The following is a 115,343-nucleotide window of genomic DNA, read 5'->3' on the forward strand; positions in this document are numbered from 1 at the left end:
CCGACCTGAACATCCACGCCACCACCGCCTACGGCGACATCACCGCCCGCAGCCTCTGAAAGAGCGGGCGATGCGCTCCGGCCCCGTCGGCCGCCCGCTGGGGGGTGGTCGACCGGGAACCGCCGCCGGGCAAGACCGTGCGGGCCGAGGTGGACGTACCCGGATGGCCCGGGATCGGGAGAAGGGCTCAGGCCTGGACGCTCACCGCAGTGCCGAAGCGACCAGCCCCCCGATCTCCTCCTCCGTCACCGCGCCCCCGTTCACCAGCCGGTCGAAGACCAGGCCGTCCACGCAGGTGAGGAGGGTGAGCGTTCGCTCCTCCGCGTCCCGCACCCCTTCCCGGGACAGGAACTCGACCACCGTCCGGCGGCCCGCGTTCTCGCGGGGGACGAGGATCTCCCGCAGCTCCGCGTGGTGCACGCTCTCGATCGCGCACGCGTACCGGGCGAGGGTGCGGCGCCGCCCCTCTCCGGTGAGCCGCCCCGAGCAGAAGGCCGCGAGACCGGCCGTCAGTTCCTCCGCGTCACGCGGTACGGGGGTCGCCTCGCCGATCGCCTGGAGTTCCGCCTGGTCCAGCGCCACCAGCCGCCGGACCAGGGCGGTCAACAGGGCCTGCCGGGTGCGGAAGTACGCCGAGGTGGTGCCGGAGGGCAGGCCGGCCGTCCGGTCCACCGCGCGGTGGGTCAGCCCCCGCATCCCCGACTCGGAGAGGACGTCGATGGCGGCGTCGGCGAGGACGGTACGGCGATCAGGGCGTTCATCGAGCACCCTCCCTTTCTACACCTGTAGAGGGCGTGAGTACTCTTCTTCTACAACTGTAGAAAGGGAGTGGTACGGCATGGGCAACACCGCGGTCGTCGTGGGCGGCGGAATCGGCGGTCTGGCCGCGGCCCTCGGGCTGCGCCTGGTCGGCTGGGAGGTCACCGTCCTCGAACGCGCCCCCGCCTTCGCCGACGTGGGCGCGGGCATCTCCCTGCACGCCAACGGCGTACGGGCGTTGGAGGCACTCGGCGTCGGCGAGGCGATACGGGCCGCCGCCCGCCCCCTCTACACCGGCGGCAACCGCACCCCCGACGGCCGCTGGCTGGCCCGGATGGACGGCGCGGCCCTGGAACGCCGGCTCGGCACCCCCGTCGTCGGCATCCTCCGCGCCGACCTGCACCGCGTCCTGCGCGAGGCGCTGCCCGCCGAGACGGTGAAGACGGGGGTGGAGGTGACCGAGGTGGGCGGCGCGGGTGACGCGGATCTGGTCGTCGTGGCGGACGGGGTCAACAGCCGGCTGCGCGCCGGGCTGTTCCCCGCTCACCCCGGCCCCGTCTACAGCGGCTCGACGGTCCTGCGGGCCATCACCGCACACCCTCTCCCCGACCTGCGCTCCGACCTCGAACTGACCTGGGGTCCGGGCGCCGAGTTCGGGCACATCGTCTTCGCCGACGGACGGGCCGAGTGGCACGCGGTGATCGGCTCACCGCCGGGCGTCCGCCACGCCGACCCCCTCACCGCGATGCGCCGGCACTTCCGCGGCTGGCACGACACTGTCACCACACTTCTGGACGCGACCCGCCCGGAGGACGTCCTCCACCACGACATCCACGAACTGGTCACCCCGCTCCCCACGTTCACCGTCGGCCGGGTCGCGATCCTCGGCGACGCCGCCCACGCGATGACCCCGAACCTCGGACAGGGCGCCTCCCAGGCGCTGGAGGACGCCGCCGTCCTCGCCTCCTGCCTCGCCACCGAACCCACCGTCGAGTCGGCCCTGCTTCGCTACGACGCGGTACGCCGCCCGCGCTGCCGGTCCGTCGCCCGTGCCGCCCGCCAGGCCGGCCGGATGGGTCACCGGCTCACGCATCCCGCCGCCATCGCCCTCCGCAACACGGCCCTCCGCCTGGCCCCCTCCGAGGCGACCCTGCGCGCTGTCCTCCGGCACGCCGACTGGACGCCACCGCAACTGCGGTGACGCCCGGTCAGGTGGGTGCCGGGAGCGGGGTCAGCTGGTCTCGACGCCGAGCGTCAGCGTCCCCGCGTACCCCGCCGACGTCGAGCTGCCCAGCGCCGTCAGGGTGAGCAGCCCGGAGGCGGCGCCCCCGTCGTCGTAGATCGAGTCCTGGGCCAGCGTCGTACGCGGGACCGTGTTGGTCGAGTACGGCGAGATCGCCGCGACCCTGGTTGTGATCGTCTCGTTGAAGAAGAGCTGTCCGGTGTGGATTTCCTGGCCACCGGTGAAGGAGCCGTCCGAGGTCAGGGTGACGTTCGTGTGGACCTTGATGTGGATGTGGATGCAGCGGCCCCGGTACCAGCCGGGGTAGATGGACGTGATCGACGCGACCCCGCTGGAGTTCGTCAGCACCCCGCCGCGCAGGAAGGTGCCGTTGTCGGGTTCGTTGTGGCCGTTGTTGCCGACGAAGCCGGAGTACTCGCCGAGGGCGTCGGCGTGCCAGAGCTCGACCAGGGCGTTGGAGAGGGGCGCGCAGGTGTCGTCGACGACGGTGAGGGTCAACTTCAGCGGGATGCCGGCCTTGCCCTCGCTGATGTCGGAGCGGACGTACTGTCCGTCGAGGTAGTAGGGGCCTTCGGTCATCTCCTTCGTGAGCGTGCAGACGGCCGCGGCGGCCACGGGGGCGGTGGCCGGGGCCTCGGTGGTGGGGGCGTCGGTCGCCGCGGCGGCGCCCACGGCCAGGGTGGCGGCGGTGGCGCCGGTGGCGACCAGAACGGTACGGCGTCCGATACGTGCGTCTGAGGTGTCTGTCATGGACACGGCACCGTAGGAACGGTTCCTGTCGAGGAGCTGTCAGTTCGGCAAAGTGGCGAACCGTCAAGTACAAGGCAGGCCGAGAAACGGAACGCCCGAGGTTCCACCAGACGATCCTGGTGGAACCCCGGGCGCTTGAACCGTTACGGACGGATCAGACGGCTTCGTCGCTGATGCACTCGGACGCGCTCACTACGACCGCCTTCGAGGCCGGAAGACGACATGCGGCAGAGAGGTGTCCACCTCTGCGTAGTCGTCCGCCCTCTTACCAGCGTTCGGGTTGTAGCTCTGCCAGAAGTCCCGGCCTCGGCCACTGCCCTCCCCGGCTCCGGTCCCTCGCGGGAGGGAGTTCTTCACCTTGCCACGCTGCCTCGACGGGCCGTCCAGGATGTAGTCCCAGTCGGATTCAGGACCGAATCCCTTCGGGTTCTCCGCAGTTCGACGGCCCCTCGCCCGGCTGCCGACCACGATGATCGGGTAGCCGAGTCGGTCCGCGGCGTTCTGAATGCGCTGGGCGTCGTGCGGGGCCATGCCGGCCTGGGACGGCGTCCGCTCGCCGCAGTTGTGGACGAGTACCGGCGTGGTCCCTACGACCACGTAGTACGTGTGGACGTCGGTGACGGTCAGGTTGTGGACCGTCGCCTTCGCCGTCCACGCCTCGACCGAACCGATCTGGAGCCAGGTGCCCGAGAGCGTCTGGACCCACTGGCCCTGCTTCAGCTCACCGGCGTCGACCCATTCCCGCAGGGACGGCACCCAGAAGGGGTGACCGGCCGTCGCGGTCACGGTCGTGACCTGGGCCTTGCCGGAGGAGCCGTCGTGGATCCGCAGTGTGATCCGGACGAGGTCCTTGCTCCCCTTGCCCTTGATCGTCGCCGCTGCCGTCTGGACGGAGGTCTTCCCCGTCTTCGGGTCCGTGGCGATGACCTTGTCGCCGGCCTTGACCTTCTCGATCGGCTTGGTCGACCTGTCGGCCATCAGCACCTTCGTACCGGGTACGAAGCTGTTGGCGCCGCCGACAGTCGCCTCGCAACCCACTGTCTGGACCTCTTCCTTGGCGGTCTCCTTCGCCTCTTCGCGTACTTCCTTCGCGACCTTCTTCACCGCACGCTTGACCTGCGACGGCTTCGGACGCGGCTTGGGCTGGGAACGGGGCTTGGCGCGCGGCTTCGGACGTGCCGCCGCCTTGCGGGCCGCCGCACGACGTGCCGCCGCCCTCTTCGCCGCGGCGCGTGCCGCGCGGGCACGGGCCTGGGCCGCAGCCCTCCTGGCCGCCGCCCGCTTGGCCGCCGCACGGGCCGCTGCCCGCTTGGCCGCCGCTCGCTTGGCCGCCGCGGCCTTGCGGGCCGCCTCCCGGCGGGCCCTCGCCGCCGCGCGCTTCGCGGCCTCGATCGCCCGCTTGCGGGCCAGGGCCGCCGCCCGACGGGCCGCCGCCTGCGCCGCCTTGCGAGCCGCGATGATCGCCGCCCGACGGGCCGCCGCGCGGATCGCCGCCTGGATGGCGATACGGGCCGCGATACCGATCAGCACCGGGAAGAACGTCCCGGACGGGTCGGAGAAGGTGGCCGGTGCGTTGTTGCTGTAGGCGTACGCGTTCATCGTGGCCGGCTGGCTGTAGTCGACCATCGGGTCGACCTGCAGGAACCGACCGGTCGCCGGGTCGTAGTCACGGGCACCCAGTCGGGTCAGGCCCGTGTCCTTGTCGACCGTGCCGCCGACGAAGCCGCGCTCTCCGGGCCAGGCGGTGGGCTGTGAACCCCGCGCCTCGCCGAACGGCATCGACTTGCGCCGAGTGACGCCCATCGCCGGGTCCACCAGATCCACGACCGTCTGGGACGTGCCATGGTGGTCGGCCAGCATCATCTGACGGACGCCGCCGGTCGCACGGACCGTCGTCGAGCCGTCGGGGTGCGGGTAGAAGCGTTCCGCCTTCGCGCTGGTGTTGGCCGCGTTGACGGTCAGCTCCGCCTCGCCGAGGTAGAGCGTGCGGCTGCCGTCCGGTCCCGTGCGGATGAGGCGTTCGCCGTCCGCGCCGTACAGGTACGACGTGGTCTTGGTACCGCCGCCCTCGACCGGCTCGGTCACCTTGCGCAGCTGGCCCTCGACGTCGTACTCGAGCGTCTGGTTGGTGCCGCCGTGCTGGCGTCCGGTGGTGTTGCCGGCCTTGTCGTAGGAGAAGGTGTTGAGGCGCTCGCCCTGCGGGCCGACCGACTTGATCTCGGCCAGCGCGTTCGGGCCGCCCACGCCCTCCTTTCCGTACACGTAGGAGCGGGTGACGTCCTTCGTGGTGTCGCCCGTCGGGTCGTGCTCGACGAGCTGCTTGCGGTTGCCGGCGTCGTCGTACTGGTACGACTGCCAGTACGCGTCCGGACCGCCGACCGTGTCCTTGGAGGGCGCCGCCGTGCAGTCGTCCGCCGCCTTCGAGGTCCAGGCCGAGGTCATCTGCCTGAGCTGGTCGTAGACGAAGCACTGCGTGTCGGTCTTGCCCGCGTCGGGCGCCGCGCTGCCGGGCACGTCGGTGATCTTGGTGACGTTGCCGGCCTCGTCGTACCCGTACCGCGTCTCGCTGATGCGGCCCGGGTTGACCGAGCGGTCGAAGGTGGCCGTCTGCAGACGACGCGTGAACTCGTCGTAGACGTAAGAGCCGTAGACCTTCTTGCCCGCCGGACCCGCGTCCGTGCGCAGGATCTCGCCGAACGCCGAGTACTCGACGTCCGCGAGGTACGTGGACGCGCCGCCGATGAAGATCGGCAGGTCGTCGGAGTTGTACCGGAAGACGACCTTCTCGGTCACCAGACCACCCAGGCCAGGAACCTCGGCCCAGGCGAGGTTGCCGGTCGGCGTGTACTCGTACTTGTACTCGTACGTGCCGGCCAGGCCCGTCTCCTCGGCGGGGATCACCGTCTTCGTCGACTTCACCCGGTAGGCGTTGTCGTACGCGGTGATCTCGTCCCGGTACTCAAGGCCGTTCTCGTAGCGGATCTGCGCCGTGGGCAGGCCCTTGCCGAGCGCGTCGTACGTCCACTCCACTCGCTTCGGGCCGGTTTCGCTGCCCTCGCGCAGGGTGGTCGGACGGCCGCCCGCGTCGTAGGTGGTGAACAGGGACCGCTTCATCGGGTCGACGGTCTCGACCACGTTGTCCGCGTTGTCGTACCGCATCTCGGTACGGCCGCCGTCGGGCTCCGTGATGGCCGTCTGACGGCCCCGCTTGTCGTACTCGAACGTCGTGACGGCGCCGCCGGGAGCGGTCACCTTCCACAGGTTGTCGAGGTCGTCGTACTCGTAGCGGGTGTCCCGCCACTTCGTACGCTCGGTGTTGGTGTACTCGCGGATCCGCTCGACGCGGCCCTCGGCGTCCTCGAAGGTCGCCGTGACCGTGTCGCCCTTCGGCGGGATCGTCGTGGAGACGTCCCCGTCGCGGACGGTCGTCGTGCGCATCTTCTCGGTGCCGCGGTAGTACGTGATCTCCGCGGTGGGCTGGCCCAGGCCGTCGAACGTGGTGCGGTTCTGGGACGGGACGTCCTGGTCACCGACCGGGAGCAGCTTCGCCTCGGGCTCGTCGACGTTGTAGTAGCCGTCGTTCTCCTTCCACTTGCGTCCGACGCTGTCGTAGAAGGTGTCGTTGACGATCCGGCCCGCGCCGACCGCCTCGTCCTGCGTCTGCCGCTCGCGCAGCAGGCCGTCGAGGATCTCGTACGACACGGCGTACTGGCCGTTGTCCTTCAGCGTCCGCGACGTGACGATCGTCGGGCCGTCGCGGCGGATGGTGTAGTCGTACGTGGCCGTCGGGGTCTGGGACGGGTCGCGGTCGATCTCCCAGACCTTCAGGAGCCGGCCCAGCGGGTCGTACTCCATGGTCGCCGACTTGCCGTTGGCGTCGGTCTCCTTCTTCGGCAGACCGCGGACGTCGTCGAACTCCGTGGTCTCCGTGTGACCCAGCGGGTCGTGCGAGACCTGCTTGGTCGGCCGCGCGACGGTGGTCGGCGTGTACTCCATCCACGTCTTGCGGTTGTCCGCGTCCCAGGTCGCGACCTCGCGGCCGTGGATGTCGTACTCGGTCTTGTCGATGGTGACGTAGCCGTCGCCCTTGGCGTTGAGCTCCTGGACCTCGGTGGGCAGACCCTTGGTGGGGGCCGCGCCGAAGGCCAGGTTGTCGTAGAACGTACGGGTGTCCTCGACGACCTCGCCGCCGGTGCTGCCACAGGCGCCGAGTGTCGTCTTCTCGCGGGACTCCAGCTCGATCAGGTGCGCACCGGTGTTGCGGGCGTAACTGACCGTGGAGCAGCGGAGTTTCCCGCCGGGCGTCTTCTCCTCGACCTGGTACGGCAGGCCGTAGCTGTCGTACTTGGTGGTCTCGGTGGAGGTGCGCCAGGTCTCGCCCTTGACCCGCTCGCGGGTGCGGACGGTCTCCGGACGGGTCATCCACGCCTCGAGCGCCGTGGTGCCGGCACGCGTGCGCGTGGCCGTCTTCACCGCCCAGGGGGTGGTGACGGTCGCCGAGTCGATGGCTCCGCCGTCGGACTCGTAGGTGATCTGCTCCAGGAGCTGGCCCTGGTACTGGGGCAGGTCCTGGTGGTCCGTGTTGTCACTGGTGGTGACGGTCGAGGACCGGGTGCCGGAGGGCAGCTTGTCGCCGTGCAGGCCGCGGAAGTAGCGGTGCTCGGTGAGCTGCTTGACGTCGTCGCCCGCGCCCTGGCGGGTGCGGACGCGCTCGTAGCCGCGGAACTGCGACCAGGTGCGGTGCTTGTTCTCGGTGAACTCGCTGTCGTCGTACGCCCACGCGGCGCCGCCGAGGAACTCGTAGCTCGTCACCTTGGCGGGGCTGTCGGTGACCAGGTCCTCCTCGCGGACCTGGGTGACGACGTACTTGTGGAACCAGTCCTTCACCGGGTTGAGGGCGCCCTTGGGCGTCCAGTACTGCGGGAAGCAGCGCATGGTGTTGGACTCCGGCGACGCCGGCATCCGCTTCGGCTCCAGGGCCTGGCAGTCCTTCGGCGAGTAGGTGATGCCGATACGGCCGCCGGTCTCGGTGTCGATGGCGTGGACACGCAGACGCGAGAAGGGCGGCAGGCCCTCCACCTTGTCGACGCGGTTGTCCATCTGGATGCCGGAGAAGGTGACCTTCGGCATGTCCGCGGTGCCGCCCGCGCCATGACCGGTGCGAGCGATCGATTCCAGCCACAGGGCAGGCGAGGTGCCGTCACCGGTGGGCGGGTAGGACTGCTCCAGCGTCCAGGAGTCGACCGGCTTCAACGCGGTGCCGACCAGCACACTGGTGCTGATCTTCGTCAGGCGCTTGGTCGACCAGAACGTCGGAGAGAACTTGTCGGTGCACTTGGCACCGGAGGCGCACTCCTGGTCCAGCGGAGTGTCCGGCCAGAACTTCGCGTTGGCCGTGGTCCGCTTGGACTCGGCACAGTCGAACGTCGAGCTCGGGATACAGCGCTCGGCACTGGCGGTGAAGGCGACCCGGCCGGCCGGCAGGACGCCGAACAGCTTGTCGGAGCGCAGACCGTAGTCGATGCGGGACAGCTGGGCGTTGCGGTCGTACTTGGCCTGCTGGTCGGCCTTCATGTTCTGGCCGTAGAAGTTGGTGTACTTCGTCCACCACAGGGTCATGGCGTCACCCAGCGGGTCGACCACGTAGTCCAGGTTCCAGCGGTAGGCCTGGGCGCAGTCGGAGTCCATGAACGCGGTGGCGTGACACGGCTCGGTCGGGTGGTTGCCGAACACCGGCACCGTCAGCGCCGAGTTGGTGACCGTACCGTCCGGGGCGCCCGGCAGCTTGTTCAGACCGAAGTGGTACTGCGTGCCGTCCGTGGTCGTCAGGACCCAGTACTCGCCGGTCTTCGTGCCGTTGGCGGCGCCGGACTTGCGCTCCAGACGGGAGCCGTCGTCGTCGGCGGGACGCCACTCCTCGGTGCCGTCCTTCTTGACGAGCTCGGTGGTGTTGCCGCCCAGCGACATCACGACCTGGTCGGAGCCCCAGCACAGGTCACCGCTGTCGCCGGTGTTGTTGGCCTTGAGCTCGTTGCCCTTGTCGTCCTTGATGGCCGCCTTGTCGTCCGAGCAGGAACGGTACTTCCGCTCGATGAAGCCGGGCTCGTAGTCCCAGCCCTCGGCGATCCAGGAGGACTGCGCGTTGGTGGACGCCGTACGGCCGTCCACCGCCTGCGAGGAGTACGACAGCTCGACCTCGGGCTGCGGACCGCCGGGCACCTCGGGCGCCTCGATCGGGTACGTCCACGAGAAACCGCCGGACGACGAGCCCGCCATCCAGGAACCGGACGGCGACAGCGAGGTCGCCTCGTGACTTCCGCCCGGCCCGGAGGCCTCGGCCGCCGCGGCGAACACGGTGGGCGCGGCGGCCAGGTCGGCGGTGCCGGTGACGGTCTTCGCGGCCGGGTCGTTGGCGCCCGGCAGGGCGGTACGGGTACGGCAGCGCTCCAGCTCGGGCGTGGTCAGCGCACAGGCCGGAAGCCGGTAGAGCCGGAGCCGGGAGCCCCAGTCACCGCCGTAGGTGTCCTTGAACGACGCGTAGTCCAACTCCAGTTCGACGGAGCCGGACGCGGCGGGGGCCAGCCCGTTCTTGGCGGGCGCGGCGGTGAACAGGACGCCCTGCACGCCGGCCTTGCGGGCGGCGGCGTCGTCCCTGACCTGGACCTGGACGGCGGTGCCGGCGTCGGCGGCCGCGCGCTTCGGGGACAGGCCGCGGGTACGCAGACCCTTCTTGGTGGTCGTGGTCGTGCTGGTGGTCTGACGGGCCTTCACCATGCCGGTCTGCACGGTGGTGGTCTGGCCCTGGGTGCCCGGGAGTCCCGGGGTGGCGCCGGTGGTCAGCGGCGCCTTCTTGGGCAGCTTGTCACGGCTGTCGGTCACCAGCGTCGTGAACGTACTCGCCGAGACCTTGCCGGCTGCGGGCTTGAAGGTGCCCTCGGCGTCGTCGCGGGTCTTCGCGCGCTTCTTCTCGAAGTCGCGACCGGGAACGGATCGGTCGCGTTTCACGTCTGAGATCCGGGTGCTTCCATCGGCGGCGCTCGCGTCGTCGGGTATCAGCCCGACGAACAGGATGAGCCCCACGAACAGGGAGACGGATCTGTGCCAGTGGCCGAAATAGCGTAGCTGTCTTATCAGTTGGTCCACTAAAGGACCTCCCCCTTAACTCACTCTCTGTGATCACTCTGTGTGATCGAGTGTTGAACGGTCAGACAGTAAGCGTTGTCGATCACCCTGACAAGCAAAGCCAGGGCAATGCGACAATCCCCACTTTGACTATGCGTTAGTAAAGATATCCCCTTGTTGGCATGTACTGTTCGGCCTCGCGGCCCATGTGAAAGGGCTCGCAGCGGGCCCTCGCGCAGGGCCCGCACGGCAACGACTCCGGGGGGATTCGCCCATGCCAGAAACATCCCGAAGACAGCGCCCGACCAGGCGCTCGGCGCGGGCCGCGCTCGTCGCGATGCTCGCCGGCGGGACGCTCGGGCTGACACCGCTCACCACCACGGCCGTCGCGGCCGACACCGACTCGACCACGGTGGCCGCGAACGCCGAGGAGCGCGCACTCCAGGAGGCCGCCAAGAGCGGCAAGCCCGTGGAGGTGGTGTCCGCCCGTACCGAGACCAGCGAGACGCACGCCCTGCCCAACGGCAACCTGCGCCAGACCCAGCACACCATGCCTGTCCGCGTGAAGCGGGAGGGCACCTGGACCCCGGTGGACACCACGCTCACCGAGGCCGCCGGCCGGATCTCGCCCAAGGCGACGCCCGGCCGCGTCACGTTCTCCGCCGGTGGCGACACCCGTCTGGTGACGCTCGCCGACCAGGGCGGCGAAGTGGCCCTGACCTGGCCGACCAAGCTGCCCGAGCCCGTCCTGGACGGGGCCACCGCCACCTACCGGGAGGTCTTCCCGGGCGTGGACCTGGCCGTGAAGGCCAGTCTGGACGGTTTCAGCCAGGCGCTGATCGTGAAGACACCCGAGGCGGCCGACCGTCCGGAGCTGAAGGAAGTCGGCTTCGGTCTGCACACCAAGGGCCTCGACGTCGAGAAGGACCCCGAGAACGGCACCCTGCGCGCGGTGAACGCGGCGGGCCAGACCGTGTTCGCGTCCTCCACGGCCCGGATGTGGGACTCGTCGGGGACGACGGAGGAGGAGGCGGCCCAGGCGGCCGGGGCGTCGACCGCCTCGGCCACCAGGACGGCTGCGGCCCCGAAGACGGCGGCCTCTGCGAAGACGGCGGCCTCGGCGAAGACGCCGCGCACGGCCTCCGTCAGCACCGTTCAGGCCACGACGGTCACCGGGACGGCCGCCGCCGGGACCGACCCCTCCCCGCTCACCCCCGGCACCCAGAGCAGCAGGGTCGGCGTCGAAGTGACCGACACCCAGCTGACCCTGACACCGGATCAGAAGCTGCTGCAGTCGCCGGACACCGAGTTCCCCGTCTACATCGACCCGCGGATGACCGGTACCCGCGAGGCCTGGACGATCGCCTACAAGCCGCACCCGAAGGACAGCTACTGGAACGGCACCGGCTGGGACGGCGGCACCACCAGTGAGGCGCGCGTCGGCTACGAGAACTCCACGGGCGGCACGGCCCGCTCCTTCTTCCGCGTGGGCTCGAAGTTCCTCGCGGGCGTGAAGGTGATCGACGCGCAGTTCCAGATCACCGAGACGCACTCGTGGTCCTGCACGCCCAAGCCGGTGGAGCTGTGGCTGACCGGCCCCATCACCAAGAACACCACCTGGGCCGCGCAGCCCTCCTGGTCGACCCGCCAGGACAGTCGCAACTACGCCCACGGCAACGAGGACTTCGGCTGCGCGAACGCTGCGGTCGACTTCGACGCCAAGGACGCGGCGATCAAGGCGGCGGACAAGAAGTGGGCGAACATCACCTTCGGTCTGAAGGCTCCGGACAGTGCCGAGGACAACAAGGACGAGTACAGCTGGAAGAAGTTCAAGCCGGACGCCAAGCTGATCGTCGAGTTCAACCGCCGGGCGAAGGCGCCCTGGGCGCTGGACACCATCCCCAGCACCAAGACCGGCACCAACCAGTGCGGGAACGGCTCCTCCTACGTCACTGTCGGTAACACCGACGTCAAGCTGACCGCGCAGGTGTGGGACCCGGACGGCGGTGACGTCAACGTCCAGTTCCATCTGTGGGCGACCGGCAAGCACGACACCTCGCCCGGGATCATCTTCGACAAGCGCTACAAGGTCACGGTCAAGTCGAGCGACTCCAAGGGCGCCCAGGCACGCGTGACCGTCCCCAAGGAGCTGCTCGCCAAGCACGTGAACGCCAGCAACGGGCAGTTCTCCTGGAAGGCGCAGGCCGAGGACGTCAACACGGAGTCCTTCGCCTCCGACTGGACACCGACGCTGGGCGCGCCCGGCTGCCGCTTCGGCTTCGACCCGAAGGCGCCGACCGTGATGCCGACCGTCGACTCCAAGGACGACCTGTACCCGGAGACGACGCCGGACATCGAGCCGGTCGAGGGCGCGTTGGCCCGCACCAAGGGCGTGTTCGAGTTCGGCGCCAACGGCGAGACGGGCGCGACCGAGTACCTGTACGGCCTGGACCGCACACCGCCGAGCAGCCCGGCCAAGCCCACCACCAAGGGCGGCCCGGCCACGGCGGAGGTCACCCCGCTGACCCCGGGACCGCACACGCTGTACGTGCGGATCGTGGACGCGGGCGGTAACCCCGGCCCGATCTACCCGTACCGCTTCTACGTGAAGAGCCCGGGTGTGACGGACAAGCCCGGTGACGTCAACGGCGACGGCATGCCCGACTTCTTCGCCGTCGACGGCACGGACAACCTGCGCCTCTACGGCGGCACGGGCGCCGGCAAGGTCGCGACGATGATCCCGCTCTCCTCGGGCGGCGGCTGGAACGGCTCCCTGCTGACCCACCGCGGCGACTGGACCGAGGACTTCTACGAGGACCTGGTGGCCCACCGCGGCGGCAAGCTGTGGCTGTACCCGAACGACGGTCTGGGCGAGTTCACCGAGGACACCAAGCAGGAGGTGTACTTCTTCCCGGACCCGGAGACGGAGACGGCGCTCGACCCCTCGACGATCAAGCAGATCGTCTCGGTCGGCGACATCACCCCGGACAGCGAGTCGACCCACCCCGATTTCGTCGCGGTCATCGGCGACCAGCTGTGGTTCCTGCCGGGTTACACGTACGGCACGATCGACGCGGGCTACCTCATCGGCAACTCGGGCTGGGGCAAGATGCAGCTCGCCTCGCCCGGTGACGTGGACGGCGACGGCTTCACCGACCTGATCGCCCGCAACACCGCGAACGGCGAGGTGTACCTGTACCACGGCCGCAGCCCCGGTGACGCGGACGGCGACGGCGTCTCCGACGGCGGCACCGACCCGGCCTCGCTGGGCCTTCCGGCCAACCGCACGACGTACGCCACCGGTTGGACCACGACGGCCCGTCCGCTGTTCACCGCCTCCGGCGACACCGACGGCGACGGCGTCTCGGACCTGTGGACGACGACGCCGAACACCTCGGCGGGCCTGGAGTTCGTCCCCGGACGCAAGACCGGCCTGGTGGGCACGCCCGTGGTCGTGGGCGGCCCCGGCTGGCAGGCGATCAAACTGATCTCCTGAGCCTTTCGCCGGGAGACCGGTTCTCCCGGTACTGCCGACCGGCGCCGGGGTCAGGATCTGACCTGATCCCGGCGCCGGTCGACGCAAGGGCACAACAGGCCGTGCCGCCCGATCGGGCATGCGCGGCGGTCGAGTCCAGTTCGAGGGATGGCTATGAGATCGTTCTCCGTCCAAGGGCGTGAGTTCATGGCCCTGATCATCCTGAGCGACCACAACGACTACGAGTCGATGGAAGTCGTCGAGATGATCGACGGCAAGCGGGGTGACCTCCTGCTGGAGTTCCGCATGGACGACAGCTCGGCCCGGCTGAGCCACATCCGCCCGGAGATCGACATTCCTCTGCTCAGGGCTTCCCTGGACGTGTTCCGGGAGGAGTTCGTGGACCCGAGGAAAGCGAGTGGCGCGCCGTGCCCGCCCTGGTGACAGGGTCTGACACGGAGCGCTGACAGCCCCTTGCGGGCGAAGTGAGACGACGGCTCCCCTGGAGGTTTCTCCGGGGGCGTGACCTGGCGCAAGTAAGAGGCGAAACCCCCGGCCGACAGCCAGTCGGCCGGGGGCTTCGCCGTTTCTCGAAGAGTTTCGAGTGACTGCGCGGACCATTGACGCGCACAGGGGTTCGACTCTACGGTCCCGTCCGACGACGCGACTGCTGTTCGGTACACCGAACAGTGAACCCCCGCTGAAGGAGCGTCCGCATGAGCCGCACCCCCCGCCCCTCCCGCAGGGCCACCCTGCTGGCCCTCCCGGCCGCGGTGTTACTCGCCCTGACCCCCACCACCGCCTCCGCCTACCCCAACCCCGGCACGGTCACCGGATCCACGGTCGTCCACGACCCGACGATGATCCGCACCTCCGCCGGCCGCTATCTGCTGTACGCCACCGGAGGCGGGCTGTCCCACCGCACCTCCACCGACCGCATCGCCTTCAGCGCGGGCGGCGACGCCTTCTCGACCAGGCCCAGCTGGTGGTCGTCGTACGGGACGACCGAGGCCTGGGCGCCGGACATCTCGTACCAGGGCGGCAAGTACCTGATGTACTACGCCGTCTCGACCTTCGGCTCGAACAAGTCGGCCATCGGGCTGGCCGGTTCGACGACGGGCCTGCCGGGCTCCTGGACCGACTACGGCACCGTCTACACCTCCACCACCTCCAGCGACTACAACGCCATCGACCCCAACCTCTTCGTGGACGACGACGGCAAGTGGTGGCTGTCGTTCGGGAGTTGGTGGACGGGCCTGAAGATGATCCAGATCAATCCGTCCACCGGCAAGCAGCTCTCCTCCAACACCACCCGTTACTCCCTCGCCTCCCGCCCCACCGGCACCAAGGCCGTGGAAGCCCCCTTCATCGTCAAGCGCAACGGCTACTACTACCTCTTCGCCTCCTACGACACCTGCTGCGCCGGCACCAGCTCCACCTACAAGGTCAAGGTCGGCCGCGCCACCAGCGTCACCGGCCCGTACCACGACAAGAACGGCGTCGCGCTGACGAACAACGGCGGGACACCGGTGCTGGAGTCGCACGGGCGGTACATCGGCCCCGGCGGCCAGTCGATCATGAAGGACGTCGACGGCGACCTGATCGTCTACCACTACTACGACGGCAACGACAACGGCACCCCCAAACTCGGCATCAACCTCTTGAACTGGAGCAGCGGATGGCCCGTCGCCTACTGACCCTGCTGGCCGCGCTACTGCTCGCCCTCTCCCTCGGGCAGCCCTCCGCGAGCGCGGCCTCCTTCTCCAACCCGGTCAAGGTGCAGAAGGGCGCCGACCCCTGGATCTCGTACCACAACGGCAACTACTACCTGGTGACCACGAGCTGGACCGACGTCATCACCATCCGTAAGTCGGCGACCCTCGCCGGCCTCGCCACTGCGCCGAACGTACAGGTGTGGAAGGGCGACGCCGCCTCCCGCTGCTGCAACATCTGGGCCCCCGAACTGCACTTCCTCAACGGCCGCTGGTACCTGTACTACGTCGCCGGGCAGAACGTCTCCGACTACGTCCCGACCCAGCGCACCCACGTTCTGGAGAGCGCGGGCTCGGACCCGCTGGGGCCGTACACCTACAAGAACCAGCTCAACTCCGCCTGGATGCTGGACCCGACGGTGGCCACCATCAACGGTCAGCTGTACCTCTTCGGCAGCGCGAGCAACGGAACCCAGAACCTGGTCGCGGCCCGTATGTCGAACCCCTACACCCTGGCCACCGGCTTCTCCACCGTCTCGACACCCACCTACGACTGGGAGCGCAACGGCACGGTCAACGAAGGGCCGGAGATCCTCCAGCGGGGCGGGCGGACCTTCCTCATCTACTCCGCGAGCGGCTGCTGGACCCCCGACTACAAGCTCGGCCAGCTCACCCTCACGGGCAGCGACCCGCTCTCCGCGTCCTCCTGGACGAAGAAGTCCACCCCGGTCTTCCAGCGCAACGACGCGAACGGCGTCTACGGGCCCGGCCACAACGGCTTCTTCACGTCCCCCGACGGCACCGAGAACTGGATCGTCTACCACGCCAACGACGCGGCGTCGGACGGCTGCGACAACGGACGCACCACCCGCGCCCAGAAGTTCACCTGGAACTCCGACGGCACCCCGAACCTCGGCACCCCGGTCCGCCTGGGCGCAAGCCAGACCGGCCCCTCCGGAGAACCGTCCGCCGCCTCCACGACCTACACCCTCACCAACCGCAACAGCGGCAAGTGCCTGGACGTGGCCGGGAGTTCCACGGCCGACGGCGCCAACGTCCAGCAGTACACCTGCAACGGCGGCAACAACCAGCGCTGGCGCATCGAGGACCAGGGCGACGACACCAGCCGCCTGGTGAACGTGGCCACCGGCAAGGTCCTCGACACCGCCGACTGCTCCACCGCCGACGGCGCCGACCTGCGTCAGTGGACCTGGCTGAACAACACCTGCCAACGCTTCCGCTTCATCGCCACCGACAACAACTACGTCCGCATCGTCAACCAGTCCACCGGCAAGGTCGCCGACGTGGCGAACTGCTCGACAGCGGACGCGGCGGACGTACGCCAGTGGACGTGGCTGAACAACGCGTGCCAGCAGTGGAGGCTGAATCCGGTGTGAGCGACAGGTGGGCAGGAGGTCTGGGGGCGGCAGCCCCAGGGCGACGGCCACTTCTTGGCCGACCGAGTCGGGTGGTGGGTGGGCGTAGGCCGCGGGTCTGGGGGCGGAGCCCCCGGCGAGGCCCGCGCCGGCGCACCCACCCGCATCCCGCGGAGCGATCAGCCGACCTGCCCCATCCCCGCCGCGTTCGGCCAGCTCTGGGCATTCGGCCAGCCGGTCGCCGCCGCGGGGGAGAGGCCGTTGGTGCCGCGGACCTGCGCGGCGGTGAGCCCCCCTCTGGCCGGGACGCCGGGCGGGGTCGGGGGGGATACCGGTGCAGGGGCTGGTGCCGGAGCCGGCACCGGAGGCATCTGCGCGGCCGCGGGTGCCATCGCGGGCGCCATCGCGGCTGCCGGCGCCGGTGCCATCTGGGGAGTCGGCGCCGGCACGGGAGCCATCGCGGCGGCAGCCGCCGGGGCGGGCGCGGGCACCGACTGGGGGAAGATCTGGGCGGCCGCCGGCAGCGGCGTACCCGCCCCGCCGGTCTGGGCCACCGCGGGCATGGGCATGCCGGGGGCGGCCGCCGGAGCGGCTGCCTGGCCCGGCATCCCGGCGCCGACGGCCTGAGCGGCAAGGCCTTGCATGCCGGCGCCGTTGGTGGCACCCACCAGCCGGTCCACTGCCGCCGTACCCGAGCTGTAGCTGGTCCCAGTGCCCAGCTCGGGCACGGCGGCTCCCCTCCTGGTCCCGTAGAGCACCTGTTCCAGGCCGGACACCAGGCGACGCACGTCCACCTGGGGGCGCACCACGAGCCTCAGGAAGCGGCTGGAGGAGCCGATCTTGTTGCCGCACTCGCGGACCAGGATGCGGTGCTCGGTGAGCAGGCGGTCCCGGACCACGGTGCCCTCGGCGCCCACGGGGAGGCGCACGAAGAGGAAGTTCCCCTGCGAGGGGTAGACAGTCAGGCCGGGCAGCGCGGAGAGCTGGCTGGCCATCTCCAGCCGGTCCCGCCGCACCTGCATCAGGCTCTGCGCGTACTCGGGCCCGTGCTCCTTCAGCATGAACACCACGTGCTCGGCGAAGGAGTTGAGGTTCCACTTGGGCAGCATCGAGCGGACCCGCCCGGCCAGCGACGGGTTCGCCACCAGGTAGCCGAAGCGGATGCCGTGCAGACCGAAGTTCTTGCCGAGGCTGCGCAGCACGATGACGTTGGGCCGCAGCATCGCCTCCTGCACCACGCTCGGCTCGGCCTCCGCGTCCGCGAACTCCAGGAACGACTCGTCGATGACGACGAGGTCCAGGTCGGCCATCGCGTCCATGAACTGCGTGATCGCGTGCTTGTGCAGGAACCCGCCGTCGGGGTTGTTCGGGTTGCAGATGACGGCGACCCGGGTGCCGCGCGCCCGGATGAACTCGGCGTACTGCGCGAGGTCCAGGGCGAAGCCGCTGGACTCCTGCAGCGGGAACATGTCGACCCGCTTGCCGGTCTCCATCGGCTGGTCGGTCCAGCGGCCGAAGGTGGGGACGGGGACGGCGAGGGACTCGCGGACCAGCAGATGGTCGATCCAGGTGATGAGCTCGGTGGACCCGTTGCCCATCGCCACCGCCTGCGGCGGCAGCTGGAGCAGGTTGCACAGCTCGGCCGTGATCGTGTCGGCGCTGCTCGGGTAGTACGTGATGATGTCGCGCAGCCGGTTCGACATCTCGTCGAACATCTGCGGGGTGGGGAAGTACGGATTGCAGGGGATACAGAAGTCCACCGGACCGATTCCCTCGCCGCCCTCGCGCGTCAGCGCCGCCATCGACGGGCTGTGCGCCGCGGTGCTGCGGAACAACGAGGTGACGTTGTCGGCCATGGAACCTCCGTATGGGGCGGGCCCGCTGGGGACGACCGGGCCCGTCGTCATTGGGTGGCCCGCGCGGGGGAGCGCGGGCCACTCCTACATACGGAGGCTTGGGTGGCGCTGTTCAACCGCTGAGGAATCGGTAAGAACTTGTGCGTCACCTGTGAAGGTGCGTCAGCTGGCGAACGAGTGCACCGTCGTCGTCCGGTACACCTGCCCCGGCCGCAGCACCGTCGACGGGAACGACGGCCTGTTCGGCGAGTCCGGGAAGTGCTGCGTCTCCAGGCAGAGGCCGTCGCCCTGGCGGTAGAGGGTCCCGCCCGTACCGACGAGCGTGCCGTCGAGGAAGTTCCCGGAGTAGAACTGCAGACCGGGCTCGGTGGTGGAGATCGTCATGGCGCGGCCGGAGGACGGGTCGCGCAGGGTCGCGACGGCCACCGGCTCGGCGGTGACGCCCTTGTCGAGGACCCAGTTGTGGTCGAAGCCCTTGGCGTACAGCAGCTGCTGGTGGGCGACGCGGATGTCCTCGCCGACGGTCTTGGTCCGGCGGAAGTCGAAGGGGGTTCCGGCGACCGCCGCCGGCTCGCCGGTGGGGATCAGCCCCGAGTCGACGGGCGTGTAGCGGGAGGCGGCGATCTCCAGCTCGTGGTCGTAGATCGTGCCGCTGCTCTCGCCGGCGAGGTTCCAGTACACGTGGCTGGTGAGGTTGACGACGGTGGCCTGGTCGGTGGTCGCCTCGTAGTCGATGCGCCAGTCGCCGTGCCCGGTGAGGGTGTAGGCGACCTTCACCTCGAGCGTGCCCGGGTAGCCCATCTCCCCGTCGACGCTCGTGCAGTACAGGTACAGGCCGACGTCGGAGCCCTCGGTGAACGGCTCGACGTCCCAGACCCGCTTGTCGAAGCCGTCGGCACCGCCGTGCAGACTGTTCACGCCGTCGTTGACGCCGACCTGGTAGGCCTTGCCGTCGAGGGTGAACCGGCCCTTGCCGATGCGGTTGCCGTAGCGGCCGATCAGCGCGCCGAAGTACGGGCTCTGGGCGACGTAGTCCTCGATGGTGTCGAAGCCGAGGGAGACGTTCGCGTAGCGGCCGCTCCGGTCGGGGATCTCCAGGGACTGGACGATGCCGCCGTAGTCGAGGACCTTCAGGCGCGTGCCGCCGTTGGCCAGGGACCAGCTGTGGATCTCGGTGCCGTCGGCGAGCTTGCCGAAGAGCTTCTTCACCGGTGTCCTGCCTCCCGGGGCAAGGGTGGGGCCCCGCCGGTTTCTCCGACGGGGCCCGTTTGCTGACTCACGAACCGGACTTGCGCTTGTTCCAGACGTCGAATCCGACCGCCGCCAGCAGGGCGAGGCCCTTGATGACCTGCTGCCAGTCGGTTCCGACGCTCAGAAGGTTCATGCCGTTGTTCAGCACGCCGAGGACGAGACCGCCGATGATCGCGCCGAGGACGGTACCGACACCGCCGCTCATGGACGCGCCACCGATGAACGCCGATGCGATCGCCTCGAGTTCGTAGTTCAGGCCCGCCTTCGGCGAGGCCGCGTTCAGACGGGCGGCGACCACCAGACCCGCCAGGGCCGCGAGCACACCCATGTTCAGGAAGACGTAGAAGGTGACCTTCTTGTCCTTGACACCGGACAGCTTCGCCGCCGGCAGGTTGCCGCCGATCGCGTAGATGTGACGGCCGAAGATGGAGTTGCGCATGACGTAGCCGTAGCCGACCACCAGCAGGCCGAGGATGATCAGGACGATCGGCGCACCCTTGTAGCTGGCGAGCAGCAGGGTGACGGTGAGCAGCGCCGAGACGATCGCGACGAGCTTGAGCAGGAAGATGTTGGTCGGCAGCACATCCAGCGAGAACTCCTGCTGGCGCTTGCGGTCCCGGACCTCCTGGAGGACCACGAAGACGATCAGGACGATGCCGAGGAGCAGCGTGAGGTTGTGGTAGTTGGTCTCCGGGCCGGTCTCCGGCAGGAAGCCGTTGCCGATCTTCTGCAGCCCCTCCGGGAAGGGACCGAGGGTCTGGCCCTCCAGCAGGATCTCCGTGACACCACGGAAGGTCAGCATGCCGGCCAGGGTGACGATGAACGACGGTATGCCGAGATACGCGATGAAGAACCCTTGGACCGCGCCCGCCACGGCGCCCACCAGCAGGCAGAGCACCACGGCGACCGGCCACGAGACATCGTTCTGCACGGTCAGTACGGCCGCGAAGGCGCCGACGAACGCGGTCAGTGAGCCGACCGACAGGTCGATGTGGCCCGCGATGATGACCAGCATCATGCCGATCGCGAGGATCAGGATGTAGCTGTTCTGCAGCACCAGGTTGGACACGTTGCGCGGCAGCAGCAGGTCACCGTCGGTCCACACGGCGAACAGCGCCACGATCAGGCCCAGGGCGATCAGCATGCCGTACTGCCGCATGTTGCGGCGCATGCCGTCCAGGATCAGCTGCAGCAGGTTCCCGCCCGCCGCGCCCCCGCTCTTGCCGGGCGGCGCGGGGGCCGGGCTCTTGGCGGTCACTTCCGTGCTCATCGGGTTACCTCTTTGTCCTTCGTCATCTGACGCATCAGCGATTCCTGCGTGGCCTCGGCACGCGGGAACTCACCCGTCAACCGCCCTGCGGCCATCGTGTAGATGCGGTCGCACATGCCGAGCAGCTCCGGCAGCTCGGAGGAGATGAAGACGACCGCTTTGCCCTCAGCGGCCAGCTTGTCGATGACCGTGTAGATCTCGTACTTGGCGCCGACGTCGATGCCGCGCGTGGGTTCGTCCAGGATCAGCACGTCCGGACCCGCGAAGATCCACTTGCTGAGGACGACCTTCTGCTGGTTGCCGCCGGACAGCTTGCCCACCGGTTCGAAGACGGTCGGCGCCTTGATGTTCATGGACTTGCGGTAGCGCTCGGCGACCTGCCGCTCCTCGTGCTCGTCGACCACACCGCGCTTGGCGACCTTGCCCAGGGCGGTCAGCGAGATGTTCCGGTTGATGGTGTCGATGAGGTTGAGGCCGTAGTGCTTGCGGTCCTCGGTGACGTACGCGATGCCGTGCCCGATCGCCTCCGCGACGGTCTTGGTACGGATCTCCTTGCCGTCCTTGAGGACCGTGCCGCCCGCGTGCCGGCCGTACGTCCGCCCGAAGACGCTCATCGCGAGCTCGGTGCGGCCGGCGCCCATCAGGCCCGCGATACCGACGATCTCCCCACGGCGCACGTTGATCGACACGTCGTCGACCACCTTGCGCTGCTGGTCGATCGGGTGGTGCACGGTCCAGTTGCGGATCTCCAGGGCCGGGGCCGCGTCCACCTCCGCGTCGTGCGGGGTGCGCTCGGGGAAGCGGTGGTCGAGGTCACGGCCCACCATGCCGGAGATGATCCGGTCCTCGGTGGTCTCCGGCGCCTTCACGTCGAGGGTCTCGATGGACCGCCCGTCGCGGATGATCGTCACCGAGTCGGCGACCCGGCGGATCTCGTTCAGCTTGTGGGAGATGATGATCGAGGTGATGCCCTGGTTCTTCAACTCCAGGATGAGATCGAGGAGTTTGCCGCTGTCCTCGTCGTTCAGAGCTGCGGTCGGCTCGTCGAGGATGAGCAGCTTCACCTTCTTCGACAGCGCCTTCGCGATCTCCACGAGCTGCTGCTTGCCCACGCCGATGTCGGCGACGCGGGTCTCCGGGTGGTCGTCGAGACCGACCCGGCGCAGCAGCTCGGTGGCGTGCCGCAGGGTGTCGTTCCAGTTGATGATCCCGCGCGAGGCGTGCTCGTTGCCGAGGAAGATGTTCTCCGCGAGGGACAGGAACGGCACCAGCGCCAGCTCCTGGTGGATGATGACGATGCCGTGCTGCTCGCTCGCCCGGATGTCCTTGAACTCGCAGACCTCTCCCTCGAAGAGGATGTCGCCCTCGTAGGTGCCGTGCGGATGGACGCCGGAGAGCACCTTCATCAAGGTCGACTTTCCGGCGCCGTTCTCACCGCAGATGGCGTGGACCTCGCCCTGGCGGACGGTCAGTGAGACGTCCGACAGCGCTTTGACACCGGGAAAGGTCTTGACGATCGAGCGCATTTCCAGGACGGGTCCCGCCATGGTCGTGCCTTCCAATCCGTAAGGGTCGACGCTTACTTGAGCTGGTCCGCGGTGTAGTAGCCGCCCTTGACGAGGACCTCGTCGTAGTTGGTCTTGTCGACGCTGACCGGCTCCAGCAGGTAGGCGGGGACGACCTTCGAGCCGTTGTCGTAGGTCTTGGTGTCGTTGACCTCGGGCTTCTTGTCGTTCAGCGCCGCGTCGACCATGTTCGAGGCGACCTTGGCCAGTTCACGCAGGTCCTTGTAGACCGTCTGCGTCTGCTGGCCGGCGATGATCGACTTCACCGAGGCCAGCTCGGCGTCCTGGCCGGTGATGACCGGCAGCGGCTTGCTGCCGGAGCCGTAGCCGTCGGACTTCAGCGCCGACAGGATGCCGATGGAGATGCCGTCGTACGGCGAGAGCACCGCGTCGACCTTGGCGCTCTTGTACGACTTGGTGAGGATGTCGTCCATACGGCGCTGGGCGGTGGCGCCGTCCCAGCGCAGGGTGACGACCTGGTTCATGTTGGTCTGGCCGGACCGGACGACGAGCTTCTTGCTGTCGATGTACGGCTGGAGCACGCTCATCGCGCCGTTGAAGAAGTACTTGGTGTTGTTGTCGTCGTTGGAGCCGGCGAACAGCTCGATGTTGAAGGGGCCCTTGCCGCTCTTCAGGCCGAGCTTGTCGACGATGTAGTTCGCCTGGAGCTGGCCGACCTTCTCGTTGTCGAAGGAGGCGTAGTAGTCGACGTTCGGGCTGTTGAGGATCAGGCGGTCGTAGGAGATGACCGGGATGTTCGCGTCCTTGGCCTGCTGGAGCACGTTGTCCAGGGACTTGTTGTCGATCGCCGCGATGATCAGCGCCTTGACGCCCTGGGCGATCAGGTTCTCGATCTGCGAGACCTGCTGGTCGGGCTTGTCCTCGCCGTAGACCAGCTTGGTCTTGTAGCCCTTGGCCTCGAGGTCCTTGACGACGTTGTTGCCGTCGGAGATCCAGCGCTCGGAGGACTTGGTGGGCATCGCGATGCCGATGGTCCCGCCCTTGCTGTCGCCCTTGCTCTCCTCGCTGCCGCCCTCGCCGCTCTGGCCACAGGCGGACAGGGTCAGAGCGAGGGAGGCGGCTCCGGCTATGGCGGCGAGTGCGGCTCTGCGGTTGCGCATGGTCATCATCCTTGATGTGTGTGCAGGGATCGGTCTCGCGGTGCGAAGACGCTCCCGGAGGTCAGGCCGGGAAGACCGAGAGGAAGAAGATGTGTGGGATTGTGCGCGGCTGTGTCGTCTTCTGTGAAGCGAGGTTTCCGGAACGTTATGACCCGACGTCGAACCTGTTCAGTTCGCCGGGCAGCCGGGAACCGAGCGGAGCCATGTCGCCGTCCGCTCCGTGCCGCGCGAGCAGGTCCAGGGCGAGCCGTCCGCGCCGCACCCGCTCCTTGGCGGTGGACAGCGTCAGGTCGCGCATGTGGTGGCCGTAGGGGTAGATCCCGGGGGCCTTGGACAGGCCGAACTTCAGGTAGAGCGGGGCGCCGCGCCGGATCAGCTCGGCGACCTCGTACATCCGGATGTACCCGCCGAGATCGTCGGGGGCCTCGATGTACATGTCCATGGGCGTGCCGGACACCCGGCGGATCTCGGTGAGGTGGTCGAGCGTCAGGTCGCTGGGCACGTTGATCGAGTCGGCGCCCAGCCGCTCGTAGACCGCGTAGGCGGCCGGGTTGACGGGCCCGATCAGCGCCGAGACCTTGAACGTGGTGTCGGCCGGGAGGATGCCGGCCGCACGCGCCCGGTGCAGCGTCCACAGCACGCCCTCGTCGGCCACGAGAAGGCACTTCACGCCCAGCTCCGTGGCGCGGACGGCGTCCTCCACGCATCCGGCCACCGCGTCGTGGCCGCGCGCTCTCAGGCCCCCGCCGCGCGAGTCGGTACGGGTCGAGCCGCCGATGTCCCAGGTGCCGCGGGGCCCCGTGAACAGGCACAGCTCGATGTCACGCTCGTTGGTGGCCTCGACCATCTCGGTGATCTCGGCGTCGGTCAGCATCCACACACCGCTGCCCTGGCTGATCCGGTGGATCGGCACATCGAGTCGCGAGGCTTCCTTCAGGACGACGGCCAGCGCTTCGGGACCCTCGCACGAGGGGATCTCGGTGCGCCAGCGGCCGCCACCCGGGAAGGTGTGGGGGGAGGTGTCGGCGGGGTCGAGGGCGGGCGCGCCCAGTCCGAGCGCGGTGAGCGCCTGCTCACCGGGGCGACGGGCGGCCGTGGCGGAAGCGTCGGTCGTCACAAGCTGTCCTTTGGGTTCGATATTTCGGACGAGATTCGAGGATCAAGGCGCGGAGGGCTTGGGTGTACGCCGGCGCGGGGGCCGTCAGGTCGCCCCCGCGCCGGCGTACGTCTAGGGGCGGAGCAGCACCTTGCCCACCTTCGGATCGCCGGAGCCCACCAGTTCGATCGCCTCGGAGAACTCGGCGAGCGGCAGCTCGTGCGTGACCAGCGGCAGCGGATCGAGCAACCCGGCCCCGAACACCCGCACCGTGTGCGACCAGGCGTCCGGCGGCGCCCCGAAGACGGTGTGCACCTCCAGCTGCCGCACGACCAGGTCCGTGGGGTCGAGCCCGTCGGCGCCCGGCGCCGGGATGCCCGTCAGCACCAGCCGTCCGCCGCGCCTCAGCAGGGAGGCGGCGGTCTGTGCCGCGGACGCCGACCCGGCGGTCTCGATCACGACGTCGAAGTCGTCGGGCAGCTCCTGGTCCCGGGTACGGAAGTCGGTGGCCCCGAACTGCCGGGAAAGCGCCTCCCGGTCGTTGCGCGTGCCCACGACGAGCAGCTCGGCCGGCGAGCCCGCCTTGAGGAACTGCACGGCGAACATGCCCAGCGTCCCGGTGCCCACCACGGCCACCTTCTCGCCCGGCAGGGCGCGGGCCTTGATCGCGGCGGCCGCGATACAGGCGGCGGGCTCCAGGAGGGCCGCCGCCGTGAGGTCGGCGTCCTCCGGCAGCACGTGCAGCAGCCGGGCCGGCAGGGTCAGGGTCGCGGCCATCGCACCCGGCTGGGTGAACCCGGTCTCCTCGTACCCGTCCGTGCACAGCGTCGTCTCGCCCGCGTGGCAGCGGTCGCAGACCTGGCAGTTGCGGAAGCCCTCACCGACGACCTTGCGGCCGGCCAGGGACTGCGGCACCCCGGCGCCCACGGCCTCGACCGTCCCGGACCACTCGTGGCCGGGGGTGAGGGGGTAGCGGACGTATCCCTCGGGCCGGTTGCCCTGGTACACCTCGCGGTCGCTGCCGCAGATGCCCACCGCGTGGACGCGTACCAGCGCCTCACCGGGGCCGGGCTCGCGAGGTGTGTGCTCGGTGAGGCGGTGCTCGCCGGGCGCCTCGATGACGACGGCGGTGCTCACTTCTGCGTGCCTTTCGGCTTGCGCTGCTCCCAGCCCTCGGCCCACAGGTCGAAGCGGGCCTGCTGCTGCGGGAACTCGGCGGCGGCGTCGACATCGAGCTCGACCCCGAGTCCGGGCGCGTCGGAGAGGTGGAAGTACCCGTCGACGACCTGCGGCGCCCCCTTGATCACCTTCTTGATGTCCGCGTCCGCGAAGTCGTTGAAGTGCTCGAGGATCTTGAAGTTCGGGGCGGTGAACCCGACCTGGAGGGAGGCGGCGGTGAGGACGGGCCCGCCCACGTTGTGCGGCGCGACCAGCATGTAGTGCGTCTCGGCGGTCGCGGCCAGCTTCCTGGTCTCCCAGATTCCACCGATGTGGCCGACGTCCGGCTGGATGATGTCCACGGCCTGGCTCTCGAAGAGCTCGCGGAACTCGATCCGGTCGTGGATGCGCTCACCGGTGGCGACGGGCATGTCGACCTTGGCGGCGACCTTCTCCAGCGCCTTGAGGTTCTCCGGCGGGACCGGCTCCTCCAGCCAGGCGGGCTTGAAGGGCGCGAGCTCCTTGGCCAGCCGGACGGCGGTGGCGGGGGAGAAGCGGCCGTGCATCTCCAGCATCAGCTCGGCGTCCGGCCCGATGGCGTCGCGCACGGCCTCGATCAGGGAGACGGCGTACAGGGTCTGCTCGTGGTCCAGCTCGAAGTGCCCGGTGCCGAAGGGGTCGATCTTGAGCGCCTTGTACCCGCGCTCCATGACTCCCTGGGCGGCCTTGTGGTACGCCTCCGGGGTCCGCTCGGTGGTGTACCAGCCGTTGGCGTACGCCTTGACCTTGTCGGTGACCTTGCCGCCGAGCAGCTGCCAGACGGGCACCCCGAGGGCCTTGCCCTTGATGTCCCAGCAGGCCATCTCGACGACGGCGATGCCGGACATCACGATCTCGCCGGCCCGCCCGTAGTCGCCGTACTTCATGCGGCGCACGAGGTCCTCGACAGCGAACGGGTCCGACCCGAGAATGTGGTTTGCCTCGGCTTCTCTCAGATAGCCGATCAGCGCGTCGGTGTGGCCCAGCATGCGGGTCTCGCCGACACCCGTGATGCCCTCGTCGGTGTGCACCAGGACGTAGGTCAGGTTGCGCCACGGCGTCCCGACCACGTGCGTGCTGATTCCGGTGATGCGCACGGAAGTAACCCTTCGGCTGTTCGAGATTTCGTCACATGTTCGAAATGCTGGGCAGACAGTAAGTACCGCGTGAGCGGGGTGTCAATGGGTCGAACGAGTAACGGTTTCGACAGTTTCGACGCCCTTTTCGAGAGCCGGGACGTAGCCGGTGTGTGACAGGTCACGCGAGCAGCCGCGCTGGTATGGCCGGTTTCCCACACAACTTTCACAGGCGGACCTGGGAACGTGACACTCCGGGAACTTAGTCTTCCCGCGTCATGGACTACTGCCACCCGTGCCGACGGCACCTCAACGGCGCCCTGGCCTGCCCGGGGTGCGGCACGCCCGTCGAACAGCTACGCGCGTATCCGCAGGCCGCGTACGAGCCGGAGCCGTACACGCCGGAGCCGTACTCGCCGGGGCCGTACGAGCAGGACGCGTCGGTGCGGGAGGCGCCCGGCGACTCGGATCAGCGCGATGAGCGCGACGATCGCGACGATCGCGAAGTCGAGAGCGGCGAGCCGCAGGGGCGCGCCGCGCGCCGCCGGGAGCAGGGCCGGGCCGGCCGGCGGGACCCCGCCCGCACGGCTGGCGCTTCCGAGGCGAGTCGCCGCGATCGCAAGGCCGCGGTCCACCGCCGGCGCCGCAAGCGTACGGTGCTGATCACCGTCGGCTTCGTCCTGGCGGCGGGCGGCCTCAGCCTGGCCGAACTCGGCATCGACGCACCGGGTTTCTCCTCCTCCCGGAACCCGGCGGCGGCCGGGGGTGAGTCGTCCGAGGTCGACGGTTCGACGGCGGAGCCGAGCGCGTCCGCACAGCCCCTGGACGACAGGGCGGACGCCGGTGGGGCCAAGAGCTCGCCCTCCCCCGACGCCTCCGCCTCCCCCTCCGCCTCCCCGTCGCCGTCGGAGTCCCCGGACGACGAGGACGACGCCACGCAGACCCCGGACAAGGAAGCCCAGTCAACCCTCCCCGGCTCCTCGGGGTCGACCCCCGGCTCGACGGCCCCGCCGGACTCCGGCTCCACTCCGACCGCCGACCCGACGGCGTCGGACGCGCCCCCGAAACCGTCGCCGTCCGAAACGTGCACGCGCTTCTTGTGGTGGTGCTCGTAGGGCTCAGGCCGGGGATGGACCGCTCTTCGTCCGCGCCGTGCGCGTCCCTGATGTGAGCCGTTGCGCGGAAGGCGGCCGGGCGCACAGTCCTGTCCAAGTGCGGCCTGCCGGAGACCCCGGCTGCCGCTAACTTCCCTGGGAGCGGCTCGAGTTGGGCACGTTCCGGCCGCTTCGCCCGACGGCGGGTCGCGGCCGGTCGGCGCGGGGCGCCTCGAACCGCCGGGGAAAGCGACGTCGTACCAGGTGGATCGGCCTTTTGGCGGGGTCCGGCTCCCGGGCGGGAGGTCCCGCCGCGGACGGCCGCGTTCCCGCCCCGCGCACCGGGCGCGTTATTCAACCGTGACGACCTTCCGCTGCAGCCCTCTTGACCGCCATGAATTGTTAGCGCTCACAATGACCTCCGCATTCACCACTCGGCGTCCAGCGTCGGCCAAGGAGGTATGAGCGTCGTGTCGACAGTGCTCCAACCCGCCTGCCCTGCCGGCGCCCTGGGGCCTTGCGGAATCCCGGCGTGAAGCCGGCGGCGGGGGATCATCCGCCCACATCACAGGCCTTATCGGCAGACGACCGCCAAGGAGGTGCGGCCGTGACACACTCGCGCTTTCGGCCGCCCACCATGGCTGACGTGGCCCGCGTGGCCGGCGTGTCCCACCAGACCGTGTCCCGTGTGCTGGGGGACCACCCCAATGTCCGGGACGAGACACGGGCCAGGGTGCTGCGCGCGATCGAGGAGATGGGCTACCGCCGCAACTCCTCCGCCCGGGCACTGGCGACCCGGCGCACCCGGACCCTGGGGGTGGTCGCCTCCGACACCACCCTCTACGGACCGGCCAGTACCCTGTTCGCGCTCGAGGAGGCGGCGCGTGCCGAGGGGTATCTCGTCTCGACGGTCAGTCTGCGCGAACTGACCGTGGAGACGCTGTCCGAGGCCCTGGACCACCTCAGTGAGGGCGGGGTGGAAGGAGTGGTCGCCATCGCCCCGCAGCGGTCGGCGGTGGACGCTCTGGCCGGACTCCGCCATCCGTTCCCGGTGGTGATCGTGGGCAGCGGGCCGGGTGTGGACATCCCCAGCGTCAGTGTGGACCAGCACCTCGGAGCGCGGCTGGCCACCGGGCATCTGCTGGCCGCCGGCCACCGCAAGGTCTGGCACCTCGCCGGGCCCGAGGACTGGCAGGAGGCGGCCGACCGGGCCGCCGGCTGGCGGGCGACCCTCGAAGCGGCGGGTGTCGAGCCGCCCATGCTCCTGCGTGGGGACTGGAGTCCGCTGTCGGGCTACCGCGCCGGCCAGGAACTGGCCGGCTGGGTGGGCCGGGGGCTGACCGCCGTCTTCGTCGCCAACGACCAGATGGCACTGGGGGTGTTGCGGGCCCTGCGGGAAGCGGGGGTCCGAACTCCCCAGGACGTCGCGGTGGTCGGCTTCGACGACATCCCGGAGTCGGAGTTCTTCGCTCCTCCTCTCACCACCGTCCGGCAGGACTTCTCGACGGTGGGCAAGCAGGGGATCGCGCTCCTCCTGGAGCTGATCGAGGGCCGGCCACCCGCCACCACGCCCCGGATCGCGATCGAACCCCAACTCGTCGTCCGGGCCAGTACTTTCCCGTACGCCGCCCAACCGGAGGGCGTACCCCTCTGACAGACCGACCAGCCGCACGAGCCCCTCAGTGCGGCCGATATACCGAACAATGATCGACAGGCTGGACGCAGTGCGGCCGGTCCCATCGAGTGCCACAGGTCCATCCCGGGCCGGCTCTTCAAAGGAGAAGAACATGCTCAACAGAAGGAACTTCCTCACTGCGGCGGTCGGCGTGGCGGCCGCGGGCGGCCTGGCGGCCTGCGCCAAGAAGGACGACAGCGCCTCCGCCTCCTCCTCCGACGGAGGCGGCAGCAAGACGATCACGCTCGGCTTCTCCCAGGTCGGCTCGGAGAGCGGCTGGCGCACCGCCAACACCGACTCGGTGAAGTCGGCCGCCAAGGAGGCGGGTTACACCCTCAAGTTCTCCGACGCCCAGCAGAAGCAGGAGAACCAGATCTCCGCGATCCGCAGCTTCATCGCCCAGAAGGTGGACGTCATCGCCTTCTCGCCGGTGGTCGTCACCGGCTGGGACGCGGTGCTCAAGGAGGCCAAGGCCAAGAAGATCCCGGTGGTCCTCACCGACCGCTCCGTGGAGACCTCCGACGACTCCCTGTTCGTGACCCTGGTCGGCTCCGACTTCACGGACGAGGGCCGGCGCGCCGCCAAGATCCTGGAGAAGGTCCTGGAGAAGGCCGGCCACAAGGGTGCCGTGAAGATCGCCCAGCTGGAGGGCACCACCGGTGCCGCCCCGGCGATCGAGCGTGCCAAGGGCTTCAAGGAGGTCATGGACGCGGAGCACAAGGACGACTGGAAGATCGTCGTCAGCCAGACCGGTGACTTCACCCGTGCCGGCGGCAAGCAGGTCATGGCGGCCTTCCTGCAGTCCAACCCGGACATCAACGTCCTCTTCGCGCACAACGACGACATGGCCATCGGCGCCATCCAGTCCATCGAGGCGGCCGGCAAGAAGCCCGGCAAGGACATCCTCATCGTCTCGATCGACGGCGTGAAGGACGGCTTCGTCGCCATGTCCGAGGGCAAGATCAACGCCATCGTCGAGTGCAACCCGCTGCTCGGCCCCCAGCTGATGGACGTCGTGAAGAAGGTTCACGCCGGCGAGACGCTCGAGCGCTGGATCAAGACCGAGGAGAGCGACTTCATGCAGGACCAGGCCGCCGCCGCCCTCCCGAACCGCAAGTACTGACCGACCGCACCCACCGGCAGGGAGCCTCCGGCCGGCCGAGCCATCGGCCCCGGGGCTCCCTGCGGGCCTGAACCAATCCCATGAGGAGCGCTGCCATGGCAGAGCCGCGGCCCGTCCTGGAGATGACGGGCATAGTCAAGGAGTTTCCGGGGGTACGGGCTCTGTCGGACGTCGACTTCCGGCTTTTCCCCGGCGAGATCCACGCCCTGATGGGCGAGAACGGTGCCGGGAAGTCCACCCTCATCAAGGTGCTGACGGGGGTCTACTCCCTGGACGGCGGCACCATCACCCTCGACGGCAGGTCCGTACGGTTCGGCAGCCCGCTGCAGGCGCAGCACGCCGGCATCAGCACGGTCTACCAGGAGGTCAACCTCTGCCCCAACCTGTCGGTGGCGGAGAACATCTTCATCGGGCGCGAACCGACCCGCATGGGCCGCATCCAGTGGAAGCGGATGCGCAAGGAGGCGGCGGAGCTGGTGGACCGGCTCGGCCTCGACATCGACGTCACCGCGCCCCTGTCCTCGTACCCGCTGGCCGTGCAGCAGCTGGTCGCGATCGTGCGGTCGGTGGGCACCGGCGACAGCGACGGCGAGGGATCGGGCACCAAGGTGCTGGTCCTGGACGAGCCGACGTCCAGCCTCGACCGCGACGAGGTCCAGGAGCTGTTCCGCCTGATGCGGCGGCTGAAGGACGAGGGCGTGGCGATCCTGTTCGTCTCGCACTTCCTCGACCAGATCTACGAGATCTGCGACCGGATGACCGTCCTGCGCAACGGCACTCTCGTCGGTGAGCACATGGTCGGCGACCTCGACCAGGTCGGGCTGATCCAGCTGATGATCGGCAAGGCCCTGGACCAGCTGGAGGAGCTCCACGACCACCAGCTGCACTCGGACGTCGGCGAGACGCTGGTCAAGGCCGAGGGACTGGGCCGGACCGGCGGCATCGCCCCCTTCGACCTGGAGATCAAGAAGGGCGAGGTGCTCGGACTCGCCGGTCTGCTCGGCTCGGGCCGTACCGAGCTGGCCCGGCTGCTGTTCGGCGCCGACCAGCCGGACAGCGGCAAGGCGACCATCGGCGGCAAGCAGGTCTCGTTGAGCGCCCCGAACGACGCCATCGGCGCCGGCGTCGCGTTCTGCTCGGAGAACCGCAAGACCGAAGGCCTGGTCCCCGACCTGACGGTGCGGGAGAACATCATCCTCGCCCTCCAGGCGGCCCGCGGCTGGACCCGGCCCATCCCGGTCTCCCAGCGCGACGAACTCGTCGCCAAGTACATCAAGGCGCTGGACATCCGCCCCGCCAACCCGGAGGCCCGCGTCGGCCAGCTCAGCGGCGGCAACCAGCAGAAGGTGCTCCTCGCCCGCTGGCTGATCACCCAGCCGAAGCTGCTGATCCTGGACGAGCCGACGCGCGGCATCGACGTCGGCGCCAAGGCGGAGATCCAGAAACTCGTGGTCTCCCTCTCCGAGGACGGCATGTCCGTGCTGTACATCGCGGCCGAGCTGGAGGAGGTACTCCGGCTCAGCCACACCATCGGAGTGCTGCGCGACCGCCGGCTGGTGGCGCAGATCACCAACGGGCCGGAGATCACCACCAGCCGGATCATGGAGACCATCGCGAGCGGAGAGCACCAGTGAGCACCCCCTCAGTGACCACACCGTCCCGATGGCGAGCACTGACGCACCACCACCTGTTCTGGCCGGTCGCGGTCCTGGTCGTCCTGCTGCTCGTCAACGTCCCCTTCACGCCCGACTTCTTCTCGATCAAGATGACGGACGGCCACCTCTACGGCAGCCTCGTCTCGATCGTGCTGTTCGGCTCGCCCCTCATCCTGGTGGCGGTCGGCATGACCCTGGTCATCGCCACCGGCGGCATCGACCTCTCCGTCGGCGCCGTGGTCGCCATCACCGGAGCCCTGGCCTGTTCGTACATCAGCGACCAGGCCGACCAGAGCGCCCTGTCCGGGGTGCTGCTCGCCATGGGCCTCGGCCTGCTGGCCGCGGTCGTCTGCGGTCTGTGGAACGGCTTCCTGGTCGCCAGGATGGGCATCCAGCCGATCATCGCCACGCTGATCATCATGGTCGCCGGACGCGGAGTCGCCCAGCTGATCACCGACGGCCAGATCATCACCATCAACAGCGAGCCGTACAAGCTGATCGGCGGCGGCTACTGGCTGACCCTGCCCTTCTCCATCTTCGTGGTGGCCGCGGTCGTGGCCGTCACCGTGGTGCTGACCCGCCGCACGGCGCTCGGCCTGCTGGTCGAGTCGGTCGGCGGCAACGCCGAGGCCAGCCGACTGGTCGGCATCCGGTCCATGCGCATCAAGATCATGGTCTACATGTTCTGCGCGCTGTGCGCGGGCATCGCGGGCCTGATGATCAGCTCCAACACCTCGGCCGCGGACGGCAACAACGCCGGCCTGTGGATCGAACTCGACGCGATCCTCGCCGTGGTGATCGGCGGCACCTCACTCCTGGGCGGCCGGTTCTCCATCGGCGGCACGGTGGTCGGTGCCCTCGTCATCCAGACCCTGACCACCACGATCTACACCATCGGCGTGCCGACCCAGACCAACCTGGTCTTCAAGGCCGCCGTCGTCATCGTCGTCTGCCTGCTGCAGTCCCCGAAGTTCCGCGCCAAGGTCTTCGGTGCCAAGTTCGGCGCCGGGTCCGGCACGAAGGGAAGCGCCAAGCCGGCCACGGCTCCGGCGGACACCGCCCCCGCGACCGAGGCCGCTCCCAAGATGGAGGTGTCGTGATGAGCGCGACCACCCAAAGCCCCACGGCCCCGGACAGCCGTACCCCGTCCAAGGCCGCGCGTCTGCTCGGTGACCGGCGCCTGCCCGTCGCGGCGACGGCCCTGCTCTTCCTCGTGATGTACGGCGTGGGCCTGGGCCGCTACCAGTACTACGGCTTCGCCGAACCGCAGGTCTTCCTGAACCTGTTCATCGACAACGGCTATCTGCTGGTCGCCGCCGTCGGCGTCACCTTCGTCATCCTGTCCGGCGGTATCGACCTGTCCGTCGGCTCGGTGATCGGCTTCACGACGATGTTCACGGCCTGGCTGGTGGAACGCCAGGGACTGCCGATCGTGGTCGTCATCCCCATGGCGCTGGCCGTGGGCGCCTTCGGCGGCTTCCTGATGGGCTATGTGATCCACAACTTCGAGATCCAGCCCTTCATCGTGACCCTCGCCGGCCTCTTCCTCTTCCGCGGCCTGTGCCTGGTCATCAGCAAGGAGTCGATCTCCATCGGCGACTCCTCGGTGAGCAGCATGGCCCAGGCGCAGGTGCCGCTGGGGGTGGGATTCCTGTCGATCGGCGCGATCGTCGCGCTGGTCGTCCTCGCCCTGGCGTTCTACGTCCTGCACTACACCCGCTTCGGGCGCCGGGTGTACGCCATCGGCGGCAACGAGCAGTCGGCCCTGCTGATGGGTCTCCCGCAGGGCGGCACGAAGATCGCCGTGTACACGGTGAGCGGGTTCTGCTCGGCGCTGGCCGGACTGCTCTTCACCCTGTACATCCAGTCCGGTGATCCGCTGCACGCGACCGGTATGGAACTGGACGCGATCGCCGCGGTCGTCATCGGCGGCACGCTGCTGACGGGCGGCTCCGGGTATGTGCTGGGAACCCTGTTCGGTGTGCTGGTGCTGGGCCTGATCAAGAGCATCATCCAGTTCGAGGGCACGCTCAGCTCCTGGTGGACGAAGATCGCCACCGGTGTGCTGCTGTGCGCGTTCATCCTGATCCAGCGCTTCATGACGACCCGCAAGAAGACCTGAGCCGACGGGGACGTTCCTGTCCGAAGTGGTCCGGCGCACGTACATCCCGTGCGCCGGACCACTGGTCGCTGCACTGGTTCACGCAGGAGGGGCTCTCGGGGGCGGGTGAGGAAGCGCGTGAACGACGCTGGTACCGTGCCGCGGCCGATCGAAGAGATCACGGGGGAGGGCGGTTGCCGTGCGGAAGGTGACATGTCACCAGGTCGATGAGGGACGGATCGAGCAGGCGCTGCAGAGCATCTGGGTGCGGACAGTCCACCGCTGGCACCCTCTGCGCCACGACAGTCTGCACCTGAGGGGCCTGCGGGAACTTCGCGACGAACTCCTCGACCACGTAGCCGCCCGCACCCTGGACGACCCCCTGCACGGCATGCACCCTCCGCTCACGGTGCTGATCACCGCGGCGGAGTGCGCGCTGGGGGAGCTGAGCCTCGGCGCGTTCCCCGACGGCGACTTCGAGATCCCGCTGCCCCTCATCGACGAGACGCTCAGCAGCGAAAGCGTCTCCTTCGACGAATCCCAGGACCCGGCACACCGGGCGGCCACGGCCCGGACCTGGCTGGACGCGTTCGCCCTGAGCGTCATCAGCGGCGTGATCTGGGAGCGGAGCCGTGTGATCGGCCCCCTGCTCCAGGTCGACTACGCGCCCGCGATCCGTAACGGAGTGCCCTACTCGCGGTATGAGTCGACGTCGGATCCGGCCGACCTCGCCGAGATGGACGCGCTGTGCGACTACCTGAACGTCATGACCGGACCCCGGCCCGGCGCGGTACCCGGCCCCGTCCCCCTGCGCAAGCCCGAGCCCGAGGAGCGTGAGCGGGCGGCGCGACGACTGGACGAGGCCGGTGCGTCGACGCCGGACCAGCGACTGCTGCGCGTCCTGCTCGACGACGACCAGGAGTCCTTCGAGGAGGCCCTGGCTGACCGTCTCGCCGAGCACCGCGAAAACGCGGGACCCGACGCCCACCCCAGGAGCCTGCTGCCCCTGGGCCCCCTCACCCTCGCCGCCCTGGCCTCCCTGGCACACGGTTGGCAGCCGGGCGTCCGCTCGCGGTATCTGCCGGAGGCGGTGCTGCGGGTGCCGCAGCAGTACGCGGCTCCCGACGTCTGAGAGTCAGCGCACCTCGGCACCCGCCTCGACACCGATCTGGCGAATCTGTTCACAGCTCAGGCGTGCGAGCTCCACGATCAGTTCGGCCACGTCGGGCCCTGCCGAGTGCTGCCGTCGGAGCCTCTCGCCCAGCAGGACATCGGTTTCGCCGACAGGGCCGGCCAGGGCGGTCAGGTCGCCCACAGGGATGCCCAGCACCACCGCGAAGTCGGCCAGCAGGTCACGGGTCAGCTCCACCCTGCCGTGCCCCACCCCACCGATCGTGGCAGCGCTCACGTACAGGCCCGACACCAGGCACAGCACCCTGGCGGAGCCCGTCCAGTCCAGGTTCCGGTTGGCCAGCATGTGAAGGAGCGCGGCTCCGAAGCCGGGCCGGTACTGCTCATGCGGTCGTGGAGCCCGCACGGGCATCGTGCGGTTCTCCTGCGGCAACGACCGGACATGGCGAAGCAAAGCGCCCCTGCGCTCCTGAGGCAGCGCCACGGCGTGCCGCACAAGTTGGGGGACCAGCCGCCCGGCCGTCGCGTCCAACGGCGCGAGTTCCTCCGGGACCGGGATTCCGGCAACCGCGAAGAGATCGGCGGTGCGCCAACCGAGCGCGGGCGCGAGCTTCCGCAGCAGCACCGGGTCAGGAGCCGCACCCCTGAGCACCGCCCACAGCTCGGACTCCTCGGCCTCGGCCTGCCGGGAGAGCGGTCCGACGTCCAGCTCCCGATGGTCCATCAGCCGTCCCAGCCGCACACCGAAGCCTGGACTCGTCATCCCGTGAGCCTAGATGCCCAGGCACTGCGACGCGCACCTATGATCCGCAGTCGTGGACGTTGCTGATCGCCCCGGCGACCCCCGGAGCGACATCCCACCCTTCTGATCAACCCGGCGAACCCCGGAGTGCCCCCCACTCTCCTGATCACCCCGCCGCCACCGCCACCACCACCCCCCGCTCCCCGCTCGGCGACACCACCGCCGACACCCGTACCGCCGTCGCCCGTGCCACGCGTCCCGCGTGGGCGGCGCCCGCCAGCAGGGCCGGCTGGAGTTGCTCCAGGCCGGCGACCAGCAGCTCCTCACCGGCCACCAGGACCGGCCGTACCGCCTTCGCCGAGGTGGCCGCCGCCTCCGTCAGGTCGGCCAGGGCGGGGAGAGTGGCCCGGGCGAGGTCCGCGCCCGCGGCCGCGGCTCGTTCGGCGAGGGCCGCCTGCAAGGGGATGAGCGGGGTCACGGTCGTCGTCACCGCGTCCGCGACGCGGTGCAGTTCCGGGGCCGAGTCCCGTAGGACTTCCGCCGCCGCGCGCAGCACCGGCACGAGGGCGAGCGCCAGCCCCGCCGCGAGGCCGGCGCCCGCGGGCAGGAGCGGGGACGTGGCCTCGACCAGTTCGCCCAGTACCGCCGCGAACTCCTCGACGGCCGGTTCGACGGCGTCCAGCACCGGAAGCAGGTTCTCGCCGAGCACCGTCAGCAGTGCCTGGGCCGGCTCGCTCACGGGTGTCCCGCCGGCGCCGAGGCGGGTGAGGGTCTCGACCATGCGGTAGAAGGCCTCCTGCGCCTGCGGGGAGGCGCTGGCCTCGGCCAGGTCGGCCGTGGTCCGCCGCAGCACCCTCAGCGCCTCGGCGCCCGAACCGTCCCGTGGGTCGAGGGTGTTGATGGCGATTCTGGTGATGTTGCCCGCCGTGTCCAGGAGTTGTCCGGTGATGTCGGTCGTGCTGCGGGCCATGCGCAGCACGTCGTCCCTGCTGGGGAGCGAAGGAATCGTCGCCATGGGTTCTCCTCGTGGCACACGCACCCGGTGCCCCCAGCATGCCCGCTTCCGGCGGCCCTCGTAGGCCATCCGGAGTATCGGTGACACCAACGCCCTCTTGTTGCAGTTGAGTCGAACAAGTCACCCTCGCCGTACCGGTCCACGGAAGCAGCCCCACGATCCCGCTCCCACGATCTCGGCAGTCCAGAGGAGGTACGCGTGCGCACCACGAGAACCACCTTTGCCAGACCTTTGCTGATCACCGCCCTCGCCCTCAGCGCGACGGGCGCCCTGCTCCTCACCCCCCACCCCGCCGGCGCCGATCCCGACCCCGACCCCGGCCCCGTCACCCGGGAGCAGCGCTCCGGCCCCGACACAGGTGCCGCCAAGGCCCCGGTGAGCGCGGCTCGTCAGGCCCTCACCGCCCCCGTCACCGACCTCTCCGCCGCCGACGCCGTCCGCGGCTATCCCCGGCAGCAGGTCCTCGCCCCCGACCCCGAGAACCCCGCCGACAAGTCCCTCAAGCTGGGCCTCACCCCGTACCACGCCATCGCGCCGAAACTGAACGCCCTTCAGGCCCTCGGAAACCGGGTGAGCGTCGAGGTGACGGGCCGTTCGGCCGGCGGGCACCGGCTCTACCTCGTCACCGTCACCGCGCCGGAGACCGCCCGCCAGACCCGCGCCCAGGAGCGGATGCGCGAGCTCATCGAGAACGCGCCCGCCGCGGCAGCCGTGTCGAAGGACATCAAGGCCGGCTACAAAACCCCCGTCTTCTTCAACAACAACATCCACGGCAACGAGTGGGAGGGCACCGACGCCTCCCTGAAGCTCATCGAGCAGCTCGCCACCGCCGACGACGCGCGCACCAAGGACCTCCTCGCCCGCACCCGCCTGTACTTCAACATCACCGCCAACCCGGACGGCCGTATCGCCGGCACCCGCGCCAACGCGGGCGGCTTCGACCTGAACCGGGACTTCGTCACCGCCTCGCAGCCCGAGGCGCGCGCGATGCGGCAGATCGAGATCGACAAGCAGCCCGCCGTCATGCTCGACGTCCACGGCTACGTCAACGGCACCCTCATCGAGCCGACGACCCCGCCGCACGGCGAGAACTACGAGTACGACCTCTTCCTGAAGAACACCTACGCCAACGCCCTCCGCATGGAGACCGCCGTCAACGGCCTCGGCTACACGCCCGCGAAGGACGGCGTGCAGCCCGCGCAGATCCCCTTCCGGGACCAGGAGGAGGGCTGGGACGACTGGCCCCCGATCTTCACCCCGCAGTACGCGGCCTTCCACGGCACGGTCGCCGCGCACACCGTCGAGATCCCGCTGCAGGTGAACAACGCCGCCTACACCGGCCTGCCGGAGAGCGAGCTGCGGCGCCGTTCCGCCATCAACGTGGACGTGGCCGGCGCCGCCCTGCGCGCCACCCTCGACTTCGTCCGGGCCGAGCGGTCCACGCTCATCGCCGACCAGATCGAGGTGTTCCGGCGCGGGGCCGCCGGGGCCGCGCAGGTTCCGGTGTCGGCGAAGACCGTCCCGGGCGTGCCGGGCATCGGGCCCGAGGACGTCTACACGACCACCTTCCCGCGCGCCTACGTCCTCCCCGCCGGGACGGCCCCCACGTCCACCGCCCGCCTCGTCGACCACCTCCTCGCCAACGACGTCCGGGTCGCCCGCGCCTCTCACGCCTTCCGGCTCGGCGGACGCACGTACCCGAAGGGCTCGTACGTCGTCGACATGCGCCAGCCCAAGCGAGGGCTGGCGAACGTGCTGCTCGCCGACGGCAGGGACATCAGCGAGAAGGTGTCGGTGATGTACGACATCTCGGGCTGGAGCCTGGGCCGGTTGTGGGGCGCGGAGGTGGTGGCCGTGCGGGGCGGCTCCCTGGTGGGGGTGCCGCTCCGGCCCGTGACCGAGGCCGCTTCGGCCGGCTCGGTCGCCCCGCGGGGCAATCTGCGGCTGCGGCTGGACGACCCGAACGCGGTCGCGGCCCTGAACTCCCTTCTCCGGCAGGGGGTTCAGGTACGCCGGGCCAGCGACGGGAGCGCCGTCGTCCCCGCGTCGGCGCGCAGGCAGGCGACCGAAGCGGCGCGCAGGTACGACGTCTCCTTCGTTTCGACGGCCCTCTCCGGCACCACCCCGCTGCACCGCGTCCGTGTCGCCGCCGCCGTCACCCCCGGTGAGCTGTTCGCGCTGCGGGAGATGGACTTCGACGTCACGCCGGTGTCCACGGCCGTCCTCAACGCCGGCTTCGACTGGTCGTCGGTGGACGTGCTGTTCGTGTCGACCGGGCTGAACCGGGCCGCTCTGACCGAACCCGCGCGGGCCGCTCTCGACGGCTTCCTCGCCGGGCACGGTCTGGTCGGGCGGGGCGCCGCCGGGGCCGCGCTCGGCACGGGTGCCGGGCTGCTGGACGTGACGGCAGTCGAGGGCAACGGGGACGCCAACGGCGTGGTGCGGGTGGTGAATTCGGGTCCGGTGACGGTCGGCGCCCCGGACCACGGCTTCGTCTACGCGCCGGTGTGGTTCACCGGTCTCGGGCCCGGGGTACGCGTCGAGCAGTCGTACGCCGCCGGGAACCCGCTCGTCTCCGGCCACTGGCGGGCCCTGGCCGACGGCTCGGGCGGTCCCGCGGCCGCCGCCGGGCAGGCCGCGGTCGTGAGCGGGCCGCATGCCGTCCTGTTCGGCACGGAACCTCTGTTCCGGGACCATCCGAAGGGGCAGTTCCCGCAGGTCGCACAGGCACTGATCACCATGGCACACACAAGCAGCGGTCTGGTTGAGGAGAGCGGATGACGCAGGAGATCCACGGCAGCGTCGCGGACGGTTTCGAGACCGTGCGGGAGGAGTTCGCCGCGTTCGTGGCGGAGGAACGACCCGATTACGAAGGGCAGCTGTGTGCGTACGTGCACGGCCGGAAGGTCATCGACCTGTGGGCCGGGCACGGCAACGACGCCGAGTCCCTGTACGGCGTCTTCTCGTCCACCAAGGGTGCGGCCCACCTCGTGGTCGCGCTCCTCGTGCAGGACGGCACGCTCGAGCTGGACCGCAAAGTGACGTACTACTGGCCGGAGTTCGGCTCCGAGGGCAAGGGATGCCTGACCCTGCGCGACCTGCTCGCCCACCGGGCGGGGCTGGTGGGGCTCGATGCCGGGTTCACCGACGACGAGCTGGCCGACGATCGCGTCATCGCCGAACGACTCGCGGACCAGAAGCCGTTCTGGCGTCCGGGTACGGCGTTCGGCTACCACGCACTGGTCATCGGCGCGCTCGCCGGCGAGATCGTGCGGCGGGCCACGGGCCGTACGCTCCAGGAGGTGTACGAGGAGCGGGTGCGGGTGCCGTACGAGTTGGACTTCTTCCTGGGGCTGCCCGAGGCGCTGGAGCCCCGCTTCCGGTCCGTGCAGCCCATGGCGCCCACGGAGGAGCAGCGGGCCGTGCTCGACTCGGCGCAGACCGGGCCGCACAGTCTGTCCTCGATCGCCTTCAACACGCATGTGCCGGAGCCGGGGGACCTGGTGGACCACGCCAACTCCCGCACCGTGCGCGCCAAGGGGCCGGCGTCGGCGGGAGGTGTCGCGGCGGCGCGCGGGCTCGCGGGGATGTACGCGGCGGCGATCAGCGAGGTGGACGGGCGGCCACCGCTGCTGAAGCCGGACATCATCGCGGAGGTCGGGCAGATCCATTCGTCCGGGTACGACCTGGTGGCCCGGGCGCACAAGTCGTTCGGGCTCGGCTTCCAGGCGGTGGCCGACACGTGGTACCCGTTCCTGGGTGCCGGGACGTTCGGGCACAGTGGCGCGGGCGGTTCGCAGGCCTTCGCGGATCCGCGCAGCGGACTGGCGTACGGGTACACACGCCGGCGCGTCGCCTTCCCGGGCGGTGCGGCGCCGGAGAACGTACGGCTGGTGAGGGCCGTGCACAAGGCGGCGCTGGCGAGCTGATCACCGTACGGGCGAAGGCCGCACCCCACGTCCAAGGGTGCGGCCTTCGTCGTACGCAACGAACGCTGTCGGGCGAGCGTCACGCCGGGATTCCCGGGGCCGGGGCCGGCCGTCAGAGCTTGACGATCATCTTCCCGGTGTTGTCGCCGCGCAGGACGCCCAGGAAGGCCTCCAGGTTGTTCTCGATGCCCTCGACGACCGTCTCGCGGTACTTCAGGTCGCCGGAGCGGACCCAGGGGCCGACCTCCTGGACGAACTGCGGCTGGAGGTCGTAGTGGTCGCTGACCAGGAAGCCCTCGATACGGCCGCGGGTCTGGATCAGGCGGGCGAGGTTCTTCGGGCCGGGGGCGGGCTCGGTGTTGTTGTAGACCGAGATCATGCCGCAGACCGCGATACGGCCGCCCTGGTTGAGGGAGCCGATCGCGGCCTCCAGGTGGTCGCCGCCGACGTTGTCGAAGTAGACGTCGACACCGTCGGGGGCGGCGGCGTGGAGCTGCTCGCCCACGGGGCCGTTCTTGTAGTTGAAGGCGGCGTCGAAGCCGTACTCCTCCACCAGCAGCTTGACCTTCTCGTCGGAGCCGGCCGAGCCGATCACGCGGGAGGCGCCCTTGAGCTTGGCGATCTGGCCGACCTGGCTGCCGACGGCACCCGCCGCGCCGGACACGAACACCGAGTCGCCCTCCTTGAAGGAGGCGGTGCGCAGCAGGCCGGCGTAGGCGGTGAGGCCGGTCATGCCGAGGACGCCGAGGTAGGCCGAGAGGGGCGCGGCCTCGGGGTCCACCTTGACGGCCTGCTGGGCGTCGAAGGTGGCGTACTCGCGCCAGCCGCCGAAGTGCAGCACGCGGTCGCCCGGGGCGAAGCCCTCGGCCTCGGAGGCGACGACCTCGCCCACGGCACCGCCCTGCATGGCCTTGCCCAGCTCGAAGGGGGCGACGTAGGACTTGGCGGCGCTCATCCGGCCGCGCATGTACGGGTCGACGGAGAGGTACTCGTTGCGGACGAGCACCTGACCGGGGCCGGGCTGCCGGATCTCCGCCTCGGCCAGCTCGAAGTCCTCGGGCTTCGGCCAGCCGACGGGGCGGCTGAGCAGACGCCATTCACGGCTGACGGAGGGGAGCGTGGGGGTGTCGGACATGAGGCCTTTCCTTACGTGCTGCGGCTCGAGCGGAGGGGCGAATGTTTCAGTACCTGAAACAACCATGCTCCTGAATATTTCAGGATGTCAAGTAACCGGGTACCCTGAAACCATGGCCACCCCACACAAGACCCCTCTCCCCGACGCCCTGACCATGGAAGTCGTCGAGCTGATCGGCGAGGTCGTGGCCCGCTTCTACGAGGACTACGAGGAGGCCGCCGCCGAGCACGCCCTCACCGGCGCCCAGGCCCGCCTCCTCAGCCTGCTCTCCCTGGAACCGCTGCCGATGCGGAAGCTGGCGAACAAGCTGAAGTGCGAGCCGTCCAACGTGACCGGCATCGTGGACCGCCTGGAGTCCCGCGGCCTGGTGGAACGCCGCCCCGACCCGGCCGACCGCCGCGTGAAACTGGCGGCGGCCACGGAGGAGGGCTGCCGGGTGGCCAAGAGCCTGCGGGAGTCGCTGCGCTTCGCCCGGGAGCCGCTGGCCGGGCTGGCGGAGGAGGAGCGGGTGGTGTTGCGAGGACTGCTGCGGAGGATGCTGGGGGCGGACGCGGCGGGGCTCTGACGGCTGGGAGCCACCCGGCAGGCATGCTCATGCCCGGAGACACGGCTCCCGATAGAGTTCCCCCCATGCACGATCTCGGGGCGGGTTTCAAGTACCTCATGGAGGGCCAGCGGTGGGTGGCCCGGCACGGCAGGCAGTACGGGTTCGGACTGGTGCCGGGGTTGATCACGCTCGTGCTCTACGTGGGCGCGCTGGTCGCGCTCGCGGTGTGGGGCGGGGACTTCGTCGCGTGGTCCACGCCGTTCGCCGACGACTGGTCGAGCCCGTGGGGCGGCCTGTTCCGCGGGTTCCTCACGGTCGTGCTGTTCGCCCTCGGCCTGCTCCTGTCCGTCGTCACCTTCACCGCGGTCACCCTGCTCATCGGGCAGCCCTTCTACGAGAACCTCTCCGAGAAGGTCGACCGTGACGTCTCGCCCGACGGCACGGCCCCCGAGTCGGGGCTGCCGCTCTGGCGCGAGCTGTGGATCTCGGCCCGCGACAGCCTCCGCATCGTGGTCCGCGCCCTGCTGTGGGGCGTGCTGCTGTTCGCCCTCGGGTTCGTCCCGTTCCTCGGGCAGACGGTCGTCCCGGTGATCGGCTTCTTCGTCACCGGCTTCTTCCTCACCGAGGAACTCACCGCCGTCGCCCTCCAGCGCAGAAACGTCGACCTCCGCACCCGCCTCACCCTCCTGCGCGCCCGCAAGACCCTGGTCTGGGGCTTCGGAACCCCCCTCGGCCTGGCCTTCCTGGTGCCCTTCGTCGCGGTGTTCCTGATGCCGGGGGCGGTCGCGGGCGCGACCCTCATGGCGCGGGAGCTGCTGGGGGAGGAGAGCGCGGGGGACGGCGAGCGCGAGGAGGAGGAGCGGGACGCCACTGCGCGGCCCTGGTGACCGGAACGGTCAGCTCACGGCCTCACCGACCGCCACCGTCACGATCGCCCGCACCTGGGCGATGATGTCCAGCCGGTTCCGCACGAACTCCGGATCGGTCACCGTCCCCGTCGCCGGATCGGTGTTCCCCGCGCCGAACTGCAGCACCGGCGTGTGGACATGCCCGCCCGGCAGCACGTCGTGCAGGCCGAGCCGGTCGCGCAGGAGGGTGGCGCGATAGGCGATCTCGTTGGAGAGGTAGTTCCCGCCGCCCCCGGCCCGCGCGGTCGAGCCGGGGGTGGGCCCGTCCGGCCGTACGACGGACTCGGTCCCGCCCGCCGGGATCTCGGTCACGCTCGTGTTGTCGTAGACCGGGAAGCGGCCGGTGTCCGCCGCCACGATCTCCTGGTACGGCAGGGTCGTGGTCGTCCACTGCGGCTGCGTGGCAGGGTCGGCGACCGGGATCGTCTCGGTCCTGCTCGCGTTGTCGTTGTCCGGGAAGCCGCCCCTCCACGCCCCGTTGGTCCGCTCGACGTCGAAGCGGCCGACGCGTCCCTGGCTCACGGTCGCGAAGAGGTCCACGTGCCTCAGGTAGGGGCGCAGGGTCCGCTCGACCGTGCCCTCCGCGAAGTCCCGCCAGCGCACCGGGAACACCGCCGTCTCCACGCGGGCCGGGCCCTCCGGGGTCTGGATCACGGTGCCGTCGAGGGCGAGCGCGGTCGCCCCGGACGGGTTGGAGATGCGGATGTCGCGGTCCAGGGTGAACGGGTCGAAGCCGGTGACCAGGACGCGCTTCAGCCCCTTGTCGGCGTGCGGGACGGGGGTTCCCCCGCTCGAGCGAAGCCGAGAGTGGGGGAGGATGTCGGTCTGCCCGCGTGAGGTGCGCTCCAGCACGTCCAGCAGCGCGGTCCGTTGAGCGTCACTCAGCGTGAACTCCGGTTCCCAGGTGCGCACTTCACGTGTCATGCCCAGCCGCGCCCAGTACAACGGCCGGTCGTCGTCCCGGCTGAGCTCCCCGCCGGCCGGACCCCGCCCCTGCGCCCGGTCCACGGCCCGCCGCCACAGCGCCGCGCCCTCGCGCGCGGCGACGCGGTGCGCCTGCGCGTAGGAGTCCGCGGAGGCGAGCAGCCGCGCGAACCGCGGGGCCACCGTGTCGAATCCGGAGGCCGCGAGGATCTCCCGCGGGACCGCCCGGTCGAGCCGCTGCTCCTCGACGGTGGGTGCGGATGCCGTGCCGGCCGCGGTCGCGGCCGAGGGGGCCGAGAGGCAGGCCGCCAGGGCCATGCCGAGGACGCCGACGCGAACTCGTATGGAATGCACGGGAATTCAGGTCCTTCCGTCGCTGTGGGGCGCGTGGTGCGGGACGGCGGAAGTATCGCGTGACAGGTGTGGTCTACGCCATGGGGCGTGGGACCGCAGATGCGGCCTCCCGGAGGGCGGCGACGAAACCCTCCTCCGCCCGCGTGAGCGCCCGCCCCCGCACGGTCGCCGCGTACACCGCACGCGCCGGCGCGCCGTCGTCGAGGACCGGCAGCAGGGCGACGTCCGGCCGTACGGCGGTGGCGGCGAGCGCCGGGACCAGGGCCACGCCGAGACCCGCGGCCACGTACCCCTGCTTGGCCGTCCACTCGCCGACGACATGGGCGACGCGCGGCCGGAAACCCGCGCGCAGGGCCGCGTCGAGCAGGGTGCCCTCGGGACGCGTGCCGCCGGAGATCCATTCCGCGTCGGCGAGCCGGCCGAGCCGGACGGGACCGGGGTGGCCGGCCAGGGGATGGGCGGCCGGGACGGCGACGTACAGGGACTCGTCGAGGAGGTGGTGCAGGGTGTACGCCTCCAAGGGGGCGTGCCCCGTCGTCGACACGACCGCCAGGTCGAGGTGGCCGGCCGTCAGCCGCTCCAGCAGGGCCGGTGTGAAGCCCTCCTCGCGGGTGACGCGGACGCCGGGGCTGCGGGCGTGGAACGCGGCCAGGGCGTGCGGCACCAGCGCCGCGTCGGCCGTGGCGAACGCCCCGAACCGCAGCCGCCCGCCGGTTCCCTCCCGCAGTGCGGCCAGCTCCCGCCCGGCGCCCCGCAACGCCTCCACGACGGACTCCGCGTACGGCACCAGCACCCGCCCGGCCTCCGTCAGCCGCACCCCGCGCGGCAGCCGGTCGAAGAGCGGGGCTCCGCCCAACTCGGCCTCCAGGGAGGAGATCTGACGGGACACCGCGGACTGGGTCCAGCCCAACGCCCGCGCGGCGACCGTGAACGAGCCGTACCGGGAGACCTCCAGGAACGCCCGCAGCCAGACGGTGGAGAGGTCGGCGTCGGGAGGCTGTTGATGCGTGTTCGGCATGGCAGCCATGCTAGACATTCGCTTGTCGCATCCCTGCGGCGCGCCTAGCGTCGACGCCATGGAGCAACTGGAGAAGATCGCCTTCCTGGGGCTCGGTCACATGGGTACGCCGATGGCCCGTCGACTGCTGGCTTCCCGGCATCCGTTGACCGTCTGGAACCGCACCCCCGCCAAGGCCGAGCCCGTGGTCGCCGAGGGCGCCGTGCTCGCCGAGGACCCGGCCGGAGCCGTGCGGGACGCCGACGTGGTCGTGACGATGCTCGCCGGCCCGGACGCCCTCGACGCGGTCGCGGCGGCCGCCGTACCGGCACTGCGCCCGGGGACGTACTGGATCGAGATGTCGACCGTCGGACCCGACGCCGTGCGCCGGCTCGACGCCCGCCTGCCCGACGGCGTCACCCTCGTCGACGCGCCCGTCATGGGGAGCACCGACAAGGCCGCGGCCGGAGCCCTGGGCATTCTCGCGGGCGGTGACGGCGTGGACGGCGTCGCGGACGTCCTCGCTCGCCTCGGCACGGTCACCCGCACCGGCCCGCCCGGTTCGGCGGCCGCGCTCAAGCTCGTTCTCAACGCGGCCGCGATCGGTGCGGTCGCCCTCGTCGCGGAGGTGCTCCGCCTCGCCGACGCCCTCGGCCTCGACGACACCACCGCACGCACCGCCCTCGCCCGCGGTGCCCTCGCCGGTGCCGTGTCCCGCGCCTTCGCCGAGGACGTGCACTTCGGCACCGCGCTCGCCGTCAAGGACCTGGACCTGGCGACCGAGGCCGCCGAACTGCCCGCCCTGGAAGCCGCGTCGGAGCACTACCGCCGGGCCATCGCCGCGACCCCCGCCCTCGCCCACGCCGACCTGTCCGCCACCGTCACCCACCTGCGTACCGTCTGAGGAGCCACCGCATGCACATCACCCTCGGCAACCCCGCCACCGCCCCCCAGCCCCTCAGCCCCTACTACTCCCAGGTCGCCCGCGTCCAGCACGCCGACGGCAGCGCCCTGTTGTTCCTCTCCGGCCAGATCGCCGAGGGCGCCACCCTCGCCGAGCAGACCCAGGGTGTCTTCGAGACCATCGACGCCCTGCTGCGTGCCCACGGCGCGACCCTGGCCGACGTCATCAACATCCGCACGTACCTGACGGACATCTCGAAGCTCGACGAGTACGGCGCCGTACGCCGGAAGTTCCTCACCGGCACCCCGCCCACCAGCATGACCTTCGAGGTGCCCAAGCTGTTCCGGCCGGAGGCGCAGGTGGAGGTCGAGGTGGTGGCCGCGGTGCCCGCCGCCGGGTGACGCGACCGTCAGTCCGGGTCCTCGCGGTCCGGGTCCTCGCGGTGCGGGTCCTCGCCCAGCAGCCGCAGGAAGTCCCGGAACGCGCCGGGCATGTCCACCGACTGCGGGTCCAGCAGCCACTGGTACTGCAGCCCGTCCATCACCGCCACCAGCAGGGGAGCGGTCCGCTCCGGCGTGAGGCCGTTCGGCAGCCGCTCCCCGTACTCGGTGCGCAGCACCGCCGCCATGCTCGCCCGCACCTGCGTGTACCGCTCGGTGAAGTACTGCCGCGCCGGATGCCCCTCGGTGACGCTCTCGCCGAGCAGCGCGGAGAAGGTCTGGATTATCCCGGGCCGCATCGCGTTGTACTCGACCAGCGAGGCGAGCAGGTCGACCCGCCACCGGGTGTCCGGCACCGCGTCCCACTGGTCCCGCTCCTCCAGCACGGCGACCAGCAGCGCGTCCTTCGTCGGGAAGTAGTGCAGCAGCCCCTGCTGGGTCAGCCCGACCCGCTCGGCCACCGCGGCCAGGCTCGCCCCACGGTAGCCGCGCTCGGCGATCACCTCCAGAGCCGCCCGCACGATCTCGGCGCGCCGCTCCTCGCTCCTGACCCTGGCATTCATGGCGCCACGGTACGACATCGCCGGACCGTGAATATAACGGCGAGATAACGAAACCTACCGGTCTACAGGTAACCGATGCACGATGGAGGCACTGCACCGCACGGACTCAACGAGGAGGCACCGCGATGGCGGAGAACGAGGCGGTCGTCGAGGCGGCGCTCGGCAAGCTCGACCTGGACGCCAAGACCCGGCTCCTGGCCGGCCAGGACATGTGGTCCCTGCCCGCTCTGCCCGAGATCGGCCTCGCGTCCCTCGTGATGTCCGACGGTCCGATCGGCGTCCGGGGTGTGCGCTGGACCGCCGACGACCCGTCCGTCGCCCTGCCCTCCCCGACCGCCCTCGCCGCCACCTGGGACCCCGACCTCGCCCGCCGCGCCGGCGTGCTGCTCGCCCAGGAGGCCCGCCGCAAGGGCGTGCACGTCCTGCTCGCCCCCACGGTCAACCTCCACCGCTCCCCGCTCGGCGGCCGCCACTTCGAGGCCTACAGCGAGGACCCGTACCTGACCGGCCGCATCGGCACCGGATACGTACGGGGAGTCCAGTCCGGCGGAGTCGGCACGACCGTCAAGCACTTCGTCGCCAACGACGCCGAGACCGACCGCTTCACCGTGAACAACGTGGTCGGCGAACGCGCCCTGCGCGAGCTGTACCTCGCCCCCTTCGAGGCCATGGTCGACGGCGCCCGCCCCTGGGGCGTCATGACCGCCTACAACACGGTCAACGGCACGACGATGACCGAGCACCACCACCTCGTGAACGAGGTCCTGCGGGGCGAGTGGGGCTTCGACGGCTTCAACGTCTCCGACTGGATGGCCGCCCGCGACACCGTCGGCGCCCTCAGGGGCGGCCTCGACGTCGCCATGCCCGGCCCGCGGACCGTCTACGGCGAGTCCCTCGCCCAGGCCGTACGCGCCGGCCGGCTCGACGAGTCCGAGGTCGACGACGCCGTACGCCGCGTCCTGCGCCTGGCCGCCCGCGTCGGCGCCCTCGCGGACGCCGAACCCGCCGTCAGGCAGCCGCCCGCCCCCGTCGACGGCGAGGCCCTGGCCCGCGAACTGGCCCGCCGCTCCTTCGTCCTCGTCCGGAACGAGAACAACGCCCTGCCCCTGAAGGCCGGAACGGTCGCCCTCATCGGCGCCGCCGCCCGCGACGCCCGCGTCCTCGGCGGCGGATCCGCCACCGTCTTCCCGGCCCGCGTCGTCTCCCCGCTCGACGGCCTCACCGCCGCCCTCCCCGAGGGCACCCTCACCTACGCCGTCGGCGCCGACCCCACCACCGAACTCGCCGTCGCCGACAAGGGGTTCACCCTGCGCGCCGTCTGCCGTGACGCGGACGGCACCGTGCTCGGCACCGGTTCGGCACCCAACGGCCAGATCCAGTGGATGGGCTCGGACCTCCCCGAGGGCGTCACCCACGAACGCCTCCACACCATCGAGCTGACCGGCACCTTCACCCCGCGCGTCACCGGAACGCACTCCTTCGGCGTCAAGGGCGCCGGCGCCTTCACCCTCACCGTCGCCGGCACGACGTACTACGACGACGTCCAGCTCCCCGCCGACGTCAGCGACCCCTTCGAGGCGTTCTTCGGCGCCCCGGTGCCCCGTGCCGAGGCCGACCTGACCGCCGGCGAACCCGTCGACGTCTCCCTCACCCACGCCCTCCGGCTCCCCGAGGACATCCCGCTGAAGGTCGTCGCCTTCGCCCTCGCCCACCAGGAGCCGCAGCGCGACCCGGACGAACTGATCGCGGAGGCGGTCGAGGCCGCCCGCGCCGCCGACACGGCCGTGGTCGTCGTCGCCACCACCGACCGCGTCGAGTCCGAGGGCTTCGACCGCGAGGACCTCCACCTCCCCGGCCGCCAGGACGACCTCGTCCGCGCCGTCGCCGCCGCCAACCCCCACACCGTCGTGGTCGTCAACTCCGGCTCCCCGGTGGAACTGCCGTGGCGCGAGGACGTCGCCGCCGTACTGCTGAGCTGGTTCCCCGGCCAGGAGGGCGGCGCCGCCCTCGCGGACGTTCTCACCGGCGCCCATGAGCCCGGCGGCCGCCTGCCCACCACCTGGGGCTCCCTCACCGACGCCCCGGTCACCCGGGTCGCCCCCGCCGACGGTGAACTTCCGTACACCGAGGGCGTCTTCATCGGCTACCGCGCCTGGGAGAAGGAAGGCCGCACCCCGGCCTACCCCTTCGGCCACGGCCTCGGCTACACCGACTGGACGTACGAGTCGGTCGAGGTGGCGGGTACGACGGTGAAGATCCGCCTCCGCAACTGCGGAGAGCGGACCGGCCGCGAGGTCGTCCAGGTCTACCTCGCGCCCACCGACACGGACACGGACACGGACACCGGCATCGAGCGCCCGGCGCGCTGGCTGGCCGGCTTCGCGAGCGTCGAGGCCGGGCCGGGGGAGAGTACCGAGGCCGTCGTCGACCTCCCGACCCGCGCCTTCGAGGTCTGGGACGAGGCCGCCCACCGATGGTTCTTTGTGAAGGGTTCGTACGAAATCCAGGTGGGTAGGTCGATCACGGATCGCAGGATCACCGCGACGGCTAACGTCTGACGCGGGACTCCTCACCCCACGGACAGCCCCGGTCCGGGACCTGACCCCTGGACCGGGGCTCACGTCTGCGCGGCAGCTCCTGCCTCTACCTCACGGAGAAGCCGTACACCGTCTCCGACCGGTACACCTCGCCCGGCCGCAGCTCGGTGCTCGGGAACTCCGGGCGGTTCGGGGAGTCCGGGAAGTGCTGGGTCTCCAGGGCGATGCCGTCGCCGGGGGTGAACGGCTCGCCCAGGTGGTCCGCGGTGTACACCTGGATCCCCGGCTCGGTCGTCGCGACCGTCAGCACCCGGCCGGACGCCGGGTCGTGCAGCTCGGCCACCTCCACGGGCGTGTCCGTGACGCCCTTGTCGAGGACGAAGTTGTGGTCGTAGCCGGAGCCCACCTTGCGGGCCGTACGGAAGTCGAAGCGGGTGTCCGCCACCTCCGACACACCGGTCGGGATCAGGTCCGCGTCGACCGGCGTGTACCGGGAGGCGGCCAGCCGCAGCTCGTGCCCGCCCGCGTTCCCCGAACCGGCGAGGTTGAAGTAGCTGTGGTTGGTCAGGTTCACCACCGTCGGCGCGTCCGTGACCGCCTCGTACACGAACCGCAGCGCGCCCGACGCGTCGAGCGTGTACGTCGCCGAGACCTCCAGGCTGCCCGGGAAGCCCTCCTCGCCGTGCGGGCTGACGCGGCTCAGCCGCAGCCCGTGCTCGACCGGCTCCACCTCCCACACCCGCTTGTCGAAGCCCCGCTCACCGCCGTGCAGGGAGTTGGGCGCGTTGTTCGGCCCGAGCGCGTACGTCACTCCGTCCAGCGGGAAGCGGGCGTGCGCGATCCGGTTCGCGTACCGCCCGATCAGAGCACCGAGGTAGGGCTCGGGATGGGTGAGATAGCCGTCCAGATCCGCGAACCCCAGCACCACGTTCGCCGTCCGCCCTCCCCCACTCTCGGCTTCGCTCGAGCGGGGGGACCCCCATCGGTCCGGGACCTCCACCGACTGCACGATCCCGCCGTACGACAGGACCCGCACCCGTACGCCCGCCCGCTCCAGGGTCCAGCGGTGCACCGGGGTGCCGTCGGAAAGTGTTCCGAAGTGTTCGCTCATGGGCGGCACCCTAAGTCACGCGTTCCGGGCGGTGACCTTCCGGTACGCGATCTCGGCGAGCCGCGCCTGTCCGTTCTTGCTCGGGTGGAACCAGTCCCAGTGGCTCAACTGGGCGGTGCCGAACCGGTACTCGTACACCGCACCGCCGTCGAAACGGCACCGCAGGTCCTTCGCGCAGACCTCCTTCAACACCGTGTTGTAGTCCTCCACCCGCTTCTGCACGGTCTCGCGCCGCAGGTTCGCCGCCGAGTCCAGCGCGTCCGCGTCGCCCAGCATCGACGGGCAGATCCCCAGCTTCCACACCTGCTTGCCGAGCGCGTTGGTCCGCCCCTGCGACCACAGCCGCTTCAGGTTCGGCACGCTCGCCACGTACACCTGTGTCCTCGGCGCCGCCCGGCGCAGTGTGCGCATCGCCTCCTCGAACTCCGCGCGGAAGTCCGCCACCGGCGTCATCGCCTCCGCCGTCGCCCGGCACGCGTCGTTCGCCCCCGTCATCACCGTCACCAGCTCGGGTTTGCGCACCGCCGCCTGCGCCATCTGGGCCGGCAAGTCCGCCATCCGCGCCCCGGTCGCCGCGTAGTTCCAGCTGTGCGTCGCCGCCTTCGACGCCCCCAGCAGCCGGACGGCCAGACTGTTCACCTCGGCGCTGCCGCCGGTCGCCCAGGACACCTCGGGGCAGTCCGACAGGACCGTGCAGGCGTCGAAGCCGCGCGTGATGGAGTCGCCCACCGCGGCGATCGAGGCCGGGCTGCTGTCCCACACCGGGGTCGGCGACGGCGAGGGCCTGGCCTTCCGCGCCTGCGAGGCGGACGGCTCGGGGCCGCCCGCGCCGAAGGCGTCGCAGCCCGCCGCGCCCAGCACGGCGGCCGCCGTGACGGCGACGACCGCCCGCGAGCGGTGGCTTCGCTTCCGCATCCCCTGGTGTCCCCTCAGTCGTCCGGCAGGTCCCCGGCCGGACGAGTCGCCGGCCCCATCCATGACAACGTCCGGGAGTTCCCGACCCCCACAAGAAGCAACCGAACGCCCCGGCACAGGCGTCCTGCCGGGTGAATGGCGGGCGTTTGGGGGCACCGGGACCGACGGTACGTCACACTCCTTGCGCCGCCGCACGGTAGCCTCGCCATCAACGCGGCTTCCCTGCCACCGCCGCCATGCCAGCCTGCAAGCCTGTCCCCCTCTGCCCGGAGGTCCCGGTGACGACACGTGGAGTTCTGTACGTGCACTCCGCGCCGCGCGCGCTGTGCCCGCACGTCGAGTGGGCCATCGCCGGGGTGCTCGGCACGCGCGTCAACCTCGACTGGATCCGGCAGCCCGCCGCTCCCGGCACCTGGCGCTCGGAGTTCTCCTGGCAGGGCCAGGCCGGCACCGCCTCCAAGCTCGCCTCCGCGCTGAGGGGCTGGCACCTGCTCCGCTTCGAGGTCACCGCCGAACCCTGCTCCACCGCCGAGGGCGAGCGCTACAGCTGCACCCCCGACCTCGGCATCTTCCACGCCGTCACCGGCATCCACGGCGACATCCTCATCCCCGAGGACCGCCTGCGCGCCGCGCTGACGCGGTCCCAGCGCGGCGAGACGGACCTGGAGGCGGAGCTCGCCAAGCTGCTCGGCAAGCCGTGGGACGACGAGTTGGAGCCGTTCCGGTACGCGGGTGAGGGAGCGCCGGTGCGCTGGCTGCACCAGGTGGTGTGATCCCGTCCCCGCTCAGCACCTACGACGCCCGCTCAGCACGTACGAAGGGCCCCCACCAGCCGGTGGGGGCCCTTCGTGTACGTACAGGGGCCGCTCGGGCCGTACGCGTCAGACCGTACGGAACGCCAGCACCACGTTGTGCCCGCCGAAGCCGAACGAGTCGTTGAGGGCGGCGATGCGGCCCTCGACGGGCAGCTTCCGGGCCTCGCCGCGGACGATGTCCGCGTGGGCCTCGGCCTCGGGGTCGAGGTTCTCGATGTTGATGGTCGGCGGGGCCACCCGGTGGTACAGGGCGAGGACCGTCGCGACGGTCTCGACACCGCCGGCGCCACCCAGCAGGTGACCGGTCATCGACTTGGTGGCGGACACCGCGAAGTGGTCGGCCTCGTCGCCGAACACCTTGCGCAGCGCCTTCAGTTCGGCCACGTCACCGGCCGGCGTCGACGTCGCGTGCGCGTTGACGTGCACGATCTCCGCCGGGTCCAGGTCGGTGCGCTCCAGCAGGTTCTGCAGGGCGTGCGCGATGCCGCGGCCCTCCGGCTCCGGCTGCACGATGTCGTGGCCGTCGGCGGAGATGCCCTGCCCGACGGCCTCCGCGTAGACGCGGGCCCCGCGCTTGGCGGCGTGCTCGGCGGACTCCAGGACGATCACGCCGGCGCCCTCGCCGAGGACGAAGCCGTCCCGCGCGGTGTCGTAGGGACGCGAGGCGCCCTGCGGGTCGTCGTTGTTCTTGGACATCGCCATCATGTTGCCGAACGCGGCGATGGGCAGCGGGTGGATCGCCGCCTCCGTACCGCCGGCGACGACGACGTCGGCGCGGCCGGTGCGGATCATCTCGATGGCGTAGCCGATGGCCTCGGCACCCGACGCGCACGCCGAGACCGGCGTGTGCACGCCGGCGCGGGCGCCCACGAGCAGACCCACGTTGGCGGACGGGCTGTTCGGCATCAGCATGGGCACGGTGTGCGGGGAGACACGGCGGACGCCCTTCTCCTTCAGCACGTCGTACTGGTCCAGCAGGGTCGTCACACCGCCGATGCCGGAGGCGATGACCGCGCCGAGGCGGTCGGGGTCGACGGACCCCGCCGCGTCAGCGGCTGATGCCGGGGTCTCACCGGCCTTGGCTTCGAAGCCGGCGTCCTTCCACGCCTCCTGAGCCGCGATCAGCGCGAACTGCGCCGAGCGGTCCAGCTTGCGGGCCTGCGGCCGCGGGATGACCTCGGTGGGCTCCACGGCGACCGGGGCCGCGATACGGACGGCCTGCTCGGCCGCCCAGTCCTGCTCCAGGGGCTTGACGCCGGACTTGCCGGCGATCAGACCCTCCCAGGTAGAGGCTGCGTCGCCACCCAGCGGTGTGGTTGCGCCGATACCGGTGACGACCACGGTGCGATTGGTCGGGCTCACGGATTCTTTCTCCAACGGTACGAGGATTCAGCGGCGCCACCGCCGGGTGGCGGGGCCGGTCAGCGGCCGGCCCAAACGTTGCTCAGGCCTGGTGCTTGAGGATGTAGTCGGTCGCGTCGCCGACCGTCTTGAGGTTCTTGACGTCCTCGTCCGGGATCTTGACGTCGAAGCGCTCTTCGGCGGCGACGACGACCTCGACCATGGACAGGGAGTCGACGTCCAGGTCGTCGGTGAAGGACTTGTCCAGCTGGACGTCCTCGACCGGGATCCCGGCGATCTCGTTCACGATCTCGGCGAGACCGTCGACGATCTCCTTCTGAGTGGCGGCCATGTTGGCGCTCCTTCGTTGTGTTCCAGAGGGTGTGGCATGGGGTGTTTCCCGTTCCGGACCGCATGATCCGGCACGGAGTGCCTAGGGGAGGGTAACGACCGTCGCGGCGTACACAAGACCCGCCCCGAATCCGATGACGAGCGCGGTGTCGCCGCTCTTCGCCTCGCCGGTCGCCAGGAGCCGCTCCATCGCGAGCGGGATCGAGGCAGCCGAGGTGTTGCCGGTGGTGCGTACGTCACGGGCGACCGTGACGGACCCCGGCAGCTTGAGGGTCTTGACCATCGAGTCGATGATCCGCTCGTTGGCCTGGTGGGGGATGAAGACGTCCAGGTCGCTCGAGCTGATCCCGGCCGCGTCCAGCGCCTGCTGGGCGACCTTCGCCATCTCGAACACGGCCCAGCGGAAGACCGCCTGGCCCTCCTGGGTGATGGCCGGGAACTTCTCGACCTGGCCGGTGCGGTAGTCCGTCCACGGCACGGTCTGCTTGATGGTCTCCGACTTGTCGCCCTCGGAGCCCCAGACCGTCGGGCCGATCGCCGGCTCGTTGGAGGGGCCGACCACGACCGCGCCCGCGCCGTCGCCGAACAGGAAGGCGGTGGCCCGGTCCTCCAGGTCGGTCAGGTCGGACAGCCGCTCCACGCCGATGACGAGGACGTACTCGGCGGAACCCTCGACGACCATGCCCTTGGCGAGGGTCAGGCCGTAGCCGAAGCCCGCGCAGCCGGCGGAGATGTCGAAGGCGGCGGCCTTGTTCGTGCCGAGCTTGTCGGCGATCTCGGTGGCCACGGCCGGGGTCTGCTTGAAGTGCGAGACCGTCGAGACGATCACGCCGCCGATCTGCTCGGCGGTGATGCCGGCGTCGGCGATCGCCTTGCCGGACGCCTCGATCGACATGGCGGCGACGGTCTCCTCGTCGTTCGCCCAGTGCCGGGTCTCGATACCGGAGCGCGAGCGGATCCACTCGTCGGACGAGTCGATCGTCTCGAGGATCACCTCGTTGGGCACCACCCGGGTGGGCCGGTAACCGCCCACGCCGAGGATGCGCGCGTACGGGGCGCCCTTGCTGGGCTTGATCTTCGACATGCTCGTCGACTCCTTGTCAGGCACTGTGCTCGGCGATGACCTCGCGGGCCGCGTCGAGATCGTCGGGGGTCTTCAGCGCCAGCGTCTTCACGCCGGGCAGGGCGCGCTTGGCGAGACCGGTGAGGGTGCCGCCGGGGCACACCTCGACGATCGCGGTGACGCCGAGCTCCTTGAAGGTCTCCATGCACCGGTCCCAGCGGACCGGGTTGGCGACCTGGCCGACGAGCCGGTCGAGGACCTCGGCGCCGGTGGCGACGGTCTGCCCGTCCTTGTTGGAGACGTAGGGGACGGTCGGGTCGGCGGGCGTGAGCTCCTTGGCCGCGGCGGCCAGCGTCTCGACCGCCGGGGCCATGTGGTGCGTGTGGAAGGCGCCGGCGACCTTGAGCGGGACGATCTTGCGGACGCCCTCGGGCTTGTCCTCGTTCAGCGCGGCGAGCTGCTCCAGCGTGCCCGCGGCGACGATCTGGCCGGCGCCGTTGACGTTCGCCGGGGTCAGGCCCAGCTTCTCCAGGTGCGCGACGCTCACCTCGGGGTCGCCGCCGAGCAGCGCCGACATACCGGTCTCGGTGACCGCGGCCGCCTCGGCCATCGCCAGGCCCCGCTTGCGGACGAGGGTCAGCGCGGCGGTGTCGTCGAGAACACCGGCGAAGGCGGCGGCGGTGATCTCGCCGACGCTGTGACCCGCGACCGCGCCCGGCGCAATGTCACCGAGTGCCGCGGCGGACAGGATTCCGGCCGCGACCAGCAGCGGCTGCGCCACCGCGGTGTCACGGATCTCGTCCGCGTCGGCCTGCGTGCCGTAGTGGGCGAGGTCCAGTCCGATGGCGTCCGACCACGCGGCGACGCGGTCGGCGGCACCGGGCAGAGCGAGCCAGGGGGTCAGGAAGCCGGGCGTCTGGGCGCCCTGGCCGGGAGCGACGAGTACGAGCACTCTCACACTCTCTCTTGGGGACGGCCACGGCCGCCCGTGGGGACAAGGACGAAGAACGGCAAGGGGTTTTGTGGGCCCCCGACAAAAGGCTAGGCCTGGGGATCTCCATCGACCAGACGCCCCAGGATCAGCGCGATGCGCAAGGTGAACGCCGAGCGTACATCGGAAGGCGACCAGCCGGTGACGTCAGTCACACGTCGGAGCCGGTAGCGCACGGTGTTGGGATGGACGAACAGCATCCTGGCCGCACCCTCCAGACTGGACGCCTGTTCGAGATAGACGGAGAGCGTCTCCAGAAGCGCGGACCCGGCTTCCTCCAGCGGTCTGTAGATCTCCTCCACCAACTGCTCGCGCGCGCTCGGGTCACCCGCGATGGCCCGCTCCGGGAGCAGATCGTCCGCCAGGACCGGCCGCGGGGCGTCCTGCCAGGCGGAACAGGCCTTCAGCCCCGCCGCCGCGGCCTGCGCGGACCGGGTCGCGGCGAGCAGATCGGGCACGACGGGCCCGGCGACGACGGGGCCCGCGGCGTACGGGCCGATGAGCGACTTGGCGACGGCGAGCGGATTGTCGCTCCCGCCGGCGATGACGACGAGCCGGCTCCCGAGCACCCCGGTGAGCACCTGCAGCTTGGCGTGTCGGGCGGCCCGCCGGATGGCCTCCACGGTCAGCTCGGAGTCCCCGTCCGGCGCGGTCCCGAGGACGACGCACACATGCTCGGGCGCGTTCCACCCGAGGGCGGCGGCCCGGCTCACGGCCCCCTCGTCGGCCTCCCCGCTGAGAACGGCGTTGACGACGAGCGACTCCAGCCGGGCGTCCCAGGCACCGCGTGCCTCGGCGGCCTGGGCGTAGACCTGGGCGGTGGCGAAGGCGATCTCGCGGGCGTAGACGAGAAGGGCCTCGCGCAGCACGCTCTCGTCGCCCGGGGCCGCGACCTCGTCGATCGCGGACTCCATGACCTCGATGGTGGTCCGCACCATCTCCACGGTCTGTCGCAGCGTGATGGCCCGGGTCAGCTCACGCGGCGCGGTCCCGAAGACGTCGGTGGAGATGGCCTGCGGCGCGTCCGGATGCCGGAACCACTCCGTGAAGGCGGCGATGCCCGCCTGGGCGACCAGGCCGATCCAGGAACGGTTCTCCGGGGGCATCGCCCGGTACCACGGCAGGGTCTCGTCCATGCGCGCGATCGCCTGGGCGGCGAGGCTGCCGGAGGACTTCTCCAGCCGCTTCAGCGTCGCCGAGTGCGGGTGGAGGCCGTGCGCTGCGGCTTCGGTGTTGCGGGCTTCGGGTTCGGGCACGGGGACAAGACTGCCTTATCGGGACGGGAGCGTGGGTGGGCGGGTCCCCGGGGGCTTCCCCCCGGGGATCCGGTCTGAGGGCTGCCGCCCCCCCGGCCCCCGCTTCGGCCCTGAACGGGCCTCGTCCTTGAACGCCGGACGGGCCGGCTTCACCGACCGGCGCTGAGCAGTCGGCCTCGCGGGTCTACCGTGGTTCCCGTGATGGACGTACGGCGCGCCGACGAGCGCTACCGCGGTGGGGACCCGGCCACCGGGATCGAGAGCCGGCATGCCTTCTCCTTCGGGTTCCACTACGACCCGGACAACCTCCGGTTCGGCCCGCTGATCGCCTGCAACGAGGAGCGGCTCGCCCCCGGTGCCGGCTTCGACGAGCACCCCCACAGTCATACGGAGATCGTGACCTGGGTGGTGGAGGGGGAGCTGACCCACCGGGACTCGCAGGGGAACGAGACGCTCGTCCGCCCCGGCGACGTGCAGCGGCTCGGTTCGGCGGGCGGGGTGCGGCATGTGGAGCGCAACGACGGCCCGGTCCCCCTGACCTTCGTCCAGATGTGGCTGGCCCCGCGGGAGCCCGGCGGCGACCCCGCCTACGAGATCGTCCGCGGCATCGCCGACTCCACCCCGTACGCCGTCCCGGGGGCGGGTGCGCTGCTGCATGTGCGGCGGCTGGTGGCGGGGGAGCGGACGGCGGTGCCGGACGCTGCGTACGTCTACCTCCACGTGGTGCGGGGCGGAGTGCGGATCGGGTCGTACGAGCTCGGGCCGGGGGACGCGGTGCGCGCCGAGGGCGAGAAGGACCTGGACGTCGTCGCCGCGTCGGGCCCGGCCGAGCTGCTGATGTGGGAGATGGCGGCCTGAGCGGGCCTACTCCTCGGAGCTGGGATCCTCCGCGTTGCGCCACACCGTGATGTCCACGGACACGTAGTCGCTGGGGTCGTTCTCGGGTGCGCTGCCCTTGAAGGTGACCAGGGCGATGTGGCCGGAGGAGGTGTGGACGCACATCTGCGACCCCTTGGAGACCTGGGAGAGCTTGACCTCCTTGGTGTACCGGGTCTCGGTCCTGCAGGTGGCCAGCGAGCCCTTCTGGGCGTTGTTCAGCAGGACGACCTTCTCGCCGCTGCTGCCCAGCAGAGGGTCGTTGTCCCAGCCGCCCGCGTCGTAGTAGTAGAGGTCGCTGTCGCTCTCGTAACGGGGACTGCTGCCGTCGGGGGCCTCGACCGGCTTCGGCGGTGAGTCCGCGAACCGCACGTAGTAGCTCTCGGGGATGTTGATGCCGCTGTAGGTGACCGGCTTGGGATCGGGCAGGGCCTTGGCGCTCGGGGAGCCGGTGGTGGAACTCGAACTGCTGTCGGAGCCGTTGGCGGAGTCGGCGGAGTTGTCGGACGAGTCCCCGATCCCCTTGAGGACCGAGGCGCAGCTGCTGACCCACATCAGCACGGCCACCGCCGCGATGCTGAGCCCGATCCACTTGCCGACCTTGTTCTGCTTGGGCGGCGGCACCGGATGCGGCCGCCAGCCGGGCTGCTGGACGTACGGCGGCGGGACGGCGGCCGGGGGGCCGTACGACGGCTGGTGCGGGGCGGGCCCGTAGCCCACGGGGCCGGGCGCCTGCAGGACGTGCGGGGCCGCTGCGGTGGGTGCCGCGTGGATCGGGGCGGCCGGGGGCGCGGCGGGCGGCGGGGGCGTCGGGTGGGCGTGGGGGACCGGGGCGGTCGGCGTCGGGGCGGCGTTCGGCCGGGTGACCGGGGCGGTCGGCGTCGGCGCCGCGTCGGGCTGGGTGACCGGGGCCGTGGGCGTCGGGGTCGCCGTCGCCGTCGGAGCCGCGGCCAGGGCCGCCGAGGCCGACACCCGCTGGGTGATCTGCTCGGTGATCGCCTCCGGCAGCCACGACCCGGACTGGCGCAGCGGCGTGGGCGACGCCTGCTGGCACAGGGTGATGATCTCGGCGGGGGAGGGCCGCTCGGCCGGGTCCTTGGCCAGGCAGCGCGCGATGAACCCGAGCTGCTCCGGGAGCCCTTCGAGGTCGGGCTCCTCATGGACGATCCGGTACAGCACCGCGTGCGAGGGCCCGTCCCCGTACGCTCCGGTGCCGCGCGCCGCGAACGCCGCGACCTGGCCGAGCGCGAACACGTCCGACGCGGGCGTGACCGGCTTGCCGGCGGCCTGCTCGGGCGACATGAAGGCGGGGGTGCCGATGGAGACACCGGTGCCGGTGAGCGCCGTCGCGTCGGCGGCCCGGGCGATGCCGAAGTCGATGACGCGGGGGCCGTCGGAGGCGAGCAGCACGTTGGACGGCTTGAGGTCGCGGTGGACGATGTCCGCCTTGTGGATGACCGACAGCGCCTCGGCCATCCCGGCGAGCAGCAGCAGGACCGACGGCACCGGCAGCGGCCCGTGGTCGGCGACGGCCGAGGCCAGCGAGGGGCCCGCCACATAGGCGACGGCCAGCCACGGCTGCGTGCCCTCGGTGTCGTAGTCGATGACCGGCGCCGTGTAGAGGCCCTGCACGCGCTGGGCGGCCTGGACCTCCTGCCGGAACCGGCGGCGGAACTCGGGGTCCTCGCTCAGTTCCGGCCGGATCGTCTTGAGAGCGATCGGGTGCCCGCCGGGCGTGTACGACAGGTACACCGTGCCCATGCCGCCCGAACCGAGCCGCGCCACGAGGCGGTAGCCCGCCACCGTCGACGGGTCGCCGCTCTCCAACGGACGGAACTGACCGCCCGGTTGTGCTGCCATCGCTCTCCCCCGAGATCTGCATATGGGTGTTGTGCAGAGGGAGGTTAGCCGAGGAGATCAGTGTGCCGGGTGGGCGCCCCTGACCTCGGCGAGCACCGCGTCCGTGAAGCCGGGCCATGCCTCGATCGCCCACGGCCCGAACGCCCGGTCCGTCAGGGCGACTCCGGCAACCCCCGCATCCGGGTCGATCCACAGGAACGTACCCGACTGCCCGAAGTGCCCGAAGGTGCGCGGCGAGGACGAAGCCCCCGTCCAGTGCGGCGACTTGGAGTCGCGGATCTCGAAGCCCAGCCCCCAGTCGTTGGGGTTCTGGTGCCCGTACCCCGGCAGCACCCCCTTCGTCCCCGGATACTGCACACTCATCGCCGCCGCCACCGTCCGAGCGTCCAGCAGCCGCGGCGCCTGCACCTCCGCCGCGAACCGCAGCAGATCCTCGACCGTCGACACCCCGTCCTTCGCCGGAGACCCCTCCAGCGAGGTCGCCGTCATCCCCAGCGGCTCCAGCACCGCCTGCCGCAGATACTCCGCGAACGGAATGTCCGTGGCCTTCGCGATGTGGTCCCCGAGCTGCTCGAACCCGGCGTTGGAGTACAACCGCCGCTCCCCGGGAGCAGCTGTCACGCGGTGCTCGTCGAAGGCGAGCCCGGAGGTGTGCGCGAGCAGATGGCGGACCGTCGCCCCGGGCGGCCCGGCCGGCTCGTCCAGCTCGATCGCCCCCTCCTCGTACGCGACGAGCACGGCGTACGCGGCGAGCGGCTTGGTGACCGAGGCCAGCGGGAAGCGCCGCCCGACGGGCCCGTGGGTGCCCAGGACCGTACCGTCGGCCCGCACGACCCCTGCCGCGGCGGAGGGAACGGGCCAGTTCTCGATCAGCGCGAGGCTCTTCAGCGACATGCCTCGAGCCTATGCGGCTCACAGGAGCAGCTCCAGCAAGGGGTCAGGCTTGGGCTTGAAGCCGAGCGAGGTGTACAGCGGCTCGGCCTCGGCGGATGCCGTGAGGTGTACCTGCCGAACCCCCCGCTCCCGGAACCACGCCAGCAGCCCGTCCATGCACGCACGCGCGTACCCTCGACGATGGGGGTACCTCCCGCGCGAGCGCATTCGAGCGTGGGGGAGCGTCCGGGTCCGTCGCGACGCTGAAGACGAACCCGACGGTTCCGTGCGGATTGCCGGCCCGCCCGATCCGGTACTCGACCGTCCCGACCACCAGCGCGGCCAGCGCCCCCGGCCGCTCCGGGTGGTCCACGACGAACGCGCCGAAGTCCCCGTCCGGTTCGGCCAGTCGCTGCCGCAGCACGGGCAGGGACTCGATGTGCCAGTCGGTGGACCCGGAGGCGGGGGCCAGGGAGTCGATCATCACCTGACGCAGCCTCAGCACTTCGGCGGCGTCCGCGGGCAGGGCGCGGCGTACAAGACTCATGCCCCGTACGCTAACCAGCCGGATCAAGCCGCGTCTCCCCGATTCTTACCGATTCCGCTTGCTTGGAGCGCACTCGAAGGTCATAGCGTGGAGCCCATGACGGTGTTGCAGACCACGCCCGTGACCACCGAACAAGCCCCGAGCCCCGCAGACGTCTGCTCCGCCCCACCGCGGCGGCATCCCCGCCCGGACGGGCAGGACAGCTACACGATCAGCGAGGTGGTCGCCTTCACCGGCCTGACGGCGCACACCCTGCGCTGGTACGAGCGGATCGGGCTGATGGCCCATGTCGACCGCTCGCACACCGGCCAGCGCCGGTACAGCAACCGCGACCTGGACTGGCTCGACCTCGTCGGAAAGCTGCGGCTGACCGGCATGCCGGTCGCCGACATGGTGCGGTACGCCGAGCTGGTGCGCGAGGGCGAGCACACGTACGGACAGCGACGCGAACTGCTCGAGGAGACCCGGCGCGACGTCCTGGCCCGGATCGCCGAACTCCAGGACACGCTCGCCGTGCTCGACCGCAAGATCACCTTCTACTCCCGGGGGGCTTGATGACCGACAGCAGGATCCCGACCGCACGACTCGGCGACGGCGGCCCCGAGGTCGGCGTCCAGGGCCTCGGCTGCATGGGCATGAGCTTCGCCTACGGCCCCTCCGACGCGAAGGAGTCCCGGGCCACCCTGGAGCGCGCGCTGGAACTCGGCGTCACGCTCTACGACACGGCGGACGCCTACGGCGCCGGTGAGAACGAGCGCTTCCTCTCCCCGTTCTTCAAGGCGCACCGCGACGAGGTGGTCATCGCCACCAAGTTCGCCCTCGCCATCCCGCCGGACGACCCCACCCGGCGCATCATCCGCAACGACCGCCCCTACCTCCGCGAGGCCGTCGAGGCGAGCCTGCGGCGCCTCGACGTCGACGTCATCGACCTCTACTACATGCACCGGCGCGACGTGAACGTGCCGATCGAGGAGACCGTCGGCGCGATGGCCGAGCTGGTGCGCGAGGGCAAGGTCAGGCACCTGGGCCTGAGCGAGGTCACCGCCACCGAACTGCGCGCCGCGCACGCCGTCCACCCCATCGCCGCCGTGCAGTCGGAGTGGTCGCTGTTCAGCCGGGACATAGAGGCCCGGGTGGTCCCGGCCGCCGGTGAACTCGGCGTCGCCCTCGTCCCGTACTCGCCCCTCGGCCGCGGCTTCCTCACCGGCTCCTTCACCGACGCCGGCCAGGACCTCACCGCCGACGACTTCCGCCGCCTGCAACCCCGCTTCACCGGCGAGAACGCGGCCGTGAACGCCACCCTCCTGGACCCGATCCGCACCGTGGCGCAGGCCCACGACGCGACTCCGGCCCAGATCGCCCTGGCCTGGGTCCACCACCAGGCCCGCCTGCACCACCTCCCGGTCGTCCCGATCCCGGGCACCCGCAAGCCGGGCAGGGTGGAGGAGAACGCCGGGGCGGCGACCATCGAACTGGCCGAGGAGGAACTGGCGTTGCTGGAGCCCATCGCGGACAAGGTGGCGGGCGACCGCTACCCGGACATGTCGTTCGCCTCCGCCGGACGCGAGTAGTCAGAGCTCCGCCAGCAACTCCGCCTTCTTCACGGAGAACTCCTCGTCCGTCACCAGTCCCGCCCGGTGCAGCTCCCCGAGGTGACGGATCCGCTCGGCGACATCCGCGGGGTCCCGGCGCGGCGCGGCCGCGGCCGGGACAGCCGCCACCGCCCCGCGCGAGCGGACCGCGGCGAGGACGGCGGCCGCGAACGGCAGTGACTCGTGCACGGCTCCGTACCCCAGCCCGAACACCACGGCCGCCGGATCCTGATCCGCCTGCACGGGCTCGTCCTGCCCGCGCAACAGCCGCAGATGCCCTTCGAACACCTCCGGCGACCGCCACTCCACCCCGCTCAGCCCGGACACCGGAAAGCTCTGGTCGCCGGCCTTCCACTTCGCCGACGAAGCCCCCGTCCAGAACCAGCGGAACCGCACGGTCCGCCCGTCGAAGGACGCCTTCGCGTCGTACGCCTTGAAGGACAACGGCGCCTCCGGAGCCGCCACCAGGAACCGTTCCGCCGGCCCGGACTCGCTCAACCTGGCCCGCAGTTCGTCGGCGTAGTACTCCGCGAGGACCTCCCGCTCGGCCGGCAGCACCAGCCGGTAGGGATCGCCCGCCTGCTTCAGCTGGCCCGCAGCCGCCTCGATCAGGGGATCGGCCCCGGGCCGGGGCTCGGCGCGCAGCACCACGGTCCCGCGTCTGCCGGGTTCGAGCGTCACCGCCTCGATCGCCGCCAGGGGGATCCGGCGCTCCCCGAGCGCCGACCACAGCTTGGGTGTGCGCATACCCCGTTCGTAGCGGATGAGGACGGAGTCGGACTCGAACTCCCAGGCGGCATGAAATCCGGCCAGTACGTCACCCATGCGGCTCATCGTATGCGGGACACGCTCCTTCGTCGCCACCTCGCGCGCGCCGCAATTCCTGCGTCTCTACGCGCGTCCGGCCGTCGTCGTGCCGGACAAACCGTCCCGGCAGGCGCCGACGTCGTCGGCGCACCGCACCGAGTGGTATGAGCCGGTGCCGATGCCGGCGAAGTTGCGCAGGCTGTCCGTGCCGGGCTCGAAGTAGCCGCCGTGCCCCTTGGCGTCCCGCGCCGACAGCACCCGCGCGCCGAACGCGGACGACACCGGGTCCTCGCCGTGTCCGAGGCCTCCCAGCTCCAGATAGGGCACGTCCTGCACCCAGTCGTCGGCGTCCCGCATCGCCCACACCTGCGCGGAGGTGTGCAGTTGTGCGGCCTTCTCCACCCGCATGCCGGGGCTGCCGGCCACGGCTATGTCGGTCACCCGGCCGGGCAGCGTGTGCGCGGCGACCCCGCACACCACCGAGCCGTAGCTGTGGCAGAACAGGGAGACGGGTGAGCTGCCGGGCAGGGCGCGCAGCAGTGCGTTCAGCCGTACGGCGCCGTACTGGGCGCGCATCGCGGTGGCCGAGTCGATACCGAGGCCGGCGGGGGAGGTGTAGTCGGCCCAGGCGATCACGGCCGTCCGTGTCGAGGGGCTCACCTCGCGCTCGGCCGCGTACAGGGCCTCGGCCATGCCGACGGGCGCCGAGTACTTGCGGTAGGTGCGCTGGAAGGTGAGCAGCGCGGTGTCGACGCCGGGGACGACGACGGAGATCCGCTCGGCCCTGTCGAGGTCGCCGAAGACCTCGGCGGCGCGGCCGGAGCCCTCCGGGTCGAAGGCGAGGATGTGGCGGCGGGCGCTGCTCATCGCCTCGAAGCGGTGCATACGCCGGCCGGCCTCGTGCTGTCCGGCGGGCGAGAGACGGTCGTCGTGCATACGGGTGCGTTCGATCCGCGCCTGCTGGCGGAGCGCGATGCGGTTGGCGCGGTAGCGCAGCTCGGCGGGGGCGCCGTTCATGTTGCCGACCGCGAGCGGGAAGCGGCGGGCGAGCGCGGTGCGCTGCGGCGCGGTGAGCGCGGCGAAGAACCGGGCGAGCCGGACGGGCGTCGAGTGCGGGTCCGGCAGCCGGCGTCCGTCGATCCGGCCGTCCTCCCAGGCCGCGAGCGAGGCCTGCAGGGCGCTGGTTCCCCGGTTCTGACGTACGGCGGTCCAGCCGGTGGTCGTCAGCATGACGAACACCACGGCCAGCGCGAGCAGCGCGCGCCACACGTTGAGTTGCGGGGGGGTGTCGAAGGAAGTCACTGGAAGGACACACTAGGAGAACGAGAAGGTCTCGGGTGGCCTGAGTGACAGGGATCACGTTTCGATAAACGTGGCGATGGTCATAGGGGTTTCCAAGGTGGTCGTACGACCTTCAGGCCGTGCGCCAGTTGCCCAGCAGGGCCGGACCCACCTGGTCGAGGTAGCGGGACGTCAGCGCCCGGATGGCCTCCAGGCTGAAGTCCTCGCCGAGGCTCCACTGCCGTTCCGTCACCCGCATCACGCTGCTGAAGACGGCCACCGCCACCCGTGGTCGCGGGTCGGCGTCCACGTCCAGCCCCTCGCGTTCCGCCAGCACCTGCGCGATCGTCTCCTCGATCTCCACCGAGCGCCGCAGATGCGCGGCGAGCAGGACCGGCGTCGACTCGATCACCCGGCACATGCGCAGATACAGCTCGATCGGCGCGACGGACTCGACGACCTCGTTGATCGAGTACCAGCCCTCCAGGACGGCCTGGCGCAGCGCCTCCATCGGAGCCTCGTGGGGCGGGCGGGCGCGCACCGCCTCGACGAAGCGCGCCACCGTCATCTCCGTCAGCGCGAGCGCGGCCTCCTCCTTGCCGGCGAAGTAGCGGAAGAAGGTGCGCTGTGAGACGTCGACGGCCTCGGCGATCTCGTCGACGGTCGTCTGCTCGTACCCCTGGGTGGTGAACAGTTCCAGCGCGGAGCGCAGCAGCGCCTCCCGGGTGCGCTGCTTCTTGCGCTCACGCAGAGTTTCCATAATGTGTCAGTTACCGACTTGTGAATTGGTTTGTCAATTGTCAGCGGCTGTCACTAGCCTCGAACACATGACTAGTCAGACCACCATCGACACGACGGGGCCGGGGGACAGCGCACCGGTCACCCCGTCGGACCAGCCGCCGGCCAAGGGGCTGCGCGGCCACCCGTGGTTCACGCTCATCACCGTAGCCGTCGGGGTCATGATGGTGGCCCTCGACGGCACCATCGTGGCCATCGCCAACCCGGCGATCGCCAGCGACCTCGGCGCCACCTTCGCCGAGGTCCAGTGGATCACCAACGCCTACTTCCTCGCCCTCGCGGTCTCCCTGATCACCGCGGGCAAGCTCGGTGACCGCTTCGGCCACCGCCAGACCTTCCTGATAGGCGTCGTCGGCTTCGCCGCCGCCTCCGGCGCGATCGGCCTGTCCGACAGCATCGCGTTCGTCGTCACCTTCCGTGTCTTCCAGGGCCTGTTCGGCGCGCTGCTCATGCCGGCCGCGCTCGGCCTGCTGCGCGCGACCTTCCCGGCCGAGAAGCTCAACATGGCCATCGGCATCTGGGGCATGGTCATCGGCGCCTCCACCGCCGGCGGCCCGATTCTCGGCGGCGTCCTCGTCGAGCGCGTCAACTGGCAGTCGGTGTTCTTCATCAACGTGCCGGTCGGCATCCTCGCCCTCGTCCTGGGCGTGGTGATGCTGCTCGACCACCGCGCCGAGAACGCGCCGCGCTCCTTCGACCTCCTTGGCATCGCCCTGCTGTCGGCCGCGATGTTCTGCCTGGTCTGGGCGCTCATCAAGGCCCCCGAGTGGGGCTGGGGCGACGGCAAGACGTGGGCGTTCGTGGTCGCGTCCGTCGCGGGCTTCGCCCTCTTCGCCTTCTGGGAGACGAAGGTCAGGGAGCCGCTGATCCCGCTGGCGCTCTTCCGCTCCGTCCCGCTGTCCGCGGGTGTGGTCCTGATGGTCCTGATGGCCATCGCCTTCATGGGCGGCCTGTTCTTCGTGACGTTCTACCTCCAGAACGTGCACGGCATGAGCCCCATCGACGCCGGTCTGCACCTGCTCCCGCTCACCGGCATGATGATCGTCGGCTCCCCGCTCGCCGGCGCGATGATCACCAAGCTGGGCCCGCGCGTCCCGCTGGCCGGCGGCATGGCGGCCACCGCGATCGCCATGTACGGCATGTCCACGCTGGACACGGAAACCGGCAGCGGCCTCATGTCGCTCTGGTTCGCCCTGCTCGGCCTCGGCCTCGCGCCCGTCATGGTCGGCGCCACCGAGGTCATCGTCGGCAACGCCCCCATGGAGCTCTCCGGTGTGGCCGGAGGTCTCCAGCAGGCCGCGATGCAGATCGGCGGCAGCCTCGGTACGGCCGTCCTGGGCGCCGTGATGGCCTCCAAGGTCGACAGTGACCTGCCCGCCAACTGGAAGGACGCGGGCCTGCCCGAACTCACCCCCACCCAGCTGGACCAGGCCTCCGAAGCCGTCCAGGTCGGCGTGGCCCCGGTGCAGAAGGGCACCCCGGAGGCGGTCGTCACGAAGATCACGGATGTCGCCCACGACACCTTCATCTCCGGCATGAGCCTCGCGTCCCTGGTCGCGGCCGGTGTGGCGCTCGTGGCCGTGTTCGTCGCCCTGCTCACCAAGCGCGGGGAGAACGCGGAGGCGGGCGCGGGGGTCGGCCACATCTGACGGGCCCGCCCGGCACGTGCCGGATCTGACGGGATTTCAACGGAGTTCCCCTATCAGGGTGACAACGCTAAAGGTCCCTCGCCTCCGGCACGTGCCGCGGGTCACAGTGGATCAACCGGGCCGGCGCCGACCCGGCGGGTGGGAGGGAGGCCAGGGCTGCGGCGCGCTGCCGGAGGGGGACAGCGCGCCACAGCCCTGGCCGGTTGAAGGCATAACCGCCCTATGTGGGGTACTCGAACATCCGAACCCCGAGTCGCATTCAACCAACCCCGGGGTTCTGGGAGTTGATGATGGCGGGCTTCGGACACGGAACGCGCAGGTACCCCCGCTCACGTGGCCGGATGGGGTCACGGACCGGGCCGGATCGCGCGACGCTCGGAATCATCGGAGTCATCTGTGCGATCGCCGGATTCTTCGTGCTGGGGATCATCCTCGGTCCGGTGGCGATCGTGTGCGGGTGGCTCGCCATGGGCCGCAGCTGGGCGGGGTCCCGCCCGGTACCGGCCGTGGTCGCGGTCGTCCTGGGAGCGATCGACACGCTCTTGGCGATCATCTGGCTGGCGGGGGCGGCCGGCCCGGGCACCGGCTTGCTGTAACGCGCCGGTTGCCCGGGCGGGGTGTTCTCGCCCCCGCCGCCCCTACCCGCTCCTGGGGGCTCCGCCCCCGGACGCATGCTGCCGGAGTCCGAAGGGGCGGATCCCCTTCACATTCTCTCCGTCTGCCCCTGCAACGCCGCGACCTCCGCCCGCAGCGCCCGTACCTCCTCCGTCAGCGCGCGGATCGCCTCCGTCTGCTGCCGCTCCTCCACGTTCTCCTTCTCGAACCGCTCGATGAACCACGCGGCGATGTTCGCGGTGACGACACCGAGCAACGCGATCCCGGACAGCATCAGCCCGACCGCGATGATCCGCCCCAGCCCCGTGGTCGGCGCGTGATCCCCGTACCCCACGGTCGTCATCGTCGTGAACGACCACCACAACGCGTCACCCAACGTGCGGATGTTCCCGTCCGGTGAGTCCCGCTCCACGGACAGCACGGCGAGCGACCCGAACATCAGCAGCCCGACGACCGCCCCCGCGACATACGTCGTCACCCGGATCTGCGAGGCCATCCGGGCCCGCTGCCCCACGAGCAGCAGCGTCGACACCAGCCGCAGCAGCTTGAGAGGCTGGATCAACGGCAGCAGGACCGCGCACAGGTCCAGCCAGTGCGTACGGACGAACGTCCGCCGGTCCTCCGCCAGCACGAGCCGCACCACATAGTCCGCGGCGAACGCCGCCCACACCGCCCACTCGACCGCCACGCACGCCCTGGTCAGCGACCGCCCGGCCGACGTGGCCACGATCGGTACGGCGTAGGCGACGGCGAACACCACGGCGAGTGCCAGCAGCGGCCGTTGAGTCCGCTCTTCCCACCAGGCCTGTGCCGTTCGTTCCTGCATGCTCGCATCGTAAAGAACTCGTGTGGATCGAGGGACGACGAGGCCACGACCTCACCGCCCCTCGACACCCGAGCGAAGCGCGAGCGCGGGCTACGCGTCGCCGCCCGCCGCCCCGGGGTCCGCCGCCGCGACGTCCAGCAGCTGGTACCGGTCGACGGCCTGCTTCAGTGCGGACCGGTCGACCTTGCCCTCCTTCGCCAGCTCGGTCAGTACCGCCACCACGATCGACTGCGCGTCGATGTGGAAGTGACGGCGGGCCGCCCCGCGGGTGTCCGCGAAGCCGAAGCCGTCCGCCCCCAGCGACTGGTACGTCCCCGGCACCCAGCGCGCGATCTGGTCCGGCACCGACCGCATCCAGTCGGAGACGGCCACGAACGGCCCCTCGGCCCCGGCGAACTTCCGCGTCACGTACGGCACCCGCTGCTCCTCCTCCGGGTGCAGCAGGTTGTGCTCCTCGCACTGCACGGCCTCGCGCCGCAGCTCGTTCCAGGAGGTCGCCGACCAGACGTCGGCCTTCACGTTCCACTCCTCGGCGAGGATCTTCTGCGCCTCGACGGCCCACGGCACCGCGACACCCGAGGCGATGATCTGCGCCGGGATGGAGCCGGACGTGCCCTCGCTGAAGCGGTGGACGCCCTTGAGGATGCCCTCGACGTCCACGTTCTCCGGCTCGGCCGGGTGCTGGATGGGCTCGTTGTAGACGGTGAGGTAGTAGAAGACGTCCTCACCCGGCTTGCCGTCGGCGGTCTCGCCGTACATCCGGCGCAGGCCGTCCTGCACGATGTGCGCGATCTCGAAGCCGAACGCCGGGTCGTAGGCGACACAGCCCGGGTTCGTCGAGGCGAGCAACTGCGAGTGGCCGTCCGCGTGTTGCAGACCCTCACCGGTCAGTGTCGTTCGGCCGGCGGTCGCGCCCAGGACGAAACCGCGCGCCAGCTGGTCGGCCATCTGCCAGAACTGGTCGCCGGTGCGCTGGAAACCGAACATCGAGTAGAAGACGTAGACCGGGATCAGCGGCTCGCCGTGCGTCGCGTACGCCGAGCCGGCCGCGATCAGCGAGGCCGTGCAGCCGGCCTCGGAGATGCCGTCGTGCAGCATCTGCCCGGTCGGCGACTCCTTGTAGGCGAGCAGCAGTTCGCGGTCGACCGACTCGTACTGCTGGCCCAGCGGGTTGTAGATCTTCGCACTCGGGAAGAATGAGTCCATGCCGAACGTGCGGTACTCGTCGGGCGCGATCAGCACGAACCGCTTGCCGATCTCCTTGTCCCGCATGAGGTCCTTCAGCAGCCGCACGAACGCCATGGTCGTGGCGATCGACTGCTGACCGGAGCCCTTCTTCACGGTCGCGTACGTCTTGTCCTCGGGTAGCGGCAGCGGCTTGGCGCGCACGACACGCGTCGGGACGTACCCGCCGAGCCCCTTGCGCCGGTCGTGCATGTACTGGATCTCCTCGGAGTCCCGCCCCGGGTGGTAGTACGGCGGAAGCCCGCTCTCCAGCTCCTTGTCGGAGATCGGCAGGTGCAGCCGGTCGCGGAAGTGCTTGAGGTCGGCGACCGTCAGCTTCTTCATCTGGTGCGTGGCGTTGCGGCCCTCGAAGTTGGGGCCCAGGGTCCAGCCCTTGACCGTCTTGGCGAGGATCACCGTCGGCTGACCCTGGTGCTCCTTGGCCGCCTTGTAGGCCGCGTAGATCTTCCGGTGGTCGTGACCGCCGCGGCCCAGGTGCAGGATCTGGTCGTCGGTCATGCCCTCGACCATCGCGCGCAGCCGCTGGTCGTCCCCGAAGAAGTGGTCGCGGATGTACCCGCCGGACTCGGTGGCGTACGTCTGGAACTGCCCGTCCGGGGTGGTGTTCATCTTGTTGACGAGGATGCCGTCGCGGTCCTGCGCGAGCAGCGGGTCCCAGGTGCGGTCCCAGATCAGCTTGATCACGTTCCAGCCGGCGCCCCGGAAGACCGACTCCAGCTCCTGGATGACCTTGCCGTTGCCGCGCACCGGGCCGTCCAGGCGCTGCAGGTTGCAGTTGACGACGAAGGTCAGGTTGTCCAGGCCCTCGCGGGCGGCGATGGTCAGCTGGCCGAGCGACTCCGGCTCGTCCATCTCGCCGTCGCCGAGGAAGGCCCACACGTGCGACTTCGACGTGTCGGCGATCCCGCGCGCGTGCATGTAGCGGTTCATCCGGGCCTGGTAGATCGCGCCGATCGGCCCGAGGCCCATCGACACGGTCGGGAACTCCCAGAAGTCCGGCATGAGCCGCGGGTGCGGGTAGCTGGACAGCCCGTACGGCGCCTTCGACTTCTCCTGGCGGAAGGCGTCCAGGTTCTGCTCGCCGAGCCGGTCGAGCAGGAACGCGCGCGCGTAGATGCCCGGGGAGGCGTGGCCCTGGAAGAAGACCTGGTCGCCGCCGTCGCCCTCGTCCTTGCCGCGGAAGAAGTGGTTGAAGCCCACGTCGTAGAGCGAGGCGGAGGAGGCGAAGGTGGCGATGTGGCCGCCGACGCCGATGCCCGGCCGCTGGGCGCGCGAGACCATCACGGCCGCGTTCCAGCGGGTGGCGTTCAGGATCTTCCGCTCGATCTCCTCGTTGCCGGGGAAGAACGGCTCGCTCTTGGTGGGGATGGTGTTGACGTAGTCCGTGCTGCGCATCTCGGGCACGGCCACGCGCTTCTCGCGGGCCCGCTCGATCAGGCGCAGCATGAGATAGCGGGCCCGCTCCCGGCCACGCTCGTCGATGGCGGCGTCCAGGGAGTCGAGCCACTCCTGGGTTTCCTCGGGATCGAAGTCAGGAACCTGACTCGGAAGGCCGCCAATGATGATCGGGTTGCGATCGGATCCGGAAGCCACGCTGTTCCTTACCTGTCAGAGGGCTGGTGGGGCTGTGTGGGGCTGTTCCCCATCGTGTACCTCGCGGGCCCAAACGTCATCTCTACCGAGAGGTAATCGGTATCTGTTCGGAACTCGTACCCATGAACGGTTCCCAAACGCGCAAACAGGGCAGATAGGTGTGGTGTACGTCACCAAAGGCGCGGATCGCATGCCTGGAGTTGCGTCGACACGGCCAGGATCGTCACCGTTTCGGCGGTCTGAACCGCCGGGTACTTGCGCGATCCGCCCCGCCCGTGTGGACTACGGCCAATGCTTCGCGCACGCGCGTGGCTGAGTTATTCCCGAAACATGATCAGGAGGCAACCCGTGAGCGCGACCGCGGACCACGCGGAGGAGCGGACGAGCCCTGCCGTCAGGCTGGGTTTCCAGCCCGAGCAGGTGGTCCAGGAGATCGGCTACGACGACGACGTCGACCAGGAGCTCCGCGAGTCCATCGAGGATGTCATCGGCAGCGACCTGGTGGACGAGGACTACGACGACGTGGCCGACGCCGTGGTGCTGTGGTTCCGCGACGAGGACGGCGACCTGACGGATGCGCTGGTGGACGCCACCACGTACATCGAAGAAGGCGGCTCGATCCTCCTCCTCACGCCGAAGACCGGCCGGACGGGGTACGTGGAACCGAGCGACATCTCTGAAGCCGCGACGACGGCGGGTCTGTCGGCCAGCAAGAGCGTCAGCGTGGGCAAGGACTGGAGCGGCAGCCGGCTGGTGACGCCCAAGGCCGCCAAGTCCAAGAAGTGACCTCGTCGAGGTAAAAACCCCGGTCTCATCGCCCGCGGACGGGCCGATTCGTGTCGGCCCGTCCGCGATTGCGTGGTGATCGCTGCGTAGGGTGTTCCACGGCGTTCTCACCCGAACGCCGCAACGGCCCCAGCGAAGCCCCAGCGAAAGGGTTCCACGACGATGGCGATCCAGGTCGGCGACAAGGCCCCCGACTTCGAGCTCAAGGACAACCACGGCCGTGCCGTGAAGCTGTCCGACTTCCGTGGTAGCAAGAACGTCGTCCTGCTCTTCTACCCCTTCGCCTTCACCGGCGTGTGCACCGGCGAGCTGTGCGAGGTGCGCGACAACCTGCCGAAGTTCTCCGCCCGCGACACGCAGGTGCTCGCCGTCTCCAACGACTCCATCCACACCCTGCGCGTCTTCGCCGAGCAGGAGGGCCTGGAGTATCCGCTGCTGAGCGACTTCTGGCCGCACGGCGAGGTCTCCCGCGCCTACGGCGTCTTCGCCGAGGACAAGGGCTGCGCGGTGCGCGGCACCTTCGTCGTCGACAAGGACGGCCTCGTGCGCTGGACCGTCGTCAACGCGCTGCCGGACGCGCGGGACCTCAGCGAGTACGTCTCGGCACTCGACGCCCTCTGATCCCGGCCGCTCCCGTACCGATCCCGACACCCTGTGATTCTTCGGCTCCAGGGCCTGCGAGCGGCGGGAACCCGTCACTAGGATCGACTCGTTGATCCGATATCCGACGCACGACGGGGCTCCCCGCCCCTGGACACCAATGGAGGACTCGTGGGAGTCAGCCTCAGCAAGGGCGGCAACGTATCGCTGACCAAGGAGGCCCCGGGCCTGACCGCGGTCATCGTCGGTCTGGGGTGGGACATCCGCACCACGACCGGTACCGACTTCGACCTGGACGCCAGCGCGCTGCTGCTGAACTCGTCCGGCAAGGTCGGCAGTGACGCGAACTTCATCTTCTTCAACAACCTCAAGAGCCCGGACGGCTCGGTCGAGCACACCGGTGACAACCTCACCGGTGAGGGCGAGGGCGACGACGAGCAGATCAAGGTCAATCTCGCCGGCGTCCCGGCCGACGTCGAGAAGATCGTCTTCCCGGTCTCGATCTACGACGCCGAGAACCGCCAGCAGTCCTTCGGCCAGGTGCGCAACGCGTTCATCCGCGTCGCCAACCAGGCCGGCGGCGCCGAGATCGCCCGCTACGACCTCAGCGAGGACGCCTCGACGGAGACCGCGATGGTCTTCGGCGAGTTGTACCGGCACGGCGCGGAGTGGAAGTTCCGCGCCATCGGCCAGGGGTACGCCTCGGGCCTGCGTGGTATCGCGCAGGACTTCGGCGTCAACGTCTGAGCGTGACGGCCCTGCGTCCGGCGCCGCACCGTTTACGGGCGGCGCCGGACGCGCAGGACAACCGAAGAAGCAAGACCCAGGGGAGGACAGCATCATGGGCGTCACGCTCGCCAAGGGAGGAAACGTCTCCCTGTCCAAGGTCGCGCCGAACCTCACTCAGGTGATGGTCGGCCTCGGCTGGGACGCGCGCTCCACCACCGGAGCCCCCTTCGACCTCGACGCCAGCGCGCTGCTGTGCAAAGGCGGGCGGGTCCTCGGGGACGAGTGGTTCGTCTTCTACAACCACCTCAAGAGCCCCGACGGCTCGGTCGAGCACACCGGGGACAACCTCACCGGCGAGGGCGACGGCGACGACGAGTCGCTCTTGGTCGACCTGTCCAAGGTGCCGGCCGAGTGCGACAAGATCGTCTTCCCCGTGTCGATCCACCTGGCCGACGAGCGCGGTCAGACCTTCGGCCAGGTCAGCAACGCCTTCATCCGCGTCGTCAACCAGGCCGACGGCCAGGAACTCGCCCGCTACGACCTGAGTGAGGACGCCTCCACCGAAACGGCCATGATCTTCGGCGAGCTCTACCGCTACCAGGGCGAATGGAAGTTCCGTGCGGTCGGACAGGGGTACGCGTCGGGGCTGCGGGGCATCGCACTGGACTTCGGGGTCGACGTCTCGTAAGGCGATATGAGCAAAAGTCGGGGCCCGGTGGGGGACGGAGGGGGGCCGACTAGACTTCGGTTCAAAGTTTCGTAAAGCCGAGTGCGCGGGGGAGCCCCGTACACACAGGGATTGGGTAGCCAGTGGTTCTGAAAACCTTCGGCTGGTCGTTCGCGGTCACCGCGCTCGGCCTGGTCGCAGCGGTCTTCTACGGGGGGTGGACCGCTTTCGGTATCGTGGCGATCCTCTCCATCCTCGAGATCTCGCTGTCTTTCGACAACGCAGTCGTCAACGCCGGCATTCTGAAGAAGATGAGTGCCTTCTGGCAGAAGATCTTCCTCACCATCGGCATTCTCATCGCCGTCTTCGGTATGCGACTGGTCTTCCCCGTCGTCATCGTCGCGGTCAGCGCCTCGATGGGCCCGATCGAGGCCGTCGATCTCGCCCTCACCGACAAGGACCGCTACCAGCAGCTGGTGACCGACGCCCACCCGTCGATCGCCGCCTTCGGTGGCATGTTCCTGCTGATGATCTTCCTCGACTTCATCTTCGAGGACCGGGACATCAAGTGGCTGGGCTGGCTGGAGCGGCCCCTGGCCAAGCTGGGCAAGATCGACATGCTGTCGGTCTGCATCGCGCTGATCGTCCTGCTGATCTCCTCCATGACCTTCGCCACCCACGCCCACCAGCACGGCGGCACGCACGCCGACAAGGCGGAGACGGTCCTGATCTCCGGTGTCGCGGGTCTGATCACCTACATGATCGTGGGCGGACTCTCCGGCTTCTTCGAGGACAAGCTCGAAGAGGAGGAGGAGCGCGAGCACGAGGCCGAGGAGAAGGCCGAGCGCGAGGGCAAGCCCAAGTCGGCGGTCGTCCTGGCCGGCAAGGCCGCGTTCTTCATGTTCCTCTACCTGGAGGTCCTGGACGCGTCCTTCTCCTTCGACGGTGTCATCGGCGCCTTCGCCATCACCAACGACATCGTGCTGATGGCCCTCGGCCTCGGCATCGGCGCCATGTACGTCCGGTCGCTCACCGTGTACCTGGTCCGCCAGGGCACCCTCGACGACTACGTCTACCTGGAGCACGGCGCGCACTACGCGATCGGTGCGCTCGCCATGATCCTGCTCGTCACCATCCAGTACGAGATCAACGAGATCATCACCGGTATGGTCGGCGTCGTCCTGATCGGCTGGTCCTTCTGGTCCTCCGTCCGCCGCAACAAGGCTCTGGCGGCGGCCGAGGGAAAAGCGGACTCGGACGAGAAGACTGAGGTCTCGTCCGGGGTGTGATCAGCTTCCGAGTGCGGAACGCTCTGTGCGGGGCGGCCGTCGAGGACGTGTCCTCGGGCCGCCCCGCCGGTCTTTTTCAGTGAACCTGGGGGCGGGAATGGGCTTCTTCGACGGACTCCGGCCCGGCCGGGCCGCCGACTTCGACTCGGGCAGCGCGGCGACCAACGCGATCGAGCTGACCAAACGGCACAGCCAGGTCTCCCTCACCAAGCAGGACGCGGCCACCGGGCACCTGCGCATCAACCTGACCTGGCGCATGCGCACCTCCGACATCGGCGGCTCCCAGCGGGAGAGTCTGCTGCGGCACCCCTTCAAGGCGCTGCGTCCGCCGGAGGTCATCGGGCACAGCCAGAGCATGGTCAACGTCGACCTCGACCTCGGCTGCCTGTACGAGCTGGCGGACGGCACGAAGGGGGTCGTACAGCCGCTGGGCGGGCTGCTCGGGGACGTCAACGCGCCGCCGTACGTGAAGCTCACCGGGGACGACCGGTTCGGGTCGGGGTCCGGTGAGACGATGTACGTCAACCTCGACCACCGGGACGCCATCAAACGGCTGCTGGTGTTCGTCTACATCTACGACCAGACGCCGGCGTTCGACCGTACGCACGCCATCGTCACGCTGTACCCGAGCAACGGGCCGCGCATCGAGATCGGCCTCGACGAGCGGCACCCTCAGGCCCGGTCCTGCGCGGTGGTGATGATCGAGAACGTCAAGGGCGAGATGCTCGTGCGGCGCGAGGTGCGCTTCGTGTACGGCTTCCAGGGCGAGCTGGACCGCCTGTACGGATGGGGGCTCCAGTGGGGCCGGGGCTACAAGACGAAGGTCGAGCGGTAGCGGCGGCCCCGGCCGGACCTGTCCTACCGCCCGATGAACTGCGGACCCTGCGGCGGCATGCGGAACTCCTGGGCGGGAGCCCCCGTCGGCTGCGCGTCCGGGTAGCCGTAGCCGTACGTCGGGAGGTTCGCCGGGTAGCCGTAGGACGCGGCGGGCTGTTGAGGGGCCGCTGAGGTCGGCTGTTCCGGGGGGAGGGGCTGGGAGAGGCTGGGCGTGGGCTCGGGGGCCTGGGCCTCGGGGGCCTGGGCCGCCGCCTCCTCCGACTCGTCGACCGAGATACCGAAGTCGGTCGCCAGGCCCTTGAGGCCGTTGGAGTAGCCCTCGCCGAGCGCGCGGAACTTCCAGCCCTCGCCGCGGCGGTACAGCTCACCGCAGATCAGGGCCGTCTCCTCGCCCGTCTCCGGGCGGATGTCGAAGGTGGCCAGCGGCTCTCCGTCGGCGACCGTCGCGTCGTACAGCAGGATGCTGAGGGACCGCACGCGGTCGAAGGTGACGCCGTCCGCCGAAGCGACCAGGAGAATCTGGCTGACGTCGGGCTCGACACCGGCCAGATCCGTCTGGATCGTGTCGGTGAGGCCCTCGGCGCCCCGCTTCTTGCCGAGCCGCCAGACCTTCCCGGAGGGGTGCCGGGGCTGGTTGTAGAAGACGAAGTCCTCGTCGGAGCGCACACGACCGTCGGGGCCGAGGAGCAGCGCGGAGGCATCGACGTCCGGGACACCCTGCCCGGGTGTCCAGCGCAGCACGGCGCGCACCGTGGTGGCTTTCAGCGGGACGTTCGACCCCTTCAGCATCGCGTGCGTCATGCGGCCATCCTGCCCTCTCGGTTCTGCTCACGACAACGCGGGGTACACGAGGAACACGGCAACGGTACAGCCGGGTTGGACTGTCCCCGCCTCTGCCCGGCCGTGCTTGCGTGTGCTTGACCGTGCTTGCCTGTGCTTGTCCCCGTTACCTGAAGTTCATGACCGGTGGGAACCCCTGACACGGGTCCCTACGTACTATTACCGGCCACCTCTTGCCGAAATCCACAGCCTTACCTTGCGCCACGGGGGAGTTATATGCGTCATTTCGGGCACCTCGCCCCTGAGGTGCGGGAGCGCCTCTTTCACCGGGAGCCGTGCGAGTTCGACGCGGACTCCCCGGCCCGGCTGCTCTCCGCGGCCCTGGGCGCCACGCTCTACAGCCCGGCCACCCGGCCGCGGCTGGCCGACGACATCGTCAAGCAGACCCGGCGGGGCGTGGTGTCGATGGTGTTGTGCCTGGAGGACTCCATCGGTGACGAGGACGTGGCGGAGGGTGAGGAGAACCTCGTCCGCCAGTTCGTGGACCTGGCCGCCCGCCCCGGCCTGGATCTGCCGCTGCTCTTCGTCCGGGTCCGTACGCCCGAGCAGATCCCCGACCTGGTCCGGCGCCTCGGCCCGGCGGTGCGGCTGCTGAGCGGGTTCGTGTTCCCGAAGTTCACCGAGGAGCGCGGCATCCCGTTCCTGGAGGCCCTGACCGGCGCCGAGGTGGCGAGCGGCCGGCGGCTGTTCGGCATGCCCGTGCTGGAGACGCCCGAGTTGATGTACCGGGAGTCGCGGGTGGAGGCCCTGGAGGGCATCGCCCGCGCGGTCGAGAAGTACCGCAGCCGGGTCCTCGCGCTGCGCCTCGGCGTGACCGACTTCTGCTCCTCGTACGGCCTGCGCCGCGCCCCCGACATGACCGCCTACGACGTGCAGATCGTCGCCTCCGTGATCGCCGACGTGGTGAACATGCTGGGGCGGGCCGACGGCAGCGGGTTCACGGTGACCGGGCCGGTGTGGGAGTACTTCCGGGTCCCGGAGCGCATGTTCAAGCCGATGCTGCGGCACAGCCCCTTCCTGGAGGGACAGGCCGTGGAGCTGCGTGAGAAGCTGATCGAGCACGCGATGGACGGGCTGCTGCGTGAGATCTCCCTCGACCACGCCAACGGCCTGCTGGGCAAGACCTGCATCCACCCCTCGCACGTACCGGCGGTGCACGCGCTGTCCGTCGTCAGTCACGAGGAGTACGGCGACGCGGCGGACATCCTGCGGCCGGAGCGCGGCGGCGGGGGAGTGCTGAGGTCGGCGTACACGAACAAGATGAACGAGGTGAAGCCGCACCGCGCCTGGGCCGAGCGGACGATGCTGCGCGCGGAGGTCTTCGGCGTCGCGCACGAGGACGTCAGCTTCGTCGACCTGCTCGCCGCGGGCATCCCCGGCTGAATCCCCTCACCACATCGCCTCACGACATAGGGACGCATGAACAACGCAGTGAACAACGGGGTCTGGTCCGGGAGCTGGGTCGCCGAGCGGCTCGGGGTCGAGCTCGTGGGCGACGACAAGCTGAGGGACCTGCTGGGGCTGGCCCTGCGCCGCAACCCCAAGCGGGCCCACCTGCTCGTCTCCCACGTGCTGGGCAAGCACGTGCCGCAGTCGCCGTCCGTGGTCTACGGCTACGGCTTCGCCCTGGGCCGCCGGGTGCGCGAGCTGCTCGGTGAGGAGGCCGAGAGGGCGGTCGTCCTCGGTTACGCGGAGACCGCCACCGGCCTCGGTCACTCCGTCGCCGACGGCGTCGGCTCGGCCCCCTACCTGCACTCCACCCGCCGCCCGGTCACCGGCGTCGCGCCGGCCGGCGGCTTCGAGGAGTCCCACTCGCACGCCACGTCCCACCTGCTGCTGCCGGAGGACCCGGCACTGCTGGTCGGCGACGGCCCGCTGGTCCTGGTCGACGACGAGTTCTCCACCGGCAACACGGTGCTGAACACCATCCGCGACCTCCACGACCGCTACCCGCGACGCCGGTACGTCGTGGTCGCCCTCGTCGACATGCGCTCACCGGCCGACGCGGGCCGGCTGCAGGACTTCGCCCGCGAGATCGGCGCCCGCGTCGACCTGGTGGCGGCCGCCTCGGGCACGGTGACCCTGCCGGAGGGCGTGCTGGAGAAGGGGCAGGAGCTGGTCGCGCGGTACGAGGAAGAGAGTGCCGAGGGTGATGGTCGGTCGTCTGCGGCGCCGTCGTGGCCGGTCGCGCAGTTCCCCGCACCCCTGAAGAAGGGCGTTGCGGTGGCCGACCCTCAAGGGGCGCGGGGCTGTGTCGAATCCGCGGCTACCGCCGCGTGGGCGCGACCAGCCCCCGACCAGCCGCACCCGGACGACGAGCACACCCGGCAGACGCTGCCCCACCCCCACATCACCCGCGTCGACCTCTGCTGGCCCCGCGGCCTGCCCGACGGCGGCCGGCACGGCTTCACTCCCGCGCACCGCACCCGCCTCGAAGCCGCCCTCCCCACCATGGCAGCCCGCCTCGCGGAGGCGCTCCCCGCTGACGCGCGGAGCGTACTCGTGCTCGGGTTCGAGGAGCTGATGTACGCGCCGTTGCGGCTGGCGCGGGAGCTGGAGCAGGTCGTGGGGGCCGAGGTGCGGTACTCGACCACCACCCGCTCGCCCGTGCTCGCGGTCGACGATCCCGGGTACGCGATACGCACCCGCCTCGTCTTCCCCGCCCATGACGAGCCCGCCGACGGACCGGGTGAGCGGTATGCCTACAACGTCGCGGGCGGTGGCTTCGACGCCGTCGTCGCCGTCGTGGACTCCGTGGCCGACACCGGCGAACTGCACGCCCCCGGCGGCCTCCTGGACCGGCTCGCCGCCCACACCCCGCACGTCGTCCTGGCGGTCGTGCCGTCGTACGTCCCCGAGCCGCTGTACGCGGCCGCCCTGTCTGGAGAAAGATCCGCCATGCTGCCCGAGCCCCTCCGCGGTCCCGCCTTCTCCTCGTACGCACCGGAGGAGGTCGGCTGGCTGCTCCAGGACCTCTCGGAGGTGACGCTGGAGGCGCCGACCGAGGAGCGCGAGGAGGCCATCCAGAGCGGCGGCGCGCACTACGCGGAGTCGCTGCCGGTGGAATACCAGCCCAGCGAGCAGTACCAGGAGCTGTTCCACACGGCCCTGGAGACGTCCGCGGCGCGGCTGGCGCGGGCGGTGGGTGTCGTCACGGAGACCGTGATCGCGGAGCGCTCGCCCCGGCCCGTCCTCGTCTCCCTCGCCCGGGCCGGCACGCCCATCGGCGTGCTGATGCGCCGCTGGGCCCAGCACCGGCACGGCCTCGACCTGCCGCACTACGCGGTCTCGATCGTGCGCGGCCGGGGCATCGACGCCAACGCGCTGCGCTGGCTCGCCGAGCACCACGACCCGCGGGACGTCGTCTTCGTCGACGGCTGGACCGGCAAGGGCGCGATCACCCGTGAACTGGCCGCCGCGATCGAGGAGTTCGAGGCCGCGGGCGGTGCCGCCGGCTTCGACGCGGAGATCGCGGTGCTGGCCGACCCGGGCTCCTGCGTACGGACGTACGGCACCCGGGACGACTTCCTCATTCCCTCCGCCTGCCTCAACTCCACGGTGTCGGGCCTGATATCGCGGACCGTGCTGCGCGCGGACCTGGTCGGCCCGGACGACTTCCACGGCGCGAAGTTCTACCGCGAGCTGGCCGGGGCGGATGTCTCCAACGCCTTCCTGGACGCCGTCTCCGCCCGCTTCGCGGAGGTCGTGGACGCGGTCGACAGCGCGGTGAAGGAGCTGCTCGCGAGCGACCGTACGCCGACCTGGGAGGGCTGGGCGGCGGTGGAGCGCATCAGCGAGGAGTACGGCATCCACGATGTGAACCTGGTCAAGCCCGGCGTCGGCGAGACGACGAGGGTGCTGCTGCGCCGGGTGCCCTGGAAGATCCTGGCGCGGGCCGGGGCGGGCGCCGACCTGGACCACGTCCGGCTGCTCGCCGGGCAGAGAGGGGTACCGGTGGAGGAGGTCGGCGACCTGCCGTACACCTGTGTCGGGTTGATCCATCCGCGGTACACGCGCGGTGCGACGGGCGCCGACGGCAAGGCGGTGACGGTCTGATGCCGGTCATGGTGGCGAGCGACCTCGACCGTACGCTCATCTACTCCGCGGCGGCCCTCGCGCTGACCATGCCGGACGCGCGGGCGCCTCGGCTGCTGTGCGTGGAGGTGCACGAGAGCCGGCCGCTGTCGTACATGACGGAGACGGCGGCGCAGCTGCTGGCCGACCTCGGGGACGCGGCGGTGTTCGTGCCGACGACCACCCGGACGCGCAAGCAGTACCAGCGCATCAACCTGCCGGGCCCGCCGCCCCCTTACGCGATCTGCGCGAACGGCGGTCATCTGCTGGTGGACGGGGTGTCCGACCCGGACTGGCACGCGGCCGTCACCGCTCGGCTGGCCGACGAGTGCGCCCCGCTCGCGGAGGTCCAGGCCCATCTGGCGGCCTTCGCCGACCCGGTCTGGCTGCGTAAGCAGCGGATCGCCGAGGACTTGTTCGCCTACCTCGTCGTGGAGCGCGAGCTGCTGCCCGAGGAGTGGGTGAAGGAGCTCGCGGTGTGGGCGGAGAACCGCGGTTGGACGGTGTCGTTGCAGGGCCGCAAGGTCTACGCCGTGCCGAAGCCGCTGACCAAGAGCGCGGCCGTGCGCGAGGTGGCCCGCCGCGCGGGCGCCGAGCTGACGCTGGCGGCGGGCGACTCCCTCCTCGACGCCGACCTGCTGCTGGCCGCGGACCGCGGCTGGCGGCCCGGCCACGGCGAGCTGGCCGACGCCGCCTGGACGGCACCGCGGATCACGGCCCTGCCCGAGCGGGGTGTCCTGGCGGGGGAGCGGATCCTGCGGGAGTTCCTGAAGGGCGCCCGCGAGAAGTAGCCCGCCGGCCACTGCCGGGCCTGGTGGCCGTCAGCCGCAGCAGCCCCCGCCACAGCAGCCGCCTCCGCCCCCGCCGCCCGCCTTGGGTGCGGGGGCGGACGCCGTACCGCCCACGGCGACCGTCGACAGAAGTTTCACCGTGTCGTCATGGCCGGCGGGGCAGTCGGCGGGGGCGGAGGACTCCGCCATGGGGCGGCTGAGTTCGAAGGTGTCGCCGCAGGTCCGGCAGCGGTACTCGTAGCGAGGCATGCGGACAGGCTAACTTCACGCGTTCCCGGGGCGGGGGATCTCCCTGGCTTCCGTATGACATAGATCACGGCAGGTTCACTTGAGGGCCGTGTGCGATCTTGAGTACACATGGCGGGATTTCACGGCTTTACTCCCCCGATATCTTTACTTGAAGATCACATAAGTGATGCTTTGGTGCCTCAATGGGGGGGAGTGGTGAAGGTCATGGTGGTTGCGCGCATCTTATGGATGGTTTCGGCTTCGCGGTCATCGCAGGGAGAGCTGATTCCGTTTCACGGGGAAAGATGTGCGGTTCTGTATGAGAGTGCGTCGTTGGTGGGGGACGGGCGCGGTCGTCGCGGCGGGCGTGTGCGGGGCGTTGGTGGCGCAGGGGGTGACCGGGGGATTCGCCGGGGACGGGGGCGACGGCAGGCCCGGACCGGTCCGGGACGAGGTGCGGTCGGCCGCGCTGAAGGTGAGCGCTGACGGGGGCTCAGCGACGCTGGGGCGGCGGGACACCGAGACCTTCAGCATGCTCGGAGTCACCTGGCAGGATCACCTCGCCGCGATGTCCGGCACCGTCGAGGTACGGACGAGGGCGGTCGGTTCGGGCGCGTGGTCGGACTGGCTGACCCTGGACAGCGACAACGGCCCGGAGGGGAACGGCCCGGAGGAGAACGGCCCGGAGGAGAACGGCACCGCAGCCCGCGGCGGCACCGAACCCGCGTGGGTGGGACCGTCCGACGGTGTCGAGGTGCGGGTGAACGGGAAGCCGACGACGCGGCTGCCGCAGGGACTCCGCCTGGACATGATCGGCTCCGCCGGTGGCTCCGGCAGCGGCGACGACCTCGAGCCCGCCGCGTTCGTCGCCGAGGGAAGCGCGGACCCCACCGCCTCGGAGTCCGCGACGTCCCCAGGATCCACCTCGCCGGAGGCGACCGACGGCACCACCGCGGAACCGTCCGCCACAGAGTCGGCGATCGCCGAACCGTCCGCCTCCGAGTCGGCTGCGGAGCCGCCGTCGGCCCCGGAGTCGCCGTCGGAGAGCGCCACGCCCAGCGAGTCGGCGAGCGGGTCCGCCTCGGCATCCCCGTCCGCGTCCGCCCCGCCGTCCACGGTGCCGCAGCCCACGATCATGCCGCGCTCCGCGTGGGGCGCGGACGAGTCCCTCAGCCCGGAGGCGCCGGCCTATCTGCCCGGCGGGAAGATCAAGGCGGCGGTGGTGCATCACACCGCCCAGAGCAACGCGTACACCTGCGCCGAGGCCCCGTCCGTCATCAACGCCATCTACACGTACGACGTGACGGCGCTGGGCTGGAAGGACCTCGGCTACAACTTCGTCGTGGACAAGTGCGGCACGGTGTACGAGGGCCGCAAGGGCGGCGTCGGCCTTCCGGTCGTGGGCGCCCACGCCTACGGCTTCAACTCCCAGACCACCGGCATCGCGGTCCTGGGCACCTACACCGACTCCGCGCCTCCGCCGGCCGCGATGACCTCGGTCGCCCGGGTCGCCGCGTGGAAGCTGGGCCAGTACGGCGTCGACCCGGACTCGACCGTCACCCTCACCACCGCCGTGGACGGCCAGAACCTCGCCGGCAAGTCCTGGGGTGCCGGAGAGACGCTGAGCCTTCCGGCCGTTCACGGCCACCGCGACGGCTACAACACCCTGTGCCCGGGTGACGCGTTCTACGCCGCACTCGACACGGTCCGCAGCCATGCCGCCGGTCCGGTCTCCGGGCTCACGCTCACATCCGTCACCGGTACGGCCGTCGTCGGCTCGACCCCGTACACCAACGGCCCCGTCACAGTGAACTGGTCGGCCACGACACCGGCCGAGCTGATCTCCACGTACGAGGTGCTGGTCGACGGTGAGCCGGCGGCCACCGCCGAGGGCGGCGCGACCTCCGCCGAGGTGACGCTGACCGACGGCACCCACCGGTTGCAGGTCAGGGCCGTCCACCAGTCCGGGAGGACATCGGTCACCGAGGCCGCCACCGTGATCGCGGACACCACCGCGCCCACGTTCACCACCCCGCCGAACCTGGCCCTGCGTACCGGCATCGTGAGCACCACGAGCGTCCCGCTCACGCTGAACTGGAAGGCGGACGACTCCGCCGCCCTGAAGGAGGTGCGCCTCACCGCCCCGGTCGCCAGGAGCTACGGACCGACCGTGACGAGCGCCCGGCACACCGCCCCCTCCGGCACCGCGACCACATGGTCCCTGAACGCGTACGACCTGGCCGACAACACCGCCACCGCCTCGGTCTCGGGCACCCCGGTGATCCTCCAGGAAACCGCGGCCGCCAGGTCCGGGACCTGGACCACCAGGTCCTCCAGCAGCTACCTGGGGGGCACGTCCCTCGCCGGCGCCTCCAAGAACGCCTCGCTGACCTGGACCTTCACCGGCCGCTCGGTCGCCTGGGTGGTCTCACGGGCCGTCAACTCGGGTCAGGCGCACGTCTACGTCGACGGACAGAAGGTGACGACCCTCGACCTGAGGTCGTCCGTGAGGGCCTTCCGCAACGCGGTCTGGACGCAGAGCTGGTCCTCCAGTGCGCAGCACACGGTCAAGATCGTGGTGGTGGGCACGTCCGGGCGTCCCACCGTCATCACCGACGGCATCGTGTACGTCAAGTAGGGCTCTCCACGGCCCCGTTCCCGTCGCCGTGCGACGCGCGGGGCCGTGTGCGGTACCTTGTCCGTCCCTCCCTTTTCGCGTGAAGTGGTGCGAAAGTCAGGGATTGGACAGGCGTGTTCCGATGTACGAAGCGCGCTTCCGACAGTGTTTCCTTCTGTCGATTTCTTATGTGGAGAACTTGCGAAGAGCGCTGGTAATTTGAGAGTGCCGCGATGAACCGCGAGGTCGGGGGGATTCAGGGTTTGCAGCCGTTCTCACGGCAACCATGTCAGACCCTCGTACGTCTGTACGTCTGCCTACGCGAGCAATACCGAGTGCGGAGGGAGACATCGTGACCCAGCCGGGGCAGGGGGAGGAGCCCCAGGAGCCCGACGCCACCATGCAGTTGAAGGTTCCCGCTTCTTTCAGAGCGGACGAAACCATGCAGCTGCGGGTGCCCGACGGGGGTATACCCGGCAGCCGGGAAATACCGAAGACGGCGGAGAAACGTCGCAAGGGTCGCAGAGCTCCTCGCCCTTCCCCGTCCGCCCGGATCTCCGCCGTCCTCGGCCCCCGTCTCGCACCCCTCGTCGCCGTCCTCGCTCCGCTGGTCGCACGTGTCACGCCGTACGTCCGCCGGATGCGCCCGCAGTACCCGCGGCCGGGACGCACCGGCTGGCGGCGCTGGATGCCGTCCTGGCGGCAGTGGCTCGCAGGCGTGCTGGCGTCCATGGGCCTGAGCAGCCTGCTCCTGGTCGTCGCCTACGCGGCCACCGACATACCGGACAACCTCAACACGTACGCCACCCAGCAGGACAACGTCTTCTTCTGGTCCGACGGAACGCCCATGGCCCGCACCGGCTGGGTGCAGCGGCAGGCGATGCCGCTGAAGGACATACCCGAGGACGTCCGCTGGGCGGTCCTCGCCGCCGAGAACGCGAGCTTCTACAGCGACCCCGGCATCTCCTTCAAGGGCATCAGCCGCGCCCTGTTCCGCACGCTCGGCCAGGGCGACACCCAGGGCGGCTCCACCATCACCCAGCAGTACGTCAAGAACGTCTACCTGAACCAGAACCAGACCCTGCGCCGCAAGTTCACCGAGGCGATGATCGCCCTCAAGCTCGACAACCAGATGAGCAAGGACGACATCCTGGAGGGCTACCTCAACACCAGCTGGTTCGGCCGCGGCACCTACGGCATCCAGCGCGCCGCCCAGGCCTACTACGGCAAGGACGTCAGCGAACTCAACGCCAGCGAGGCCGCGTTCCTCGCCTCGCTCCTCAAGGGCGCGGGCCTGTACGACCCGACCCTGAGCAAGGAGAACCGCGCCAGGGCCGTCGAGCGCTGGTCCTGGACCCTCGACCGGATGGTCGACATCGGCAAGCTGTCGAAGGCCGAGCGCGCCACGTACAAGCAGTTCCCCGACCCGCTCAAGAGCAACCCGCTGTACGACACCGGTGAGCAGAGCGACTACCTCGTCGAACTCGCCTCCCAGTACGCCAAGAAGGCCGGGAAGATCTCCGACAAGGACTTCGACCTGGGCGGCTACCAGATCTACACGACCTTCGACAAGAAGCGGGAGAAGCAGCTCACCGACGCCGTCACCAAGGCCCGCAAGCAGGCCCTGAAGGACGACCCGAAGAACGCGAAGACCGCCCACTACGGCGCCGCCTCGGTGGCCGCCGACGGCCGGATCCTCGCCGTCTACGGCGGCCCCGACCACCGTACGCAGGGCTACAACGAGTCCAACGCCACCACCGTCCCGGCCGGTTCGGCCTTCCAGCCGTTCGTGTACGCGGCGGGTCTGGAGCACGGCGTCCACAAGACCCGTGACGGCGAGGCCACCCCGGTCACCGGGGAGTCCCTCTACAACGGCGACGACGACGTGCCGGTGACCACACCGGAGGGGCCGTACTGGGACCGCGGCGGCAAGAAGGTCGCCGCCAGCAACGACGACGACAAGTCCTACGGGCAGATCTCCCTGCACCGGGCGCTGGAGCTGTCGGTGAACACGCCGTTCATGCAGCTCGGCATGGACACCGGCCTGGACAAGGTGCGCTCGACCGCCGAGGCCTCCGGACTGCTGCCCTCCAGCATCGGCGCCCAGGTGCCCGCCCTGTCCACGGGCAGCTCCACGCCCAGCGCCATCCGCATGGCCAGCGGCTACTCCACCTTCGCCGCGGCCGGCAAGCACACCGAGCCGTACTCGGTGCGGCAGATCACCCACAACGGCACCAAGGTCCCGCTGGACCTGCCCACCCCGCGCCGGGCGGTCGGCGCCGACGTGGCCGAGGAGGTCACCTCCGCGCTCATGGACTCCTTCCGCACCGCACACCCCGACGCCGCGCCCGCCTCCGCGGAGGTCGCCGGGAAGGCCGGGACCACGCAGAACGACACCGCCGCCTGGTACGTGGGCACACACAAGGCCGTCTCCACGGCGGTCGTCGTCTACCGCATCGACCTCGCCAAGAGCCTGGAACCACTGCCGCTGGAGGGCGTCGCGGGCACCGCCGACGACAGCGTCCCCTACGGCATCTGGTCCGGTGCCATGAGCCCGCTCGGCTGACCACCGACCGGGCACCACAGCCCCCCACTGTTTGGAGAATGAGCCGCACATGAAGTCACCGTCGGGCCGCCGCCGCAAGGCCCGGGCACCGCGCCGCACCGCCGCCTTCCATCCGGGGTTCCTGACCCTGGCGGCGTTCCTCGTCGTCGCCTCCCTGACGGCGGGGTACCTGGTGCTGAACCGCACGGACAACACCGCGCCGACCGCGTCCTCGGGGGAACAGAAGAAGACGGCGCCGACGGCCTCCAAGGAGCCGGAATGGGACGGCAAGACCAAGGTCCTCGGGGACGGCTCCACCTCGTACACCGGCCCGCAGAAGGGCGGGTTGAAGGCCGAGCCGCTCAAACCCGGTGAGAAGCCGCCCCAGTTCGTCGTCTTCTCCTGGGACGGTGCGCTCGCGGGCGACGACGAACTCTTCCAGCACTACCGGAAGATGGCGAAGCAGTACGACGTCCACATGACGTTCTTCCTCACGGGCATCTACCTGCTGCCCAAGAGCAAGGCCGACCTCTACAGCCCACCGCAGCACCCCAAGGGCTCGGCGGCCATCAGCTTCCCCACCGACGAGCACATCCGCACCACCGTGGAACAGCTCGGCAAGGCGTGGGAGGAGGGGCACGAGATCGGCACCCACTTCAACGGCCACTTCTGCGGCACGAAGGGCGGCAAGTACTGGAGTGTCGAGGAGTGGAAGAGCGAGATCGACCAGTTCTTCGAGTTCGCGGAGAAGTGGAAGACCAACACCGGCAACACCGACATGGATCCGCTGCCGTTCGACTTCAAGAAGGAGGTCGTCGGCGGCCGCGCCCCCTGCCTGGAGGGCCAGCCGAACCTGCTGAAGGCCGCCAAGAGCTACGGCTGGCGCTACGACGCCAGCTCCGCGGGCGACTTCCAGATCTGGCCCACGAAGAAGAACGGCCTCTGGGACTTCCCGTTGCAGGGGCTCCCGTACAAGGGCGGCGACGTCCAGGCCCTGTCCATGGACTTCAACTTCCTCTACAACCAGTCCAACGGCGAGACCGAGGGCGACCCGGCCATGTACCCGCAGTGGCAGCAGGAGACCATCGACGCCTACATGGCGGGCTTCAACCGCGTCTACTACGGCAGCCGGGCCCCGATGTTCATCGGCAACCACTTCGAGCAGTGGAACGGCGGCATCTACATGAACGCCGTCGACCACGTCATCGAGACCGTGTGCACCAAGAAGGACGTCAAGTGCGTGTCCTTCAAGGAGCTCGCCGACTGGATGGACGTGCAGAAACCCGCCACCCTGGAGCGGCTGCGCAGCCTGGACCCGGCGCAGAGTCCGGACTGGTCGACGGTCGTGCAGTGACGTTCCCATAACGGCCTCGGCCCACAAGCGCATCCCCCTTCACAACAGCCACACATGGCATGCAAAGATGCGCTACCCCGGCATCCCTCCGCCGGGGCAAGAGGGGAAACATCAGTGAAGTCAAGGAAATTGAGCCGTACGCGCCGCCGCGCCACCATACTCGGCGCGGCCGCCACCTCCGTCGTCGCCGGAGTGGCGCTGCTGCCCAACTGGTCCGCCGGCGCGGCGGTCGTCGACGACCCCACGGTCGACGCGAAGACGAAGGCCACCTTCCAGCGGCTGGCCGACGCGGTCTTCACCGACCGCACGGACGCGCTGGTCACCGGTGAGCAGGGCGACCGGGAGAAGCCGCTGACCGACGGCTTCTCCGGCGACGTCAAGCTGTCCTCCGGCACGGCCCGCACCGAGGACACCGCCCTGTCCACGCTGGGGCAGCGCAAGAACCAGCTGGCGAAGGCCGGCGAGAAGTACAGCAAGGCGAGCACCACCGTCACCCTGAACGCCACGCGCGTGACGGGCCGTACGGCCAAGGCCGCGGTCACCGAGACCACGACCCTGACCTACGCGAACACCACCGGCAACCAGCCCAAGACCACCGGATTCCAGGCCCGCCACGAGCTGACGTTCAAGGCCGACCGGCAGGGCAACTGGCAGCTGACGACCATCCGCGACACCGACCAGGGCGGTCTCGCGGTGAACACGCTCTCCAAGCCGACGACCGTCAAGGTGACCACCGCGGCCGACAACACCATGCCGTCGGCCCCGCGCGCGGCCACCACGCGCAACCCCGCGGCCAAGCCCAAGACCCTCACCGGTGCCGCCCTGGACTACAAGGCCATGGCCGCGTACGCGGAGAAGCACTGGAACAACTACAACAAGGACTACCCGGACTTCAACGGGCAGGGTGCCGGCGGCGACTGCACCAACTTCGTCAGCCAGTCCCTGAAGGCGGGCGGCTGGAAGCACGTCCCCGGCTACGTGTACGACTACACCAGGTGGTTCGGCAACAACGAGATCCAGTCGCACTCGTTCATCGGCGTCAACGAGTGGTCCTGGTTCGCCCAGAACTCCAAGCGGACCACCGCGCTGGCCAACGTCTACCAGATGGAGATCGGTGACGTCCTCCAGGTGGACTTCGACAAGGACGGGTCCAAGGACCACACGATGATCGTCACGTCCAAGAGTGGCGGCGTGCCGTACCTGACGTACCACTCCAACAACACCCTCCGCAGGTCGGTGGCGAGCATCGTGGCGTCGTACCCGAACGCGTACTACTACGCCTACCGCACCTGATCGGACGACGGGGGCCAGTGCTCCCTGAGCTCCCGCTGACGGTCCCGCTGCTCCGCCAGGTCGGGGTGGCGGGCCCGCCAGTAGGGATTGTCGTGCGGCAGGGCCGATCCGACCCTGCCGTACATCCCGAAGACGAGCAGCAGGATGCCGATCACGAAGCTGAGCATGCAGTTCTGGATCTGGAAGGCCAGGAAGTTGTAGTCCGTCTCCAGCAGGGACATGTTCAGAAAGCCGCTCAGGATGAACAGGACACCGAGGGTCATGTTCAGGGTGGAGGCGAAGTTCCCGCCGACCACCATGCCCACGAGGAGCAGCAGGCCGACGCCGACCGACAGCCAGCTGAGCGCGCCGTTGGTGTTCAGGCCCCAGACCGTGTCGCCGCCGGTGTCGAAGAAGCCGATCCTGTCGAGGATCCCGAAGATCCCGAAGGCGAGCAGCCCCGCCCCCATGAGACCGGCGCCGATCCGGTAGACCCTGTTCAGGCGGTGGTCGACCGGAAGATGTTCGTCGAACCTGATCCGCTGCCGCGGCTTCGCGTGCTGGGCATGACTGGCCATCGTCGCCTCCCTGGGGGTGTGACGTGCCGACGGAGGCCGTCCGTATCTCTCAATATCCGCCCGCCGCGCCCCGGCGGCAACGGCAGTCGCTCACCGAGGTGCTTCCTGCTCAGTGACCGGCCGCCGCCCCGCGCTCCTCGCGGATCCGGGCCACCACGTCGGCCACCGTGTGCCGGACGGCCTCCGTCTCGGTCAGGAAGTGCCAGTAGTCGGGGTGGCGGCCCTCCAGCGTGGCGACCGCCCGCTCCAGCCGGGCCACGGAGTCGTCCAGCGGGCGCGCGTGCCGCGGGTCGGGCGTGTTGCGGCCGGCCATGGCCAGCCGCTGCGCGTCCCGGATCGCGAACCGGGTCCGCTCGATCTCCTGCCGCGGGTCCTTCTGCACGGCGTTCAGCCTGGTCAGCCGGTCACCGGCGGCCGAGACGGCCTCGTCGGTGGAGTTCAGCAGCGCCCGCGCCGTGGACAGCAGCGCGGTGGCGTCCGGCCAGCGCTGCGCGTCCCGCGCGGTCTGCGCCTCGGCCAGCTTCGCCTCGGCCTGCCGTACGTGCTCCACGGCCTGCTCGGGGACGCGCTGGAGGTCCTGCCAGCAGGCCACCGTGAACCGCCGGCGCAGCTCGCTCAGCACCGGCTCCACCTGCCCGGCCCGGGTCGTCAGCGCCTGCGCGCGGGTCCGCAGCGACACCAGCCGGTGGTCGATCTCGGCGGCCCGCTCCGGCAGCCGCTGGGCCTCCACCCGGACCGCCTCGGCCTCCCGGGAGACCCGCTCGGCCCGCTCCAGCGTCTGCGGCACGCCGTGCTGCCCGGCGCCCTGGTTGAGCCTGGTCAGCTCGGGCCCGAGCGCCGCCAGCCGGGCCGCGAGGTCGTCCGCCGTCAGCCCCGTGCCCCGGACGGCGTCCAGCGCGTTCGACGCCGCCAGCAGCGCCTGCCGGGCCCGCTCCACGGCGGGCGCCAGCCGCGCCAGCTGCGTCTCGGCCTTCCCGAGCAACGGCCCGAGCCCGTCGGCGAAACGGTCCAGTTCCTGTTTGACGCGGCCCAGTTCGTCCTTGGCGCGGGTCAGCTCCGCGCGCGCCTGGCCGGCCACCGAGGCCTCCAGGTCGTCCCGGTCGAGATCGTGGGCGTCGACCGCGTTGATGTACTGGTGACTGACCTCGTCGATGCGCCGGCCGATGGCCTCGAAGTCGGTGACCGCGCGCCGGGCGGCCGGGGAGTCGTCCACGGCCATGATCGTCTCGATCGAGATCCGCAGGTCCCGCTGCGCGGTGTCCAGCTCGTAGAACGCGGCCGCGGCGGCGTCCTTCGCGGCCTGCGCCTCGGCCCGCTGACTCTCCGCCCGGCCACCGAACCAGCGCCGGGTGCCGCCGCCCGCGAACGCGGCGGGCAGCGCCAGCACGGCGACCAGCGGGAGGGCGACGAGCGTGAGGGTGTCCCCGAGCACGCGGAGGCGTGCACGCGGCACCGACGGCGAGTACGGCTGCGCTGGTGTCGCCGTCACATCCCTCTCCCGTGCTGTGATCCACCCTGCCCGGTGTCATTCTCCCACCGGTTAAGGACGAACACACGGGCCGGTCAGTTCACGTTCCTGACGGTGACTTTGCCGTCGGCCGTCCGCGCGGACACCACGTGCGCGCTGGACTCGTCGCGGGGCACGGACACGTCCACCCCGCCGTCGTCGGTCTCCGCCGTCACGCGGTAGGTCGCCCGCGGCAGCTCGATGGTCACCGAGCCGTCGTCGCTGACGGACTCCACCCGGTCCGGTACGGCGCTCAGGCCGAGGCGGACCGAGCCGTCCTCGGTCCGCGCGCTCACCCGGCGCGAGGAGACCTCCGCCCGCACCGAACCGTCGTCGCTGCGCAGGTCCAGCGGCCCGCTGGAGTCGGTGACGCGCACCGAGCCGTCGGCCGTGCGGATGGTGAGGGCGTCCCGGAAACCCCGAGCGCTGACACTGCCGTCGTCCTCGTCGACCTTGACGGCGACGCCCCGGGGCACCTCGATGCGGTGCTTGGCCGCGCAGTCGGCGACCACGCCGGAGCACTTCGTCCGCAGCACCAGCCGGTCGTCCTTCATCGACCAGGTCACCTCCGGTTCGTCGCCGATCACGACCGACCCGTCGAACCAGCGGGTGACCTCGACCGTGCCCTTCTTGTGCGCGTCCGACGCGACGATCTCCAGTGCCGAGTCGTCGGAGTCGATGGTGAGCGTGCCGCCCCGCAGGGCGAAGGCACGCCGGTCGGGGTGCTCGTCCTCGCCGGCGGAGGCACAGGCGGTGGCGGTCGCGGCGAGGGCCACGACGACCCCGGTGGCGAGAGCCGCGCGGGCCGCGCGTGCCGGGACGGTGAAACGGGTCATGGTGATCTCCCCCTGGACGGACCGCGGGTCCGCTTCGGCGCCGCTGTTCCTGACCCTTCCGACGGTAGGCAGCCGCCGTCCGCCGGACGATCCGGTGCGCTCCCGGATATGAGGTGGGGATAACCCCCGACACGGGTTTGCAGGGCAGGGCCCCGGGCAATGTAGGCTGTCGACTCGTCCTGGGTGCGTAGCTCAGGGGTAGAGCGCCTGCCTTACAAGCAGGATGTCGGCGGTTCGAAACCGTCCGCGCCCACCAGGAGTGCGAGAGGCCCCCGGAAGATTCCGGGGGCCTCTCGCGTATCCCTGCACGAGGGGCTAAGCCTCCTCGTCAGGTGGTGTCTCGTGTGCGCGCTTGAGCCGCATCCGGGCCTCCACCCGGTCGCCGGCGGCGACCTCCGCCCAGAAGCGGTGGCAGGACACGAAGACCGCGAGCTCGTGCTCCCGCTGCCGGAGCTTCTCCACCTCGGCCTGTTCGTCGGCCGTCCAGCCGGGGGAGGCGGGGCGCTCCACCTTGCGCCAGCCGCCGTCGTCACTGAAGCCGTCCAGCGGCTCGACCGACCAGGGGAGCCGCTTCAGCAGGGCCGACAACTCGGCCCGGACCTGATGCAGCTCCTCCTGACCGGCGCGCAGGTCGCTGGGAAAGTCATAGGTCGTAGCCACGCGACAATGCTACGCCTGTTCGAATTCGGGTGGCGAGTTCGTACGAGGGGTTCGTGTGTTCGAATGAAAGCCCTGGGGCGATCACGCACCGGTCCGGCCCTGCTGGAGGACGGCGATTGCGGCCCGGTCGGTGTCGCTCGGTACCGCGTTGAGGCGGTGGACGAGGACCCAGCGGCCGTCGTCCGTGGCTCCGCCGAAGAGCGAGGCGTCGCCTGTCGCCCCGTTGTGCCAGCGGAGGGTGCCCGAGATCTGCCAGCTCGGCGCGGGCTCCCCCAACCGCCGTTCCAGCAGCAGGCGTACGACGAGATCGGCCGCCGCGCGCGGGGTCGCCCACAGGCCGCCCGCGGGCAGGATCGCGCCGTCCATCGTCCAGGGCCGCCGGGGGCGCCCGAACCGTCCCGGGGCGAGCAGACGCCGGTCCGGGTCGGGGCTCGCGGCCATCTCCGTGATGTCCAGCGGGCGCAGGACGTACTCGGTCACCAGCTCCTCGTACGAGGCGCCGGACGCGGCGGTCAGGGCCTCGCCGAGGACGGCGTAACCGAGGTTGGAGTACTCCTCCTCCTGGCCGGGCGGGCGGGTGACGAGCGTGTCGAGGCCGGTCAGCAGCCGGTGCAGCGCCGGGCGGTCGAACGCCGCGTACGGGTCCCGGAGCCCGAGGCCGGCCGGCACACGGGGGAGGCCGGAGGTGTGCCGGGCCAGGTGCAGGAGGGTGATGCCGGTGCCGGGCGGCGCGGGGAGCCACCGTTCGACGGGGTCGTCGAGCGCGATCACCCCGGCCGCGGCCATACGGGTCAGTGCCGTACCGGTGACGACCTTGGTGAGCGAGCCGATCTGGACGAAGCGGTCCACGGCGTGGCCGTCGGCGACGGCCGGGGGAGCGGCGTCGCTCAGGACGCAGGTCGGGATGCGGCGGGCGAGAAGGCCGGTCATGAGGGCAGCAGCTCCAGCGGGTGGCGCCGGTGAGGCGGAGGGGGCGTTGGCGTTCAGGGCGTTCAGGGGGTGAGGGCGGTCGGTTGCGGCTGGGGGTGGGCGGGGCGGTGGGACGACCAGGTGGCCGGGGACTCGGCCGGGGCCGGCAGGCGCGGTCGTACGAGTCCCGGTCCGTGCCGTGGGTGCGGTTGCGGTGTTCATGAGGGTGGCTGGTTTCAGTCCCTGACGCGGGGGCAGGGTCGAGCCCTTCCGGCCGGGGGAATGTCAGACCCCTGCCCTAGCGTGGCGGCATGGATCTCACTGGTGTGGAGCAGGTGCGGCTGGTGCCCTGGGCGGAGGGCGACTTCTGGCTGCTGCGGCGGACCAACAGCCCCGAGATGACGGACCACTTGGGCGGGCCGGAGACGGAGGAGAAGCTCCGCGACCGGCACCGGAAGTACGTCGAGCCGGAGTCGGGGCGGATGTTCCGGGTCGTGCTGGCGGACGGGGGCGAGACCGTCGGCTCGATCGGCTACTGGGAGCGGCCCTGGCAGGGCGGCCTCGTGTGGGAGACGGGCTGGGGGATCCTGCCCGAGTTCCAGGGACGGGGGCTCGCCGCGCGGGCCGCCCGGACGCTCGTCGGGACCGTCCGGCAGGCCGTGCGGGAGACCGGCGGCCACCGGTCCCTGCACGCCTTCCCCAGTGTGGATCACCCCGCGTCCAACGGGGTGTGCCGAAGAGCCGGCTTCACTCTGCTCGGCACGGTCGACTTCGAGTACCCGAAGGGCCACCGGATCACGTCGAACGACTGGTACGTCGACCTGGATGCCTACGTGGACGCCGACGTGGATGCCGACCTGGCTTAGTGCCCGGCGTCCCTCAACTCCCGTACCAGCCGGGCCGCCACGGGCGCCGGTACGCCGTGCCGCTCGGCCGCCCGCAGCAACGCCCCGCCGATCGCGTCGAGTTCGAGGGGGCGGCCCGCCTCGGCGTCGCGCTGCATGGAGGACTTGGTGGCGGGCGGGAAGGCGTCGTAGCGGGCGAGCGACTGGGCCGGGTCGGCGGGGACACCACAGGCGCGGCTGACGGCGGCCGTCTCCTCGACCAGGGCGGTCAGTTCGTCGCGGTGGCGGGTGCGGACCTCGCCCAGGGGGAGGGCGTGGCGGGTGGTGAGGAGGGCGAAGGGGGCGAGGAAGGCCATCTTCGCCCAGAGCGCGGCCGTCTCGTCCGGCAGGACGCGGGTGGTCGGGCCGGCCTTCGACAGCGCGTCGGCGAGGGCGTCGAGGCGGGTGCGGGGCACCTCGTCACCGGCGAGGTCGATCTCCGCGAAGGGGCTGTCGTGCTCGATCACACCGGGGGCGACGCGGGTGGACTCGGCGCGGATGACGGCCGGGGCCACGCGGTCCGGGCGGTGGCGCTCGCGAAGCGCCGCCGGGTGCTCGACGCCGTTCAGGAACGGTACGAGGAGGGCGTCGCCGAGAGCCGCGGTGGGGATGCGGGTCAGGGCCGCGTCGAGGGTGGTCTGCTTGACGGCGATCAGGACCGCGTCGACAGGGGCGCGGAGTTCGGTGTCGGCGTCGACGGGGGCCGTGAACTCGCCGAACTGCTTGCTGCGGACGCTGATACCGTGCGTACGGAGGTGCGCGGCCGTGTCGTCTCCGGCCAGGCAGGTCACCTGGTGACCGGCCCGGGACAGGAGGGCGGCGAGGAGCCCGCCGATGCCTCCGGGGCCGAGGACGGCCACAGTGAGTACGTCGTTCGCCATGGGTGGATGTTCCTCTCGTCGGTCGGCTCCGGTGTGGTGGCCGCCTCGGAGGTGATCATGGCAGGGGGCGGGGTGTGGAGGGAAGGGGCGACGGACGGGGTGCCGTGGGGCGAGACTGGGGGCATGTGCCGAAGCATCAAGACACTTCGCCCGCCCGCGCTGGCCGAGGAGGCCACGGAGGAGGAGATCCGGGCTGCCGCCCTGCAGTACGTACGCAAGGTGTCCGGCTTCCGGGCACCGGCCGCGCACAACCAGGAGGTGTTCGAGAGGGCCGTGGAGGCGATCGCGGGGGCTACTGCTGAGTTGTTGGGTGGGTTGGAGGTGCGGGGGCAGGTCGTGCGGCGGGGGTAGCGACGGGCGGCGTCGCTTGAAGCGGCGCCCGGGGTCGGTGCCGGGGGGCGGGTCGCGCAGCCCGGCGCTCACGGGGCGCCGCCTGCGCCCACCCGTGCCGCCCCAGCGGCACGACTGCCCGCAGCCTGACGGGGGTGGCGTCGCGCGTGTCCGCGCCGAGCGGTCAAGCCGGCCTGTGCCTTGCGGCGCCGGGCACGGCAATTTCAGCCTGTCCGGCGTTTGAGGACGAGGCCCGTTCAGGGCCGATGCGGGGGGCTGGGGGCGGAGCCCCCAGAAGGGCGGTCACTTCCTGGACGACCGGGACGGGTGGGCGGGGGGCAAAGGGCCGGGGGCCTGGGGGCGGAGCCCGCAGGTGGTGGCGTCACGTCGGCTATGCCGGCTGGCGGCGCATCACGTACGCCGCTCCCGCGCCCGCGCCGAAGAGGGCCAGCACCGACACCCCCGTCGCCAGCCATGTCGCGCCCAGCCAGTATGCGCCGAAGTAGCCGAGGGCGACGCTGTAGCCGGCCCAGGAGAGGCCGGCGAGGGCGGACCAGGGGAGGAAGTCGCGGGCGCGGCGGTGGGCGGCGCCGGCGATGAGGGAGACGACCGAGCGGCCGGCGGGGGCGAAGCGGGCGAGGACGACCAGGGCGCCGCCGCCCCGCGCCAGAGCCCCGCCGAGACGTTCCTGCGCCGTCGTGAGGCGCCGGGAGCGGGAGATCGCGCGGTCCAGGCGTGCGCCGCCGCGCCGGGCCAGCCGGTAGGCCGCCAGGTCGCCCAGGACGGAGGCCGTCGCCGCGGAGAGGATCAGGGCCAGGATGTCGGGAACCTCGTGCGGAACCCGCCCCGTCGCCGCCCCCGACCCCGCGGCCGCCGCCGTGGCCGCCGTGATGACGAGCACCCCGCTCGGCAGCACCGGCAGGAACACGTCGAGGAGGACCGACAGGGCCACCAGCGCATAGATCCATGGAGCGCCGATCAACGCCCCCACACTCTCGAACACCGCGAACTCCCCCGTGTCTCCCCCGTGCGGCCTGACCATGCCGCGGTGGCGCGGGGGCGGCAGGTGCGGCCATAACAGCCATCCAGCGTACGCCTGGGGTGTGACAGCAGATTCACGGGGGGCTCGTGTGTTCGGCACAGCGCGTTCACCTGGGCGATCGGTCGACCGTGTGACGCCCGGCCTCGGAAACGACTCCCTGAACGCGACAAGAGCGCTCTCCCCGTACGCACGGAGAGAGCGCCCTTCTCGTAGCGCAGGACGGCTCAGCCCAGGACGGCTCAAACCGTGGCCGTCGCCTTCCGCCGCGCCGGCTCCCGCTGCTCCGTCGACCGCTTGGTGAACAGCCGGTCCACGCCGAGCGCGCCGGAGCCGGTGAAGATCAGCAGCAGGAAGGCCCAGCAGAACATCGCGGAGGCCTCGCCGCCGTTCTCCATCGGCCACAGGGTCTCCGGCTGGTGGACCTTGAAGTACGCGTACGCCATGGAGCCCGAGGCGAGGAACGCGGCGGCGCGGGTGCCGAGGCCGATCAGCACCAGACTGCCGCAGACCAGCTGGATCACGGCCGCGTACCAGCCGGGCCAGGTGCCGGCGTCGACGGTGCCGCCGTTCGTGCCGGCGGCTCCGCCGAGGACGCCGAAGAGCGACGCGGCGCCGTGGCAGGCGAAGAGCAGGCCGACGACGATGCGGAACAGGCCGATCGCGTACGGCTGCGCGGTGTCGAGACGAGCGGACATGTGGGGGGTACTCCTTCGGTGTCGGTCGTACGACCGGTCCTGGGGACGGACCGGCCGGTGGGGGCGGCGGTACCGAACGAGCGACCCACGGTAGGGGGACCTAATCGATGCTTGCAAGTTCAACATTCGGCCATGGTTTCGAATCCGCTCGCGGTGCCGTCTCCGTCGCCGCCGCACGGAGTACCGCTCTCGCCACCGCGTCCGCGTCCGACAGCGTCACCGAATCCACACCCGGGCGGGCGCCCGCCGCGGTCACCCAGTGCACGCCCTCCGTGGGCACCCCGAAGGCGAACCGCCGCGTGTGCGCCCGGCCCTGACGGTTGATCAGGCGGTAGGGCCGTTGTGTCACATCCAGCCCTCCGGTCACGTAACCGTCGACCGTGTGCGGGCGGCACTGCCCGGTCCTCAGCAGCCGGGCGAGGAGACCGTCGGCGGTGCGGCGCAGGTCCGGTTCCGGAAGCCGGGCCTCTATGAGGGCCGTCACGCGGACGGCCGAGCCGGGCACGTCCGGGGAGTGTGCCCGCCAGGCCCCGTCCTCCTCCCGCACCTCCAGCCGCGGGCCCAGCACCTCCACCACCCCCGCTTCCACCAGCGCGGTCAGCTCCTCGATACGGCGGCGGGGCGGGCCGATGGACAGGAACGCGTTGAGCGGGGTGTACCAGCGGTCGAGGTGGTCCCGGCGGGAGGCGCCGGCCAGCCCTCCGTGGTCGACGACCAGCCGCAGCTCGTTGCGCAGGTCCCGCAGCACGTCCAGGGCCGCTTTCAGGGGCCCGCGCACATTGCCCCGCGCCGCCTCCTCGGCGTCCCGCCGCAGATACGCCAGCAGCCACTCCCGCCACTGCCCCGGATGCGCGAACTCCCGTCCCGTATACGGCCGGGAGATCCGGTCCCAGTTCCACCGGCCGGCCTCCGGCACCCCGAACTCCTCGAGGACGGCGGCCTCCTGGGGGCTCCGGTGCGGGACGGCGAGAAAGCGGTCCGCGAACTCAGGGCGCCGTACGAGGGCCGCGTAGTAGACCGTCTCCACCTCCTTCGCCACCAACGGCCATATCTCCGTGAGGAAGTCGGGCGCGTCACCGGAGTCCGCGCGTTTGCGGAAGCACGAGATCACCTCCGGGGTGAGCACGAGCGGGGTGTGGCGGCCGTAGGGGCCCTTGGCGTTGTCGCCGCGCGCCTGGTACGGGATGCCGCGCCGGGAGCCGGCGTACAGGCGCGGTTCGCGGCCCGACGGCAGGTAGCGCAGGCCGTCGGCGCCGGCGGGGACGAAGCGGCCGCCGCGGCCGGTCGTCAGCAGGGCCATGTGGTCGAAGAAGTTCAGGCCCAGGCCGCGCAGCAGCACCGGTTCGCCGGGCGTCACGGCGGAGAGGTCGACGTCGGCCGGGTTGGCGGGCGGGATGTGGCACAGGCCGTGGCGTGCGGCGTAGGCGGCGTGGCGCTGCTGGGACGGGTCGGCGGCCACCGGCAGATGGCCCTGTGCGAGGACCACGGCGGACAGGCCGAGCAGCACCCGGCCGTCGTCCAGGGTCAGCACCTGGCGGCCGTCGGCGGAGTCGTCGAGCCGGACCGCGCGTGCCGCGTGCGTCTCGACGCGTACCGAGGGCGGGGCCTGGCGGACCGTCCGCGCGAACACCCACTCCAGGTAGCGGCCGTACTGGGCGCGGGTCGGGTAGTCGTCCGGGCCCGGCTCGCCGCCCGCCCACTCGTGCAGGCTGGGGCCCGGCCGGATCGGGCCCGCGCAGTCCACGCTGTCGTCGGTGAACAGGGTCACCTGCGAGGCCACGGTGTTCATCAGCAGCTCGTGCGACTGCCCGGTGCGCCAGACCCGGCCCGGCCCGGGCGGCGCCGGGTCGACGACGTGGACCGTCAGCCGTGCCCCGGCGGGGAGCAGCTCCGGCGCGGAGGCGCAGAGGCGTTCCAGGACGCTGGTGCCGCGCGGCCCGGCGCCGACGAGGGCGACGGCGACGGCGGCCGACGCCGGCTCCGGCTCCGGGCCTTGCGGGTTCGACGCCGGTTCCGCATTCAGTGAGGGCAAGGGCCTGACTCCCGGGCGTGGGGGCGCGATGGAGTGAACCGCCCACGAGAACGCGATGGAAGCGGACGGTCCGCCTCATCATGCCCCCGCGCCTCACGGAAGCCAACGCGAGCCCCACACGCCCGAGTTGTCCCTCAAAAGCACCTCATGCCGGGGTCAAGTCGGACTCTTCCACCGTCGCGAGCGCCCCGTTCTCCCGCGCCTGCTCCAGCCGCAGCCGGGCCGAACGCCCGCGCAGCGTCAGGGTCATGAGCTGGTTGCCGAACCAGGGCCCGCCCGTCCTGCGCCAGTCCACGACCGGCCGGGGACAGCGCCCGTGCCGCGCGAACCGGCGCCCCAACGCGCGGGCCACGGCGCTCCACCCGAAGCGGAAGCCGACCCGGATCGACAGCGGGATGGAGTTGTGGACGGGCGAGCAGGTGAGCTGCAGCACCCGCGCGTCCGGAGCGGCCGCCGGCCACCGCGGCTCGGCCACGTACGCGTGGTGCACGTCCCCGGACAGCACGAGCACACTGGCCGGCGCCTCCGCTCCCGTCCCCACCTCGGCGAGCAGCTCGGTCAGCGCGGTGAAGGAGCCGGGGAACGCCGCCCAGTGCTCCAGATCGGCCGCCCGCCGCACCCGCTCCCCGAACCGCGCCCACCGCTCGCCCCGCTCACCCCGGCACAGCGCCGCGTTCCACGCCTCGGCGTCGTGCACGAGGTGCGGCAGCAGCCAGGGCAGAGAGGTGCCGACGAGGAGATGGTCGTACGATTCCCGCCCCTCGAGGGCCTGCTCGCGCAGCCACTTCGCCTCCCCGGGGCCGAGCATCGCCCGCCCGTCCTCCTCCAGCACCCGCGCGGCCCGGGTGTCCACCATCAGCAGCCGGACCCGCCCGAAGTCACGCCGGTAGCTCCAGCGCACGGAGGATGGTTCGGCGTCGGCGCGGCAGGCGAAGTCGCGCAGGAGGTCGGTGCCGTCGGGGGTGGCGCGTACGGCCGCGTAGAGCGGGTCGGCGGCCAGTTCGGCCGGGGAGAGGTTCCCGAGGTGCTGGTGGACCCAGTACGACATCAGGCCGCTGAGCAGCCGCTCGCGCCACCAGGGGGTGGCCCGCATGTCGGCGAGCCAGGAGGCGGAGGTGTTCCAGTCGTCGATCACATCGTGGTCGTCGAAGATCATGCAGCTGGGCACGGTCGACAGCAGCCAGCGGACCTCGGGGTCGAGCCAGGACTCGTAGTAGAGCCAGGTGTACTCCTCGTAGTCGGCGACCTCGGCGCCCGGGGGTTCGGCCAGGTCGCGGCGGGCCGCGAGGCGGCGGCGGATCGCGGCGGAGGTCTCGTCGGCGTACACCTGGTCGCCGAGCAGCAGCAGGACGTCGGGCCGCTCGGCTCCCGGGTCGGCGGCGATCCGCGCGGCCAGGCTGTCCAGGGCGTCCGGGCCCACGGGGTCGTGCTCGTCGGCCGGGGGCGCCGCCCACCGGCAGGAGCCGAAGGCCACGCGGACGTCGTCGCCGTCGGCCCGGCTGCGGATCACGGAGGGCGGGAAGCGGGAGTCGGGCGGCGGCCACACGCGCGTGCCGTCGAGGGCCACCTCGTACGCCGTCTCCGTGCCCGGCGTCAGGCCGGTCACCGGGATCAGGGCGTAGTGGTGACCCGCCACCTGGAAGGTGCGGGCCGTGCCGCCGGAGCCGTCCGCGCAGCGCACTTCGGCGGCGCACGGACGGCTCGTCTCGACCCAGACGGTCGCGGTCGCGCCGTCGGCGTATCTCAGCAGGGGTCCCAGCCGCAGTCCGGCCACGTGATCGCCTCCTCCGTCGCCCCGTACGGTACGGAACGACGGAGGTCAGTGGCGAGGTTCCGGTGCGGAACGGGGATCAGCAGCTCGACAGGTAGCTCGTGAGCGCGCTCTTCTCGGCGGAGTCCACGGAAAGGCCGTAGTAGTACTTCACCTGGACCCAGGCGCGGACGTAGGTGCAGCGGTAGGCCGTGCGCGACGGCATCCAGGTGGCGGGGTCCTGGTCGCCCTTGGCCTGGTTGACGTTGTCGGTGACGGCGATGAGCTGCGGGCGGGTCAGGTCGTTGGCGAAGGCCTGGCGGCGGGATGTGGTCCAGCTGTCGGCGCCGGAGTCCCAGGCCTCGGCGAGCGGGACGAGGTGGTCGATGTCGACGTCGGAGGCGGCGGTCCAGGTGGCGCCGTCGTAGGGGGAGTACCAGCTGCCGCTGGTGGCCGCGCAGGCGGAGTCCTGGACGACGTTCGTGCCGTCGCGCTTGAGGACGACCTCGCGGGTGTTGCAGGTGCCGGACTGGGTGATCCAGTGCGGGAAGAGGTCACGGCTGTAGCCGGTGCGGTCCTCGGTCGCCACGGTGAGCGAGGCGAGGTAGGTGCGGGCGGTGGCGGCGCTGACCGGGGTGGGCAGGGCGGCGGAGGCGGTCGGGGAGTTGAAGAGCGCGACGGAAGCTATGAGGCCGGTGAGCGCCGCGAGTATGCTGACCCGTCGACGCGCGTAGAACTTCGACATGCGAACTCCCTTGAGGGGTGGGGGCGTTGCGGTGCGAGCGAGGGAATGCTCGCGATGCCGCGTTGCGGGGAGGTGTGCGCGCGGTAAGAAGTTAATGACGCGAACATGACACGACAAGGTGTGCGGCGGGATCCGTGACGGGATCTTCGGCCCCGCGAGACCGGCGTGAGGGTCACGTACTATGGACGGCGCAGAAGGGGAGTAGCTCTTCGCCGGACCGTCGACATACTGCTCAGCCCGTCCCCGCGACAGCTGAGCCGGCGCCCGGAGGCAGGCCCGCACAGGGTCGGCCGGCGAGACCTTCGGCAAGCAGTGCACATCCGTGCCGTACGGCACGGATGACATGTGTGCTGCCGTGCCGAGGCGTCCTGCGCGAAGGAAGCAGCACTCTCGGTGGGGCAGCCCCGACCGATTGAGGACCCTTGATCAGCTTCACCGTGACGGCGCTCGTCTTCGGCGTCGTCTTCCTCGCCGAACTGCCGGACAAGACCGCCCTCGCCGGCCTCGTCCTCGGCACCCGCTACCGCGCCTCGTACGTCTTCGCCGGCGTCGCCGCCGCCTTCGCCCTGCATGTCGCGCTCGCCGTGGCGGCCGGCAGTGTGCTGACGCTGCTCCCGCAGCAGATCGTGCACGCCCTGACGGGTGTCCTCTTCCTCGCCGGCGCCGCGATGCTGCTGTGGAAGAAGGACGAGGACGAGGAGGAGATCCGGCGGCCCGAGAACCAGTCCTTCTGGAAGGTCTCCGGGGCGGGTTTCATGCTCATCCTCGTCGCCGAGTTCGGCGACCTCACCCAGATCATGACGGCCAACCTCGCCGCCCGCTACGACGACCCGCTCTCCGTCGGCCTCGGCGCGGTGCTCGCGCTGTGGGCGGTGGCCGGACTCGGCATCGTCGGCGGAAAGGCCCTGATGAAGCGGGTGCCGCTGAAGCTGATCACGCGGATCGCGGCGGCGCTGATGCTGGTGCTGGGCGTGTGGAGCCTGTGGGAGGCGTTCGCCGGGTGACGCGGGTGACGCGGGGGACACGGGGTGACGCGGGGGTGACGCGGGAGATCCGCGGACGGGTGGGCGACCGGGCGAGCTGAACGGAAAGTGAACGCTTGCCGGGGAGGGTGGCGTGCGCGCCGGATTGTTTTGTACCGTGGGGGAACAAAGTGGCTCCCGCCCGTTTTCCCTGACCGGCGGGCGGGGCCGCCTTGTGTTTCCTGCGTGCCTGTCCGTGCCTGCACGTGCCCGTACGCGCCTGTACATGCCGGGTACGTCCCTGGAGTCCGTGCAAGGAGTCGCCGATGCCTGCCGCCGAGTCCACCGTCCTGACCGCCCGCGCCCTCCTGCTCGACATGGACGGCACCCTCGTGAACTCCGACGCCGTCGTCGACCGCGTCTGGCGGCGCTGGGCCGAACGGCACGGTCTGGACGGCGACGAGGTCATGCAGGTCGTCCACGGCCGCCAGGGGTACGCCTCGATGGCCGTCCTGCTGCCCGGCCGGCCGATGGAGCAGAACTACGCCGACAACGCGCGGATGCTGGCCGAGGAGACCGCCGACATGGAGGGCGTCGTCCCTGTCCCCGGGGCGCCCGAGTTCCTCGCCTCGCTGCAGGATGTTCCGCATGCGCTCGTGACCTCGGCGAACGCTCCGCTGTCCACGGCGCGGATGGCGGCGGCGGGGCTCGCGCTGCCGGAGGTGCGGGTCACGGCGGAGTCGGTGGGGGCCAGCAAGCCGGATCCCGAGGGGTTCCTGAAGGGCGCGGCGGAGCTGGGCGTCGACCCGGCGGAGTGCGTGGTCTTCGAGGACTCCGGGGCGGGGATCGCCGCGGGGCGGGCGGCGGGGATGCGGGTGGTGGGCGTGGGGGACCGGGCGAGGGCGCATGCGCCGGATGTGGTGGTGCGGGACTTGCGGGAGGTGCGGGTGGAGGTCGTGCAGGAGGGTGTTCGTCTGTACGTTGGGTGAGGCGTCACCCGGCGTGCGGTCCGGGGGTGGGTCGCGCAGCCCGGCGCTTGCGGGGTGCCGCCTTCTGTGGGTCGGGAGCCGCCCCAGGCGGCACGACTGCCCGCGGATCGACGGGCCTACGGCTCCTTCGTCTCCGACTCCAGCTTCTCCCTCGTCGCCGCCCCGTACACCCCCAGCTCGTCGCCCTGGATGCCCCGCGACCACTGGTAGTTCCGCAGAGCCTCCTCCAGCTTGCTGGTGAAGACGCCGTTGGCATCGTCGTTGTAGAGGAACAGCTGCTTCAGCCGCAGCTGGAGTTCCGTCACCTCGTCCCCCCGGTCCCCGCGGCGCAGAACCGTTGCCTCGGGGCTGCTCCCGGCGGCGTCGTCAGCGCCGTCGCCGGCGGCGTTGTCGGCGCCGTTCCCCGGTGTCAGGGATCCCGTGGCCCGGGCGGTCGGGGTGCTGGGGCTCGGCTCGCTCGTGGCGGAAGCCGACGGGGAGGCGCTGGACGCCGACGGGGACGGTGAGGGGCTCTCGCTCTCCGAGGGGGAGGGGGAGGCGCTCTCGCTCTCCGAGGGGGAGGGGGAGGCGCTGGAGGCCGACGGGGAGGCCGCGCTCGTCGAGGTGTCCGGCACGGCGGCCCGTACGTCCTCGGGGGCGGCGCTGTCACGGGTCGGCTTCTCGTAGGAGAACAGCCCGCTGGCGAACCCGGCCGCCGCGATGACGGACACGGCCGCGGCGGCGCTCGCGATCAGCAGCGTCCGGCGACGCCGGCCGCGCGGTCGCTCGCGGTCTGCGTACGCTCCGCCGCGGTCGGAGTCACCCGCCTCGAACAGGCTGAGGTCGGTCGCGCTGGGCGGGGAGCCCGTGGGGGCGAGCGGCGTGGGAAGCGCTGCCGTCTCCGGTGCCGGGCCGGAGGGGTTCACCGCACGCAGGGGCATGGTCGCGTCGGAGACCGAAGGCAGGGGTGCCGTCACGTCGGACGCCGCGGAATCCTCGGTTCCGGCGCCGGGTCCCTGCTCCCCGAGCTCGACGTACGGCCGTATCCGCAGCGGATCGAAGTCCCCCGCGGCGGCAGCCTCGGCCACCCGTGCGTCGCGCAGGGCCTCGGACGCCCGCTGGGCGCAGGTGCACGACGGGGTGTTGTCCGGCGCGCGGAGCGCTCCGCACTCCGGGCACGGAAGCCCGTGCCGCCCCGGTCGCCCCTGCTGTCCCATCGGTTCGTTCACCTGTTCGTCCCTCCCCATGCGAACTCCAGAGATTATGCCGATCCTTCACACGACCTCCTGCCCGTGACCCCCGGAATGCAGGGTTCCGACAGGACTCGACGGGCCATAACGGGACACACCGATCACGATGGAGTAGGTGTCACGTGAGCCTCGGGAGGCATCCATGGCCTTGGACGCGCACACGCGGACGGGGGATCCCCGTCAGGAACACGTCCCCGGAAACGTCCTCGTCTCGATCGGCGCGCTGCTGCTGGGCATGCTGCTCGCCGCCCTCGACCAGACGATCGTGTCGACCGCGCTGCCCACGATCGTCAGCGACCTCGGCGGGTTGGAGCACCTTTCCTGGGTGGTCACGGCGTACCTGCTGGCGTCCACGGCCGCGACACCACTGTGGGGCAAGCTGGGCGACCAGTACGGGCGCAAGAAGCTCTTCCAGACCGCGATCGTGATCTTCCTGATCGGCTCGGCGCTGTGCGGGATGGCGCAGAACATGCCGCAGCTCATCGCCTTCCGGGCCGTGCAGGGTCTGGGCGGCGGCGGGCTGCTGGTGCTGTCGATGGCGATCGTCGGCGACCTCGTCCCACCGCGTGAACGCGGCCGCTACCAGGGCCTGTTCGGTGCCGTCTTCGGCGCGACCAGCGTCCTCGGCCCGCTCCTCGGGGGCCTGTTCACCCAGCATCTGAGCTGGCGCTGGGTCTTCTACATCAACCTCCCCGTCGGCGTCGTCGCCCTCGCCGTCATCGCGACCGTCCTGCGCATCCCGAGCAGGGCGGCCAAGCACGTCATCGACTACCTCGGCACCTTCCTCATCGCCTCGGTCGCCACCTGCCTGGTGCTGGTGGCCTCCCTCGGCGGCACGACCTGGGGCTGGGGCTCGCCGCAGATCGTCGGACTGGCCGTCCTGGGCGTCGTCCTCGCCGTCGCCTTCGTCGCCGTGGAACGGAGGGCGGCCGAACCGGTCCTCCCGCTCAAGCTGTTCCGCATCCGCACCTTCACGCTCTCCGCCGTCATCAGCTTCATCGTCGGCTTCGCGATGTTCGGCGCGCTGACCTATCTGCCGACCTTCCTCCAGGTCGTCCAGGGCGTCTCGCCGACCATGTCGGGCGTGCACATGCTGCCGATGGTGGCCGGCATGCTGCTGTCGTCGACGGTGTCCGGGCAGATCGTCAGCCGCACCGGCCGCTGGAAGGTGTTCCCGCTCACGGGCACCGCCGTCACCACCGTCGGCCTGCTCCTCCTGCACCAGCTCGACGAGAACAGCCCCACGGCCGAGATGAGCGCCTTCTTCTTTGTCTTCGGCCTGGGCCTCGGCCTGGTGATGCAGGTCCTGGTCCTCATCGTGCAGAACGCGGTCTCCTACGAGGACCTCGGCGTCGCCACCTCCGGCGCGACCTTCTTCCGCTCCATCGGCGCGTCCTTCGGCGTCGCCGTCTTCGGTACGGTCTTCGCGAACCGCCTCGGCGACAAGCTCGCCGCCGCCTTCCGGGGCGTCGACCTCCCGCCCGGAGTCTCCACCGACGCCCTGGAGGCCGACCCGCGCGTCATCGCCGACCTGCCGCCCGCCCTGCGCCCACCGGTCCTGCACGCCTACGCGTCCTCCATCACGGACGTCTTCCTCTACGCCGCCCCCGTCGCCCTCCTCGGCTTCCTCCTCGCCTGGTTCCTGCGGGAGGACCGGCTGCGCGGCTCCGTCACCGCCCCGGACGTGACCGAGACCCTCGCCAGCAACCCCGTCGAGCGGTCGTCGTACGACGAGGTGTGCCGCGCGCTGTCCGTCCTCGGCACCCGCGAGGGCCGCCGCGAGATCTACCGCAAGATCATCACCCGGGCCGGCTACGACCTCCTCCCGGTCGCCGGCTGGATGCTGCTGCGCATCAAGCGGTACGGCAGCGTCGAACCGGGCGTGCTCGCCGAGCGCAGCCCCGTCCCGCTCTCCGTGATCCTCGACGGCGGCCGCCAGCTCGAGGAACGCCACCTCGCCGCCCGCGAGGGCCTCGACCTCGTCTTCACCCCCCAGGGCCGTGAGGTCGCCGAACGCCTCGCCCAGGCCCGCGAGGACTCCCTCGCCGAACTCCTCGGCGACTGGTGGGGCCCGGACCGCCCCACCGACCTGGTCCAACTGGTCAAGGAGCTCAACACCGAGCTGTGCGGCTCGGACCGCGAACAGCCCCACGAGGGAAGGCCGCTGGCCCGGCTCGGTTAGCCGGCCTCGCCGCCGACGAGACTCTTGCTGAACCAGTGCTCGGCGTACGGATTTTCGTTGTACGGCTCGGTCTCCGTGTAGCCGAGCCGGGCGTACAGGGCGCGGGCCTCGACCAGGTCGCCGCGGGTGTCGAGGATCATGCGGCCGGCGCCCAGTGCGCGGGCGGCGTCCTCGGCGGCGCCGACGAGCAGGGGCGCGCCGCCCTTGCCGCGTGCCCCCGGGAGCAGGAACACGCGCTTGAGCTCGGCGGTCGTCGCGTCCACCAGCCGTACGCCCGCGCTGCCGGCCGGCTCACCGTCGTACCGTGCGACGAGCAACCGGCCCCGCGGCGGCGCCAGCCGGTCCCCGGTGCTGGCGGCGATCTCCCGTTCCAGCTCGTCGGGGTCGGTGCGGCGCCCCTCGTGCAGCAGGTACCAGCGGTCGCTGACCTCCGTGTAGTACGCCCGCCACAGCGCGGCGGCGACAGGGGAGTCCACGGGTTCCGGGGCGATCGTCCAGGTCATGACGGTCATTCTCGGGAGCGGACCCACCGGGCGCGCAACCGGATATGCGTGACCTCCGGCGGGTCCACCACCTGCGTCTTCCGCCACTCGACGTGCCGGTCGCCGAGGCCGTCGCACAGACACCCACCCGTGCAGCCGCTCCCCGCCGACGCCCAGCGGATTCGGAGAGCCGCCGGATCGGCACACCCGTCCCGGCAACTCCGGAGACAGGGCGGCGCGAACCATGTGCCGTTTGTCCGGCGCAGTCCGGGCAACCCGAACGGTGAACCGGCCCGAGGGGCCGACACACCGGAAGGCAACCATGTCCACAGGCGTGATCATCGCTCTGATCGTGATCGTGGCGGCCGTCATCGCCGTCGCGGCCATCCTGGCCGCGAGGGCCCGAGGGTCGCACGGAGGACGCAGCCTGAAGCAGCGCTTCGGGCCCGAGTACGACCGGGCCGTGGCCCGGCACGACGGGGACGTCAAGGCGGCCGAGCGGGAACTCGGCGCCCTCGTGGAGCGGCACGGCGGGCTGCATGAGCGGCCGCTGGAGCCCGCGGAGCGCGAGCGGTTCGAGGCCCGCTGGACGGCCGCGCAGGAGCGCTTCGTCGACTCGCCCCGTGAGGCGGTCGCCGAGGCCGACCGACTGCTCGCGGAGGTGGCAGGCGCCCGGGGCTTCCCGGACGGTGCGCAGTACGAGGAGCAGGTCGCCGCGCTGTCCGTGCACCACGCGGACCATGTGCACGGCTACCGGCGCGTGCATCAGGTCGCGCGCGTCGGGGCCGACGGCGGCACGCGCGACGGCCGGGGCCCCGGCACCGAGGATCTGCGGGCCGCCATGGTCGACGGCCGCGCCCTCTTCGACGACCTGGTGGGCCAGGACCGGCACATGTCCGGCCGCCACCGCGCACGGACCCGGCACGACGATCGCCGGGCGACCCGGGCCCGTGAGGGCCACCACCTGCCGTGGAGCTTCCACCGGCACCAGACGAAGGAGGGGTGACAGCGATGCCGGACGTGACATCGAGCGGTGAGGACAGGTGGGGGAGGCGGAACGAGCAGAACCAGGACCGGACCCGCCTGGTCTCCGGAGGCCAGGAGGCCCCGGCGACGACTGCGGAAATGCGGGCCGCCATGGTCGAGGAGACCAGGGACGCCAGGGGCGCCAGGGCCGCCGGAGAGGGCGGCATGGGCGCTGACGCCAAGGGCGCCGGGACCCCTGTCGGCGGCGGTCACCGCCCCGAGGGCTCGCACGGTTCCCCGCTGCTCCCGAACGAGGAGTGCGACAAGCTCACCTCGCGCATCCAGCACGCGGTCGCGGAGTTCGTGGACCGTCCCCGGGACGCCGTCGAGGAGGCGGACCACGTCCTGGAGGAGCTGGCCGCACGCTTCACCGACGCCGTGAACAGCCGCCGTCGTACCCTGCGCGGCTCCTGGCAGCTCGCGGAGGGCGCGAAGGGCGACACCGTCACGACCGCCGACACCGAACAGCTCCGCCTGGCCCTGCGGGACTACCGCGAACTGACGGAACGGCTGCTGCACATGTGAGTCGGCCGCTGATCCGGCGGTCCTAAGGGGTGCCGTCCCCGGCCGCCGCCCGGCGCTCCCGCCACTCCCGTACGACCCTCTCGACGTCGTACGGCTTCATGCCCAGCGGGGGGCCGGGCGGCGGCTTGAACATCATGTCGCGGAGTTTGACGTTGACGTCCGTGATGATCTTCCGGACGAGGCGCTCCGAAGGGGCCGCGTACGCCGCCGCGAGGGCGTCCTCCGCCTCCTTGCGCAGCGCGAGCGCCGGCGGCAGGACCGAGAGGCCCTCACGGGCCATCTTGCGTTTGATCCACCACAGTTCGTCGTACGAGGTGTCGGTGCCGGGGGCCAACGGCTTGCCCGCGCCCGGGAGTTGATCGAACTCGCCGCGCCGCTGGGCGTCGCGGATCTGCTTGTCGACCCAGGACTCGAACGGAACACCGGGTGGCTTTCGCTCGGTCATGCGTCCATTGTGCCGGACGCGACGGGGCCGGGCGATTTAGTATGCGGCCGCTGTGCATGGTCACTTGCCAGGCCACTCGCAGGTGACGTGCAGGGTCAGTTCAGACATCGTCGGACATCTCACGAGGAGCGCACGTGCTCGAACTCACCATGGCCACCGTCTCGGGGACGGAAGAGGGTGCCACCGCCGGCATGCTCATGGCCGACGCGCCCAGCGAGCCGGGCGCCGTGCTGCGGGTGGGCCGGGACAAGGCCGTGTGCCGCCTCGTGACCCCCGAGGACTGGCTGTTCGTCTCCCGGGTCCACCTGGAGTTCCTCTGCGGCCCCGAGGGCGTCTGGCAGGTCACCTGGCTGCGCGGCTCCCAGCCGGACCCGTCGTCCGAGGTCCGGCTGGTGGTCGGCGAGTACGCCCAGACCATCGCGTACGGCGGGACCGTACAGCTGCCGCGGGGCGGCAACGGCGAGCTCGTCGTCGTGGACCGCACCGGGCCGCGCAGCGTGAACGTGGGCTTCTACCACGAGGCGTGACCTGCGGGTCACTGCGCGAAGGGCTACGCCAGGACGCGCGCCAGCGCGAACCCGTCGTAGCCCTTGGTGCCCACCGTCTGGATCGCCGTGCCGCTCAACCTCGGGTGGGAGCCGATGAGTTCGATCGCGGCGCGGCTGCCCCGCACGTCCCCCGCGTCGCTGTCCGCGTCGGTCACCCGGCCGCCCCGGACGACGTTGTCGACGACGATCAGACTGCCCGTGCTGGTGAGCCGGAGCGCCCACTCGAGGTAGTTGGCGTTGTTGGCCTTGTCGGCGTCGATGAAGACCAGGTCGAACGGGGGCGGGTTCTCGTCGGCCAGCAGCGGCAGCAGGTCCAGGGCCGCGCCCACCCGCACCTCGACCTGGGCCTCGAGGCCCGCGCGGGCGATGTTGCGGGTGGCGACCTCCGCGTGCTTCGGGTTGTACTCCAGCGAGATCAGGTGGCCGTCGGCCGGGAGCGCGCGGCCCAGCCAGATCGTGCTGTACCCGCCGAGCGTGCCGATCTCCAGGATGTTGCGCGCGCCCTGGATCTCGGCGAGCAGTTGTAGCAGTTTGCCCTGGCTCGCCGTGACGTTGACGGGCGGGAGCTCGGCTGCCTCGCTGTCGCGCAGCGCGGCCTCCATCACCTCGTCGTGCGGGGCGAGGTGGGCGGTGAAGTAGGCGTCGACGGCGTCCCACACCTGCGACTCGCTCATGCGCTCTGCCTCTCGTGTACCTGACATATCGGTCATCTAGTTAGCAACGCTAACTAGTCGTGTCAACGCCGCCGCTGTGCCCGAGTTCCCCGCCGACCGGACCTCGCAGGTTTCCGGCAGGCGGAATTCAGCCGTTCGGCCCAGGAGGGGGCGGGGGCGGGGGAGAGAACGACGGCATGGGCGGCAGAGGGGGTGAGGTGGGCGTACCGGGCGTAGAAGGCGCCGTGCCCGGCATCGCGGGCTCGACGAGTCGCTGCCCCCAGGCGAACCGCCTCGCCCGCACCCTCCGTACGCGGAGCAGGACCGCCCCCGCCACCAGGGCCGCGAGCCCGCCCCCGACCGTCAGCAGCCACAGCGGGATCCCGGCCACCGTGAGCAGCCGGTTCTCGTACACCACCTGCCGGAACGCCGTGTCCTTCGCCGTACGGCGCAGCTCGTGGTCCCCCGAGATCGACGACGGCTCCGGGAGCTCCTGCGCGAGGGCCGTCAGGAACGGCGTACCGGCCGCCAGCTCGCCCAGCGGGCCCGTCGTCGCCTCGACCCGCCCCGCGAAGGTGACCCTGGGCCGCTCCCCGCCGATCCGTGACACCGGCTCCATGCGGTGGTCGGCCAGCACGTACAGGCCGAGGGACTGCGGAGTCGTCGCGAGCCGGGACAGCCGCATGGGGTAGACGAGGCTGCCGCTGGCGAAGGTGAGGTGGAGCGGTTCGAGGTCGCCGCGCAGCGGGGTGCCGGCGGTCTCCGGGGCCAGCCGTACCGCCACGTACTCCCAGCGCTTGTCGACGTACGGCTGGAGGGCCGTCTCCAGGCGGGGCGGGAAGGTGAAGTCGTTGTCGCCCAGCCAGTCGTCCAGGGCGGCCGGGTCGGTGGCCGTCAGCCGGGCCACGTCGAACGGCCCCAGCCGCTCACGCCCGACCACACCCACGCCGGGACCCGCCCCCGGCTCCGGCGGGGCGGCCCCCACCGCGCCGTCGCCGGTGGACAGCGGCCAGTCGCCGTCCTGTGGCCAGAAGTAGTGGCGGACGCGCTCCTCGGGGGCGGTGGCGTCGGTCAGTTCGTCGAAGAGCTCCGAGTCGCCGAGCTTCACGGTCGCCCGGCTCGGGACCGGCATGATCCAGGCGGCCCGGTCGGCGTCCCCGGTGACCGACAGGCTCATCACGATCTGCTCCTGCTCCCCGTCCCAGCGCACGACGGAGACCTCCCGGCGCACCGCGACCCGCTGCTCGTCACCCGGGACGAGCGCGCCGCAGCCGCAGGCGTGGGCGGGGGTGACGAGGGAGCCGATCTGGGTGGCGAGGAGGGCGAGAAGGAGGCTGGGCAGCCGCCCCCGCCCTACCCGTCCTGTGTGCCGTTCCCGCAGGAAACCGAGCATGCCAGTCGCCCTCCGTGGTCGATCCGTCGCTGATCACTGCCCGTGGTGGCTACGACGGGTACGACGGGGGGACCGGTTCCGTTCGTGTGAAGAGCGGGTTCCGTTCGTGCTGTGACTCAGATCGCACTCCGTGGAGGCGACTTTCACCCCTGCGCACTATCGTCTTCTGGACAAAAGGAGAGCGGACGTCAGGTGAAGGCGGGGTGGCCTGCGTCTCTGTCCGGGGGCGGTGCGAGCCTCATAGGGTTCGTCATGGCACCTCACGCATGGGACGCGTGGGACGACGGGGCGGGAGGCCGACGAGGCGTGGCGAATGCGGAGCACAGCGGGCGACCTGCGGAACGCTTCGGGGCGACGGCGGTCGACACGGCGAGAGCGCGTCT

At 70.7% G+C, this 115,343-nt stretch carries 96 protein-coding genes, 1 tRNA gene and 1 pseudogene (1 of these 98 running past the window's edge); 48 read left to right on the plus strand and 50 right to left on the minus strand.

The features are described 5' to 3' along the window. Positions 1–201 precede the first annotated feature (201 nt). The gene (locus tag IE263_RS25780) at positions 202–696 is read right to left on the minus strand and encodes a TetR/AcrR family transcriptional regulator (protein ID WP_189940406.1); all 495 of its coding nucleotides are present in this window, start codon (positions 694–696) and stop codon (positions 202–204) included. Positions 697–838: 142 nt separating this feature from the next. Here IE263_RS25780 and IE263_RS25785 point away from each other — a divergent pair, with 142 nt between their 5' ends. Then, entirely contained in the window at positions 839–1,960 is a 1,122-nt protein-coding gene (locus IE263_RS25785; RefSeq protein WP_189940166.1) for an FAD-dependent monooxygenase, read from the plus strand. A 30-nt stretch (positions 1,961–1,990) separates the two neighbouring features. On the opposite strand, the gene IE263_RS25790 is transcribed toward IE263_RS25785, so the two are convergent. Continuing rightward, positions 1,991–2,752, minus strand: a complete 762-nt coding sequence (locus IE263_RS25790) for an intradiol ring-cleavage dioxygenase (protein WP_189940167.1) — start codon at positions 2,750–2,752, stop codon at positions 1,991–1,993. Positions 2,753–2,944: 192 nt separating this feature from the next. After that, positions 2,945–9,757, minus strand: coding sequence for a polymorphic toxin-type HINT domain-containing protein (locus IE263_RS25795; protein WP_229911162.1), 6,813 nt, complete (start codon positions 9,755–9,757; stop codon positions 2,945–2,947). Positions 9,758–10,148: 391 nt separating this feature from the next. Here IE263_RS25795 and IE263_RS25800 point away from each other — a divergent pair, with 391 nt between their 5' ends. The 4 genes from IE263_RS25800 (at position 10,149) to IE263_RS25815 (ending at position 16,458) form a co-directional block, all read left to right on the plus strand. Continuing rightward, complete coding sequence (locus IE263_RS25800) at positions 10,149–13,370, plus strand: FG-GAP repeat domain-containing protein (RefSeq protein ID WP_189940169.1); 3,222 nt, start codon at positions 10,149–10,151, stop codon at positions 13,368–13,370. Between the two features lie 186 nt (positions 13,371–13,556). Beyond that, complete coding sequence (locus tag IE263_RS25805) at positions 13,557–13,793, plus strand: hypothetical protein (protein ID WP_189940170.1); 237 nt, start codon at positions 13,557–13,559, stop codon at positions 13,791–13,793. 272 nt (positions 13,794–14,065) lie between these two features. After that, positions 14,066–15,046, plus strand: coding sequence for an arabinan endo-1,5-alpha-L-arabinosidase (locus IE263_RS25810; RefSeq protein ID WP_189940171.1), 981 nt, complete (start codon positions 14,066–14,068; stop codon positions 15,044–15,046). Beyond that, positions 15,028–16,458: a family 43 glycosylhydrolase gene (locus tag IE263_RS25815; RefSeq protein ID WP_189940172.1), complete on the plus strand. Its 1,431-nt coding sequence runs from the start codon at positions 15,028–15,030 to the stop codon at positions 16,456–16,458. The genes IE263_RS25810 and IE263_RS25815 overlap by 19 nt, the downstream gene beginning before the upstream one ends. Before the next feature lie 158 nt (positions 16,459–16,616). Here the strand turns inward: IE263_RS25815 and IE263_RS25820 are convergent, their stop codons facing one another. The 8 genes from IE263_RS25820 to IE263_RS25855 all read right to left on the minus strand — a co-directional run bounded on the left by IE263_RS25820 (position 16,617) and on the right by IE263_RS25855 (position 26,890). Next, positions 16,617–18,293 carry a pyridoxal phosphate-dependent aminotransferase gene (locus IE263_RS25820; RefSeq protein WP_189940173.1) on the minus strand — a complete coding sequence of 559 codons (1,677 nt, stop codon included), beginning with the start codon at positions 18,291–18,293 and terminating at the stop codon, positions 16,617–16,619. Positions 18,294–18,455: 162 nt separating this feature from the next. Continuing rightward, a complete protein-coding gene (locus tag IE263_RS25825) occupies positions 18,456–19,502 on the minus strand; it encodes an aldose epimerase family protein (RefSeq protein ID WP_189940174.1) in 1,047 nt (348 codons plus the stop codon). A gap of 67 nt (positions 19,503–19,569) precedes the next feature. Further along, positions 19,570–20,814: a multiple monosaccharide ABC transporter permease gene (gene mmsB, locus IE263_RS25830; RefSeq protein WP_189940175.1), complete on the minus strand. Its 1,245-nt coding sequence runs from the start codon at positions 20,812–20,814 to the stop codon at positions 19,570–19,572. Further along, positions 20,811–22,361, minus strand: coding sequence for a multiple monosaccharide ABC transporter ATP-binding protein (mmsA, locus tag IE263_RS25835; protein WP_189940176.1), 1,551 nt, complete (start codon positions 22,359–22,361; stop codon positions 20,811–20,813). Before mmsA ends, mmsB begins: the two co-directional genes overlap by 4 nt. A gap of 32 nt (positions 22,362–22,393) precedes the next feature. Further along, positions 22,394–23,500, minus strand: coding sequence for a multiple monosaccharide ABC transporter substrate-binding protein (chvE, locus tag IE263_RS25840; RefSeq protein WP_189940177.1), 1,107 nt, complete (start codon positions 23,498–23,500; stop codon positions 22,394–22,396). A 145-nt stretch (positions 23,501–23,645) separates the two neighbouring features. Continuing rightward, the gene (locus IE263_RS25845; protein WP_189940178.1) at positions 23,646–24,617 is read right to left on the minus strand and encodes a hypothetical protein; all 972 of its coding nucleotides are present in this window, start codon (positions 24,615–24,617) and stop codon (positions 23,646–23,648) included. A 111-nt stretch (positions 24,618–24,728) separates the two neighbouring features. Continuing rightward, positions 24,729–25,733, minus strand: coding sequence for a zinc-dependent alcohol dehydrogenase (locus tag IE263_RS25850; protein WP_189940179.1), 1,005 nt, complete (start codon positions 25,731–25,733; stop codon positions 24,729–24,731). Further along, the gene (locus IE263_RS25855) at positions 25,730–26,890 is read right to left on the minus strand and encodes a mandelate racemase/muconate lactonizing enzyme family protein (protein WP_189940180.1); all 1,161 of its coding nucleotides are present in this window, start codon (positions 26,888–26,890) and stop codon (positions 25,730–25,732) included. Before IE263_RS25855 ends, IE263_RS25850 begins: the two co-directional genes overlap by 4 nt. A 257-nt stretch (positions 26,891–27,147) precedes the next feature. Between IE263_RS25855 and IE263_RS25860 the strand changes: the two genes are divergently transcribed. The 7 genes from IE263_RS25860 to IE263_RS25890 all read left to right on the plus strand — a co-directional run bounded on the left by IE263_RS25860 (position 27,148) and on the right by IE263_RS25890 (position 35,649). Continuing rightward, positions 27,148–27,984, plus strand: a complete 837-nt coding sequence (locus IE263_RS25860; RefSeq protein ID WP_189940181.1) for an SCO2400 family protein — start codon at positions 27,148–27,150, stop codon at positions 27,982–27,984. A 616-nt stretch (positions 27,985–28,600) separates the two neighbouring features. Continuing rightward, positions 28,601–29,617, plus strand: a complete 1,017-nt coding sequence (locus tag IE263_RS25865) for a LacI family DNA-binding transcriptional regulator (protein ID WP_373312086.1) — start codon at positions 28,601–28,603, stop codon at positions 29,615–29,617. A 133-nt stretch (positions 29,618–29,750) separates the two neighbouring features. Beyond that, positions 29,751–30,761: an ABC transporter substrate-binding protein gene (locus IE263_RS25870; RefSeq protein WP_189940183.1), complete on the plus strand. Its 1,011-nt coding sequence runs from the start codon at positions 29,751–29,753 to the stop codon at positions 30,759–30,761. Between the two features lie 95 nt (positions 30,762–30,856). Further along, on the plus strand, positions 30,857–32,395 hold the full coding sequence (locus tag IE263_RS25875) for a sugar ABC transporter ATP-binding protein (RefSeq protein WP_189940184.1): 1,539 nt from the start codon (positions 30,857–30,859) through the stop codon (positions 32,393–32,395). Positions 32,396–32,406: 11 nt separating this feature from the next. After that, complete coding sequence (locus tag IE263_RS25880; RefSeq protein ID WP_189940407.1) at positions 32,407–33,516, plus strand: ABC transporter permease; 1,110 nt, start codon at positions 32,407–32,409, stop codon at positions 33,514–33,516. Continuing rightward, positions 33,516–34,538 (plus strand): galactofuranose ABC transporter, permease protein YjfF, encoded by a 1,023-nt coding sequence (gene yjfF, locus IE263_RS25885; protein ID WP_189940185.1) that lies wholly within the window; start codon positions 33,516–33,518, stop codon positions 34,536–34,538. Before IE263_RS25880 ends, yjfF begins: the two co-directional genes overlap by 1 nt. 187 nt (positions 34,539–34,725) lie before the next feature. Continuing rightward, a complete protein-coding gene (locus IE263_RS25890; protein ID WP_229911163.1) occupies positions 34,726–35,649 on the plus strand; it encodes an immunity 49 family protein in 924 nt (307 codons plus the stop codon). A 3-nt stretch (positions 35,650–35,652) separates the two neighbouring features. Here the strand turns inward: IE263_RS25890 and IE263_RS25895 are convergent, their stop codons facing one another. Together IE263_RS25895 and IE263_RS25900 are read right to left on the minus strand one after the other, a co-directional pair. Continuing rightward, on the minus strand, positions 35,653–36,411 hold the full coding sequence (locus IE263_RS25895; protein WP_189940187.1) for a hypothetical protein: 759 nt from the start codon (positions 36,409–36,411) through the stop codon (positions 35,653–35,655). 145 nt (positions 36,412–36,556) lie between these two features. Continuing rightward, positions 36,557–37,405, minus strand: a complete 849-nt coding sequence (locus IE263_RS25900; RefSeq protein ID WP_189940188.1) for a hypothetical protein — start codon at positions 37,403–37,405, stop codon at positions 36,557–36,559. Between the two features lie 198 nt (positions 37,406–37,603). Between IE263_RS25900 and IE263_RS25905 the strand changes: the two genes are divergently transcribed. After that, on the plus strand, positions 37,604–40,186 hold the full coding sequence (locus tag IE263_RS25905; RefSeq protein WP_189940189.1) for a M14 family zinc carboxypeptidase: 2,583 nt from the start codon (positions 37,604–37,606) through the stop codon (positions 40,184–40,186). Further along, positions 40,183–41,334 carry a serine hydrolase domain-containing protein gene (locus tag IE263_RS25910; RefSeq protein WP_189940190.1) on the plus strand — a complete coding sequence of 384 codons (1,152 nt, stop codon included), beginning with the start codon at positions 40,183–40,185 and terminating at the stop codon, positions 41,332–41,334. Before IE263_RS25905 ends, IE263_RS25910 begins: the two co-directional genes overlap by 4 nt. Positions 41,335–41,446: 112 nt before the next feature. Here the strand turns inward: IE263_RS25910 and IE263_RS25915 are convergent, their stop codons facing one another. Next, the gene (locus IE263_RS25915) at positions 41,447–42,469 is read right to left on the minus strand and encodes an NADP-dependent oxidoreductase (RefSeq protein WP_189940191.1); all 1,023 of its coding nucleotides are present in this window, start codon (positions 42,467–42,469) and stop codon (positions 41,447–41,449) included. A 112-nt stretch (positions 42,470–42,581) separates the two neighbouring features. On the opposite strand from IE263_RS25915, the gene IE263_RS25920 reads away from it, so the two are divergent. Beyond that, positions 42,582–43,034: a MarR family winged helix-turn-helix transcriptional regulator gene (locus tag IE263_RS25920; protein WP_189940192.1), complete on the plus strand. Its 453-nt coding sequence runs from the start codon at positions 42,582–42,584 to the stop codon at positions 43,032–43,034. A gap of 65 nt (positions 43,035–43,099) precedes the next feature. Then, positions 43,100–43,903 (plus strand): EI24 domain-containing protein, encoded by an 804-nt coding sequence (locus IE263_RS25925; protein WP_189940193.1) that lies wholly within the window; start codon positions 43,100–43,102, stop codon positions 43,901–43,903. Positions 43,904–43,912: 9 nt separating this feature from the next. Here the strand turns inward: IE263_RS25925 and IE263_RS25930 are convergent, their stop codons facing one another. Together IE263_RS25930 and IE263_RS25935 are read right to left on the minus strand one after the other, a co-directional pair. After that, positions 43,913–45,202: a pyroglutamyl-peptidase I gene (locus tag IE263_RS25930; RefSeq protein ID WP_189940194.1), complete on the minus strand. Its 1,290-nt coding sequence runs from the start codon at positions 45,200–45,202 to the stop codon at positions 43,913–43,915. Between the two features lie 73 nt (positions 45,203–45,275). Further along, positions 45,276–46,229 carry a LysR family transcriptional regulator gene (locus IE263_RS25935; protein ID WP_189940195.1) on the minus strand — a complete coding sequence of 318 codons (954 nt, stop codon included), beginning with the start codon at positions 46,227–46,229 and terminating at the stop codon, positions 45,276–45,278. A 49-nt stretch (positions 46,230–46,278) separates the two neighbouring features. Here IE263_RS25935 and IE263_RS25940 point away from each other — a divergent pair, with 49 nt between their 5' ends. Together IE263_RS25940 and IE263_RS25945 are read left to right on the plus strand one after the other, a co-directional pair. Further along, positions 46,279–47,103 carry an NAD(P)-dependent oxidoreductase gene (locus IE263_RS25940; RefSeq protein WP_189940196.1) on the plus strand — a complete coding sequence of 275 codons (825 nt, stop codon included), beginning with the start codon at positions 46,279–46,281 and terminating at the stop codon, positions 47,101–47,103. 11 nt (positions 47,104–47,114) lie between these two features. Continuing rightward, complete coding sequence (locus tag IE263_RS25945) at positions 47,115–47,504, plus strand: RidA family protein (RefSeq protein WP_189940197.1); 390 nt, start codon at positions 47,115–47,117, stop codon at positions 47,502–47,504. Positions 47,505–47,512: 8 nt separating this feature from the next. Here IE263_RS25945 and IE263_RS25950 read toward each other — a convergent pair whose 3' ends face one another. Beyond that, complete coding sequence (locus IE263_RS25950; protein WP_189940198.1) at positions 47,513–48,124, minus strand: TetR/AcrR family transcriptional regulator; 612 nt, start codon at positions 48,122–48,124, stop codon at positions 47,513–47,515. Positions 48,125–48,231: 107 nt separating this feature from the next. Between IE263_RS25950 and IE263_RS25955 the strand changes: the two genes are divergently transcribed. Continuing rightward, on the plus strand, positions 48,232–50,664 hold the full coding sequence (locus tag IE263_RS25955; RefSeq protein WP_189940199.1) for a beta-glucosidase family protein: 2,433 nt from the start codon (positions 48,232–48,234) through the stop codon (positions 50,662–50,664). Between the two features lie 85 nt (positions 50,665–50,749). Here the strand turns inward: IE263_RS25955 and IE263_RS25960 are convergent, their stop codons facing one another. Both IE263_RS25960 and IE263_RS25965 read right to left on the minus strand, forming a co-directional pair. Beyond that, positions 50,750–51,754, minus strand: coding sequence for an aldose epimerase family protein (locus tag IE263_RS25960; protein ID WP_189940200.1), 1,005 nt, complete (start codon positions 51,752–51,754; stop codon positions 50,750–50,752). 15 nt (positions 51,755–51,769) lie between these two features. Next, complete coding sequence (locus IE263_RS25965; RefSeq protein ID WP_189940201.1) at positions 51,770–52,669, minus strand: SGNH/GDSL hydrolase family protein; 900 nt, start codon at positions 52,667–52,669, stop codon at positions 51,770–51,772. A gap of 278 nt (positions 52,670–52,947) precedes the next feature. Between IE263_RS25965 and IE263_RS25970 the strand changes: the two genes are divergently transcribed. Next, the gene (locus IE263_RS25970; RefSeq protein WP_189940202.1) at positions 52,948–53,442 is read left to right on the plus strand and encodes a DUF3145 domain-containing protein; all 495 of its coding nucleotides are present in this window, start codon (positions 52,948–52,950) and stop codon (positions 53,440–53,442) included. A gap of 108 nt (positions 53,443–53,550) precedes the next feature. Here the strand turns inward: IE263_RS25970 and IE263_RS25975 are convergent, their stop codons facing one another. The 5 genes from IE263_RS25975 to fasR all read right to left on the minus strand — a co-directional run bounded on the left by IE263_RS25975 (position 53,551) and on the right by fasR (position 58,486). Beyond that, positions 53,551–54,846, minus strand: a complete 1,296-nt coding sequence (locus tag IE263_RS25975) for a beta-ketoacyl-[acyl-carrier-protein] synthase family protein (RefSeq protein WP_189940203.1) — start codon at positions 54,844–54,846, stop codon at positions 53,551–53,553. A gap of 82 nt (positions 54,847–54,928) precedes the next feature. Continuing rightward, a complete protein-coding gene (locus tag IE263_RS25980; RefSeq protein ID WP_161224969.1) occupies positions 54,929–55,177 on the minus strand; it encodes an acyl carrier protein in 249 nt (82 codons plus the stop codon). A gap of 81 nt (positions 55,178–55,258) precedes the next feature. Beyond that, entirely contained in the window at positions 55,259–56,260 is a 1,002-nt protein-coding gene (locus IE263_RS25985) for a ketoacyl-ACP synthase III (RefSeq protein WP_189940204.1), read from the minus strand. Positions 56,261–56,276: 16 nt separating this feature from the next. Next, positions 56,277–57,191 carry an ACP S-malonyltransferase gene (locus IE263_RS25990; RefSeq protein ID WP_189940205.1) on the minus strand — a complete coding sequence of 305 codons (915 nt, stop codon included), beginning with the start codon at positions 57,189–57,191 and terminating at the stop codon, positions 56,277–56,279. A gap of 89 nt (positions 57,192–57,280) precedes the next feature. Next, on the minus strand, positions 57,281–58,486 hold the full coding sequence (gene fasR / locus IE263_RS25995) for a fatty acid biosynthesis transcriptional regulator FasR (protein ID WP_189940206.1): 1,206 nt from the start codon (positions 58,484–58,486) through the stop codon (positions 57,281–57,283). Between the two features lie 201 nt (positions 58,487–58,687). Here fasR and IE263_RS26000 point away from each other — a divergent pair, with 201 nt between their 5' ends. Continuing rightward, a complete protein-coding gene (locus IE263_RS26000; protein WP_189940408.1) occupies positions 58,688–59,344 on the plus strand; it encodes a pirin family protein in 657 nt (218 codons plus the stop codon). A 6-nt stretch (positions 59,345–59,350) separates the two neighbouring features. On the opposite strand, the gene IE263_RS26005 is transcribed toward IE263_RS26000, so the two are convergent. The 3 genes and pseudogenes from IE263_RS26005 to IE263_RS26015 all read right to left on the minus strand — a co-directional run bounded on the left by IE263_RS26005 (position 59,351) and on the right by IE263_RS26015 (position 62,642). Beyond that, positions 59,351–61,222: a serine/threonine-protein kinase gene (locus IE263_RS26005; RefSeq protein WP_189940207.1), complete on the minus strand. Its 1,872-nt coding sequence runs from the start codon at positions 61,220–61,222 to the stop codon at positions 59,351–59,353. A 57-nt stretch (positions 61,223–61,279) separates the two neighbouring features. Next, a complete protein-coding gene (locus tag IE263_RS26010; protein ID WP_189940208.1) occupies positions 61,280–62,116 on the minus strand; it encodes a serine hydrolase domain-containing protein in 837 nt (278 codons plus the stop codon). 18 nt (positions 62,117–62,134) lie between these two features. Continuing rightward, a pseudogene (locus IE263_RS26015) lies at positions 62,135–62,642 on the minus strand (GNAT family N-acetyltransferase). Between the two features lie 96 nt (positions 62,643–62,738). Between IE263_RS26015 and IE263_RS26020 the strand changes: the two are divergent. Further along, positions 62,739–63,197 carry a MerR family transcriptional regulator gene (locus IE263_RS26020; protein WP_189940209.1) on the plus strand — a complete coding sequence of 153 codons (459 nt, stop codon included), beginning with the start codon at positions 62,739–62,741 and terminating at the stop codon, positions 63,195–63,197. Continuing rightward, the gene (locus IE263_RS26025) at positions 63,197–64,213 is read left to right on the plus strand and encodes an aldo/keto reductase (protein WP_189940210.1); all 1,017 of its coding nucleotides are present in this window, start codon (positions 63,197–63,199) and stop codon (positions 64,211–64,213) included. Before IE263_RS26020 ends, IE263_RS26025 begins: the two co-directional genes overlap by 1 nt. On the opposite strand, the gene IE263_RS26030 is transcribed toward IE263_RS26025, so the two are convergent. The 3 genes from IE263_RS26030 to IE263_RS26040 form a co-directional block, all read right to left on the minus strand. Next, positions 64,214–65,068, minus strand: coding sequence for a DUF4429 domain-containing protein (locus IE263_RS26030; RefSeq protein WP_189940211.1), 855 nt, complete (start codon positions 65,066–65,068; stop codon positions 64,214–64,216). It abuts the gene before it with no gap. Positions 65,069–65,125: 57 nt separating this feature from the next. Continuing rightward, positions 65,126–66,343 carry an alpha/beta hydrolase gene (locus IE263_RS26035; protein ID WP_189940212.1) on the minus strand — a complete coding sequence of 406 codons (1,218 nt, stop codon included), beginning with the start codon at positions 66,341–66,343 and terminating at the stop codon, positions 65,126–65,128. Positions 66,344–66,455: 112 nt separating this feature from the next. Then, positions 66,456–67,082: a TetR family transcriptional regulator gene (locus IE263_RS26040; protein WP_189940213.1), complete on the minus strand. Its 627-nt coding sequence runs from the start codon at positions 67,080–67,082 to the stop codon at positions 66,456–66,458. Positions 67,083–67,149: 67 nt separating this feature from the next. On the opposite strand from IE263_RS26040, the gene IE263_RS26045 reads away from it, so the two are divergent. Both IE263_RS26045 and IE263_RS26050 read left to right on the plus strand, forming a co-directional pair. Next, a complete protein-coding gene (locus IE263_RS26045; protein ID WP_189940214.1) occupies positions 67,150–68,769 on the plus strand; it encodes an MFS transporter in 1,620 nt (539 codons plus the stop codon). Between the two features lie 287 nt (positions 68,770–69,056). Next, positions 69,057–69,365 (plus strand): small hydrophobic protein, encoded by a 309-nt coding sequence (locus IE263_RS26050; protein WP_189940215.1) that lies wholly within the window; start codon positions 69,057–69,059, stop codon positions 69,363–69,365. Positions 69,366–69,472: 107 nt separating this feature from the next. On the opposite strand, the gene IE263_RS26055 is transcribed toward IE263_RS26050, so the two are convergent. Both IE263_RS26055 and aceE read right to left on the minus strand, forming a co-directional pair. Then, positions 69,473–70,210, minus strand: a complete 738-nt coding sequence (locus tag IE263_RS26055) for a potassium channel family protein (RefSeq protein ID WP_189940216.1) — start codon at positions 70,208–70,210, stop codon at positions 69,473–69,475. Between the two features lie 90 nt (positions 70,211–70,300). Further along, positions 70,301–73,048 carry a pyruvate dehydrogenase (acetyl-transferring), homodimeric type gene (gene aceE / locus IE263_RS26060; protein ID WP_189940217.1) on the minus strand — a complete coding sequence of 916 codons (2,748 nt, stop codon included), beginning with the start codon at positions 73,046–73,048 and terminating at the stop codon, positions 70,301–70,303. A 348-nt stretch (positions 73,049–73,396) separates the two neighbouring features. Here aceE and IE263_RS26065 point away from each other — a divergent pair, with 348 nt between their 5' ends. The 6 genes from IE263_RS26065 to IE263_RS26090 all read left to right on the plus strand — a co-directional run bounded on the left by IE263_RS26065 (position 73,397) and on the right by IE263_RS26090 (position 77,954). After that, positions 73,397–73,834 carry a DUF3052 domain-containing protein gene (locus IE263_RS26065; protein ID WP_189940218.1) on the plus strand — a complete coding sequence of 146 codons (438 nt, stop codon included), beginning with the start codon at positions 73,397–73,399 and terminating at the stop codon, positions 73,832–73,834. A 162-nt stretch (positions 73,835–73,996) separates the two neighbouring features. Then, positions 73,997–74,455, plus strand: a complete 459-nt coding sequence (locus IE263_RS26070; RefSeq protein WP_189940219.1) for a peroxiredoxin — start codon at positions 73,997–73,999, stop codon at positions 74,453–74,455. A gap of 150 nt (positions 74,456–74,605) precedes the next feature. Next, the gene (locus IE263_RS26075) at positions 74,606–75,181 is read left to right on the plus strand and encodes a calcium homeostasis/redox stress adaptation protein (protein ID WP_189940220.1); all 576 of its coding nucleotides are present in this window, start codon (positions 74,606–74,608) and stop codon (positions 75,179–75,181) included. Between the two features lie 94 nt (positions 75,182–75,275). After that, a complete protein-coding gene (locus tag IE263_RS26080; RefSeq protein WP_189940221.1) occupies positions 75,276–75,851 on the plus strand; it encodes a TerD family protein in 576 nt (191 codons plus the stop codon). A 122-nt stretch (positions 75,852–75,973) separates the two neighbouring features. Continuing rightward, complete coding sequence (locus IE263_RS26085) at positions 75,974–77,119, plus strand: DUF475 domain-containing protein (RefSeq protein WP_189940222.1); 1,146 nt, start codon at positions 75,974–75,976, stop codon at positions 77,117–77,119. Between the two features lie 97 nt (positions 77,120–77,216). Then, positions 77,217–77,954, plus strand: coding sequence for a TerD family protein (locus tag IE263_RS26090; RefSeq protein WP_189940223.1), 738 nt, complete (start codon positions 77,217–77,219; stop codon positions 77,952–77,954). A gap of 23 nt (positions 77,955–77,977) precedes the next feature. Here IE263_RS26090 and IE263_RS26095 read toward each other — a convergent pair whose 3' ends face one another. Next, positions 77,978–78,757 carry a TerD family protein gene (locus tag IE263_RS26095; RefSeq protein WP_189940224.1) on the minus strand — a complete coding sequence of 260 codons (780 nt, stop codon included), beginning with the start codon at positions 78,755–78,757 and terminating at the stop codon, positions 77,978–77,980. A 255-nt stretch (positions 78,758–79,012) separates the two neighbouring features. Between IE263_RS26095 and IE263_RS26100 the strand changes: the two genes are divergently transcribed. The 3 genes from IE263_RS26100 to IE263_RS26110 are packed head-to-tail and all read left to right on the plus strand — an operon-like array spanning position 79,013 to position 83,661. Further along, the gene (locus tag IE263_RS26100; RefSeq protein ID WP_189940225.1) at positions 79,013–80,179 is read left to right on the plus strand and encodes an HpcH/HpaI aldolase/citrate lyase family protein; all 1,167 of its coding nucleotides are present in this window, start codon (positions 79,013–79,015) and stop codon (positions 80,177–80,179) included. Positions 80,180–80,215: 36 nt separating this feature from the next. Continuing rightward, complete coding sequence (locus IE263_RS26105; RefSeq protein WP_189940226.1) at positions 80,216–82,852, plus strand: phosphoribosyltransferase; 2,637 nt, start codon at positions 80,216–80,218, stop codon at positions 82,850–82,852. Next, a complete protein-coding gene (locus tag IE263_RS26110) occupies positions 82,852–83,661 on the plus strand; it encodes an HAD family hydrolase (RefSeq protein WP_189940227.1) in 810 nt (269 codons plus the stop codon). Before IE263_RS26105 ends, IE263_RS26110 begins: the two co-directional genes overlap by 1 nt. A gap of 30 nt (positions 83,662–83,691) precedes the next feature. Here IE263_RS26110 and IE263_RS26115 read toward each other — a convergent pair whose 3' ends face one another. Beyond that, the gene (locus IE263_RS26115) at positions 83,692–83,910 is read right to left on the minus strand and encodes an FmdB family zinc ribbon protein (RefSeq protein WP_189940228.1); all 219 of its coding nucleotides are present in this window, start codon (positions 83,908–83,910) and stop codon (positions 83,692–83,694) included. A 298-nt stretch (positions 83,911–84,208) separates the two neighbouring features. On the opposite strand from IE263_RS26115, the gene IE263_RS26120 reads away from it, so the two are divergent. From IE263_RS26120 to IE263_RS26135, 4 genes are all read left to right on the plus strand, one after another. Then, on the plus strand, positions 84,209–86,527 hold the full coding sequence (locus tag IE263_RS26120) for a peptidoglycan recognition protein family protein (protein ID WP_189940229.1): 2,319 nt from the start codon (positions 84,209–84,211) through the stop codon (positions 86,525–86,527). Positions 86,528–86,858: 331 nt separating this feature from the next. Continuing rightward, complete coding sequence (locus tag IE263_RS26125) at positions 86,859–89,072, plus strand: transglycosylase domain-containing protein (RefSeq protein WP_373312080.1); 2,214 nt, start codon at positions 86,859–86,861, stop codon at positions 89,070–89,072. A 49-nt stretch (positions 89,073–89,121) separates the two neighbouring features. Further along, complete coding sequence (locus IE263_RS26130) at positions 89,122–90,405, plus strand: polysaccharide deacetylase family protein (RefSeq protein WP_189940230.1); 1,284 nt, start codon at positions 89,122–89,124, stop codon at positions 90,403–90,405. 114 nt (positions 90,406–90,519) lie between these two features. Then, positions 90,520–91,698, plus strand: coding sequence for an amidase domain-containing protein (locus tag IE263_RS26135; protein WP_189940231.1), 1,179 nt, complete (start codon positions 90,520–90,522; stop codon positions 91,696–91,698). Here IE263_RS26135 and IE263_RS26140 read toward each other — a convergent pair. The 3 genes from IE263_RS26140 to IE263_RS26150 all read right to left on the minus strand — a co-directional run bounded on the left by IE263_RS26140 (position 91,686) and on the right by IE263_RS26150 (position 94,598). Then, positions 91,686–92,255, minus strand: a complete 570-nt coding sequence (locus tag IE263_RS26140; protein WP_189940232.1) for a DUF4383 domain-containing protein — start codon at positions 92,253–92,255, stop codon at positions 91,686–91,688. The genes IE263_RS26135 and IE263_RS26140 overlap by 13 nt on opposite strands. 109 nt (positions 92,256–92,364) lie before the next feature. After that, entirely contained in the window at positions 92,365–93,744 is a 1,380-nt protein-coding gene (locus tag IE263_RS26145) for a coiled-coil domain-containing protein (protein WP_189940233.1), read from the minus strand. 74 nt (positions 93,745–93,818) lie between these two features. Continuing rightward, positions 93,819–94,598 (minus strand): DUF4097 family beta strand repeat-containing protein, encoded by a 780-nt coding sequence (locus IE263_RS26150; RefSeq protein ID WP_189940234.1) that lies wholly within the window; start codon positions 94,596–94,598, stop codon positions 93,819–93,821. 181 nt (positions 94,599–94,779) lie between these two features. On the opposite strand from IE263_RS26150, the gene IE263_RS26155 reads away from it, so the two are divergent. After that, positions 94,780–94,854, plus strand: a tRNA-Val gene (locus IE263_RS26155). Positions 94,855–94,913: 59 nt separating this feature from the next. On the opposite strand, the gene IE263_RS26160 is transcribed toward IE263_RS26155, so the two are convergent. Together IE263_RS26160 and IE263_RS26165 are read right to left on the minus strand one after the other, a co-directional pair. Beyond that, positions 94,914–95,258 carry a DUF8825 domain-containing protein gene (locus IE263_RS26160; RefSeq protein ID WP_189940235.1) on the minus strand — a complete coding sequence of 115 codons (345 nt, stop codon included), beginning with the start codon at positions 95,256–95,258 and terminating at the stop codon, positions 94,914–94,916. Between the two features lie 81 nt (positions 95,259–95,339). Next, positions 95,340–96,188: a serine hydrolase domain-containing protein gene (locus IE263_RS26165; protein WP_189940236.1), complete on the minus strand. Its 849-nt coding sequence runs from the start codon at positions 96,186–96,188 to the stop codon at positions 95,340–95,342. Between the two features lie 290 nt (positions 96,189–96,478). On the opposite strand from IE263_RS26165, the gene IE263_RS26170 reads away from it, so the two are divergent. Continuing rightward, positions 96,479–97,033, plus strand: a complete 555-nt coding sequence (locus IE263_RS26170) for a GNAT family N-acetyltransferase (RefSeq protein ID WP_189940237.1) — start codon at positions 96,479–96,481, stop codon at positions 97,031–97,033. On the opposite strand, the gene IE263_RS26175 is transcribed toward IE263_RS26170, so the two are convergent. Continuing rightward, positions 97,030–97,932 (minus strand): ketopantoate reductase family protein, encoded by a 903-nt coding sequence (locus IE263_RS26175; RefSeq protein ID WP_189940238.1) that lies wholly within the window; start codon positions 97,930–97,932, stop codon positions 97,030–97,032. The genes IE263_RS26170 and IE263_RS26175 overlap by 4 nt on opposite strands. A gap of 123 nt (positions 97,933–98,055) precedes the next feature. Between IE263_RS26175 and IE263_RS26180 the strand changes: the two genes are divergently transcribed. Continuing rightward, on the plus strand, positions 98,056–98,283 hold the full coding sequence (locus tag IE263_RS26180; protein ID WP_189940239.1) for a DUF2277 domain-containing protein: 228 nt from the start codon (positions 98,056–98,058) through the stop codon (positions 98,281–98,283). 370 nt (positions 98,284–98,653) lie between these two features. Here the strand turns inward: IE263_RS26180 and IE263_RS26185 are convergent, their stop codons facing one another. The 5 genes from IE263_RS26185 to IE263_RS26205 form a co-directional block, all read right to left on the minus strand. Further along, a complete protein-coding gene (locus tag IE263_RS26185; RefSeq protein ID WP_189940240.1) occupies positions 98,654–99,265 on the minus strand; it encodes a DedA family protein in 612 nt (203 codons plus the stop codon). Between the two features lie 278 nt (positions 99,266–99,543). Then, positions 99,544–99,999 (minus strand): DoxX family protein, encoded by a 456-nt coding sequence (locus tag IE263_RS26190; protein ID WP_189940241.1) that lies wholly within the window; start codon positions 99,997–99,999, stop codon positions 99,544–99,546. Positions 100,000–100,099: 100 nt separating this feature from the next. After that, positions 100,100–102,022 (minus strand): FAD/NAD(P)-binding protein, encoded by a 1,923-nt coding sequence (locus IE263_RS26195; RefSeq protein WP_189940410.1) that lies wholly within the window; start codon positions 102,020–102,022, stop codon positions 100,100–100,102. 154 nt (positions 102,023–102,176) lie between these two features. Beyond that, positions 102,177–103,805, minus strand: a complete 1,629-nt coding sequence (locus tag IE263_RS26200) for an alkaline phosphatase D family protein (RefSeq protein WP_189940242.1) — start codon at positions 103,803–103,805, stop codon at positions 102,177–102,179. Between the two features lie 76 nt (positions 103,806–103,881). Then, positions 103,882–104,526 carry an HNH endonuclease family protein gene (locus IE263_RS26205; RefSeq protein ID WP_189940243.1) on the minus strand — a complete coding sequence of 215 codons (645 nt, stop codon included), beginning with the start codon at positions 104,524–104,526 and terminating at the stop codon, positions 103,882–103,884. A 422-nt stretch (positions 104,527–104,948) separates the two neighbouring features. Between IE263_RS26205 and IE263_RS26210 the strand changes: the two genes are divergently transcribed. Both IE263_RS26210 and IE263_RS26215 read left to right on the plus strand, forming a co-directional pair. Further along, positions 104,949–105,530 (plus strand): TMEM165/GDT1 family protein, encoded by a 582-nt coding sequence (locus IE263_RS26210; RefSeq protein ID WP_189940244.1) that lies wholly within the window; start codon positions 104,949–104,951, stop codon positions 105,528–105,530. Between the two features lie 284 nt (positions 105,531–105,814). After that, the gene (locus IE263_RS26215; protein ID WP_189940245.1) at positions 105,815–106,477 is read left to right on the plus strand and encodes an HAD-IA family hydrolase; all 663 of its coding nucleotides are present in this window, start codon (positions 105,815–105,817) and stop codon (positions 106,475–106,477) included. A 116-nt stretch (positions 106,478–106,593) separates the two neighbouring features. On the opposite strand, the gene IE263_RS26220 is transcribed toward IE263_RS26215, so the two are convergent. After that, complete coding sequence (locus IE263_RS26220) at positions 106,594–107,685, minus strand: peptidoglycan-binding domain-containing protein (protein ID WP_229911165.1); 1,092 nt, start codon at positions 107,683–107,685, stop codon at positions 106,594–106,596. Between the two features lie 163 nt (positions 107,686–107,848). Here IE263_RS26220 and IE263_RS26225 point away from each other — a divergent pair, with 163 nt between their 5' ends. Then, positions 107,849–109,888: an MDR family MFS transporter gene (locus IE263_RS26225; RefSeq protein ID WP_189940247.1), complete on the plus strand. Its 2,040-nt coding sequence runs from the start codon at positions 107,849–107,851 to the stop codon at positions 109,886–109,888. Here IE263_RS26225 and IE263_RS26230 read toward each other — a convergent pair. Continuing rightward, positions 109,885–110,391, minus strand: a complete 507-nt coding sequence (locus IE263_RS26230; RefSeq protein WP_189940248.1) for a GNAT family N-acetyltransferase — start codon at positions 110,389–110,391, stop codon at positions 109,885–109,887. The two genes, IE263_RS26225 and IE263_RS26230, sit on opposite strands and share 4 nt — an antisense overlap. Positions 110,392–110,692: 301 nt before the next feature. On the opposite strand from IE263_RS26230, the gene IE263_RS26235 reads away from it, so the two are divergent. Beyond that, on the plus strand, positions 110,693–111,376 hold the full coding sequence (locus IE263_RS26235) for a hypothetical protein (protein WP_189940249.1): 684 nt from the start codon (positions 110,693–110,695) through the stop codon (positions 111,374–111,376). Positions 111,377–111,381: 5 nt separating this feature from the next. Further along, a complete protein-coding gene (locus IE263_RS48770) occupies positions 111,382–111,921 on the plus strand; it encodes a hypothetical protein (protein WP_229911166.1) in 540 nt (179 codons plus the stop codon). Positions 111,922–111,943: 22 nt separating this feature from the next. On the opposite strand, the gene IE263_RS26245 is transcribed toward IE263_RS48770, so the two are convergent. Beyond that, positions 111,944–112,366, minus strand: coding sequence for a DnaJ family domain-containing protein (locus IE263_RS26245; RefSeq protein ID WP_189940250.1), 423 nt, complete (start codon positions 112,364–112,366; stop codon positions 111,944–111,946). Between the two features lie 134 nt (positions 112,367–112,500). Between IE263_RS26245 and IE263_RS26250 the strand changes: the two genes are divergently transcribed. Next, positions 112,501–112,893, plus strand: a complete 393-nt coding sequence (locus tag IE263_RS26250; protein ID WP_189940251.1) for an FHA domain-containing protein — start codon at positions 112,501–112,503, stop codon at positions 112,891–112,893. A 23-nt stretch (positions 112,894–112,916) separates the two neighbouring features. Here IE263_RS26250 and IE263_RS26255 read toward each other — a convergent pair whose 3' ends face one another. Together IE263_RS26255 and IE263_RS26260 are read right to left on the minus strand one after the other, a co-directional pair. Continuing rightward, positions 112,917–113,588 (minus strand): O-methyltransferase, encoded by a 672-nt coding sequence (locus IE263_RS26255; protein ID WP_189940252.1) that lies wholly within the window; start codon positions 113,586–113,588, stop codon positions 112,917–112,919. 127 nt (positions 113,589–113,715) lie between these two features. Then, positions 113,716–114,960, minus strand: a complete 1,245-nt coding sequence (locus tag IE263_RS26260) for a DUF2330 domain-containing protein (RefSeq protein WP_189940253.1) — start codon at positions 114,958–114,960, stop codon at positions 113,716–113,718. 306 nt (positions 114,961–115,266) lie between these two features. On the opposite strand from IE263_RS26260, the gene IE263_RS26265 reads away from it, so the two are divergent. Then, positions 115,267–115,343, plus strand: partial view of a bifunctional glycosyltransferase 87/phosphatase PAP2 family protein gene (locus IE263_RS26265; RefSeq protein ID WP_189940254.1) — the start only. Its footprint extends 1,972 nt past the window's final position; the window shows 77 of its 2,049 coding nt (coding positions 1–77); the start codon lies at positions 115,267–115,269; its stop codon lies off the right edge, out of view.

Origin of the sequence: Streptomyces aurantiogriseus (assembly GCF_014649375.1) — a bacterium.
GTDB lineage: Bacteria > Actinomycetota > Actinomycetes > Streptomycetales > Streptomycetaceae > Streptomyces > Streptomyces aurantiogriseus.

Bases quoted from the DNA above. Each gene is read 5' to 3' on its own strand.
- IE263_RS25780 (WP_189940406.1), bottom strand. From the start codon at position 696: ATGCGGGGGCTGACCCACCGCGCGGTGGACCGGACGGCCGGCCTGCCC.
- IE263_RS25785 (WP_189940166.1), top strand. From the start codon at position 839: ATGGGCAACACCGCGGTCGTCGTGGGCGGCGGAATCGGCGGTCTGGCC.
- IE263_RS25790 (WP_189940167.1), bottom strand. From the start codon at position 2,752: ATGACAGACACCTCAGACGCACGTATCGGACGCCGTACCGTTCTGGTC.
- IE263_RS25800 (WP_189940169.1), top strand. From the start codon at position 10,149: ATGCCAGAAACATCCCGAAGACAGCGCCCGACCAGGCGCTCGGCGCGG.
- IE263_RS25805 (WP_189940170.1), top strand. From the start codon at position 13,557: ATGGCCCTGATCATCCTGAGCGACCACAACGACTACGAGTCGATGGAA.
- IE263_RS25810 (WP_189940171.1), top strand. From the start codon at position 14,066: ATGAGCCGCACCCCCCGCCCCTCCCGCAGGGCCACCCTGCTGGCCCTC.
- IE263_RS25815 (WP_189940172.1), top strand. From the start codon at position 15,028: ATGGCCCGTCGCCTACTGACCCTGCTGGCCGCGCTACTGCTCGCCCTC.
- IE263_RS25820 (WP_189940173.1), bottom strand. From the start codon at position 18,293: ATGGCCGACAACGTCACCTCGTTGTTCCGCAGCACCGCGGCGCACAGC.
- mmsB (WP_189940175.1), bottom strand. From the start codon at position 20,814: ATGAGCACGGAAGTGACCGCCAAGAGCCCGGCCCCCGCGCCGCCCGGC.
- mmsA (WP_189940176.1), bottom strand. From the start codon at position 22,361: ATGGCGGGACCCGTCCTGGAAATGCGCTCGATCGTCAAGACCTTTCCC.
- chvE (WP_189940177.1), bottom strand. From the start codon at position 23,500: ATGCGCAACCGCAGAGCCGCACTCGCCGCCATAGCCGGAGCCGCCTCC.
- IE263_RS25860 (WP_189940181.1), top strand. From the start codon at position 27,148: ATGGACTACTGCCACCCGTGCCGACGGCACCTCAACGGCGCCCTGGCC.
- IE263_RS25865 (WP_373312086.1), top strand. From the start codon at position 28,601: ATGGCTGACGTGGCCCGCGTGGCCGGCGTGTCCCACCAGACCGTGTCC.
- IE263_RS25870 (WP_189940183.1), top strand. From the start codon at position 29,751: ATGCTCAACAGAAGGAACTTCCTCACTGCGGCGGTCGGCGTGGCGGCC.
- IE263_RS25875 (WP_189940184.1), top strand. From the start codon at position 30,857: ATGGCAGAGCCGCGGCCCGTCCTGGAGATGACGGGCATAGTCAAGGAG.
- yjfF (WP_189940185.1), top strand. From the start codon at position 33,516: ATGAGCGCGACCACCCAAAGCCCCACGGCCCCGGACAGCCGTACCCCG.
- IE263_RS25895 (WP_189940187.1), bottom strand. From the start codon at position 36,411: ATGACGAGTCCAGGCTTCGGTGTGCGGCTGGGACGGCTGATGGACCAT.
- IE263_RS25900 (WP_189940188.1), bottom strand. From the start codon at position 37,405: ATGGCGACGATTCCTTCGCTCCCCAGCAGGGACGACGTGCTGCGCATG.
- IE263_RS25910 (WP_189940190.1), top strand. From the start codon at position 40,183: ATGACGCAGGAGATCCACGGCAGCGTCGCGGACGGTTTCGAGACCGTG.
- IE263_RS25915 (WP_189940191.1), bottom strand. From the start codon at position 42,469: ATGTCCGACACCCCCACGCTCCCCTCCGTCAGCCGTGAATGGCGTCTG.
- IE263_RS25920 (WP_189940192.1), top strand. From the start codon at position 42,582: ATGGCCACCCCACACAAGACCCCTCTCCCCGACGCCCTGACCATGGAA.
- IE263_RS25925 (WP_189940193.1), top strand. From the start codon at position 43,100: ATGCACGATCTCGGGGCGGGTTTCAAGTACCTCATGGAGGGCCAGCGG.
- IE263_RS25935 (WP_189940195.1), bottom strand. From the start codon at position 46,229: ATGGCTGCCATGCCGAACACGCATCAACAGCCTCCCGACGCCGACCTC.
- IE263_RS25940 (WP_189940196.1), top strand. From the start codon at position 46,279: ATGGAGCAACTGGAGAAGATCGCCTTCCTGGGGCTCGGTCACATGGGT.
- IE263_RS25945 (WP_189940197.1), top strand. From the start codon at position 47,115: ATGCACATCACCCTCGGCAACCCCGCCACCGCCCCCCAGCCCCTCAGC.
- IE263_RS25950 (WP_189940198.1), bottom strand. From the start codon at position 48,124: ATGTCGTACCGTGGCGCCATGAATGCCAGGGTCAGGAGCGAGGAGCGG.
- IE263_RS25955 (WP_189940199.1), top strand. From the start codon at position 48,232: ATGGCGGAGAACGAGGCGGTCGTCGAGGCGGCGCTCGGCAAGCTCGAC.
- IE263_RS25960 (WP_189940200.1), bottom strand. From the start codon at position 51,754: ATGAGCGAACACTTCGGAACACTTTCCGACGGCACCCCGGTGCACCGC.
- IE263_RS25965 (WP_189940201.1), bottom strand. From the start codon at position 52,669: ATGCGGAAGCGAAGCCACCGCTCGCGGGCGGTCGTCGCCGTCACGGCG.
- IE263_RS25980 (WP_161224969.1), bottom strand. From the start codon at position 55,177: ATGGCCGCCACTCAGAAGGAGATCGTCGACGGTCTCGCCGAGATCGTG.
- IE263_RS25985 (WP_189940204.1), bottom strand. From the start codon at position 56,260: ATGTCGAAGATCAAGCCCAGCAAGGGCGCCCCGTACGCGCGCATCCTC.
- IE263_RS26000 (WP_189940408.1), top strand. From the start codon at position 58,688: ATGGACGTACGGCGCGCCGACGAGCGCTACCGCGGTGGGGACCCGGCC.
- IE263_RS26005 (WP_189940207.1), bottom strand. From the start codon at position 61,222: ATGGCAGCACAACCGGGCGGTCAGTTCCGTCCGTTGGAGAGCGGCGAC.
- IE263_RS26010 (WP_189940208.1), bottom strand. From the start codon at position 62,116: ATGTCGCTGAAGAGCCTCGCGCTGATCGAGAACTGGCCCGTTCCCTCC.
- IE263_RS26020 (WP_189940209.1), top strand. From the start codon at position 62,739: ATGACGGTGTTGCAGACCACGCCCGTGACCACCGAACAAGCCCCGAGC.
- IE263_RS26025 (WP_189940210.1), top strand. From the start codon at position 63,197: ATGACCGACAGCAGGATCCCGACCGCACGACTCGGCGACGGCGGCCCC.
- IE263_RS26030 (WP_189940211.1), bottom strand. From the start codon at position 65,068: ATGAGCCGCATGGGTGACGTACTGGCCGGATTTCATGCCGCCTGGGAG.
- IE263_RS26040 (WP_189940213.1), bottom strand. From the start codon at position 67,082: ATGGAAACTCTGCGTGAGCGCAAGAAGCAGCGCACCCGGGAGGCGCTG.
- IE263_RS26045 (WP_189940214.1), top strand. From the start codon at position 67,150: ATGACTAGTCAGACCACCATCGACACGACGGGGCCGGGGGACAGCGCA.
- IE263_RS26050 (WP_189940215.1), top strand. From the start codon at position 69,057: ATGATGGCGGGCTTCGGACACGGAACGCGCAGGTACCCCCGCTCACGT.
- IE263_RS26055 (WP_189940216.1), bottom strand. From the start codon at position 70,210: ATGCAGGAACGAACGGCACAGGCCTGGTGGGAAGAGCGGACTCAACGG.
- IE263_RS26070 (WP_189940219.1), top strand. From the start codon at position 73,997: ATGGCGATCCAGGTCGGCGACAAGGCCCCCGACTTCGAGCTCAAGGAC.
- IE263_RS26080 (WP_189940221.1), top strand. From the start codon at position 75,276: ATGGGCGTCACGCTCGCCAAGGGAGGAAACGTCTCCCTGTCCAAGGTC.
- IE263_RS26090 (WP_189940223.1), top strand. From the start codon at position 77,217: ATGGGCTTCTTCGACGGACTCCGGCCCGGCCGGGCCGCCGACTTCGAC.
- IE263_RS26095 (WP_189940224.1), bottom strand. From the start codon at position 78,757: ATGACGCACGCGATGCTGAAGGGGTCGAACGTCCCGCTGAAAGCCACC.
- IE263_RS26100 (WP_189940225.1), top strand. From the start codon at position 79,013: ATGCGTCATTTCGGGCACCTCGCCCCTGAGGTGCGGGAGCGCCTCTTT.
- IE263_RS26105 (WP_189940226.1), top strand. From the start codon at position 80,216: ATGAACAACGCAGTGAACAACGGGGTCTGGTCCGGGAGCTGGGTCGCC.
- IE263_RS26110 (WP_189940227.1), top strand. From the start codon at position 82,852: ATGCCGGTCATGGTGGCGAGCGACCTCGACCGTACGCTCATCTACTCC.
- IE263_RS26115 (WP_189940228.1), bottom strand. From the start codon at position 83,910: ATGCCTCGCTACGAGTACCGCTGCCGGACCTGCGGCGACACCTTCGAA.
- IE263_RS26120 (WP_189940229.1), top strand. From the start codon at position 84,209: ATGAGAGTGCGTCGTTGGTGGGGGACGGGCGCGGTCGTCGCGGCGGGC.
- IE263_RS26130 (WP_189940230.1), top strand. From the start codon at position 89,122: ATGAAGTCACCGTCGGGCCGCCGCCGCAAGGCCCGGGCACCGCGCCGC.
- IE263_RS26140 (WP_189940232.1), bottom strand. From the start codon at position 92,255: ATGGCCAGTCATGCCCAGCACGCGAAGCCGCGGCAGCGGATCAGGTTC.
- IE263_RS26150 (WP_189940234.1), bottom strand. From the start codon at position 94,598: ATGACCCGTTTCACCGTCCCGGCACGCGCGGCCCGCGCGGCTCTCGCC.
- IE263_RS26165 (WP_189940236.1), bottom strand. From the start codon at position 96,188: ATGACCGGCCTTCTCGCCCGCCGCATCCCGACCTGCGTCCTGAGCGAC.
- IE263_RS26170 (WP_189940237.1), top strand. From the start codon at position 96,479: ATGGATCTCACTGGTGTGGAGCAGGTGCGGCTGGTGCCCTGGGCGGAG.
- IE263_RS26175 (WP_189940238.1), bottom strand. From the start codon at position 97,932: ATGGCGAACGACGTACTCACTGTGGCCGTCCTCGGCCCCGGAGGCATC.
- IE263_RS26180 (WP_189940239.1), top strand. From the start codon at position 98,056: ATGTGCCGAAGCATCAAGACACTTCGCCCGCCCGCGCTGGCCGAGGAG.
- IE263_RS26190 (WP_189940241.1), bottom strand. From the start codon at position 99,999: ATGTCCGCTCGTCTCGACACCGCGCAGCCGTACGCGATCGGCCTGTTC.
- IE263_RS26205 (WP_189940243.1), bottom strand. From the start codon at position 104,526: ATGTCGAAGTTCTACGCGCGTCGACGGGTCAGCATACTCGCGGCGCTC.
- IE263_RS26215 (WP_189940245.1), top strand. From the start codon at position 105,815: ATGCCTGCCGCCGAGTCCACCGTCCTGACCGCCCGCGCCCTCCTGCTC.
- IE263_RS26225 (WP_189940247.1), top strand. From the start codon at position 107,849: ATGGCCTTGGACGCGCACACGCGGACGGGGGATCCCCGTCAGGAACAC.
- IE263_RS26230 (WP_189940248.1), bottom strand. From the start codon at position 110,391: ATGACCTGGACGATCGCCCCGGAACCCGTGGACTCCCCTGTCGCCGCC.
- IE263_RS26235 (WP_189940249.1), top strand. From the start codon at position 110,693: ATGTCCACAGGCGTGATCATCGCTCTGATCGTGATCGTGGCGGCCGTC.
- IE263_RS48770 (WP_229911166.1), top strand. From the start codon at position 111,382: ATGCCGGACGTGACATCGAGCGGTGAGGACAGGTGGGGGAGGCGGAAC.
- IE263_RS26245 (WP_189940250.1), bottom strand. From the start codon at position 112,366: ATGACCGAGCGAAAGCCACCCGGTGTTCCGTTCGAGTCCTGGGTCGAC.
- IE263_RS26255 (WP_189940252.1), bottom strand. From the start codon at position 113,588: ATGAGCGAGTCGCAGGTGTGGGACGCCGTCGACGCCTACTTCACCGCC.
- IE263_RS26260 (WP_189940253.1), bottom strand. From the start codon at position 114,960: ATGCTCGGTTTCCTGCGGGAACGGCACACAGGACGGGTAGGGCGGGGG.